Source organism: Telluria sp. ZB4P36 (genome assembly GCF_059685865.1).
The window spans coordinates 226,248-339,736 of sequence record NZ_JCASIE010000003.1 but is presented as its reverse complement, the minus strand read 5'-3'; the positions used below and the strand labels follow the sequence as shown (position 1 = coordinate 339,736).

Sequence of the window (113,489 nt, the reverse complement as noted above, 5' to 3'; positions counted from 1 at the left end):
CCGCGCACCATGCCGCCGTACCAGGGCCAGATCGCCATGTCGGCAATCGTATATTCGTCGCCGGCGATAAAGCGCTTGTGGGCAAGCTCGCGCTCCAGCACGTCGAGCTGGCGCCTGGTTTCCATCGCGTAGCGGTCGATCGGGTATTCCAGCTTTTCCGGCGCGTAGGCGTAGAAGTGGCCGAAGCCGCCGCCCACGAAGGGCGCCGAGCCCATCTGCCAGAACAGCCAGTTCATGGTCTCGGCGCGGGCCGCGCCCGCGGCCGGCAGGAAGGCGCCGAACTTTTCGGCCAGGTAAACCAGGATCGAGCCCGATTCGAACACCCGCACCGGTTCCGGGCCGCTGCGGTCGACCATGGCCGGGATCTTCGAGTTCGGGTTGATATCGACGAAGCCGCTCGAGAACTGGGCGCCCTCGTTGATCCTGATGAGCCAGGCATCGTACTCGGCGCCGCCATGGCCCAGCGCCAGCAGCTCTTCCAGCATGACGGTCACTTTCACGCCGTTGGGCGTGGCCAGCGAGTACAGCTGCAGAGGGTGCTTGCCGACCGGAAGTTCGGCCTCGTGGGTGGGGCCGGCGACGGGGCGGTTGATGTTGGCGAAGGTGCCGCCGCTGGAGGCGGGTGGGGTCCAGACTTTCGGCGGGACGTACTGGTCGGTCATCGGTTTCTCCTTGGGCGGGCCGGATCAAAGCAGCATTCTAGCCGGGGCTTGCCGGAGTCGTTGTTCGGCCCCACGAAAAAGAAAACCCCGCCGAGGCGGGGTTGTCGTCGAGCGGGCTGGACTTAGACGTAAGCCGCCAGCGCACCCTTCATCTTCTTCAGGGCAGCCGATTCGATCTGGCGGATACGCTCGGCCGACACGCCGAACTCTTCGGCCAGCGTGTGCAGCGTGGCGCCCGAACCGTCGTCGTTGGCCAGCCAGCGCGCTTCGACGATGCGGCGCGAACGCGGGTCCAGCTTCGACAGCGCGGTCTCCAGGCCTTCCGACTGCAGGCGGTCGACCGCCTCGGCCTCCAGCACGCGGGTCGGCTCCTGCTGCTCCGAGGACAGGTAGGCGATCGGGGCGAACTTGTCGTCGTCGTCATCGGTCGGCGATTCGAGGGCGATGTCGCGGCCCGACAGGCGGGTTTCCATCTCGATCACTTCTTCGCGCTTGACGTCGAGCATCTTCGCCAGCTCGTCGACCTGGCTCGGGGTCATGGTGTCGAGGCTCTGCTTGTTGCTGCGCAGGTTGAAGAACAGCTTGCGCTGGGCCTTGGTCGTTGCAACCTTCACCAGGCGCCAGTTCTTCAGGATGTACTCGTGCATCTCGGCCTTGATCCAGTGCATCGCGTACGACACGAGACGGACGCCCTGGTTCGGATCGAAGCGCTTGACTGCCTTCATCAGGCCGATATTGCCTTCCTGGATCAGGTCGGCGTGCGGCAGGCCGTAGCCGAGGTAGCCGCGTGCGATCGACACCACCAGGCGCAGGTGCGACAGCACCAGCTTCTGGGCGGCGTCCAGGTCATTCTTTTCCCGCAGCGACTTCGCCAGCGAAACTTCTTCTTCGTGGGTGAGCATCGGCAGGCGGTTGACGGCCGAGATATAGGCGTCAATATTGCCGAGATTGCCGGTGAACCCCAGGTTCAGGGCGCGACTGCCGGCAGGAACCAATGCGGATTGTGCGGACATGTTCATTTCCCTCGTAGTGATCTTGCTGCATCCTTAGTGTGCCACCGACCCATGCCGCGTGACACCAGCGTTACCCCTTGTTACTCGGATGCTTTCCTTGATTTCGCTGTATCTGAGACATATATTAGCACTCTCCAGGAGTGAGTGCTAGGCAAGGCATCGGTTTGCCAAAATCGATTAAGTTTGGCTAAAGAATTGCCTTTGGGAATCAAAATCGCGTCGTTTTAACTGTAGAGCAGACGACTTGTATCCGATTGATTCAGCTCAAAAGTGAGCTTGAAGCGGCTGGAAAACCTGTCAGGGACAGATTAAATGCCGGAGGATGGGCCTTCTGTTGGATGGCGCACCTAGAGGGGGGACACAGTGTAGGACAGGCGCCCGTCTGCGCGTAGGGAGGGACGGCCAAGCCCCGTTCGCGTGGCCGTCCGCTTGATGGAATTACTGCACGCGTGCCAGGTGACGCTGCACCGACAGCATGGCGCCGATCAGTCCGAGGCCGGCGCTGATCGTCAGCACGCCCGCAATTTCCAGCCCGCCGAGCGGCGTCAGCTGGAATTCCGAGGCATACAGCCTTGCAAACTCGGCAATCGCCCCGTTCAGCGGCTTCAGCGCCAGCAGCACCGCCCCGAGCGCCACCGCGCCTGCGCACAGGCCCAGCAGCGCGCCGGTGTAGTAGAACGGCCGGTGGATGAAGTTGTCGGTCGCGCCCAGCAGCTTCGACACGGCGATCTCTTCCTTTTGCGTCAGCACCTGCAGGCGGATGGTGTTGAACACCACCGCGATCACCACGATGCCGAGCGTGACCGCCAGCAGCAGCAGGGCCAGGCGCAGGATGCCGAGCAGGGCGGCAAGGCGCTTGACCCAGGCCGAATCGACCTGCACGGTGTCGACGCCGGGCAGGGTGCGCAGCTGTTCGACCATGCCGTCGACCTGGGCGGCGGCGCCGCTGCCGCCGAGCTTCATCACATAGCTGTCCGGCAGCGGGTTCTCGCCCAGGGTGTCGAGCACGTCGCTCAGGCCGCTCTTGTCCTTGAGCGCGGCCAGGGCGTTTTCGCGCGGGATGAAGGCGACGTCCGCCTTGCCGCCGGCCGCCACGATGGCGCGGATGCGGGGCTGCAGGGCCGTGGCTTCCTCGCGCGTCGCCTCGAGCTTCATGAACAGGCTGATCTCCGGATCGACCGACAGCTGTTGGGACAGCGGCCGCACGTTGTCGAGCAGGGTGATGCCGGCGAAGGGCAGCATCAGCGCGAAGGCGACCACGAGCACGTTGAACAGGAAGCTGCCCGGCGCCTTGCGCACCGTGGACAGGGCCGCGCCGAGGGCGAAGCGGTGCTGGCGGAACCAGGGCCTCATGCGGCACCTCCGATGCGGCCGGCGTAGGCCAGCTGGCCGTGTTCGAGGCGTATTACGCGCGCCGCCGCACTGTCGAGCACCTGCTCGTCGTGGGTCGAGATCACGCAGGTCACGCCGACGGCGTGGAAGGCGCGCAGGGCGTCGAGCACCCTGTCGGCCGCCACGCGGTCGAGGTTGGCGGTGGGTTCGTCGGCCAGGATGATCTGCGGGCGGTTGACGATGGCGCGCGCGATCGCCACGCGCTGCTGCTCGCCGCCGGACAGTTCCAGCGGCATGGCCCTGGTGCGATCGAGCAGGCCGACCTTGTCGAGGGCGGCGCGGGCGCGCTGTTCGGCCTGCGCCTTGGGCGCGCCGGTGACCAGCAGCGGCAGCATCACGTTGCCGAGGATGTTGCGGTCGTTGAGCAGGCGCTGGTGCTGGAAGATCAGGCCCAGGTTACGGCGCAGGAAGGGGATGCCGGCCTTCTTGAGCCGGCCGATGTCCTGGCCGTTGACGGTCACCGTGCCGCTGGTCGGACGCTCGACCGCGGCCACCATCTTCATCAGGGTCGACTTGCCCGCGCCGGAGGGGCCGGCCAGGTAGACCAGCTCGCCCTTGCCGATGTTGAGGGAGACGTCGAGCAAGGCATAGGCGTCGGTGGAGTATTGTTTGGAGACGGACTGGAATTCGATCATCGGGTGCGCGTCCTTCAACCCAGCAGGGCTTCGACGAATTCTTCGGCGTCGAAGGGCTGCAGGTCGTCCAGCTTCTCGCCGACGCCGATGAAGTACACCGGCACCGGACGGGTGCGCGCGATCGCGGCCAGCACGCCGCCCTTGGCGGTGCCGTCCAGCTTGGTGATCACCAGGCCGGTCAGCTGCAGCGCGTCATCGAAGGCCTTCACCTGTGCCAGGGCGTTCTGGCCGGTGTTGCCGTCGATGACCAGCAGGGTCTCGTGCGGGGCGCCGTCCATGCCCTTGCCGATGACGCGCTTGATCTTCTTGAGTTCTTCCATCAGGTGCAGCTGGGTCGGCAGGCGGCCGGCGGTGTCGACCATGACCACATCAAGGCCGCGGGCCTTGCCCGACTGGACCGCGTCGAAGGCGACGGCGGCCGGGTCGCCGGACGCCTGCGAGATCACGGTGACGTTGTTGCGCTGGCCCCAGACCATCAGCTGCTCGCGCGCGGCGGCGCGGAAGGTGTCGCCCGCGGCCAGCAGCACCGACTGGTCGAAGCGCTGCATGTGCTTGGCCAGCTTGCCGATGGTGGTGGTCTTGCCGGCGCCGTTCACGCCCGAGATCATCATCACCAGCGGTTCGTGGCGGCCCAGTTCGAGCGGCTTCTGCAGCGGCGTCAGCAGCTCGATCATCAGCTCCTTCAGTGCGGCCTTGACCTGGGCGGCGTCCAGCAGCTTGTCTTCCTTGACCTTGCGGCGCAGGGAATCCAGCAGGTACTGGGTGGCGTCCATGCCGGCGTCGGACATCAGCAGCGCGGATTCGAGTTCCTCGTACAGGTCCTCGTCGATGCGCGCGCCGACGAACAGCAGCGACAGGTTGCTCGAGGTCTTGGACAGGCCGGCCTTCAGCCGGGTCATCCAGGACTGCTTCTTTTCGGCGTCGGTGGTCGGGCGTTCCGCGGTTTCCGGGAACAACTCGCCGATGTCGGCTGCGGCCGGAGCCGGGGCCGTGCTTGGTGCGGAAGCCGGAATGGGCGCCGGCGCAACCGGTGCGTCCAGCGCACCGGGCACGAACATCGGCGCCGCGGCGGGAGCAGACGCGGGCTGGCTCGGCTCCGGGACCTCGGTCTCAGGCTTCTTTCTCTTGAAGAAACTAAACATATGTGGGGGCGAATCCTGCGCAGGATACCGGCGGTCGCCGGGGGTGAAAAAAGGTGCGAATATTTTACCAGAGCAGCAAGACGCGGCCTCCAAAGGCCGGTATCGACGCTAGAAGATGCATCGAAGGAATAGTTTGTTGTGTTATTGATGAAACCGAATGGCTACTCAACAGTGCGCGTCTGGAAAACGATGGCCACTTGCGTTAAATTGAACACAGAGAGAAACCAGAAAACACAACGGGGCACACCGTGAAAATCACAAATTTCCTGAAGCGCATCATCTATGGCGACAACGCCACGGATGGCAGCGCTGCGAACATGCGCAACATTATCGTGTGGGCGTTCATCGCCCTCGTCGCATTGTTCCTGACTAATCCGGAGCAGGTCAGTTTCTTCGACCGGCCGATACCGCTGCCGGCCGAGCTGGGGCTGGGACAGTAGCGTGGGCGGGTTTCCCGCCCACGCTACGATTCAGCGGCCGGCCTTGGCCGCTTCCGCCGTTTTGCGGATCGTCTCCAGCGTCGCGTTCGGCGTAATCAGGTTGCCGTCGTAGCGTAGTTCGATCACGGCCGGCAGATTGTGCTCGTTCGCATGCGCCAGCGCGCGCTGCAGGGCGGGCGCGAATTCCTCGGTCCTCTCGACCACCTCGCCGTGGCCGCCATAGGCGCGCGCCAGCGCCGCGAAATCCGGATTGTGCAGGTTGGTGCCCGACACGCGGCCCGGGTAGTCGCGTTCCTGGTGCATGCGGATGGTGCCGAACATGCCGTTATTGAACACCAGCATGATCACACCGGCCTTGTACTGCACGGCGGTGGCCAGTTCCTGGCCCGTCATCATGAACTCGCCGTCGCCGGCGAAGGTCACCACGGTGCGCTGCGGATCGATGATCTTGGCCGCCACGCCGGCCGGCACCGCATACCCCATGGCGCCATTGGTCGGCGCGAGCTGGGTGCGCTTGCCGCCGTAGCGGTAGAAGCGGTGGGCCCAGGTCGCGTAGTTGCCGGCGCCATTCGTGATGATGGTGTCGCGCGGCGCCTGCTTCATCAGTTCCTGCACCACCTGCCACAGGTCGAGCGGCGCGGCGCCGTCGCGGAAGATCGGCGGCTGCGCCTGCCATGCGGCCAGGTCGGCCCTGGCTTCTTCGACCGTGCCGGCCCAGGCCGCCGCATCCACCGGCGCCATCGCGGCCAGCATCGCGCACACTTGCGCCGGACCGCTGCAGATCATCAGGTCCGCCTGGTAGACGCTGCCCAGTTCTTCCGGATCGGCATGGATGTGGACCAGGCGCTGGCGCGGCACCGGCGACGCCAGCAGCGAGTAGCCGCTGGTAGTCATTTCGCCCAGGCGCGGGCCGATGGCGATCACCAGGTCGGCCTCCTTGACACGTGCGGCCAGTGTCGGGTTGATGCCGATGCCGACGTCGCCCACGTAGTTGGGGTGGGCGTTGTCGAGCAGGTCCTGGAAGCGGAAGGTGCAGCCCACCGGCAGCCGGTTCGCTTCGGCGAAGCGGGCCAGGTCGGCGCAGGCCTGGTCGGTCCACGAGCCGCCGCCCAGCAGCACCATCGGACGCTTGGCCTCCGCCAGCATGGCGCGCAGCTGGTCGATCTGGTCCTGCGAGGGAGCGGCCTGCACCGGCTGGTAGCGGCGCGCATCGGGCACCTCGGCTTTTGTGACCAGCATGTCTTCCGGCAGGGCCAGCACCACCGGGCCCGGACGGCCGCTGGTGGCGACCTGGAAGGCGCGCGCGATGTATTCGGGGATGCGGTCGGCGCGGTCGATCTGGGTGACCCACTTGGCCATCTGGCCGAACATGCGGCGGTAGTCGATTTCCTGGAAGGCTTCGCGGTCGATGAAGTCGCTGCCGACCTGCCCGATGAACAGGATCATCGGGGTCGAGTCCTGGTAGGCCGTATGGACGCCGATCGAGGCATTGGTGGCGCCAGGACCGCGGGTGACGAAGCAGATGCCCGGCTTGCCGGTCATCTTGCCGTAGGCCTCGGCCATGAACGCCGCGCCGCCTTCCTGCCGGTTGATCACGAAGCGGATATCCGAATCGTGCAGCGCATCCAGCACGTCGAGGTAGCTTTCGCCGGGCACGCCGAAGGCGGTGTCCACGCCGTGGATATGGAGCGCATCGACCAGGATCTGGCCGCCGGTGCGGGAAGGGTGCGTCATGGTGTCGGTCATCCTTGTTGGTTTGCTATCCGGGCATTCTATGTGGATGAGGTGGGGAAGGATTTTGAAATGGCGACACGAAATTTCAGAAAACGTGGCGGGATGGCGATAGGTTGCGCGAGCCCAATCGGTTACAATGCCTTCCGTGAAGCAGGCCAGACAGCCGCTGGCTCTCATCTTCGGATGCGGGCGGGAGGAAGGTCCGGACTCCACAGAGCGGGGTGACGGTTAACGGCCGTCCGCTGAAAGCCGCAAGGTATAAGGCGAGGAATAGGGCCACAGAGACGAGCGTATTAAGTTACGGTGAAACGCGGTAACCTCCACCTGGAGCAATTCCAAATAGGCACGCGTTGATGTTGCTCGCGGAGCGTGCGGGTAGGAAGCTTGAGCGCTGGAGTAATCCAGCGCCTAGAGGAATGGCTGTCATAGGGGCGTCCCGCAAGGGAAACCACTACACAGAATCCGGCCTATCGGCCTGCTTTACATGAATTCAGGGCTGTCACGGCCCGCGCCCTCGCGAGACGACGATGCAGAAATACATCCTTGCCCTCGACCAGGGCACCACCAGCTCGCGCGCCATCCTGTTCGACCGCGCCGGCCTGCCGGTCGCCTGCAGCCGGCACGAATATCCCCAGCATTTCCCCCAGCCCGGCTGGGTCGAGCACGACGCCCTCGACATCTGGCACAGCCAGCTCGCCTGCGCGCGCGAGGCGCTGCGCCAGGCCTGCGTCGACGCGTCCCAGGTGGCCGCGATCGGCATCGCCAACCAGCGCGAGACCAGCGTGCTGTGGGATCGCGCCACGGGCGAACCGGTGGCCCGCGCCATCGTCTGGCAGGATCGCCGCACCGCCGCCCTGTGCGACCGCCTGCGCGAGCAGGGCAGGGCGGCGGAGATCCAGCGCCGCACCGGCCTCGAACTGGACGCCTATTTTTCCGCCACCAAGCTGCACTGGCTGCTCGAGCAGGTGCCGGGCGCCCGTGAGCGTGCCGAACGCGGCGAGCTCGCCTTCGGCACGGTCGACAGCTGGCTCGTGTACCGCCTGTGCGGGCGCCACGTCACCGACGCCGGCAACGCCTCGCGCACGATGCTCTTCAATATCCACACACTGCGCTGGGACGAGGAGCTGCTGGCCCTGTTCGATATCCCCCCTAGCGTGCTGCCGGAAGTCGTCGCCAGTTCGGAAGTGGTGGGCCTCGCGGCCGAGGAATGTTTCGGCCATGCGATCCCGATCGCGGGCATCGCCGGCGACCAGCAGGCAGCCACCTTCGGCCAGGCCTGCCACCGCAAGGGCCTGGTCAAGAATACCTACGGCACCGGATGCTTCATGCTGATGCATGCCGGCGCCACGCCGCCGGTGTCGCAGAACCGCCTGCTGTCCACGGTCGGCTGGAGCATCAAGGGCACGACCGACTATCTATTGGAGGGCAGCGTCTTCATGGGCGGCGCCACCGTGCAGTGGCTGCGCGATGGACTCGGCATCATCAAGGAGTCGGCCGACGTCGAAGCGCTGGCCCTGAGCGTGCCGGACAGCGGCGGCGTGATGCTGGTGCCGGCCTTCACCGGCCTCGGCGCGCCGCACTGGGACCCCTATGCGCGCGGCACCATCGTCGGCATGACGCGCGGGACCACGGGCGCCCACATCGCCCGCGCCGCGGTCGAGGCGATCGCCTACCAGAGCGCCGAACTCTTGACCGCCATGCAGAAGGACGCCGACTGCGCCGTGCTCGAGATGCGCGCCGACGGCGGCGCCGCCCGCAACGACATGCTGATGCAATTCCAGGCCGACCTGCTCGGCATCCCGGTGCTGCGGCCGCGCGTCACCGAGACCACGGCGCTGGGTGCAGCTTATTTGGCCGGGCTGGCGGTCGGCTACTGGGAGAGCGTCGAGGACATCGCCCGCCAATGGCAGGTCGAGCGCCGCTTCGAGCCCGCCATGGATCCGGGACGCCGCGCCGAACTGATGGCGCGCTGGGGCAGGGCGGTGGAGCACGCGAAGGGCTGGGCGCAAGCCTAGCAGCCGGCGCATCTCGCGCCGCATACAGGCATCCCGCGCCGCCGGCATGCGCTTCGTCGCAAACCGGCCGGCGCAGGCCGCGCTGTCGATAAGGTGGAAGGCATCAACCACCTCGCGGAGCCGGCCATGCTGCAGCAAATCCTCGTCAAGACCCCGCTGTATGTATGGGCGCTCCTCGCCTTCCTGATCTACCGCGGCGTGCTGGCCGCGCGCGACCGCGAGATCGGCGTCAACCGCATGCTGGTCATCCCTTTGCTGATGCTGGTGCTGGCGCTGCAATCGATCGCGACGCAGTTCGGCGTGGCCAGCATGGCGATGGGCGCCTGGGCGGCCGGCAGCGCTGCCTTTGCGCTGCAGCGCTGGAGCTTCGGCCGCGCCGGCGTGAGTCCGGGCGCGGCGCCGGGCAGGCTGCGCATTCGCGGGAGCTGGATGCCGCTGGCCGTGATGATGCTCATCTTCCTGGTCAAGTACGCACTGGCGGTGACGCTGGCGATCCGGCCCCGCATGGCGGACGACCTCGTCTTCGGCGCCACGGTATGCAGTCTGCTCGGCCTGTGCAACGGCTACTTCCTCGGGCAGCTGGCGCGCGATATCGCCGCCGCACGACGACTGCCGCAAGCGTGTTCCGCGCCCGTGCCCGATTCCGTATGATCGGCGCATGACGACAGGATTGCGAGGAGGTGCAACATGCTCAAACTGGGAGAAACCGATCCCCGGCTGATCGACAAGCTGGGCACCCTTGCCGCACGGGTGGTCGAGGACGCGCTGGCCTCGGGCCTCACTTGGGACCAGGCCGTCGTGGCGCTCGGCATCGCGGCCAAGGCGATGTCGGCCAAGGCCGCCAGCCAGGGCGGCGCCGCGCCGGCCGACTACGCACTGCATGCGGAGCAACGCCTGAAGGAAGGCATGGACCGCAGCGCCGCGGTCCTCAAGGCCTATCTTTCCTGACGCCGGCTTCGCCTCAGAACCCGATCCGCCCCTTGCCCGGCGTCGGCTTGATCCGGATATCGTCCACGCTCACGCGTTCGCGTCCGGCCGCCACCGCATGGCCCAGGCCATCCAGCAGGGTCTTGCGCAGGTCGCGCGGCGAGACGCCCGCCAGCTTGTCCAGCACCACGTCGGCCAGGCGCGGATCGAAGGCCGCCAGGTTGAGTTCATCCAGCAGCCCCGCATACATGCGCTGGGCGATGCCGGCCGCCTGTTCCAGTGTCGGCGTCGGCACCTCGTAGACCGCCATGCGGTTCAGCAGCGGGTGGGGAATGCCTTCGGTGGAGTTGGCGGTCAGCACCCAGAAGATCTGCGAAGCGTCGATCTCGACGTCGATGAATTCGTCGCGGAAGCTGCTGGCCGTCTCCGGTTCCAGCAACTGATAGAGAGCGGCGAGCGGATCCGACTGAGTCGAGCCGCTCGCCTTTTCCACTTCATCGAGCACGATCACCGGGTTCGCGTACTGTCCGCGCACCAGGCGCTCGGCCACCTTGCCGCATTTCGCGCCGCGCCAGCTGGCCGAGCTGCCGGTGATGACGAAGCCGGCCGACAGCGCATTCATGCTGATCAGCTCACATTCGGTCTGCATCACCCTGGCCAGGCGCCGCGCGAAGTGGGTCTTGCCGACACCGGGGCCGCCCAGCAGCAGGATCGGCATGACGTTGAAACCACGATTGCCCGCATGCGCCAGGCGCAGGTAGCGGGCGAGGTCGTCCAGGACTTCCTCGAAATTCGGACATTCTTCGAACAGGGGATCGAGGGCATCAAGCGATGAGGGCTTGGTGACGAAGCGCTCGGCCCCGGTCTCCAGCATGCGCTCGTAGAAGGCTTCGAGTTCCGGGGAGCGGCCGCGGCTGCGGTCGAGCGCTTCCTGGACTTCGCTGAGGTCATAGACCGCGCAGGTACGGGCGAGTGAAATGTTCACGGCTTTCTCCTTGCAGGCCCGCCCCAGTCCAGCTGTACCACGGCTGCACCATCCCGCCGAGCGGGCCATGAGCGGGATGGGTCTTTGCCTTGACTCGATCCTAACCCGTCCAGCCGAGCGCTGCCAAGTTGTCACTCTCAAATTCTGCAAAGAAACTTTAGTTTCTGTGAGAAAAGACAACGCCGGAGCTGAGCTTAATCAAAGAGAAAGATTGTCGTTACAACTGAGGCTTAACCTTCATTCTGTTTCCTAAGTGACTGATTTAGGAGACATTTTACCTTGACGATATCTCAATAGCTGCCGCTAAGTCCTTGGTTTCATTAGACAAATTCGGATTTGCCAAGCGTGAATTCGCTTGACCACCAACATTGATTCCAATAAAGTGGGAAACAGTGTGAAAAAGTGTCGATTTGTGGGGGATTTTCGGAACCTCGAGCGGCCAAAAAATTCTAAATTGATAATTCTCCAAGCTAGGTAAATACGTGTTCCAGGGCGCGTCAGCGATCAACCTCGATGCAAAAGGCCGGATGTCGATTCCGGCAAAGCATCGTGACGCCCTCGCGGTCCAGTGCGAAGGCCGGATGACGCTGACCAAGCATCCGCATGGCTGCCTGCTGTTCTTCCCGCGTCCCGTGTGGGAACAGCACCGCGAGCAGATCGCCGCCTGGCCGATGTCGGCCCGTGCGTGGCAGCGCATTTTCCTTGGTAACGCGTGCGATGTCGAGTTGGACAGTGCAGGCCGGGTGCTGATTTCGCCCGAACTGCGCGCCGCCGTGGGTTTGGAGAAAGAAGTCATGATGTTGGGCATGGGCACCCATTTCGAAATCTGGGATGCCGCCAAGCTTGCCGAAAGCGAAGCCGAGGCCGTTGCCGGCGGCATGCCTGATGTCCTTTCCAATTTCTCCTTCTGAGGCGCCGATGACGGAAATAGTAACGGTGCCTGCCATGGAGGGAGGGGACTTCCAGCATCGCACGGTGCTGCTGGACGAAGCAGTGGATGCACTCGACCTGACGGGCGAGCGCGCCAACGGTACTTATATAGATGGCACCTTCGGCCGCGGCGGCCATAGCCGCCTGATCCTGTCGCGCCTGGGGCCGCAGGGCCGCCTGATCGCCTTCGACAAGGATCCGCAGGCGATCGCGACCGCGCAAGAGGTGAACGATCCGCGTTTCACGATCGTGCATGACAGTTTTGCCACGATGCTGGACGCGCTGGCCGCGCGCGGCATCAGCCAGGTGGACGGCATCTTGCTGGACCTTGGTATTTCGTCGCCCCAGGTGGACGACGCCACCCGCGGATTCAGTTTCCGCCAGGATGGCCCGCTCGACATGCGCATGGACACCACGCGTGGGATGTCCGCGGCCGAGTGGCTGGCCACCGCGACGGAACAACAATTGGAAAAGGTTATTCGGGATTATGGAGAAGAACGGTTTGCTTTCCAGATTGCAAAGGCGATTGTTGCTCGCCGCGCAATCCAGCCAATTTCGACCACACGAGAGCTTGCCGCAATCGTGGCAAACGCGGTCAAGACTCGCGAAAAGGGCAAAGATCCGGCAACCCGGACCTTTCAGGCTGTCCGGATTTTCATCAATAAAGAGCTTGAAGACCTTGAAGCAGGTCTGAGCGCCGCCTACGCGATGCTGGCGCCGGGGGCGCGCATGTCCGTGATCAGCTTCCACTCGCTGGAAGATCGCATGGTCAAGCAATTCCTGGCGTCCAAGGCGAAAGTCGAGCAGCCGGACCGCCGGCTGCCGATCCGCGCCGTCGACCTGCCGCAGCCATTGATGAAACTGATCACCAAGACCAAGCCGTCCGATGCGGAAGTGAGCGCTAACCCGCGCGCCCGCTCGGCGGTGCTGCGCGTGGCCGAGCGGCTGGGAGGCCCGGCATGAGCGTCAAGCTGAACATCCTGCTGACGGCAGCCGTGGTCGGCTGCGCGCTGTCGGTGGTGAATGCGCGCTACCAGTCGCGCCACCTGCTGATCGAGCTCGAGCGCCTGAACCAGCACGCGCGCCAGCTCGACATCGACTGGGCCCAGCTCCAGCTCGACCAGTCCACCCTCGGCAAGAACGAGCGCATCGAGCAGATCGCGCGCACCAGCCTGAACATGGCCCCCTTGAGCCCGGCCCGTACCCAATACCTGACGGAAGGGGCGAAATGAGTCGCGTGGAACGCAGAGCCACCGCGCGCGTCGCCGCCTCCAAGGGCGTGGCTTTCTCGAAAAGCCCGGTCCTGGCCGTGAACGTGCCGAGCTGGCGCTCGCGCCTGGTGCTGTTCGTCCTGTTCGCGGCCTTCGCCGCGCTGGCCGCGCGCGCGCTCTGGCTGCAGGGCGTGTCCACCCAGTTCCTGCAAAAGCAGGGCAAGAGCCGCTACGAGCGCCTGGTCGAACTGCCGGCCGCGCGCGGCAAGATCATGGACCGCAACGGCCAGGTGCTGGCGTCCTCGCTGCCGGTGAAGGCGGTGGCCGCCTTCCCGAAAGAAGTATTGGCCGGGCCCACCGGCAAGCTGGCCGAGCTGGCGCGGCTGCTCGAGATGCCCGAGCCGGAGCTGCGCGCCAAGCTCGATACCAAGCGCAGCTACGTCTACCTCAAGCGCCAGGTCGAGATGGACGCGGTCGAGCAGATCGAGAAGCTCAAGATCGACGGGATCGACACCCGCAAGGAATACAAGCGCTACTACCCGCAGGGCGAAGTGATGACCCACATGGTCGGCTTCACCAACGTCGAGGACCGCGGCCAGGAAGGCATGGAGCTGTTCCACCAGAAGAACCTGATGGGCGTGCCGGGCAGCCGCCGCGTGATCCGCGACCGTCTCGGCCACATCGCCGAAGACCTGGGCATGTTCCGCGAGCCGCACCACGGCAAGGACCTGACCCTGTCGGTCGACAGCAAGCTGCAGTACATCGCCTTCACCAGCGTGAAGAACGCGGTCGAGAAATTCAACGCCCAGGCAGGCGGCGCCGTGGTGCTGGACGTGCATACCGGAGAAGTGCTGGCCATGGCCAACTACCCGACCTACAACCCGAACGACCGCGCCAAGCTGACCGGCGCCCAGCTGCGCAACCGCGTCATCACCGATACCTTCGAGCCGGGGTCGACCCTGAAGCCGGTCACTGTGGCGCTCGGGCTGGAAAAGAAGAAGATCACGCCCGATACCGTGTTCGACACCTCGGGCGGGCGCATCGTCGTGGGCGGCCGCCCGATCCGCGACATGCACCCGAAGGACGCGCTCACGGTCAGCGGCATCATCCAGAAATCCTCGAACGTCGGCACCGTCAAGATCGCCCAGATGCTCGAGCCGAAGGACATGTGGGAGCTGTACACCAAGCTCGGTTACGGCCAGGCGCCGCGCTTCGGCTTCCCGGGCGCCGTCGCAGGCCGCGTGCGTCCATGGAAGTCGTGGAAGCCGATCGAGTACGCCAACATGTCCTTCGGCCACGGCCTGTCGGTCTCGCTGCTGCAGCTGGCGCGTTCCTACATGGTGTTCGCGCGCGACGGCGACATCATCCCGCTGTCCTTCCTGAAGGTCACCGAAGAGCCGGTCGGCCAGCAGGTGATCTCGCCGAAGACCGCGGCCCAGGTGCGCACCATGCTCGAATCGGTGGTCGGCCCGGAAGGCACCGCATCGAAAGCCCAGGTGGCCGGCTACCGCGTGGGCGGCAAGACCGGCACCGCCGAAAAGATCGTCAACGGCCGCTACTCGAAGACCGACAACATCGGCTACTTCGTCGGCATCGCGCCGATGTCCAAGCCGCGCTTCGTCATCGCGGTCATGATCGACAACCCGCGCGGCGCGCTCAGGACAGGCGGCAGCGTCGCCGCCCCGACCGCCGCGGACCTGGCCTCGAATGCCTTGCGGGCGGCGAACATACCGCCCGACTCATCGATCACCGACATCATCATTCCGGCAGAACCGGTAGAGGAGAGCTTGTGATGGCGATGAGCCTGAACGACATCTGCGATTGGATCCGCGCCGCCGCCCCAGGCGGCCGACTCGTTTCCGACTCCCGCCGCGTGGCGCCGGGAGACGTGTTCTTCGCCTATCCGGGCGAAGGCGCGGACGGCCGCAGCTTCATTGGCGCCGCGGTTTTCGCCGGCGCAGCTGCCGTCGTCTACGAAGAAGACGGCTACCAATGGGATGCCGCGCACCAGGTGGCGCATCTCGCCGTGGCCGAGCTGAAGACGAATGCGGGCCCGATCGCGCACGGCGTGCTGGGCAGGCCGGATGCCGGCATGTTCACCGTCGGCGTCACCGGCACCAACGGCAAGACCTCGATCGCGGTGTGGACCGGCCAGGCGCTCGCGCGCCTCGGCGAGACCGCCGCCGTGGTCGGCACCCTGGGCGTGGGTCTCGTGAAGGGCAGGGGCGAGCCGCAGTTCGACGCCACCGGCTACACCACGCCGGACGCGGTGCTGCTGGCCCAGACCCTTGCCGACCTGCGCGCCCGGGAAGCCGGCGCGCTGGCCATCGAAGTCTCGTCCATCGGCCTGGTGCAGGAGCGCACCGCCGGCATGCATTTCGACGTCGCCATCTTCACCAACCTGACCCGCGACCACCTCGACTTCCATGGCGACATGGAGAGCTACGAGGCCGCCAAGGTGAAGCTGTTCGAGTGGGAAGGCCTGAAGAACGCGGTCGTCAACCTGGACGACCCGGCCGGCCTGCGCCTGGTGGCCCACCTGCGCAGGAACTTCGCGCAGCTGCCGGTCACCGGCTACACGCTCAAGGACGAAGCCGCGCAGCCCGCCATCGACGGCGTCGCCATCCTGCGCGCCGCCAGCATGCGCAGCCGCCACGCGGGCACCGAATTCGCAGTCGACACCCCGGCCGGCAGCGCGAGCCTAAAGACCCAGCTGGTCGGCCACTTCAACGTCAGCAATGCACTGGCGGTGCTGGGCGCGCTGCTGGCCAGGGGCACGCCCTTGAAAGCGGCCGTGGAGGCGATCGAAGCCTTGCAGCCGGCCCCGGGCCGCATGCAGCAGATCGGCGGCCAGGACGCGCCGATGGTCGTGATCGACTATGCGCACACCCCGGACGCGCTGGAAAAGACCTTGCACGCACTGCGCCAGGTGGCACAGGAACGCAACGGCGAACTGTGGTGCGTGTTCGGCTGCGGCGGCGACCGCGATCCGGGCAAGCGCCCGCAGATGGGCGCCGTGGCCCAGGCGGCCGACCACATCCTGGTCACCAGCGACAACCCGCGCAGCGAAGAGCCGGCGAACATCATCGCCCAGATCGTGGCCGGCATCGGGAAAGAATATCAAGCTGTGGAAGACCGCGCCACCGCGATCCTGCTGGCCGTGAAGAACGCCGGCAAGCAGGACGTGATCCTGCTGGCAGGGAAGGGCCATGAACCCTACCAGGAAATCAAGGGCAAGAAGCTGCCCTTCTCCGACGCCGACCACGCTTCGCTGGCATTGACCGCGCGGCTCACCATGATGAGGACCCATTGATGCGCGCTACGCTTGCAGAACTGGTTACCGCGATCCCGGGCGCGCAGCTCGTCGGCGCCGACCTGGCCTTCGATGGCGTGTCGACCGACAGCCGTACGGCCCCTAGCGGTGCGCTGTTCATCGCGCTCAAGGGCGAGACCTTCGATGCGCACGCCTTCCTCGACCAGGTCGCCGCACGCGGCGTGGCCGCGGTCGTCGTCCATGCAGTGCCGGACGGCTGGACGCTGCCGGCGATCGTCGTGCCGGACACCCTGGCGGCGCTGGGCCGCATCGCCAACTTCTGGCGCATGCAGTTCGACATCCCCGTGATCGGTGTGACCGGCTCGAACGGCAAGACCACGGTCAAGGAAATGATCGCCGCGATCCTGGCCGCCGCCTTCGGCGAAGGCGCGCGCCTGGCCACGCAGGGCAACCTGAACAACGAAATCGGCGTGCCGCTGACCCTGTTCCGCCTGGGGCCGCAGCACCGCGCCGCCGTGATCGAGATGGGCATGAACCATCCGGGCGAAATCGGCCGCCTGGCCGCGATCGCCGTGCCTTCGGTCGCGATGGTCAACAACGCCCAGCGCGAGCACCAGGAATTCATGCACACCGTGGAAGCGGTGGCGCGCGAGAACGGCTCGGTGCTGGCGGCGCTGCCGCCGAACGGCAGGGCCGTGTTCCCGGGCGACGATACCTATACCGACCTGTGGCGCGGCATCGCGCCGTGCCCGGTGCTGAGCTTCGGCCTGAGCGAGGACTGCGACGTGCGCGCCAGCTACACCTCGACCGGTTTCGGCAACGAACTGCAGGTGACGGCGGGCGGCGCCCAGTTCACGCTGAAGCTGGCCGCGGCCGGCGACCACAACGTACGCAATGCGCTGGCTGCGATCGCCAGCACCCTCGCCGCCGGCATCCCGCAGGACGCCATCGTGCGCGGCCTGGAGAGCTTCGCCCCGGTCGGCGGCCGCCTGCAGCGCAAGCAGGCCGCCAACGGTGCGACCGTCATCGACGACAGCTACAACGCGAATCCCGACTCGATGCGCGCCGCGATCGACGTGCTGGCCGCCTATCCGGCCCCGCGCGTCCTGGTGGTCGGCGACATGGGCGAAGTCGGCACGCAGGGACGGGAGTTTCACGAAGAAGTCGGTGCCTACGCCCAAGAGCGTGGCATCGAACACGTGCTCGCCACTGGCGAACTGGCACGCCACCTGGGCGCGTCGGGAGCACGGCATTACGAGCAGTTCGACGAATTATTGGCAGCACTGGATGTCACTCTGGGCGGCAATACGACAGCAACTGTGCTGGTGAAGGGCTCGCGCTTCATGAAGATGGAGCGCGTGGTCCAGCACCTGACCGGATCAACACCTAGCAAGGACGCCCACTAACATGCTTCTCTGGCTCGCCCAATACTTCCAGGACTACCTCGGTCCGCTGCGCGTGTTCAACTACATCACGTTCCGCGCGGTCTTCGCGACCATCACCGCGATCACCATCGGCCTGATCTGCGGCCCGGCCGTGATCCGCAAGCTGACCGCCATGAAGGTCGGCCAGGCCGTGCGCACCTACGGTCCGCAGACCCACCTGGCCAAGCACGGCACCCCGACCATGGGCGGCGTGCTGGTCCTGATCTCGATCGGCATCTCGACCCTGCTGTGGTGCGACCTGTCGAACCGCCTGATCTGGCCGGTGCTGGTCGTGACCATGGGCTTCGGCGCCATCGGCTGGGTCGATGACTACCGCAAGGTGGTCTATAAAGACCCGGAAGGCATGCGCTCGGGCGAAAAGTATTTCTGGATGTCGCTGATCGGCATCGCCTCGGCGCTCTACCTGGCGTTCTCGGTGTCGGCCGCGAACCCCTGGGAAGTGCTGCAGCTGTTCTACGCCTGGGTGCAGTCGGGCTTCTCGATGACCCTGCCGCCCAAGGCCGACCTGATCGTCCCCTTCTTCAAGTCGATCAGCTATCCGCTGGGCGTGTGGGGCTTCATCGCGCTGACCTATTGCGTCATCGTCGGCTCCTCGAACGCGGTCAACTTCACCGACGGCCTCGACGGCCTGGCGATCATGCCGACCGTGATGGTCGGCGGCGCCCTCGGCCTGTTCGCCTACCTGACCGGCAGCGCGACCTTCTCGAAATACCTGTTCATCCCCTACATCCCGGGCGCCGGCGAACTGCTGATCTTCTGCGGCGCGATGGCCGGCGCGGGCCTGGCCTTCCTGTGGTTTAACGCGCACCCGGCGCAGATGTTCATGGGCGACGTCGGCGCGCTGGCGCTGGGCGGCGCGCTCGGCACCATCGCCGTCATCGTGCGCCAGGAAATCGTCCTGTTCATCATGGGCGGCGTGTTCGTGGCCGAGACCCTGTCGGTGATCATCCAGGTCAGCTGGTTCAAGTACACCAAGAAGCGCTATGGCGCCGGGCGCCGCGTGTTCCTGATGGCGCCGCTGCACCACCACTTCGAACAAAAGGGCTGGAAGGAGACCAAGGTCGTGGTCCGCTTCTGGATCGTGACCATGATGCTGGTCCTTGTCGGCTTGTCCACTTTGAAACTGCGCTGATGAACTACGAAGGCAAATCCGCATTGGTGCTGGGCCTGGGCGAATCCGGGCTGGCGATGGCGCAATGGCTGGCCAGGGGCGGGGCGCGCGTGCGCGTGGCAGACACCCGCACCGAGCCGCAACGCCTGTTCGCCCTGCGCCAGGCGGTGCCGACCGCGGAATTTGTCGGCGGCGAATTCGGTGTGGACCTGCTCGACGGCGTCGACTTCGTCGCCGTCAGCCCGGGCCTGGCGCCGAACCGCGAACTGGCCGACATCGGCCCGGCGGCGCGTGCACGCAACATCCCGGTGTGGGGCGAGATCGAACTGTTCGCGCAGGCGCTCGCCCACCTGCGCACGGAACGCGGCTATGCGCCGAAAGTCATCGCCATCACCGGCACCAACGGCAAGACCACGGTGACCAGCCTGACCGGCCTGCTGTGCCGCCGCGCCGGCCTGAGCACCCGCGTGGCCGGCAACATCAGCCCGGCCGCCCTCGACGTGCTGCGCGAATGCCTGGACGGCGACGACTTGCCGCAGGCCTGGGTGCTCGAGCTGTCGAGCTTCCAGCTGCACACCACCTTCAGCCTGCAGGCCGATGCCGCCACCGTGCTGAACCTGACCCAGGACCACCTCGACTGGCACGGCAGCATGGATGCCTATGCGGCCGACAAGGCGCGCATCTTCGGCAGCGACACGGTCCGCGTGCTGAATCGCGACGACGCCATCGTGATGCGCATGAGCGCCGTCGACACCCCGGCCACCACCTTCGGCACCGGCGAACCGCTGGAGCCGAACAGCTTCGGCCTGGTCAACGAGCGCGGCGTGCTGTGGCTCGCGAATGCCGTGGCCCTCGATGAGGAGCCGGCGAAGAAACTGAAGAAGGGCGAGATCGCAGCGCCCGTCGAAGTCGGCGTGAATCGCCTGATGCCGGCCGACGCCCTCAAGATCCGCGGCCTGCACAACGCCTCGAACGCGCTGGCCGCGCTGGCCCTGTGCCGCGCCTGCGGCCTGCCGCTGGCGCCGCTGCTGCACGGGCTGCGCGAGTACGCGGGCGAACCGCACCGCGTCGAGCTGGTCGCCAACATCGACGGCGTCGACTACTACGACGACAGCAAGGGCACCAACGTGGGCGCCACCGTCGCCGCGCTGGAAGGCCTGGGTAAGGCTTTCGCCGGCGAAGACCAGCAGATCCTCCTGATCGCGGGCGGCGACGGCAAGGGCCAGGATTTCGCGCCGCTGGCGCTCCCGGCGTCGCGCTACGTGCGCGCGGTGCTGCTGATCGGCCGCGACGCGCCGGCGGTGCGCGCCGCGATCGAGCCGACCGGCGTGCCGGCCTTCGACCTGCCCGGCCTGCCGGAAGCGGTGCGCCGCGCTAGCGGCCTGGCGCGTCCGGGCGATGCGGTGCTGCTGTCGCCGGCCTGCGCCAGCCTCGACATGTTCACGAACTATGCGCACCGCGCGCAGGTGTTCGTCGATGCCGTACGCGACATCGCACTGGAGAAGGGGCAGGAGATCTGATGGCTTTCCAGATTCCGTTCAAGTTCTCCGGATCGAGCAGCGACGCGACCATCGCGGCGCGCAGCCGTCCGTCCAAGATGATGGACTACGACCAGCCCCTGGTCTGGGTCACCGTGCTGCTCATGATGTTCGGCCTGGTGATGGTGTATTCGGCCTCGATCGCGCTGCCGGATTCGCCCAAGTTCGCCTACCTGAACGACAAGAACGAGTACTTCCTGTTCCGCCAGATGGCCTACATCGTGGTCTCGATGGCCGCCGCCGCCGTGGTGTTCCAGGTCCCCATCGCGGTGTGGCAGAAATATGCGCCGATGATGTTCATCGGCACCCTGGTGCTGCTGGTGATCGTGCTGATCCCCGGCGTCGGCGTGACGGTCAACGGCGCGCGCCGCTGGCTGCCGCTGAAGGTCATGAACCTGCAGCCCTCGGAGCTGATGAAGATCGCCGTCGTGCTGTATGCCGCCGACTTCACGGTCCGCAAGCAGGAATACATGCACAAGCTGACCAAGGGCTTCCTGCCGATGATGGCCGCGATCGGCCTGGTCGGGATGCTGCTGCTGCTCGAGCCCGACCTGGGCGCCTTCGGCGTGATCGTCTGCATCGCCATGGGCATCCTGTTCCTGGGCGGGATCAACATCATCTGGTTCGGCGGCATCGGCGCGCTGCTGGTGCTGATCTTCAGCGCGATCATCGCGCTGTCGCCGTTCCGCCGCGCCCGCATGTTCGCCTACCTCGACCCGTGGGCCGACGGCCATGCGCTGGACAAGGCCTACCAGCTGACCCACTCGCTGATCGCCTTCGGCCGCGGCGAGTTCTTTGGCGTGGGCCTGGGCGGCAGCGTCGAGAAGCTGTTCTACCTGCCGGAAGCGCACACCGACTTCATCATGGCCGTCATCGGCGAAGAGCTCGGCCTGGCCGGCGTGCTGGTCGTGATCGCGATGTTCTACTGGCTGGTGAAACGCGCCTTCGACATCGGCCGCCAGGCGATCGCCCTGGACCAGATCTTCTCCGGCCTGGCCGCCAAGGGCATCGGCATCTGGATCGGCGCGCAGACCTTCATCAACATGGGCGTGAACCTGGGCCTGCTGCCGACCAAGGGCCTGACCCTGCCGCTGATGAGCTTTGGCGGTTCGGGCGTGATGTTCAACTGCATCGGCCTGGCGATCCTGCTGCGGATCGACTACGAAAACCGGGTGCGCATGCGCGGAGGCCGCACATGAAGAGGCTGATGATCATGGCGGCCGGCACCGGCGGCCACATCTTCCCCGGCATCGCGATCGCCCAGACCATGCGCGCGCGCGGCTGGGAAGTGTCCTGGCTGGGCACCGCCCACGGCATGGAAATCGACCTGGTGCCGAAGGCCGGCATCCCGATGGACAGCATCGACTTCGCCGGCCTGCGCGGCAAGGGCCTGGCCCACACCGTGAAGGGCGCCTTCAAGATGGCCGCCAGCTTCCTGGCCTGCCGCCGCTACCTCGGCCAGCGCAAGCCCGACGTGGTGCTGGGCATGGGCGGCTACGTGACGGTGCCGGGCGGGATGATGGCGCGCACGCGCGGCGTGCCGCTGGCCCTCGTGAACGCCGACGCCGCACTGCTGCTGTCGAACAAGACCCTGGCCCCGATCGCCCAGCGCGTGCTGTTCGGCTTCCCGGCCGATTTCGGCAAGGCCGCGGGCAAGGCGGTCGTCACCGGCAATCCGGTGCGCCAGCAGATCCTCGACCTGCCGCTGCCCGCCGAACGCTTCGCCGGCCGCAGCGGTCCGCTGCGCGTGCTGGTGGTTGGCGGCAGCCTGGGCGCCAAGGTGCTGAACGACAGCGTGCCGGCGGCGCTGGCCCAGATCGATCCGGCCCTGCGCCCGCTGGTGACCCACCAGTCGGGCAAGAAGAACATCGAGGCCCTGCGCGCCGCCTACGCGGCCGCCGGCGTCGAAGCGAACGTGGTCGACTTCATCGACGACATGGCGGCCAGCTACGCGAATGCCGACCTGGTGATCTGCCGCGCCGGTGCGATCACGGTGTCGGAACTGACGGCGGCCGGCGTGGCCAGCGTGCTGGTGCCCTTCGTCGCCAGCACCACCAGCCACCAGCGCGACAACGCGGTCTGGATGGCGGGGCAGAAGGCGGCCGTGTATCTGCCGCAGGGCGAACTGAATCCGCAGCGGCTGGCAAGCCTTCTGCAAACGACGACGCGTGAGGACTGCCTGGCAATGGCGCAGGCGGCGCACAAGGTGGGCAAGCGCGACGCGAACGAAGCGATCGCACGTGAATTGGAACGACTGGCGGAACAATGAAACACAAGATCAAGAACATCCATTTCGTCGGCATCGGCGGCAGCGGCATGAGCGGCATCGCCGAAGTGCTGCTCAATCTGGGCTATAACGTGTCGGGCTCCGACCTGACCAGCAATGCGGCCAGCCAGCGCCTGGCGGACCTGGGCGCGCGCGTGTACACCGGCCACTCGGCCGAACACGTGATCGGCGCCAACGTGGTTGTGACCTCGACCGCCGTCAACGAAGCGAATCCGGAAGTGATGGCAGCCCGCGCCGCCAAGGTGCCGGTGGTGCCGCGCGCCATCATGCTCGGCGAACTGATGCGCCTGAAACGCGGCATCGCGATCGCCGGCACCCACGGCAAGACCACCACCACCAGCCTGGTGGCCTCGGTGCTGGCCGCGGGCGGCCTCGATCCGACCTTCGTCATCGGCGGACGCCTGACCGCGGCCGGCGCGAATGCCAAGCTGGGCTCGGGCGACTACATCGTGGCCGAGGCCGACGAATCGGACGCCTCTTTCCTGAACCTGACGCCGATGATCGAGGTGATCACCAACATCGACGCCGACCACATGGAAACCTACGAGCACGACTTCGAGAAGCTGAAGGCCGCGTTCGTGAACTTCACCCACCGCCTGCCGTTCTACGGCCGCGTCATGCTGTGCATCGACGACCCGCACGTGCGCGCCATCCTGCCGCAGGTGACCAAGCCTGTGACGACCTACGGCTTCTCGGAAGGCGCCGAAGTGCGCGCGCTGGACGCCCATGCGGAAGGCGTGCAGATGCACTTCACGGTGCGCCAGCAGGGCTATCCGGACACCAAATTCGTGCTGAACCAGCCGGGCATGCACAATGTGCTGAACGCCTGCTCGGCGATCGCGATCGCGCGCGAGATCGGCATCAGCGACGAGGCGACCAACCAGGGCCTGCAGAATTTCAGCGGCGTCGGCCGCCGCTTCACCCGCTACGGCGAGGTCGCCATCCCCGGCGGCGGCAGCTTCACCCTGGTGGACGACTTCGGCCACCACCCGGTCGAGACCGAGGTGACCCTGGCTGCCGCGCGCGCCGCCTATCCGGACCGCCGCCTGGTGCTGGCTTTCCAGCCGCACCGCTACAGCCGCACGCGCGACCTGTTCGAAGACTTCGTGAAAGTGCTGGCCACCCCGGACGTGCTGCTGCTGGCCGACGTCTACCCGGCCGGCGAAGCGCCGATCGTGGCCGCCGACGGCCGCGCCCTGGCGCGCGCACTGCGCACCGGCGGCAAGGTGGAACCGATCTTCGTCGAGACGATCGCCGACATGCCCGCCGCCATCCTGAACGCGGTGCGCGACGGCGACGTCGTCATGACCATGGGCGCCGGCTCGATCAGCGGCGTCCCGCACCAACTGACCAACCCAAAGGCTTAACATCGTGAACGCAACCAAGGTTAATGAAACTGCGACCTTCGACCCGGCATCCTTCGGCAAGGTCGGCGTGCTTTTCGGCGGCCGCTCCGCCGAGCGTGATGTATCGATCATGTCCGGCACCGGCGTCCTCAACGCCCTGAAGAGCCGCGGCGTCGACGCCCACCCCTTCGACCCGGGCACGCAAAGCCTGGCCGAACTGGCGGAACAGAAATTCGACCGCGTCTTCATCGCGCTGCACGGCCGCTACGGCGAAGACGGCAGCCTGCAGGGCGCGCTCGAACAGCTCGGCATCCCCTATACCGGCAGCGGCGTGATGGCGTCCGCCGTCGGCATGGACAAGATCACCACCAAGAAGATCTGGAAGATGGACGAGATCCCGACCCCGGACTATATGTCGATCGATCCGTCCACCGACCTCGACGAGGTCCTGGTGGCGCTCGGCCTGCCGCTGATCGTCAAGCCGCCGCTCGAAGGCTCCACCATCGGCATCACCAAGGTCAGCAAGCCCGAGGAACTGAAGGCCGCGGTCGACCTGGCCATCGGCTTCGATCCGGTGGTGCTGGCCGAGGAATTCGTCACCGGCCGCGAGTTCACCGTGGCCGTGCTGGGCACCGGCAAGCTGGCGCGTGCGCTGCCGATCGTCGAGATCGTGGCCCCGGAAGGCAACTACGACTACCAGAACAAGTACTTCACCGACGACACCCAGTACCACTGCCCGGCGCAGCTGGACGCGGCGCTGACGGAAGAGATCCAGCGCCACGCCGTGAACGCCTACCGCGCGCTCGGCTGCGAGGGCTGGGGCCGGGTCGACGTACTGGTGCGCGAGAACGACATGCGTCCTTTCCTGCTGGAAGTGAACACCTCGCCGGGCATGACCTCGCACTCGCTGGTGCCGATGGCCGCGCGCGCGGTGGGCATCAGCTACGAAGACCTGTGCCTGGAGATCCTGGCCTCGGCCCGGCTCAAGATGGCGAAAGCAAAGGGCTGATCGCGCATGTGGCATGACGTCCGCACCCTCAACGCAAGCGCCAGCAGCCTGGTGGCGCTGGTGGTGCTCGCCTGTATCGGCTCGGGTGTGTGGTGGCTGTCGCAGCGGCCCATGTTCTCGCTGCGCGCGGTGACGGTGGAAAGCATGTACCAGCTGCCGCTGCGCCACGTGAACGAACTGACGGTGCGCAACGGCGTGATCGGCAAAATTCGCGGCAACTTCTTCACGACGGACCTGGAACAGGTGCGGGCCACCTTCGAGACCGTGCCCTGGGTGCGCCGCGCCACGGTGCGCCGCGAGTGGCCGAACCAGCTGATCGTCGAGGTGGAAGAGCACGAGGCGCTCGGCACCTGGGGCGAGGATGGCCGCCTGCTGTCGGTCAAGGGCGACGTGTTCACCGCCAACCTGGCCGAGGCCGACGACGATCACGTGCTGCCGGCCTTCGAGGGTCCGCGGGGCAGCGAGAAGGAAGTGCTGGCGCGCTTCACCGAGCTGCGTGCGCTGTTCGCGCCGGTCCAGCTGGCGCCGCAGGCCTTGTCGCTGTCCGAGCGCTACGCCTGGACCGTCAAGCTGGACAACGGCATGAGCGTGGCGCTCGGCCGCGAGAAGGACCAGGACACGCTGAAAAAGCGCGTGCAGCGGCTGGTGGGCGTCTACCCGCAGATGGTCGCGCGGCTGCAGGAAGGGCGCATCGACACCATCGACATGCGCTATCCGAACGGCCTGGCGCTGTCCTCGGCGGCGCTGGCGGTGCCGATCGATGCCACCAAGCCGGTGAAGCCAGTGAAAAAGAAGCCGAATCAACCGAATAACACAACCAAGCAAACATAAGCAGGCAACAGCAATGACTAAAGACGCGAAGAACCTGATCGTCGGCCTCGACATCGGCACCTCGAAGGTGGTGGCGGTCGTGGCCGAAGTGATGTCCGATGGACGCCACGAGGTGATCGGCCTCGGTCAGCACGAGTCGAAAGGATTGAAGAAAGGCGTGGTCGTGAACATCGAGGCCACCGTCGAGTCGATCCAGCGCGCGCTCGAGGAAGCGGAGCTGATGGCCGACTGCAAGATCCGCAATGTCTATGCTGGCATCGCCGGCAGCCATATCCGTTCGTTCAATTCGAGCGGCATGGTTGCGATCAAGGACAAGGAAGTGACCGCCACCGACGTGGCGCGCGTGATCGAGACCGCCAAGGCGGTCAACATCCCGACCGACCAGCAGCTGCTGCACACGGTGCCGCAGGAATTCATCGTCGACAACCAGGAAGACGTGCGCGAGCCGATCGGCATGAGCGGCATCCGCCTGGAAGTGCGCGTGCACATCGTCACCGGTGCGGTGTCCGCGGTCCAGAATATTGTAAAGTGCGTGCGCCGTTGCGGGCTCGAGGTCTCGGACCTGATCCTGCAGCCGATGGCCTCGGCCGACGCCGTGCTGACGGTCGACGAAAAAGAGCTGGGCGTGGTCCTGATCGACATCGGCGGCGGCACCACCGACATCGCCGTGTTCTCCGACGGCGCCATCCGCCACACGGCGGTGCTGCCGATCGCGGGCGACCAGATCACCAGCGACATCGCGATGGCGCTGCGCACCCCGACCGGCGAAGCCGAGGACATCAAGATCCGCTACGGCGTGGCCAAGCAGGTGCTGGCCGACCCGGGCGAGACCCTGGAAGTGCCGGGGCTGGGCGACCGCGGACCGCGCGCCCTGTCGCGCCAGGCGCTGGCGGCCGTGATCGAGCCGCGCGTCGAAGAACTGTTCGCGATGGTGCACACGGTGGTGCGCGAGTCGGGCTACGAGGGCGTGCTCTCGTCGGGCATCGTGCTCACCGGCGGCAGCTCGATCATGCCGGGCATGATCGAAATGGCAGAAGACATTTTCCTCAAACCGGCGCGCCTCGGCACGCCGGACTACCGCGGCCAGCTGGCCGACGTCGTGCGCAGCCCACGCTACGCCACGGTGCTCGGCCTGCTGCTGGAAGCGAAGAAGCAGTACCTGCGCGGGCACATTGTCACGCGTCAGGATGGTTCGGTGAAGGCGGTGTGGCAGCGGATGAAGGAATGGATAGCGGGGAATTTTTAAAGGTCGCAGTTGTAGGGTAGGCAGGGCACGAAAATTTTTAGTACGGCAGCAACAAATCGTCCACGGGTAAAGATTTTTTAAATACAATCGCTACTTCCGGTTTCAAGGCTCTGCCAGGGGCCTGGCACCAGTCTTGAAACGGAAGCGGCATCTTGAAAATTGGGAGTTCATATGGAGTTCGATATGGTCGATAACGCAGCACTGGGGACCGTGATCAAAGTTGTCGGCGTCGGCGGCGCCGGTGGCAACGCGGTTCAGCACATGATCAACAAGGGTGTGTCCGGTGTCGAGTTCATCGCCGCAAATACGGATGCACAGGCGCTGGCGGTTTCGGGCGCCAACAACATCATCCAGATCGGCGAGTCCGGCCTGGGTGCGGGCATGCGTCCTGAAGTCGGCCGCCAGCTCGCCGAGCAGTCGCGTTCGCGCATCGAAGACGCGCTGCGCGGCGCGCACATGGTCTTCATCGCAGCCGGCATGGGCGGCGGCACCGGTACCGGCGCCGCGCCGATCGTCGCCGAAGTGGCCAAGACCATGGGTGCGCTGACCGTGGCCGTGGTCTCGAAGCCGTTCTCCTACGAAGGCGACAAGTGCATGCAGGTGGCGGAATCCGGCCTGGAAGAGCTGTCCAAGCACGTCGACTCGCTGATCGTCATCCTGAACGAGAAGCTGGAAGACATCTACGAAGACGAGTCGATGCTCGACTGGATGAAGCACGCCGACGACGTCCTGAACAACGCCGTTGCCGGTATCGCCGAGATCATCAACGTCCCGGGCCACATCAACGTCGACTTCAACGACGTCAAGACCATCATGAGCGAGCAGGGCAAGGCCATGATGGGCACCGCGACCGCCTCGGGCGTGGACCGTGCGCGCATCGCCGCCGAGCAGGCCGTGGCTTCGCCGCTGCTGGACGGCATCGACCTGTCGGGCGCCAAGGGCGTGCTGGTCAACGTGACCGCCAGCCGTGGCCTGAAGGGTAAGGAGATCAAGGAAGTCATGGCTGCGGTGCGCGCCTTCGCCGCACCGGACGCGTCGATCGCACAGGGCATCGCCTACGACGACGCCATGGGCGACGAGCTGCGCGTGACCGTGGTCGCGACCGGCCTGGGCAAGAACAAGAAGATGCAGCTGGTGCAGCCGCAGCAGGTGCTGCGCACCGGTACCCACGGCTACAACGCACCGGTGATGGCCGGTGCGTCGTCGGTTGCCGGCGGCCTGGCCATGGGCCATGCAGGCGACGCCGTGGGCGGCATGAAGCAGCCGGCCGTGTGGCGCCGCGAGCAGGCATCGGAGCAGGTGCAGGCGATGCAGCGCAACGGTGTCGAGACCTACGACATTCCGGCCTTCCTGCGCAAGCAGGCTGACTAAGCCGGTTTGAGTCGAACCCGAAGGCCAGCGCAAGCTGGCCTTTTTTCTTTGCTGCCTGTGGCGGGCACTTCTGGCGATCCCTCTGCAGACCATCGCCACATCGGCGATAATTGCCGAATTCTCAAAACACTTGAAGGAGCACACCCCATGACCATCCAGATCGGCGACCGCCTGCCGGAAGGCACCCTGTCGGAATTCATCGAAACCGAAACCGCGGGCTGCTCGCTCGGCCCGAACACCTTCCAGGTCGCTGACCTCGTCAAGGGCAAGAAGATCGTCATCTTCGGCCTGCCGGGTGCCTACACCCCGACCTGCTCGGCCCAGCACGTGCCGGGCTATGTCAAGAACGCCGAGGATTTGCGCGCCAAGGGCGTCGACGAAATCTGGTGCATCTCGGTCAACGACGCCTTCGTGATGGGCGCCTGGGGCCGCGACCAGAAAGCCACCGGCATCGTGCGCATGATGGCCGACGGCAATGCCGATTACTCGAAGGCCCTGGGCCTGGACGCCGACTTCTCGAAGCATGGCATGGGCACCCGCTGCAAGCGCTACTCGATGCTGGTCGAAGACGGCGTCGTCAAGCAGCTGAACGTGGAAACCGCCGGCTTCGAAGTCTCGAGCGCCGAAAAGATGCTGGAACAGCTGGGCTAATCTTCGCAACCCCTGTGAACGGCGCTGCGGCGCCGTTTTTTATCATGATCATCAACGCCGAAACTCCCGACCAGCCCGAAGTGCGGGCCATGCTGGAACAGCTCGATGCCTACTGCGCGTCGCTGTATCCGGCCGAATCGAACCACTTGATGGACATCGCGTCCCTGCTGCAGGACGGCGTCCTGTTCCTGGTCGCGCGCGACGTCGAGGGCAGGGCGGTGGGCTGTGCCGCCCTGGTCAGGCGCGAGGGCTACGGCGAGATCAAGCGCATGTTCGTCGATCCGGTGCGCCGCGGCGGTGGCACCGGGCGCCAGCTGCTGGACTACCTGGAAATGTTCGCGAAGATGTCCGGCCTGCAGGTCTTGCGGCTGGAGACCGGCATTCACCAGCTTGACGCGATCGGCCTGTACGAACGTGCCGGCTACGTGCGCTGCGCGCCCTTCGGCGACTACCGGCCCGATCCCTTGAGCCTGTTCATGGAAAAGAGCCTGTGAAGCGGCCCGCCGGCAACCTGACCAGCATCTATGCGATGGTGCTGGCCGTCTTCATGTTCGCACTGATGGACACGGTGATGAAGCTGCTGTCCCAGCGCTACCCGGCCATCCAGGTGGCCGCGCTGCGTTCGCTCACCTCGCTGCCGCTGATCGTCGTCTACGTCGGCATCAAGGTCGGCTACGGCGACATCTTCCGCATCCGCTGGCCGCTGCACATCCTGCGGGCGGTGCTGGGCATCGCGATGCTCAGCTTCTTCGCCTTCGGCATCCGCAAGCTGTCGCTGGCCGAGGCCTACACGATCTTCTTCATCGCCCCTGCGATCATCACCGCCCTGTCGGTCTGGTTCCTGAAGGAGCGCGTCGACGCGGCGCGCTGGATCGCGATCGGCGTGGGACTGGGCGGCGTACTGGTGGTGCTGCGCCCCAGCGGCGCGGGTTTCCTCACCATCGGCGGCCTGGCGGTGCTGGGCGCGGCCTCGATGTACGCCGTCTCGGCGATCACGGTGGGCATCCTGGCCCGCACCGACCGCAGCGAACACATGGTGTTCTGGCTGATGCTGATGATGTCGGTCGGCGCCAGCGCATTGGCGGCGCCCGGCTGGGTCGGCATGCGGATGAGCGACGCGCCCTTGCTGCTGGGCCTGGCCCTGAGCGGCTTCATCGGCCAGCTGGCGATCACCGAAGCCTTCGCCAAGGGCGATGCCTCGAGCGTGGCGCCCTTCGAATACACGGCGCTGGCCTGGGCCGTCGGCCTCGACTGGCTGCTGTGGCAAACCCTGCCGGACGGCTGGACGGTGCTGGGCGCGGCGATCATCATCGGCAGCGGCATGTATCTGATTCGCCACGAAACAGTGCACGTGGAATCGGATCACCCCTAGGAGGCTGGGGGCCGTCAGCGCCGCTGAAAACGCTGGGCTATAATCGCCGGATGCTGAAACAACGAACCATCAAGCAGGTCGTGCGCACCACCGGTGTCGGCGTCCACTCGGGCACCAAGGTCGAACTGACCCTGCGTCCGGCGCCGCCCGGGGCCGGCATCACCTTCCGCCGCGTCGACTACGACCCGATCGTCGCCATCCCGAGCGCGGCCGACGTGGTCGGCGAGACCCGCATGGCCACGGTCCTGATCAAGGACGGGGCGCGCGTCTCCACCGTCGAGCACCTGATGTCGGCCTGCGCCGGCCTGGGCATCGACAACCTGACCGTCGACGTGACGGCCGAAGAGATCCCGATCATGGACGGCTCGGCCGCTTCCTTCGTGTTCCTGCTGCAGCAGGCCGGCCTGGAAGAGCAGGACGCGCCGAAGAAATTCATCCGCGTGCTGAAGGACGTCGAGATCCGCCATGGCACGGGCGCGGCCGAGAAATGGGCGCGCCTGTCGCCCTACGACGGCTTCAAGCTCGACTTCTTCATCGAATTCAACCACCCGGCCGTGGACGGCACCATGCAGCGCGCCTCGGTCGATTTCGGCGACGTGTCCTACGTGCACGACGTGGCGCGCGCCCGCACCTTCGGCTTCATGCAGGACGTGGAAACCCTGCGCGGCCTGGGCCTGGCGCGCGGCGGCTCGCTGGAAAACGCGATCGTGATGGACGAGTACCGCATCCTGAATGCGGACGGCCTGCGCTACGAGGACGAGTTCGTGCGCCACAAGATCCTGGACGCGATCGGCGACCTCTATATTGTCGGGCACCCGCTGCTGGCCAGCTACACGGCCCACAAGTCGGGGCACGCGCTCAACAACGAGCTGCTGCGCAAGCTGCTGGCGACGCCGGATGCGTATGAATGGGTAGAGTTCGATTCGCTGAGCGAGGCGCCGCCGTCCTACCTGCGCCAGATGACGCGCGAGTGGGCCCAGATGTAAGGCCAGGACGCAGGATTACTTCCGCTTCTCCGCCAGGCGCCTGAGGGCCGCCACCAGGTCCTTGTTCTGGCTGGTCTCTTCCAGCGATTCCGCCAGCTCCTCGAAGGCCTGCACCGCCGTCTTCGGCAGCTCCAGCGTGCGCATCTCCGGTTTCTCGGGCATGGCGCGCGCCACCTGCACCTTCAGCTTGATCGCTTCCACCACCCAGCCGCGCTGCACCAGCGCCGACTGCAGCTTGGGCAGCATCTGCTTCATCCTGGCCGCCACGGCCGAACTCGGCACGGCGAGCACCAGCACCCCATCCTGGAAAGAGATCACGTCGGTATTGCCGGCCAGGACAGGCAGGATCGCGGCGCAGTCGGACTGCAGGCGCGCCATGCGCATCGCGGCGGGCAGCAGGCTGGCCATGCGGTCGTTCTTGCGCAGGAAGTCCGTCGCAACGATCGAGGTTTGCCGGTTCTTGGTACCGTAGATATGCACTGGGGAATGAGGAGGAAAGGAGGGGGATTCGCTATGCCCGCAACATATCACAAGATGCGCACGATCTGCGCACAAAAATATGCGTGCAAACACGCCGCCCGATTGTGGCCGGCGCAGCGGAACGCGGGCGAACAGTGCAATTTGATAACATTCTGCTGTTGAGCAGCCTTGTTATCCTGCCCATTGACCCCAAGTGTGGCCGGATCGCATGATAAAATCAGTAGCTTTTTGCCATAGGCGGTCTTCGGCGGGTCACTTGGATGATCCTCCCCTGGCTCTTTTTGCGGCGTAATTTTCTAGAACACAGCAATGTCATTCCTGACCCAGATTTTCGGCAGCCGTAACCAGCGTCTGCTCAAGCAATACCAAAAGACCGTGCGTCAGATCAACGCGCTCGAGCCCCAGATGGAAAAGCTGTCGGACGCCGAACTCCAGGCCAAGACGCCGGAGTTCAAGGACCGCCTGTCCAAGGGAGAAACGCTCGACGAGATCCTGCCGGAAGCCTTCGCCGTCTGCCGCGAGGCTGCCAAGCGCGTCATGAAGATGCGCCACTTCGACGTGCAGCTGATCGGCGGTATGGTCCTGCATGAGGGCAAGATTGCGGAAATGGGCACCGGTGAGGGCAAGACCCTGATGGCGACCCTGCCGGTCTACCTGAATGGCCTGTCGGGCAAGGGCGTGCACGTCATTACCGTCAACGACTACCTGGCCCAGCGCGACGCCGAATCGATGGGCCGCCTGTACGGCTGGCTGGGCCTGAGCACGGGTGTGAACCTGTCGCAGCTCGACCACGACAGCAAGCAGAAAGCCTACGCCTCGGACATCACCTACGGCACCAACAACGAATTCGGCTTCGATTACCTGCGCGACAACATGGTCTACGACGTGCGCGAACGCGTGCAGCGCAGCCTGAATTTCTCGGTGGTCGACGAGGTCGACTCGATCCTGATCGACGAAGCGCGCACCCCGCTGATCATCTCCGGCCAGGCCGAAAACCACACCGACCTGTACCACCGCCTGAACGCGCTGCCGCCGCTGCTGACCCTGCAGATCGGCGAGGAGACCCCGGACGGCAAGGGCCAGATCGAAGTCCCGGGCGACTACATCAAGGACGAGAAGGCGCACACCGTGCTGCTGACCGAGGCCGGCCACGAGCGCGCCGAAGCCATCCTGACCGAATGGGGCCTGCTGCCGGAAGGCGCTTCGCTGTACGACGCCGCCAACATCACCCTGATCCACCACCTGTATGCGGCGCTGCGCGCCCACGTCCTGTACCACAAGGACCAGCACTACGTGGTGCAGAACAACGAGGTGGTGATCGTCGACGAATTCACCGGCCGCCTGATGACCGGCCGCCGCTGGTCGGACGGCCTGCACCAGGCCGTGGAAGCCAAGGAAGGCGTGCGCATCCAGAACGAGAACCAGACCCTGGCCTCGATCACCTTCCAGAACTACTTCCGCATGTACGGCAAGCTGGCCGGCATGACCGGTACCGCCGACACCGAAGCCTACGAGTTCCAGGAGATCTACGGCCTCGAGACCGTGGTCGTCCCGCCGAACAAGCCGTCGCAGCGCAAGGACCGCCAGGACCAGGTGTACAAGTCGGCCGAAGAGAAGTACAACGCGATGCTCAACGACATCCGCGACTGCTACGAACGCGGCCAGCCGGTGCTGGTGGGTACCACCTCGATCGAGAACTCGGAACTCCTCTCGGGCATCCTGACCAAGGCCAATCTGCCGCACAACGTGCTGAACGCCAAGCAGCACGCCCGCGAAGCGGAAATCATCGCGCAGGCCGGCCGTCCGAAGATGATCACCATCGCCACCAACATGGCGGGCCGCGGTACCGACATCGTCCTGGGCGGCAACGTCGAGAAGCAGATCCAGCTGATCGAAGCCAACGACGCGCTGCCTGACGCCGACAAGGCCGCGCAAGCCCAGGTGCTGCGCGACGAATGGCAGTCGCTGCACGACCACGTGGTCGGCGCGGGCGGCCTGCACATCATCGGTACCGAGCGCCACGAATCGCGGCGGGTCGACAACCAGCTGCGCGGCCGTTCGGGCCGCCAGGGCGACCCGGGTTCCTCGCGCTTCTACCTGTGCCTGGACGATCCGCTGCTGCGCATCTTCGCCGGCGACCGCGTGCGCGCGATCATGGAACGCCTGAAGATGCCGGAAGGCGAGCCGATCGAGGCGGGCATCGTGACCCGTTCCATCGAGACCGCCCAGCGCAAGGTCGAGGCCCGCAACTTCGACATCCGCAAGCAGCTGCTGGAATACGACGACGTCGCCAACGACCAGCGCAAGGTGATCTACACCCAGCGTAACGAGCTGCTGGAATCGGTCGACATGGCCGAGCTGATCGCCTCGCTGCGCGCCGGCGTGTTCACCGACCTGGTGCGCCAGTACGTGCCGGCCGAATCGGTCGAAGAGCAGTGGGACATCAAGTCGCTGGAAGCCGTCTTGGGCGCCGAATGGTCGCTGAACGTGCCGCTGCAGCAGATGCTGGCCGAGGACGCGAACCTGAACGACGACGACATCCTCGAGCGCGTGCTGAAGGCCGCCGAAGAATCGTACGAGAACAAGGTGGCGGTGGTCGGCCGCGAATCCTTCGGCGGCTTCGAGCGCAACGTCATGCTGCAAAGCCTGGACACCCACTGGCGCGAGCACCTGGCGGCGCTGGACCACCTGCGCCAGGGTATCCACCTGCGCGGCTATGCCCAGAAGAACCCGAAGCAGGAGTACAAGCGCGAAGCCTTCGAACTGTTCAGCAGCATGCTGGACATGATCAAGAACGAAGTGATCCGCACCGTGATGACGGTCCGCATCCAGACCCGCGAGGAGGTCGAGGCGGCGGAAGCGGCCATGGCGGCCTCGGTGTCGCACCTGGAAAACATCAACTACCAGCACGCCGACTTCAACCCGTCGGCGGCGCCGGAAGAACTGCTCAACCCGAACCCGGTGCGCAGCGATTCCGCGGCGGTGGCGGCGGAAGACCACAGCACCTACATGGGCATCAAGGTCGGCCGCAACGATCCTTGCCCTTGCGGTAGCGGGAAGAAGTTCAAGCAGTGCCACGGCAGGCTGGCGTGATCGCTGCGATGGTGTAAGCGGAAACGGCCGGGCTTGAACCCGGCCGTTTTTTTATGTTCGCGTAGTTGAAAGGGATGACATGAGCGAAAGAGCTAATACTGAGATTGCCGAGCTGGTATTCGAGCTCGGCAAAGTAACGAGACGCGCATTCGATAACAATGACGGCAAGCTCAGCCCGGTCGAGTTGAGGAAGATCGCGAACAACCTACTCGAAGGCGGGGATGCGAAGGTGGCGAGCGACTTGCTCATGGTGTTTGTCGCTGGCTTCGAGGAGGGTGATCCTCCTGAACGACGTACGAACCCAGAAAATCGTTAGCAGGCATATGACGGTCCGCACCGGGCCAAGAGCGGACCTTTCATCTTGGTCAAATTTCGTAGGAAGAGTAGATGACTTTTACATCCCTTCCACTTCATGATGCTTTGCTGGCATCCGTCCATGCACCTGCAGTGTCGGCATTGCGCTGGACTGAAGCTCATCGACCACTGGGGAACATTGCGTTCTACTGCATCGAGCAGGCCTGCCTGAAGCTCCTGTGGCAAGGTCTGTTGCCGTGACGCAACAAGACCGCCGCGACGGCCGGTTTCAGCGCTACACTCGTTTTTATTTGCGTGGGGAATCACGATGAAAGCCTTCGCTGCGCTGACGCTGGCATTTGCCGCCCTTGCCGGGCTGCCCCGGGCGGCGCTTGCGGAGACGCAGACCTTGCGCCTGGCGAGCCTGGAATGGCTGCCGTACACGGGCAAGAGCCTGCCCAACGGCGGCATGTCCGGCGCCGTAGCCAAGGCGCTCGCGGCGCGCTTCGGCCAGAGCATCAGGATCGACTACTTTCCCTGGAAGCGCGCCATGCAGGTCGGCGGCGGCGATCCGGACTACGCCGGTTATTTCCCCGCCTATCATACGGCCGAGCGCGCGCGCCAATGCCATTTCTCGGCCCCCGTGGGACAGAGCACGATCGGCCTGGCGGTGCTGGCCGACGCGCCCCTGCAGTGGCGTGCCCTGGACGACCTGGTTGGCAGCAAGCTAGGCGTCGTGCTGGGCTACTCCAATGGCGAAGCCTTCGACCGTATGGTCGAGGGCGGCAAGCTGACGGTCGACGCATCGGTCAACGACACAACCAACCTCAAGAAGCTGCTGGCCGGACGAATCCGGGCCGTAGTGATCGACAAGGCCGTGTGGCGCTACCTGCTCGCATCCGACCCCGACTTGCGCAAGGATCGCGCGCGCTTCGTGTTCGACGAGCGCCCAATCGCGAAGCTCAGCCTGCACGTGTGCTTCCAGCGCACGCCAAACGGCCAGGCACTGAAGCAGGCCTTCGACGACGCGCTGGCGCGCACCGACATCGCGGCCATCGAGCATGCCTATCTCGACCAGCTCGAGCGCAGCCTCGGTGCGGAACGCCGCTAGCCCTTTGCGCCTGACCGGGAGCTGTCCTTGAAGCTGCGTTACGCAATCGTCCTGGCTGTCGCCGTCGGCCTGCTGGTGCCGGCCTCGATCAACGTCTACGCCAACCGCAATCGCGAGGAAGCGATGACGCGCCGCTGGGAAATCGAGCACCGCCGCATGGCCGAGATCCTGGCGCTGGGCATGCAGCAGCCCCTGTGGGACGTCAACACCGATGCCGGGCGGCCCTTGCTGGCATCGCTGTTCCTCGACGATCGCATCGTATCGGTCAGAGTGAGCGACCGCAGGACCGGCGTGTTCCTGTCGCAAGCCTATCCGGCGCGCCGACGCGGGAACAGCAGCCATGTGACGCGCGAGGTCGTGCGCGACGGCGAAGTGATCGGCAGCGTCGACCTGGAAATGGCGAGTGGCCTGATCGACGCCGAGATCGCCAGCGAGCGGATTCACTTCGCGCTGACGGTGGGCGGCGCCTTGCTGCTGTCCATGGTCATGATCGTCACGCTGTTGCAGCGCCGCCTGCTCCAGCCGATCGGACGCCTGATGCAGGAATCCGCCCGCCTGGCCCAGGGCGACTTCTCGCGTCCCTTTGTCTGGCGCAGGAACGACGAAATCGGCGCCCTGGGGCGCAGCGTGGAACACACCCGGCAGGCGCTGCACGCCTATTTCGTCGAGGTCCAGGCCAAGCACGCGGCGCTGGAAACGGAAATCACCATCCGCACCCGGACCGAACTGGAATTGCAGCGTCACCGCGAGCACCTCGAGGAGCTGGTGCGCGAGCGCACCGGGCAACTGCAGGTGGCCAAGGAGGAGGCCGAGTTCGCCAACCGCGCGAAAAGCACCTTCCTGGCGAGCATGACGCATGAATTGCGCACGCCGCTCAACGCGATCCTGGGTTACGCCCAGATCCTGAAACGCAACAAGGCGCTCGACCAGCGCCAGGAGACCGGCCTGAACACGATCGAGCAGAGCGCAGAACATCTGCTGATGCTCATCAGCGACCTGCTCGACCTCGCCAAGATCGAATCCGGCAAGTTCGAGCTGCTGCTTGCGACGGTCGACGTCGCGTCCTTCGTCGCGGGCGTGACCCGCATCATCCAGGTCCGCGCGGAGCAGAAGGGCCTGGTGTTCGAGGCGAGCGTCCCCGAGCACCTGCCGTTCGTGCTGCTCGACGAAAAGCGGGTGCTGCAGATCCTGCTCAACCTGCTCGGCAATGCGGTCAAGTTCACCGACCGGGGCCAGGTGAGCCTGTGCGTGACCGGCGGTGGGGTGCCCGGCGCCGATGGGCGTATCGCCTTGCGCTTCGAAGTCAGCGACAGCGGCGTGGGGATGGCGGCCAACCAGCTGGAGCACATTTTCCAGCCCTTCGAACAGGTGGGCGAGGCGCACCGCCGATCGGGCGGCACCGGCCTCGGATTGTCGATCAGCAGGCAGCTGGCAGCCATGATGGGCAGCGAGATCCAGGTGGACAGCGCGCCCGGGCAGGGCAGCCGGTTCTGGTTCACCCTGGCGGCGGAGCCGGCGGCAAAGGGCGCGCCGCCGCCCCGCTCCGAGCGCAACGTGGCCGGCTACCTGGGTGCGCGACAGACCATCCTGATCGTCGACGACATCGAGGCCAACCGCAACATGCTGGGCGACCTGTTGACCAGCATGGGCTTCGAGGTCGCGTTCGCCTGCAACGGCCAGCAAGCCTGCGACAGCGTCGCCGCCCAGTTCCCCGCCGCCGTCCTGATGGACATCCTCATGCCGGTGATGGACGGCCTCGAGGCGACGCGCCAAATACGCCGGATGCCGGGCGGGGCGGCGCTGCCGATCATCGCGGTCTCGGCCAGCGTGACCGAGGAAGACCAGGGCAACTGCATGCTTGCCGGCGTCGACGTCTTCATGACCAAGCCGGTGCACCAGAACGGCTTGCTGGAGCAACTGGGCCGGCTGCTGGGCCTGACGCTGTGCTACGAAGCGGATGCGGCGCCGCCTGCGCACGCCCTTGACGCGGGCGAACCGGCGCTGCCCGCACGCACCCTGCTCGAGCGTCTCTACCGTCTCGCGCGCGAGGGCGACATGCGCGGGATCCGTGACCTGGCCGACGAAATCGAGGCGTCCGGGCCGGCGCATGCCGGCTTCGCTCAGCAGTTGCGCCAGCTGGCCAGGGAATACCAGTCGAAGGCGCTGCTGGAACTGGCGCAAAAGTATGTGGAAGAGGGCGCATGAAGACCGAACGTCAAACCATCCTGATCGTCGACGACGTACCCGCCAACATCGGGGTGCTCGTCGAGTTCCTCGAAGAGCAGGACTTCCGCGTGCTGGTCGCGCGCGACGGCGAGGAGGCGCTCGAGCGCTGCCGCCTGGTGCAGCCCGACCTGATCCTGCTCGACGTCATGATGCCCGGCATCGACGGCCTGGAAACCTGCCGCCGGCTCAAGCAGCACAGCGACACGGTCCAGATTCCGGTGATCTTCATGACGGCACTGACGGACAGCGACAACGTGGTGGCCGCCTTCGAGGCGGGGGGCGTCGACTACGTGACCAAGCCGATCCGCATTATGGAAGTGCTGGCGCGCATCCAGACCCATTTGTCGCTGCGCCAGATGCACAAGCAGCTGTCGGAGCAGAACCGCCTGTTGCAGGAAGCGAACGACCGCCTGGTCCAGTCCGAGAAGCTGGCCTCGATCGGCCAGCTCGCCGCCGGCGTCGCCCACGAGATCAACAACCCGATCGGTTTCGTCAGCTCCAACCTGGCCAGCCTGCAATCCTACGTGGCCACCCTGTTCGGCGTGATCGACGGCTATGAACAGGCCGCCGGCCCCGATCCCGCGATCGCGGCGCGCATCCGGGAACTGAAGGATGCCGCCGAGGTGGACTACCTGCGTGAGGATTTCGGGGCCTTGATGAGCGAATCGCGCGAGGGCCTGCAAAGGGTGAAGGACATCGTCCAGTCGCTGAAGGACTTCTCGCATGTCGACAGTGCCGGCGCCGTGTTCGCCGACCTGCACCGCGGCCTGAACAGTACCCTCAACATCGTCACCAGCGAGATCAAGCAGAAGGCCGAGGTGGTCAAGGAATACGGCGACATCCCCCAGGTCCAGTGCGTCGCTTCGCAGCTCAACCAGGTGTTCATGAACCTGCTCGTGAACGCAGCCCATGCGATCTCCGGCCGCGGCAAGATCACCATCCGCACCGGCCAGGCCGGGGAATGGGTATGGGTCGCGATCGAGGATACCGGCAGCGGCATGAGCGCCGAGACGATGCAGCGCATCTTCGAACCATTCTTCACCACCAAGCCGATCGGCACCGGAACCGGCCTCGGCCTTTCGGTGTCCTACGGCATCGTCAAGCGTCACGGCGGGCGCATCGAAGTCCATAGCGAACTGGGCAAGGGCACCCGCTTCACCGTCCATCTACCGATCCAGCAGGACACATCCGCATGAACCGACCTCACACCGTTCGCGGGCTCCTCGGCGCCGCGCTACTGCTTGCCGCCAGCTGCGCCGGCGCAGCGACCGCGCCCGCATCGCCGCTCGACATCGGCGGGGCAGTCCGCTTCAACTACGTCTACAAGGACTGGCAGCCCGAACACCGGCACGGCTTCGTCGGGCTCGACACGGCGCGGCTGGACCTGAACTACGACGATGGACGCCTGATCGGGTCGGCCCAGTACCGCTACAACCGGTTTCCGGCGGGGCAGGGCGGGTACAGCAACCACTTCCTCCACCATGGCTGGGCCGGCGTGCGCTTGAGCGAGGGCCGCGAGCTGCATGTGGGTCTCGACAAGCTGGGCTTCGGCCTGCTTCCCTTCGCGTCAAACAATTTCTTCGAATCGATCGCCTACTATCTCGGCTTCGAGGACAGCCATGACCTCGGCGTGAACGGCATCTGGCGCAGCGGTCCGGTGGAATGGCGCGTGGGCTTTTTCCCGCGCGACGGCGGTTCCTACGGCGGCGGCGCCAACACGGCGGGCGCCGCCAACCGCTATTCCTACGACATCGTCCCCGACGACGATGAACAGGGCTATGGAACGGGACAGGCGGACCGCGAGCGCAACACCCTGGTCGCGCGCGGCGCCTGGCATATCGAGGGGCCGGCCAAGGCCGAACTCGGCCTGTCGGTACTGCATGGCGAAATCCGCAGCAGGACGGGCGCCAGCAGTCCGCGGCGCGCGGCGGCAGTCCACGCGCGGGGCAGCCACGGCCCGTGGACGCTGATGGCCCAGACGCTGTACTACCGCAACGACACCCGCCACTTGCCTGGCGAGACCTTCGGCGGACTCGACCCCAACAGTTTCGTGATGCTGGGCGCCTTCGGCTATCCGTATCCGGTCGCGGCCAGGGGCGTGGTGCACGTGCTGAACCTGAGCGTGGACATTCCCGGCAGCCTCGGTCCGTTCACCGGCCTGAAGCTGTATCACGACTACAGCGTGCTGAAGAAAAAGACCGGCGGCTACGAGGACTCGCTGCAGCACGTCAGCGGGATGAGCTTCTCGGGCGGCAAATGGTTCTTCTACGTCGACCTGATGCACGCGAAGCACCAGCCTTACATGACGCCCGATTTCAGTGGGCTGGCGGCGACCTCGGCGAGTGCGCGCGGGTACTCACGGCGTGTCAATCTGCAGGCGGGGTATTACTTCTGAGCGTCGCGCTGAGCGATGCAAGTCCGTTGTGGTTGGGCGCCGGTTCCAGCCGTTTCAATCAAAGGTAGCGCCGATGGAAGCGGCTGCCAAGGCGCGTCAGCACTTCATACCCGATCGTCCCCGCCAGCGCCGCCACTTCATCCACCGTGTGCGAGGAGCCCATCAGCTCCACCTCCGCCCCGGGCACGACGCGCTCCGGCGCAATCCCCGTCACGTCCAGCCCCATGCTGTCCATCGACACCCGCCCCACGACCGGCACCGGGACGCCGTCGATGAAGGCCTGCCCGCGTCCCGACAAGGACCGGAACCAGCCGTCTGCATAGCCCACCGCGACGGTCGCGATGCGGCGCTCGCCGGACACGGCATGATGCGCGCCATACCCGACGACGTCGCCGTCGCGCACGGACCGCACCTGCACCACGCGCGCATGCAGCGACACCGCCTGCTTCAGCGGATTCGGATTGCCCGGCTGCGGATTGATGCCGTACAGCGCCGCACCCGGACGCAGCAGGTCGTAGTGATAAGCGGGACCGAGGAAGATGCCCGAGGAGTTGGCCAGGCTGGCCGGCACGCCCGGGAACAACGCGCGCAATTCGTCGAACCTGCGGCGCTGCGCCTCGTTCATGGCGTGGCAAGCTTCGTCCGCACAGGCCAAGTGGCTCATCACGAGGGTAGGGAGGACGCCTTCCAGCAAGTCGGAGCGGGCGCTCAGGGCGGTCAGATCGGCGGGCGCGATGCCCATGCGTGACATGCCGGTATCGAACTGGATCGCGGCCGCCAGTTCGCGGCCGAGCGTCTGCGCCAGTGCGCGCCATTCCTGCAGCTGAGCCGGATCGTTCAGCACCGGCCGCAGGTCGTACTGGAAGAAATCCCGCGAAGTGCCCGGCGGCGGCCCATGCAGCACGTAGATGCTGCAGTCCCCGGGCACCAGCTGGCGCAGCCGGATGCCTTCGTCGAGGTGGGCGGTGAAGAATACCTTGCAGCCTTCGAGCGCCAGCGCGGGCGCCACCTGTTCCATGCCGAGCCCGTAGGCGTCGGCCTTCATGACGGCCGCGCAGGCGCCCTTGTTCATTCCGGCCAGCAGCCGGTAATTGTCGCGGATCGCGCCCAGGTCGACCGTCAACAGCGCCCCGGCACGGGACGCATCCACCGAATCCACCATGCCTGACTTACGCCTTGACCAGTTGCGGTGCGGCGCCGCCCTGCGGGGTGCCGGCGTAGCGGAACACCGCCAGGTCGTCGGCGCGGATGGCCGGCTTCTTGCCGCTCACGAGGTCGGCGATGACGCTGGCCGAGCCGCAGGCCATGGTCCACCCCAGGGTGCCGTGGCCGGTGTTGATGAACAGGTTGCGCAGCGGGGTGGCGCCGACCACCGGAGTGCTGTCCGGGGTCATCGGGCGCAGGCCGGTCCAGAAGCTGGCCTTGGCGGTGTCGCCGGCGCCCGGGAACAGGTCGTTGACGACCATCTCGAGGGTCTCGCGGCGCGCCGGGTTCAGATACTTGCTGTAGCCCGCGATCTCGGCCATGCCGCCCACGCGGATGCGGTCCTCGAAGCGGGTCACGGCGATCTTGTAGGTCTCGTCCAGGATGGTCGACACCGGGGCGCGGGCAGCGTCCGTGATCGGCACGGTGATCGAGTAGCCCTTCAGCGGGTAGACCGGCACCGTGAACTGGTCCTTCAGCAGCAGGCGCGAGTAGCTGCCCAGCGCCAGCACGTAGCGGTCGGCGGTACGGACACCCTTGTCGGTGCGGACGCCGGCGATCTGGCCGCCGGCGATGTCGAGGGCCCGGATGCCGGTGTCGAATTCGAAGCGCACGCCGAGGTCGCGCGCCATCGCGGTCAGGCGGGTGGTGAACAGCTGGCAGTCGCCGGTTTCGTCGTTCGGCAGGCGCAGGCCGCCGACCAGGGTGCCGTGCTTGCCCAGCGCCGGTTCGGCCTTGCCCAGGTCATGGCCGAGCAGCAGTTCGTACTCCACGCCGGCCTGTTTCAGCACCTCGATGTCCTTGGCTGCACTGTCCAGCTGCTGCCGGGTGCGGAACAGCTGGATGGTGCCCAGGCTGCGGCCCTCGTACTCGATGCCGGTGTCCGCGCGCAGCTGGCGGATGCAATCGCGGCTGTACTCGGCCAGGCGCACCATGCGTTCCTTGTTGACGGCATAGCGGTCGGCGGTGCAGTTGCGGTACATCTGCCACATCCAGGCAAGCTGGAACAGCGAGCCGTCCGGGCGGATCGCCAGCGGCGCGTGCTTCTGGAACAGCCATTTCGCGGCCTTCAGCGGGATGCCAGGCGCCGCCCACGGCGAGGCATAGCCCGGCGAGATCTGGCCGGCGTTGGCGAAGCTCGTCTCCAGGGCAGGGCCGGGTTGACGGTCGATGACGGTGACGTCGTGGCCAGCCTTGGCCAGATAGTATGCGGTGGTCACGCCGACCACGCCGCTGCCCAGTACGAGAACGCGCATGATGTGCCTAGTTCCTAGAGAAAGAAGCCGATTCAGAAAAGATTGCCATGATACCGCTGGTAGTGGAATAATGGTTTCTGTTAATACACACGTTTTCAGTGAAACTTCATGCGCGTCCAGAAAAACTCCCATCGCGTGCTCGACAAGATCGACCTGCATATCTTATCCATCCTGCAGGATGATGCGCGCATCGTCATGAAGGACCTGGCCGAGCAGGTCGGATTGTCGCTGACGCCCTGCATCGAACGGGTCAAGCGGATGGAGCGCGACGGCGTGATCGCCGGCTATCACGCGCGCGTGAATCCGCAGGCCATGGGCCTGCAGATCCTGGTGTTCGTCGAGATCACCCTGCAGCAGAAATCGGAGAAGGCCTTCGACCGTTTCCGCCGCGCGATGCTCGGCATTCCCGAGGTGATGGAGTGCCACCTGGTGTCGGGCGACTTCGACTACCTGATCAAGGCGCGCATCCCGGAAATGTCGGAATACCGCCGCCTGCTGGGCGAGATCCTGCACGTGGCCGATGCCGGGCAGTCGAAGAGCTACGTGGTGATGGAAGAGCTGAAGGAAACGCTGGCGCTGTCGATCCCGCGCTGACAGCGCCGCGTTCCCTGCTCAGGCCCGGACGCCCATGCTGTCCATGGCCTTGCGCAGGAAAACCATGAAGTCGTCGCCAATCCCGGTTCCGAGGCGGAGCAGCGGCTCGGCAGTGTAGGCGGCGCGGAACTGCGCCACCACCTCGGGATCGTCGCCCACCATGTCGGTGAACAGGGCGAACCAGTGGCGCGCGAGCTGCCCGGCATCAATGGACCGGGCCTCGGGGTCCTGCTGCATGCAGGCGCGTATCCGGGTCGCCAGCACGACCCAGTCGTCCGCATGCGCCGCTTCATGGCGGCGCATGCGTTCCACCGTGGCCGCCGGCAGGTAGCGTCCGTAGATCGCAAAGCGCACTTCCGCGATGACGGCCCGCATATAGGCCAGCAGTTCGGGCGTCAGGCCGGATTGCTGTTGCGCTTCCGGGTCCTGCAAGGTCATGGCGGTCAGTTGCAGGACGAATGCCGGGTTGCCGCCGGTATCGCGCTCCAGGCGTTCGAGCCAGCGCACCGCGAAGGCATTCGCTTTCTCCGAGCCGGGCGCCACATTCCCCGTCATCAGGCCTTGCGCATGCGTGACCAGCTCCTGCCATTCGGCCTGCGCCGTGCGGTCCTGGTACAGCGGCAGGCGCGCCAGTTCTTCTTTCGTAAAGTATTTCTCGTACATCTGCATTCCCTCCAGTGTGTTGAGCCAGATGGACAGGTCGGTCTCCTCGCCGGCGGCCAGGCGCGTGCGCAGGCGCAGCAGCTGCGCGCGCATCTGCGCTGCTTCGGCAATCTGCCGGTCGAGGCTTGCCAACTGGCGCTCGACGACGGCCAGCGGCGAGGCGTCCGGACTGTCCAGGTAAGCCCCGATGTCGGCCAGCGCCATGCCGAAGCTGCGCAGGGCCTGGATCTGCTGCAGGCGCGCCACGTCGTCGCGGTCATAAAGGCGGTAGCCGGCATCGGAACGCGCAGAAGGCGAGAGCAGGCCGATGCTGTCGTAATGGTGCAGCGTGCGGACCGTCAGACCGGCGCGTGCCGCGAGTTCTCCCACTTTCAACATCGAGCTTCTCCCTGATCTTCATGCGTAGCGCCACTCTGGAGCCTCACCTTGCGTGAGGGTCAAGCGCTTTGTTGGACATGCGTGCCGCCATGATAAGGGCAGGCATGTCCCGGGGGAGAACTACCAGGCCATCTTGTTCCAGGTGTCGTCGCCGACGATGCCGTCCGCGCTCAAATTCTCGAACCGCTGCGCATAAAATGCGCCCTGCAGGCCCTGCCATTAATCCGGTGCGACGCCGCTGGGGTTAGGATGATGCTTCGACAAGGCGGAGGCGGCATGCGCGGAACACGATGGATCCTGTTGGGGACAGTACTGGCGCTGGGCACGGGCGCTGCCGGACCGGAGGACCGCCATTTCGCGCCATCCGGCCTGTTCGAGCTCCAGGCCACGGCGGATCTCGGTCTTCGCAATCCGGACGACGGTGCCGTGTTACAAAAGCCGGAGCTGCACTGCGCGGAGACCGCGCAACGCAGAGGCTTGCCGCAAGCGATGCGCGACAGCGGCTGCGCCGACGTGCCGGGTGTGCTGCAAGGCGATCGCGTTGTGTTCGACAGCACTTGTCCATGGGGCCGGGCGCACTTCTCGGTCCGCCAGGTGGACGAGCAGACCTGGGAGTCCATCCTGGAAGAAGAGCGTCACCCTTCGGCTGGCGGCGCGGGGCTGCGGACCAATCCGGATCTGCGCAGGATGATGGCCGAGGTGGCCAATAACGGCGATCCCGAAGAACGCGAAGCCGCACGACGCACCCTCGCCGAGATGGAGGCGAAAGAGCAGGGCGTCGGGAGGGCGCCCATCCGTACCAGGGTGGTCCTCCGCGCCAAGCGTCTTGCGCAGGACTGCAGTCAGCCGGCAGGTGCGCGCCCGCCACGATAGCGGCACGCGCACCAGTTGGAATTACCAGGCCATCTTGTTCCAGGTGTCGTCGCCGACGATGCCGTCCGCGCTCAAGCCCTTCGAGGTCTGGAAGTTCCTCACGGCCGTCGCGGTCGCCGGGCCGAAGGCGCCGTCCACCGCGATGCCCGCGCCGCTCTCATTGAGCTGGCTTTGCACCGCACGCACCTTGGCGCCGGAATCGCCATCCTGGGTCAGGATAGCCGCTGTAGCTCGCCACCGCGGCTTCCCAGTCCTTGAGCGGGTTTGAAAAGTTTGCAGAGAAATTGCGCAGAATTGCTCGGATTTATTCAGTTTGCAGCGGTTGTTCGCCATTAGTCGGGCTCGATCAGCTCGCAGTGAACCTTCCCGGGGATCGAACGGTCTGAGGCAATATAACTAATTTACCCGCCATGCCCGCATGGATGTGGGGGGGAATCCAATGTTCGTTGCCCACCGCATCCGGCTCGATCCGAACAACGTGCAGGCCACGTACTTGGCGCGCGCGGCCGGCACTGCACGGTTCGCCTACAACTGGGCGCTGGACGAGTGGCAGCGGCAGTACGAGGCGTGCAAGGTCGACCCGTCGCTGCCCAAGCCGAATGAGGCTGCACTGCGGCGCCAATTGAATGCAGTCAAGCGCCAGCAATTCCCGTGGATGCTCGAGGTGACCAAGAACGCCCCGCAGATTGCGATCATGCAGCTGGGCGAGGCCTTCAAGAATTTCTTTGCCCGACGGGCACGCTACCCACGGTTCCGCAGGAAAGGACAGCACGACCGTTTTACGCTTAGCAATGACCTGTTCCAGGTCGAGGGTAGGAAATTCCGGATCCCCAAACTCGGGTGGGTACGCATGCGCGAGGCCCTGCGCTTTACGGGCAGGATCGTGTCGGCCACCGTCTCACGCATTGCGGACCACTGGTACGCCAGCATCACCGTCGATACCCCTGACCTATCCCTGTCGCCTGCCGAAAACCAAGGCGCGGTCGGGGTCGACCTGGGTGTGTCGTCGCTGGCGACGCTGTCGACCGGAGAGACGATTGCAGGCCCGAAGGCGCTGCGCTCACTGCTGGGGCGCCTGCGCCGCCTGTCGCGCAGCCTGTCGCGCAAGGTCAAGAACTCGCACAACCGGCACAAGGCGAAGGTGAAACTGGCAAGGCTGCATGCCAGGATCGCCAGCGTGAGGCGCGAGGGCCTGCACCAGCTCACCACCAGCATCACGAGACGCTTCCACACGATCGGCATTGAGGACCTGCATGTAAAAGGCATGCTGGCCAACAGGAGGCTGTCACGCGCCATCGCCGACATGGGTTTTTATGAGTTCCGGCGCCAGCTGGAATACAAGGCAGCCTGGCGTGGTGCGCAGGTGGTCGTGGCGGAGCGCTGGTACCCGAGCAGCAAACTATGCTGCAACTGCGGACATCGGTTGGACACCCTCGGGCTGGATGTCCGGCACTGGACCTGCCCAGGCTGCGGCGCGTCCCACGACCGCGACGTAAATGCGGCCATAAACCTGAAAAGCATGGCGGTAAGTTCTACTGCATCGGCCTGTGGAGGGGAAGGCGCTGGCCTGGCGCGCGAGCACAAGGCGAAACCGGCCCCGGTGAAGCAGGAATCCAGCGGCAAAGTTAACTATTGATAGCTTTGCGTAGGTCTGGAAGAACGGAAGCCCTTGTTCTTGCGGGCTCCATAGTGGGCCAGCAGGGCGGCGGCAGCGCGGATGTTGCTACGTGTGTCGGACGCCGCCTGTTCCGGTGTGATGCGAGTGTCCCGGTCGATGGCCGGAAGGGCGCTCGGAAGGGCAAAAACATGCCGAATCCGTGCCTGATGGGTATATGCATATTCCGCATGGGCGAAATGTAAGGGATTGATTCGAAACAACATTTCGCCAGACATGAATCGTGCGCAAGGTGCCGCTGAAAGTCCGTACATAAGCCGCAATTAAGGACCTGTAAGCACGGGTTATCGCTTCATGCGTCATGCATGAAAACCGGTGCAAACGTGGAAGCGGACAGGCCCGCTCGCCGCTGGCGCCGCTGGCAGTACAATATCGGATTACCTATCTTTTCTTTCATGAGATCGCCATGGCCGTCAATTCCCCCCTGCCAGTCGCAGCTGAGCTGAAACCCGTCAACGGCATCGAGATCGGCTTTGCCGAAGCCGGTATCAAGAAGCCCAACCGCAAGGACTTGCTGGTAATGAAGCTGGCAGAAGGCGCGACCGTGGCCGGCGTCTTCACCAAGAACCGCTTCTGCGCCGCGCCGGTCCAGGTGAGCAAGGCCAACCTGGCGGCCGTCGCCAAGGGCGGCAAGCCGATCCGCGCGCTGGTGGTCAACACCGGCAATGCCAATGCCGCGACCGGCGAGCCGGGCCTGGCCAACGCCCAGGCCACCTGCGCCGAAGTGGCGAAGCTGCTCGGCCTCGATGCCCAGCAGGTGCTGCCGTTCTCCACCGGCGTGATCCTCGAGCAGCTGCCGATCCAGAAGATCGTCGCCGGCCTTCCGACCGCCGTGGCGAACCTGAAGGCGGACAACTGGTTCAACGCGGCCGAGGCGATCATGACCACCGACACCCAGCCGAAGGCGGCCTCGCGCACCGTCAACATCGGCGACCACACGGTGACGATGACCGGCATCAGCAAGGGCGCCGGCATGATCAAGCCGAACATGGCGACCATGCTCGGCTACCTGGCGATCGACGCGCACGTGGCGCAGCCGGTGCTGGACGAACTCGTAAAGCATGCGGCCGACCATTCGTTCAACAGCATCACGATCGACGGCGACACCTCGACCAACGACTCCTTCATCATCGTCGCCACCGGCACGGGCAGCCTGCGCGTGGACGCCGCCAGCGGCTTCGAGTACGAAGCGCTGAAGGCGGCCGTGACCGACATCTCGCGCAACCTGGCCCAGCAGATCATCCGCGACGGCGAAGGCGCGACCAAGTTCATGACCATCACGGTGGAGCAGGGGACCAGCGTGGAGGAATGCCGCAAGATCGCCTACTCGATCGCGCACTCGCCGCTGGTCAAGACCGCCTTCTTCGCCTCGGACCCGAACCTGGGCCGCATCCTCGCCGCCATCGGTTATGCCGGCGTGGACGACCTCGACACCACCAAACTGGACCTCTACCTGGACGACGTGTGGGTGGCCAAGGCAGGCGGACGCAACCCGGACTACAAGGAAGAAGATGGCCAGCGCGTCATGAAGCAGGCCGAGATCACCGTGCGCGTCACCCTGGGACGCGGCGAGGCCGCGGCCACCGTCTGGACCTGCGACCTGTCGCACGACTACGTCTCGATCAACGCCGACTACCGTTCCTGACCGGATGACGCCACTGGAACAGTTCCTGCACCGCGCCGAAGCCCTGCTGGCGCGGGTGGAGGCGGTGCTGCCGCCGGCCATGCCGCGCGAGCCGGACTGGAAGCGCAGCTTCGCTTTCCGCTGGCGCAAGCGGGTGAATGGCGGCGGCAAGTACCTTGCGCCAGTGCTGCATGCGTCGAGCATCCGGCTCGAGGACCTGCAGCACGTCGAGGTGCAGAAGCGCCAGATCGAGCAGAACACCCGCCAGTTCGTGCTGCGCCGCCCGGCCAACAACGTGCTGCTGACCGGCGCGCGCGGCACCGGCAAGTCCTCGCTGATCAAGGCCTGCCTGAACGGCTTCGCCGACCAGGGCCTGCGCCTGATCGAAGTCGACAAGGCCGACCTGGCCGACCTGCCCGACATCGTCGACCTGGTGGCGGGCCGGCCCGAGCGCTTCGTGGTGTTCTGCGACGACCTGTCCTTCGAGGAGGGTGAGGCCGGCTACAAGGCGCTCAAGGTGGCGCTCGACGGCAGCATATCGGCGCAATCGGACAACGTCCTGATCTACGCGACCTCGAACCGGCGCCACCTGATGCCGGAAAAGATGTCGGACAATGCCGGCTATACCCACGGCGACGAGGGCGATTTGCATCCCGGCGAGACGGTCGAAGAGAAGATCTCGCTGTCGGAGCGCTTCGGCCTGTGGCTGTCCTTCTATCCCTTCCGCCAGGACGACTACCTCGACATCGTGGCGCACTGGCTGGCCAGCTTCGGCTGCACGCCGGAGCATATCGCGTCTGCGCGCATGGAAGCCTTGCAGTGGGCGCTGCAGCGCGGTTCGCGTTCGGGCCGGGTGGCATGGCAATTTGCGAAGGACTATGCCGGCAGACTGCCGGACAGTGAAACGAATGAATGAAGCAGTGAAGGCAAAGCCGGTCGACGTCGCCGTCGGCATCCTGATGCGCGCCAACGGCGACGTGCTGCTGGGCCAGCGCCCGGAAGGCAAGCCCTATGCGGGCTACTGGGAATTCCCGGGCGGGAAAGTCGAACCGGGCGAGGACATCTTCCACGCGCTGCAGCGCGAGTTCGTCGAAGAGCTGGGTATCCGGGTCCTCAGTGGCGAGGCCTGGTGCTGCGTCGAGCACGTGTACGAGCACGCGCACGTGCGCCTGTACTTCTATATCTGCCGCGAGTGGGAAGGGGAGCCGCAAAGCCTGGAAGGGCAGGCTTTTGCCTGGCAGGGCGGGTACAGCGTCAGTCCCTTGTTGCCGGCGACGATACCCTTGCTTGAGTGGCTCGACCGGGTACGTTTCGCTTAGAGCGCCTAACAATTCCCCCGATGGCTGCGTTGCATCGTCTCGCCGTACTAGCGTACTGTCTTCGACGATGCGCCTTGCCCTCGGGGTTTTGTTAGGCGCTCTTAGTCGTCCGCCAGCTTGTCGTCCTGGGGATCGCTCGGCGCCGCGCCGGGAATCGTGTACTTCTCTTCGGCCCAGGCACCCAGGTCGATCTGCTTGCAGCGCTCGGAGCAGAACGGGCGGTACTTGTTCGCCGGGGTCCATTCGACCTTCTTGCCGCAGGTCGGGCAGGCTACAACAGTCATATCGCTACCACTTAAAAATTACAGAGAGTCAGGTTGAAGGGCACGTCTTCTTCGAGCGCCTTCGGCTTGCAGTCGCCGTCCTGCGAGGTGAAGCGCACCCACAGCATGTACTTGTTGGCCGAGATCTCGGGAATCGCACCCTGGGTTTCGTCGATCGACAGGCGCAGCATCTGGTACACCTTCCCCTGCAGCATCTGCTGATAGCTGCCGCCGGTGGCGACCATGTTGACAGGTCCGCCGGAATCGCGCAGCAGGCGCAGCACCAGGGCCAGGGCCTCGAACAGCGGGGCCAGCGGGGCGAACCAACCCATGATATCGGAAGACCGCTGTTCGGCAGGCCGGTGCTGCCAGGCGTAATACGATGGTAAATCGAACTCGCAGGCGCCGCCCGGGATGATGGTGCGGCCGCGGATGCTCATCAGCCACTCGTTGTCGCGCACGTTCTGGCCGGTCTTGCCCTGCGCCGCCACCAGGGCGCCGCTGACGGCGTCGAGCTCGGCCAGCACGGCGTCGAGGGTCTCGCTGGCGACATTGGGATTGCTGCGGTAGGACAGCAGGATTTGTTTCTGACGCTCGAGTTCCTGCAGCAGGTCGGATTTCAGGTCGGCGCGGCCGGCCACTTCCAGCATGTCGAAGATCGTGGCCAGGGCCACGTGGTGTTGCATCGGGTGCTCTTGGTGCACAAAGAATTTGAACTTCTCGTACAAATCTTCCAGCCGCAACAACGTGCGAATCCGCTCGTTGAAAGGATATTCGTAGACGATCAAAATGACATTCCTCTGAATGTAGGCTGGCGAGCAACCCCGTGATTCTGAACCATGCTGCGTAAAATTACAAATCCCGCATTGACTTAAATAAAATTAGTTTTGCGTTTCTTTGCTCATGGATAAATACAAAGCGTGCAAAACGGCGACCTGCGGGTGCAGCGCGTCCAGCCCATCGTCGTTCAGGATGATGTCGTCGGCCGCCGCCCGGCGCTGTTCGCGCGTGACCTGGGCGGCCATGATGGCGCGCACCTGGGCTTCCGCCAGGCCGCTGCGGGCCATCACGCGCGCCACCTGGACGTCTTCCGGGCAGTCGATCGCCAGGATGCGGCTGACGCGCCCGCGCCAGGTGCCGGACTCGATCAGCAGGGGCACGACGAAGATCAGGTAGTCGCCGGTGGCGATCGCCGCGGCGGCGGCGGTGGCGTCGCGGATCTTCGGATGCAGGATGGCTTCCAGCCGGGCGCGCGCCGTGTCGTCGCTGAAGACCAGGGCGCGCATCCGGGCGCGGTCGAGCGCGCCGTCCGGCGTGGCGAAGTCGGCGCCGAATTCCGCCAGCAGGGCCGGCATCGCGGCGCCATGCGGCGCGGTGAGCGCATGGGCGATCTGGTCGGTGTCGATCACGGAGGCGCCGCGGGCCGCGAACATGTCGGCCACGGTGCTCTTGCCGCAGCCGATGCCGCCGGTCAGGCCGACCGAGAACGCGGGAGGGCGGGGAGCGTCCATTTCAGCCGGCGACGACGGCCTGCAGCTGGGCGCTGATGCCGCTGCCGTAGAGCAGGGCGATCAGGCCGGCCGCCGCCAGGTAAGGACCGAAGGGGATCGGCTTGTCGCGTCCGCGCTTGGCGAACACGATCAGGCTGATGCCCACCAGCGCGCCCACCACCGAGGACAGCAGGATGATGGTCGGCAGCATTTGCCAGCCGAGCCAGGCGCCCAGGGCCGCCAGCAGCTTGAAGTCGCCGTAGCCCATGCCTTCCTTGCCGGTGACCAGCTTGAACAGCCAGTACACCGACCACAGCACCAGGTAGCCGGCGGCGGCGCCGATCACGGCGTCGGCGAGCGGCACGAAGGTCCCGTTCAGGTTGACCAGCAGGCCGGCCCACAGCAGCGGATAGGTCAGGTCGTCCGGCAGCAGCTGGGTGTCGATGTCGATGAAGGTCATGGCCACCAGCAGGAACAGGAACAGCAGCGTCGCCAGGCCGGCCAGGCCGCTGCCGAAGGTCCATACCAGCAGGCCGGCCAGCACGCCGGTGAGCAGTTCGACCGCGGGATAGCGCGGCGAGATCGGCGCCTTGCACTTGCGGCATTTACCGCGCAGGGCCAGCCAGCTGACCACCGGGATGTTTTCCATGGCCGTGATCTGGTGCCCGCAGTGCGGGCAGCTCGAGCGCGGCACCATCAGGTTGTAGCGGTCGGTATGCGGCGGTTCCTTGCCGCTTTCCTGGGCCACGTAGTTGTCGGACTCGCGCTGCATCATCTTCGGGATGCGGTGGATGACCACGTTCAGGAAGCTGCCCACGAGCAGCCCGAACAGGGCGGCCACGAGGGTGGCGCTCAGGGTGGCCGGCGGGGCGAACAGCAAGGATTCCAGGGGCATGGCGGCAGGTCCGGTCAAAAACAAAGGGAGAGAATCGGGTTGGCGCAAAAAGATTCTTTACATCAACCTATTGTAGAGCTTTCCTGCGATTTGGCGAAGCTTCCGCGAGCAGGTCTGCACCCTGGCGCACGATTGTGAGGGATCATGCTCCGGCCGTGGCGCGCGGCTACGCTGGTTCTCTCCGCCACTGCCGGGTGCCTGCGATGCCACGCGCAACACTGACTTTCCTGAACCATGCCTGCTTCATGGTGCGCACCGACGCCGCGCTGCTGGTCGCCGATCCCTGGCTCGAGGGTGCGGTGCTCGACGGCGCCTGGAGCCTGGTGGATGGCGCCAGCAGCACCAGCGAGCTGCTCGACACGCTGAATGCCGCCGGCGTGCCCATCTATATATGGTGCTCGCGCGCCCAGCCCGACCGCTTTCCGCTGCCTTTCCTGCGGCGCTTCCGCTCCGAATTCCGCGGCATCGCGACCTTTCTCTACCGTCCGGGGCGCGACATGCGCATCGCCAGGGAGCTGCGGCGCCTGCGGCTGCCGGTGGCGGCCTGCCCGGACGGCGTCACGGTGGGGCTGGCCGGCGACCTGCGCCTGACCGCGCTCGCCAACGGCGACGGCGACACCGCCTGCCTGATCAGCTGCGGCGGACGCAGCATCCTCAACCTGGGCGACCGCGCCCTGGCCACGCCGGCGGCCTGCCATGCGGCGGCGCCGCGCATCGCCCAGGCGGCGTCGCGCATCGACCTGCTGCTCACCGGTTTCGGCAGCATGGGCTGGTGCGGCAATCCGGAACAGTTCGCGCTGCGCGAGGCGGCGGCCAAGGCGGCGGTGGAGCGCCTGGCGCTGCAGGTCGAGCGCTTCCGGCCAAGGCTGGTGCTGCCGATCGCCTCGTTCGCGCGCTTCGCGCGGGTCGACAATGTCTGGCTCAACGGCGGCAGGTTGTCGCCGGCCGAGCTGCTCGAGGTGTCGCGGCTCGACAAGCTGCTTGGGGTGATCCGTTTCCTGGCGCCCGGCGCCAGCATCGACCTGCAGCGCGACACGCCGGGCACGCTGGCCTGCGCCCACGAGCGGGCGCTGGAACACTGGACCGAAGGCTGGCGCAGGCGTCCGCCGCCGCTGCCGCGCCTGCCGCAAGCCTCGCTGGGCGAGCTGAAGGCGGCGTTTTCCCGTTACCGCGAGCGGGTCACGGCCGGGATGCATGTGCTGCCCTGGCTGCTGGAAAGGATCGGGCTGCTGCGTCCCTTGCTGGTCTACCTGCCGGACCTGCGCCAGACCGTGGAGCTGTCCTACCGGCATGGCTTCCGCCTGCGGCCGCGGGCCAACGGCGAACTGCCGGCGGCCCACGTGGCGATGTTTTCGGGAACGGCGCTGCAGTTGCTGCGTGCCGAGGACGGCTTCGACACCGTCCATGCTGGCGGCTGCTTCTGGACGTTGCGGCGCAGCGGCCTGTCGGCCTTCGGACGCTTCTTCCTGCCGCAGCGTATGGGAAGGCGCGGCGCCGACCGGCACCGGCCCCTGGCCATGGGCGGTTATCTGTGGCGGGCGCTGCTGGGACGGATGGCGCGCGGGGTGCAGGCGGCCTTGCGCTGAAGCCAGCGAAAGGCCGCCCGCCGTCTCAGCCTGCCGCCGCCGGCGGCTCGCCGCGGGTACGCAACAGCGAGTACAGGATGCCCGACGCGATCAGCAGGCCGGTGACGGCCAGCGACAGGCCAGCCGGCACCTTGCCGCCGAACACGAAGTCGCCCAGGAAGATCTTCGAGCCGATGAAGACCAGCACCGCGGCCAGCGAGTATTGCAGGTAGTGGAAGCGCGCCACCATCGCCGCCAGCGCGAAGTACAGTGCACGCAGGCCCAGCACCGCGAAGATGTTCGAGGTGTAGACGATGAACGGGTCGCTGGTGATCGCGAAGATCGCAGGCACGCTGTCGACCGCGAACACGACGTCGGTGATCTCGACCATGCACAGCGCCAGGAACAGCGGCGTCGCCCACAACAGCGTCTTGCCGGGTTGCGCCGGGTCGGGCTGGCGCACCAGGAAGTGATTGCCGTGCAGCTCGGGCGTGACGCGCAGGTGGCGCTTCAGCCAGGCCAGCACCTTGCTTTCACGGATGTCGTCGCCGCTGGTCGAGACGAAGAACATCTTGATGCCGGTGAATACCAGGAAGGCGCCGAAGATGTACAGCACCCAGTAGTAGTTCTCCACCAGGGCCGCGCCGGCGCCGATCATGATGCCGCGCGTGACGATCACGCCCATGATGCCCCAGAACAGCACCCGGTGCTGGTAGAGCGGCGGGATCGCCAGGGTAGCGAAGATCAGCGAGATCACGAAGATATTATCCAGCGACAGGCTCTTCTCGATCAGGAAGCCGGTGTAGAAGTGCAGGCCCTTTTCGCTGCCGAGCTCGAACCAGACCCAGAGACCGAAGGCCAGGCCCGCCGTCAGGTAGAGCGCCGACAGCTTCAGGCTTTCCTTGACCCCGATGACGTGGTCTTTCTTGTTCAGCACGCCGAGGTCGAAGGCCAGCAGGACCACGACGATCGCGATGAACACCAGCCAGGTCCAGGCCGGTGTGCCGAGCCATAAGGTAGTGAGGATGTCCATGATAATTTCCCTTATCGGTCGTCAAGGCCTCAGGAAGCCAGTGCAGCCGTGCTGAAGGCATCCTCGGCGCGGTCCTGGCCGAACCAGGCGCGCGCCGCGCGGCGTACCAGCGTCGTTTCGCGGCCGTCCAGGTGGCCGTCGGCGTGGACGATGTCGACCATGGTGCGCCACACGCGGAGCTGCAGAAGCGGATCGCGGATGTCGAGCAGCAGGGCGTCCATCAGGCGCGGGTCGATCTCGACCAGCCCGGCGCGGCGGTTGCTTGCCGCATCGAGCAGGTCTTCGCACAGTTCGCGCAGGGTGCGGTCGAAGGTGTCGTCGTCGATCCCGGCCTGCTCCAGGTACTCGGCGCGGTGCATCGCATGCACCTCGGATGGGCTGACATGGCCGTCGACGATCATGGTCAGGGCCAGGATGCGGCTGACTGCTTCGGAACTATTGGTGGAATACGTGTGCATGGCGACCTCGTCGGTAATAAATGAAAGTGGATTCACTATAGAAGCCCACAAATGCAAAGTAAAATCGATTAATCTTTCGTAAAGCGTAAGTTTTAATTGAGGATTGTTCGATGATTAACTACAAGCACCTGCACTACTTTCACGCGGTGGCCACGCTGGGCACCGTGGCGCGCGCGGCCGAGCAGCTGCACGTGACGGCGCAGGCGATCAGCATGCAGCTGCAGCTGCTCGAGGAGCAGCTGGACGAAGAGCTGTTCAAGAAGAAGGGGCGGGTGCTGGAACTGACCGAGGCCGGCAAGACCGTCCTGCGCTATGCGGAACAGATCTTCGACCTCGGCAACGAGTTGGAAGAGGCGGTGCGGCGCGGCGCCTTCAACGGCGACGAGACCCTGCGCGTCGGCATCTGCGACGTGATCGCCAAGACGCTCGCCTTCCGCCTGCTGCAGCCGGCGCGTGAGGCGGGCCTGGCGATGCGCCTGATCTGCCGCGAAGGCCGCTTCGAGGACATGCTGCTGGAACTCACGGCGCACAAGCTCGACCTCGTCATCGCCGACCAGGGCCTGCCGACCGGCGGCGCGGTGCGCGGTTTCACCCACCTGCTGGGCTCGAGTACGCTCACCGTGTTCGGCCATCCCGCGCTGTGCGCGGCCTGGCCGGGCGAGTTTCCGCAGCGGCTGCGCGGCGCGCCCTTCCTGTTGCCGGGGCAGGACGCGGCCATCCACACCCAGCTCAAGAGCTGGTTCGAGAGCCAGGCGCTGCGCCCGATCACGGTGGGCGAGTTCGACGACGGCGCGCTGCTGAAGTCCTTCGCCCGCGCCGGGGCCGGCTTCATGGTGGCGCCCACGGTACTGTCCGACATCGTGCGGGCGGAGAATGGGCTCGAAGCCATCGGAACCATCGACAGCATCGTCGAGCATTTCTATGCCGTGTCGGTGGAACGGCGCGAACGGCATCCGGCGGTACGGCGCATCCTCGATGGGGCGGCGGCGGTGTTCGGCGGCGCGGCCTGAAAATGCGAAGGGCAGGTCCATGGACCGGCCCTTCTGTGCAGCGCTCTAGCGTCGGTGATGGTGGAGATCAGGTCGTTATGTGACCGAAAGATCGCACGCATCAGCCGCCACGTTCTACAAATGGTGCGCCACGATCGACATCAGGCAGACTTGTTACCGCTCGAGATCCCAGACCATCTCGTCAATGCGTACTCTGATGCGCTCGCGCGGCGACCCGACCCGCATTACCTAGGTCGCGGCCACCTCGATAGTGCGGCGCCCGCCCTCCCACGTCAATTCCACCTTCAAAGGCCGGTTCGACGTGATCGTCACCTCTGGCGCCACGCGCGCATCGGCGCGCTTGGCCACCGCCAGCTGCACCAGCGTGTCCTTGCCGATGGCGTAGTCCTTGACGCCATGTTCGTCCAGCAGGCGCACATCCCACACCAGCACCTTGCGTGAGAAATCCGGACGCAGGCCCAGCACATATTCCAGGAACACGGCGATCGGACCGACTCCACCCCAGCCGACGAAATCGTCCTTGGCTGGTTTACCGGGCGCGGCCTTTTCGGGCTGATAGTTTTCCCAGAAGGTGCCGGTGCTCTCGTACACCTTGGTGACCATGTCGTGGTGGCGCGCACCGAGCTTGTGCGCGAGCTCGTGGCTGCCGAGGGAGCTGAGCATGCGAAGTACCATGTAGTTAGTCGAGGGCCAGACGCCACCCTGCCAGTAGGCGCCTTCTTCGCGGTATTCCGGATCGTCCGCCGACAGGGTCGGAATCGGATGCGGACGCCCGAAAGTCTTCGGATTCGTCAGGTGGGCGAGCATGCGCGCGCGCCGCGCCGGCGGGGCGATCCCGGCCATCAGGACCCAGTAACCGGCAACCGACTTGCAGTCGCTCCTGGAGCCGTCGCGCCGCACGTCGACATAAAAGCCCTGCTTTTCATTCCACATGTGCTTGTTGATGAAGGCGCTCAGCGCAGCCACCTCGGCCGGCAGATCGCGCACATCGGCCTGGCGACCCAGCACCGCTGCCATCTTCAGCAGGACCTTGGCGGCGAACACCGCTTGCGCGGTGGTGTCCACCCAGCTCATGTGGTCGTGGTCGAATTCGTGGCTGACACCCTTGGATACGCGCGGCTGGTTGTCCATGCCGCAGGCCCAGCCGGTGGCCCAGTAGGTGCCGTTCTGCCAGCTGCGGTTCTTGCGGAACCAGCGATAGTAGGCCAGCAGCGGCGGGAATACGGCGGCCAGGCGTTCGCGGTCGCCGAATTGTTCGTAATATTCCCACTCCGACCAGGGCATCAGGTTTGGGCCGGTGCTGGCCGGATCGTCTGAGGCGAATGCGTCCTGGCCATTGCTCAGACGGATTTCGCGGCAGATGAAGCCATCTTCGTGCTGCTTGGCGTACATATTGTCGAGCGTGCGCTGGAACGAAAACGCCCGCTCGCCGTAGCGGCCGAACATCAGGATGAACACCGAATCCCACATGAACAGGTTGTTGTTGAAGGCGGTATCGATGAAGGGCGACACGAAGCCATTCGCGGCCGTCACCGGCTTGGTGTTCTTGAAGGCCAGTTCCCAGGCTTTCCAGTAACCGGCCACGGCGCTGTCATGCCCGCTCCAGAATGGCTTGGGCAGCTGCGCACGCGCTTCGGCAAAGGTCGGCGGGCGGGTGGTGTCCGGCGCACGCGCGATGAAGACGTTTTCCTTCACCATCGGATCGGGCTGGGAGCGGTCGTAGAAAGGACTGGCGCGTTTCCAGCGTCCCGCCGGCATAGCGGCCTTGGCAGGGGTTTGGGCTTGTGTGGCGGCGAGCGGGGCCGCCGCGCCCAAGGCGACGACGGATTTCAAGATATTGCGGCGGCGGTTCATGGATTCCCGATGTTGTTCACTGATGGTCGGCAAGGGCACGCCCTCACTCCCTCAGTGTCTGCTACGCCCCGGCTGGAATCAATTCCGTTTTTTCGACAATTCATTAGGTTTCTGTTAGCTCTATCAATACGCCTGACCTGAAACACGTACAACGGAATGACGGTGCCCGAAGCGCGTCGGCTGAAGGATTTGGAGGCCGAGAACCCCAAACTGAAGAACCGTCTGGCCGAGCAGGTTCTGGCGATCGAAGGACTGAAGGAGATCGCCGAAAAAATTGGTGACCCGGCAACCAGACGGACCGCCACGGCCGTCATGAAATGGCTGCGTGACCAGAATATCGGACCGGCTTACATCGCGCCAGGCAGCCCATGGCAATACGGCGTCGTCGAGCGCTTCAACGGCAAGCTGCGCGATGAATGCCTGAACCGGAAATGGTTTGTCAGCCGCCAGGAGGTCAAACTGATCATTGAGAAATGGCGGCATTTCCATATCAAGGAGCGGCCGCACTCTGCACTTGGCAACCGCACACCGGCATCAGTCGGACGTGAACGGAGCCAGGAACAGGCTGCCTGAAGTCGAAGACTAACAATCGCCCTGGCTACAAATTGGCCGATCAGGTCACGAAGTCACTGCGAAGTTTTCTGAGATACTGCTACGTATTCTGAGTACCTGCAGCGCCGCTTACACCACCGCCCCCAGCTTGAAGATCGGCAGATACATCGCCACCACCAGGCCGCCGATCAGCACGCCCAGGATCACCATGATCAGCGGCTCCATCAGCGACGACAGCCCGGCCACCGCCTCGTCGACTTCCTCTTCGAAGAAGTCCGCCACCTTGCCCAGCATGGCGTCGAGCGAGCCGGATTCCTCGCCGATCTGCACCATCTGGATCACCATGTTCGGGAACACGTTCACGTTCTGCATCGAGATCGTCAGGCTGGTGCCGGTGCTGACCTCGGTCTGGATCTTCTTGGTCGCCTCCAGGTAGACGTCGTTGCCGGAGGCGCCGCCGACCGAGTCGAGGGCTTCGACCAGCGGCACGCCGGCCGCGAACATGGTCGACAGGGTGCGGGTCCAGCGCGCGATGGTGGCCTTGCGGATCACGGCGCCGAAGATCGGCAGGCGCAGCAGGATGCGGTCCATCGCCTGCTGCACCTTGCGCGAGCGCTTCCAGGACTGGAAGAAGAAGTACAGGCCGGCGAACAGCGAACCGAAGATCACCCACCACCAGGCCACGACGAAGTCCGAGATCCCCATCACGATCAGGGTCGGGGCGGGCAGGTCGGCGCCGAAGGAGGTAAACACTTCCTTGAAGGCCGGCACCACCCAGATCATGATGACCGCCGTGACCACGAAGGCGATCGCGATGATCGAGATCGGGTACATCAGGGCCGACTTGATCTTGGCCTTGATCGCCAGCGTCTTCTCCTTGTAGATCGCCAGGCGGGTCAGCAGGTCTTCCAGGATGCCGGCCTGTTCGCCGGCGCCGACCAGGTTGCAGAACAGCGGGTCGAAATAGACCGGGTACTTGCGGAAAGCGTTGTTCAGGCTGGTGCCGGTCTCGACGTCGTTGCGCAGGTCCATGATCAGCTTGGCCATCGAGGGATTGCCGTGGCCCTTGCCGACGATGTCGAAGGCCTGCAGCAGCGGCACGCCGGCCTTCATCATGGTGGCCAGCTGGCGCGTGAACAGGGTCAGGTCCTTGTCGGTGATCTTGCGTCCGCTGCGCAGGGCCTTCTTCTTGACCTTGGTGACCAGGATGCCCTGGCGGCGCAGCGTGACGTTGACGATCGCCTCGCCGCCGGCGCGCAGCTCGCCGCGCACGGTCTTGCCGGTCTTGTCCTTGCCTTCCCAGGCATAGACAAATTCCTTGACCTGCGCGCCTGCGCGGCTCCGGGTTTGTAGGGACGTTGCCATAGTAGTCTCGTAGGTTCGCTTATTCGTTGGTGCAGCCGAGCACTTCTTCAAGACTCGTGAGTCCCTGTTTCACCTTCATCAGGCCCGAACGGCGCAGCGAGTTCACGCCGTCCTTCTCGGCCTGTTCGGCGATCTGCATCGAGTTGCCGTGCGCGAGGATCAGGGCCTCGATCGCCGGCGTGATCGGCATGATCTGGTAGATGCCGACGCGTCCCTTGTAGCCCGAGCCGAGGCAGCGGTCGCAGCCCACCGGGCCGTAGGGCTTCCAGCCGCCTTCCAGGTCGGCCTCGCGGTAGCCGGCCGCCAGCAGCACCTCGCGCGAGGTCTCGAGCGGCTGCTTGCAGCTGCACAGGCGGCGCGCCAGGCGCTGCGCCGTGATCAGGATCACCGAGGAGGCGATGTTGAAAGCCGCCACGCCCATGTTCATCAGGCGCGTCAGGGTCGAGGGTGCGTCGTTGGTGTGCAGGGTCGAGAACACCATGTGGCCGGTCTGGGCGGCCTTGATCGCGATGTCGGCGGTTTCCAGGTCGCGGATCTCGCCGACCATGATGATGTCCGGGTCCTGGCGCAGGAAGGACTTCAGCGCCACCGGGAAGGTGAGGCCGGCCTTGTCGTTGACGTTGACCTGGTTCACGCCGGGCAGGTTGATCTCGGCCGGGTCTTCCGCGGTGGAGATGTTGATGCCGGGTTTGTTCAGCACGTTCAGGCAGGTGTACAGCGACACCGTCTTGCCCGAGCCGGTGGGGCCGGTGACCAGCACCATGCCGTAGGGACGCGAGATCGCGTCCAGCAGCAGGGCCTTCTGGTCGGGATCGTAGCCGAGCGCGTCGATGCCCATCTGCGCCTGGGTGGCGTCGAGGATACGCATGACGGTCTTTTCGCCGAACAGCGTGGGCAGGGTCGAGACGCGGAAGTCGATGGTGCGGGTCGGGCCCATCACCAGGCGCATGCGGCCGTCCTGGGGCACGCGCTTTTCCGAGATGTCGAGCTTGGCCAGCACCTTGATGCGCGAGACCAGCTTTTCGCGGATCGACAGCGGCGGGGTGGCGTGGTCACGCAGCACGCCGTCCACGCGCAGGCGGATGCGGTAGTACTTTTCGTAGGGCTCGAAGTGGATGTCCGAGGCGCCCAGTTGCAGCGCGTCCATCAGGATCTTGTTCAGGAAGCGCACGATCGGCGCGTCCTCGACCTCGCTGGCCGCGTCGGGCGCCGCCTGCTGCGTGGCTTCCTCGGCGAACTCGATCTCGGTGTCGTCGCCGACCAGGTCGTTCAGGGTGGCTTCGGCGCTCTTGGCCAGGGTCCCCAGCAACTTGACCAGGACGTCATGGGCCACGATCACCGGCTCCACCGAGGCCTCGCTCTGGAACTTGATCTGGTCGAGTGCCTGGGTATTGGTGGGGTCGGACAGGGCCACCGACAGCTTGTTGCCGCGCTTGGCCAGCGCGATGACGCGCTGCGCCTGCATCAGCTTGGCGTCGATGGCGGTGGTCGGGAGGGCTTCCGGCGCGAAGCTCGCCAGGTCGAGCAGCGGGTAGCCGAAGGTCTCGGCGCAGAAGCTGGCCAGCGCGGCCGGCTCGATGATGCCGCTGTCGAGCAGGGCGTCGATGAAGGCGCTCTTGTCGGCCGCGGCCTTTTTTTGCAGGGCGTCCGCCTGTCCCGGGTTCAGCCGGTTCGCCTGCACGAGCGCGCGCGCCAGGCCCGCGAGGGGAGCGCCGCTGATCGTGTTGGGGAGGACTGCTGCCATAGGTAGCCGAGGCGCCTTGATAAAGGAAGATTTACCCGGGAAGGATTCTTTGGATGATGCCTACGGGCATCAAATTTGTAAAGGATTCCGTCCCCGGGAGATGCGTGCGCGCCACGTCCTCGGGCTGCCGTGGGAAGTTTCATGGACCGGCTGACAATCCTTGTGGTCGGGCCGACAAGGATTGTGGTCGAGGTGGCAAGGCGCCGTATTGACGCGCTTCAGGGGGCCGCCAACAAGCGCTCAGCGCAGTGCCAGTCGCCTGGCGCCGCTTGCCGCCGCCGGCGCCGCCTCTTCCAGCTTGAACACCGCCAGGGCATGGGTCAGCTGCGTGGTCTGCTCGGTCAGCGATTCCGCCGCCGCCGATGCTTCCTCGACCAGCGCCGAGTTCTGCTGGGTCATCTCGTCGATGCTGCCGATCGCGCGGCCGATGTCGTCGATGCCGGCGCTCTGGCGGGCGCCGGCGGCGCTGATCTCGGCCATGATGGCCTGCACCTTGCGCACCGATTCGACGATCTGGCCCATGGTCACGCCGGCTTCGTCGACCAGCGCGCTGCCGGCCGAGACCTTGGCCACCGAGTCGCCGATCAGCTCCTTGATTTCCTTGGCCGCCGCCGCCGAACGCTGCGCCAGGTTGCGCACTTCGCCGGCCACGACCGCGAAGCCGCGTCCCTGTTCGCCGGCGCGCGCCGCTTCCACCGCCGCGTTCAGCGCCAGGATGTTGGTCTGGAAGGCGATGCCGTCGATGACCGAGATGATCTCGACGATCTTGTTGGCCGAGCTGTTGATGTCGCCCATCGTGCTGACCACGCCGCCGACCACCTGGCCGCCGCGGGTCGCGATGCTGGTCGCGGTTTCCACCAGTGCGTTGGCCTGGGAGGCGGCGCTGGCGTTCTCGCGCACGGCGCCGGTCAGCTCTTCCATCGAGCGGGTGGTGCGGTCCAGGCTGGCGGCCTGCGATTCGGTGCGGCGCGCCAGGTCGGCGTTGCCGCTGGCGATTTCCGAGCTGGCCATGGCGATGGTGTCGGCAGACAGCTTGATCTCGGCGACCAGGGTCGCCAGGCGCTCGCGCATCTCCTTCAGCGCCACCAGCAGGCTGCCGCTGTCGCCGGCTTCGATGCGGATCTCGGTCGACAGGTCGCCGGCGGCCACGGCGCGGGCGATTTCGCGCGCATACGCCGGTTCGCCGCCCAGCTGGCGCCAGATGGTGCGCACCACGAACCACGAGACCACGGCCAGGCAGGCGATCACGATCAGCGCGGTGGCGATCATCGAGATCAGCACATTCTGCACGCTGTTCTTGCTGCCTTCGATGCCGGCCGCGAACTGGCGCTGGGCCGACTCGTTGACCGTGGCGAGGTCCTTGTTGAGGGTGGCGAGCGCCGACTGCATCTTGCCGACCACAAGCTGCGGGTCGCCCTGTTCCATCTCCAGCATGATGCGCGCGGCCGACAGGGCCGGCGCGTAATAGGCGTCGAATTCCTTGCCCAGGCGTGCGCCGGTCTCAAGCTGGCCCGGGATCTGTGCAAACTTGTTCAGCCGCGCGCGCAGCTTGTTGGCCTGCTCGCCGACCTGGCCGATCTTGTCCTTGTCGCCTTCGGCGACGGCGTCCTGCAGGCCGTCGGTGACGGCGGCGACGTCGAGAATGAGGGCCTTGGAGGCATCGAGCACCGGATAGTCGACGCTCGCGGTCGTGGTGATCGAGTTCAGCGCGCCGTTCGCGATCATCGCGCTGGCGCCGGCGCCGAGGCCGAAAATAATGGCGGAGATGACGGGCAGTGCCCAGATCCTGCGCTTGATGCTCATGTTGATGTCTCCAGAATGCAGAAACCGCCGCCGGCGCGGGGGCCGGCGGCGGGTGCTAGCTTATAAACGAAGCGCGTTTACGGTGCCGTATAGACGACCTTGACGCTGGCGTCGACGGCGCTCTTGTCGATGTAGCCGATCGCCTTCGGGTTGGCGGCGACGGCGGCCTTCACGGCGGCGCTGTCGGCGACTTCCTTCGGCATCGTGGCCTTGCCGGTGAAGACCAGCTTCGACCACAGGGCCTTGGCCTGGGCGGCGTCCTTGTCCGCGACCTTCTTGTAGAACTCGGCGCGGATCGCGCTCGCATCGGCTTGGTCGATCGGGGTCATGCTGGACGACTTACCGAGGAAGAACTGGGCGACCTGCTCCTTGCTCATCGTGCTCTCGGCGGCCTTCGGGTTGACCACCACGACCACTTCGGCCATGGCGGGGACCGCGGCGCCAAGGGCGGCAACGGCGAACAGTTGTGCAATCATCTTGTTCATGTGCCGCTCCTTAGAACACGAAATCGAGGGCGACGGCGCCGACGGTCACGGTGTCCTTGAAGCCGGGCTTGGCGTTCACGAACAGGCCGGTGCCGTTGTTCGGCTTGACGCGGTCGATCTGGGCCTTCAGGGCCACCGAGCCGGCGAAGTCCCAGCGCACGCCGATGGTGTTGGTCGACTGTTCGCCCTGGCCCACGCCGGTGTTCGGCAGGCGGCGCACGCCGGCGCCCAGCTGCTGCATGGTCGGGGTGCAGGCGGCCGGGTAGCCGGTAGGGCAGGCTGCCGGCACGGTGTTGACGACGGCGCCGTCGATCTTCAGTTTGGCATGGCTGGCGTAGGGCATGAACTTGCCGATGCGGTAGCCGGCCATCACGTACCAGGCGCTGGTGTCGTTGATGTAGGCCTTGGTCTTGCGCTTGGCGAATTCGGTCTGGACCACGATGTCGTTCCAGTCCATCGACAGGCCCAGCGAGTTGAAGCTGGCGCGCTTTTCGTTGGCCTGGATCTCGTTGGCCAGGGTGACCAGCTGCGGGAAACGGTAGCCGGCGCCGGCAGCGCGCAGGCCGCCGACCAGGGTGTTCAGCGAGACCGAGTCCTCGATCGTGACCTTGGCGGTCGCGTGCCCGGCGCGCACGGTGAAGGGGCCGTGTTCGGCGCTGACGTTCAGCGCGGCGATCCGCTTGCCCTTGGCGTGGATGTTGCCCGACAGCGGGGACTTCACGTTACCGTAGGCCAGCTGCGAGGTGACGCTGGTGTCGCCGAAGCTGTGCTGCCAGGTGATGTCGGCGCCGTCGATGCTGTTGAACGGCACTTGCGAATAGACTTCCGCCGGCGGGCGCAGCATGTTGTTGGCATAGCCGACGTTGCGGTAGTCGGAAATCATGAACACCGGCAGGCCGACGCGGCCGACGCGCAGGCTCACTTCATCCGAGATGCGGGCCTTGGCGAAGGCCCAGCTCAGTTCGGCGCCGTAGCTGTCTTCGGCGTCGCGGCGCACCAGGCCCTGGGCGGTCAGCGACAGCCAGCTGTTGACCGGCATGTCGGCCTGCAGGCCGAGGTTGGAATCGATGCCGGTACGGAAATCGCCGGACGAGCCGCTGGCCTGGTTCGGGCGCGCGAATTCGGCATCCTTGGTGTCGGCACAGGTCAGGGCGCCGGTGCCGAAGCCGCTGATTTTCACGGTAGGGAAGCCGCTGCCGTCCTGGGCGTAGGCCGTCGAGACTGCCAGCGGAAGCGCCAGCAGGGTAGCAATCACACGTTTTTTCATCATCATTCTTGTTGCGTAAAGCTGCTCGGGAAGGGCGGCGCTGATAAGGCAGCAAGCAGGCAGCGCCGTGAAGCTCTGGAAATCATTCTATCCAGCGCGCAATTTTTCCGGCAACAAGAATAATGACAATTGGTGACAATTCAGCATGAATTCTCACCGACTGTTGTGCAGTTGAAACAGGCTATTGTCAGTTTAATTCCACCAGTGGCAGGTCGCTCCGGCCGCCGGCAACCGGGCCTGCATGGCGCGGTGGATGATGCCTGCCTTGGCGGCTTCGTCGGCATCGAAGATGCGGGCATTGCCCGTGAGGTTGCTGCGGATGTCGGTGGCGCTGCCGGCCGCCGTGGTGGCGTCGAGGAAGATATTGGCGTAGCGCTCGGCATCGAAATCGAGGCAGTCGCGCCATTCCGACACGCGCGAATGGTCGGCCGCGACCAGGCTGCCGAAGCCCCAGTGCAGCGGGTGGATCAGGAAGCGGGTGCCGGGGCAGGCGTAGCGCTTCTGGCCGGCGAGGAAGATGACCACGGCCACCGATTCGACGCTGCCGATGTTGTGGGTGGTGAGGGGCACCGGCAGCGACTTCAGGAAGAAGTACAGCGCGAAGCCGGCCGTCATGTTGCCGCCTTCGCTGGAGATGTGCAGCTCGATCTCGGTGGCGCCGTTCTGCAGCGCCTGCAGGCAGTTGTTGCGGATCGCGCTGGCGGAACTGTGGTTGATCGGTCCGATGAAATGAACGATGTGCAATGCCATGGGCTCTCCTTGCAGTGAGCCCAAGCATAACAAGATTCACTGCCGCGGCGCGTCCGGCTGGGCGGGCATGGCGGGTGGGCAGTCATCCTTCTGCGGCGGCCGCTGGTCGAAGGGGATGCGGCGTCCCGCCACTTCCAGGTCTTGCCAGGCGGGCGGCACAGCGCGCACCTTTCCTTCGCGCAGCGCCTGCTTCCAGGCCGGACAGAGCGTACCGGGGAGCGAACCGGCGATACGCCAGCGGCCGCCGGCTTCTTCGGTGGCGACAATCGATTCCCAGGGCTTGTCGCTGAACAGCAGGACTTCCGGCCGGGCGTCGCCTCCCAGGTCGAGGACCAGCGCGTCGCAGGTTTCCGCGCGGCGCAGCAGGCATCCCGGCATGAAGCCCGTGCCGGCCTGGTCCAGCCAGTCCATCCGCACGAAGCTGTCGGGCAGCCGCGCACCCGCGGGCCAGACGCGCAGGTTGGCGGCGAGTGCCGGCCGGTCGTTCACCAGGTCTTGCTCGTGCCGGTGGCGCAGCTTGCGCACCGCCGCGATCCGGCTGCGCAGCTGGGGCGCGTCCGCCTCGATCTGCGCCAGCGCCGCCTGGCCGTAGCGCGCGCCGTCGAAGTGCAGGTAAGCGAGGTCGAACTGCGCCGCGCCGACGCGGCCGGAAGCCAGCCGTGCCATCTGGTCCTTCGTCGCCAGGCGGGCCGGATCGGCCAGGGGCGTGAACAGCGCCAGCAGCACGGCCAGCACCACCACGGCGGCCGCGATGTTGACGCCGGCGAGGGTCGGCAGCCAGCCCTTGCGCAGGGCCGCCGCCGCGTAGCCGCCGGCATAGCAGCTGGCCACCAGCATGCAGGCCGCGGCGAGCACGCGCTCGTCGGTCCAGCCATGGTCGCCGACCCGCAGCGCCAGGGCATAGATGGCCAGCGCGGTGACCGGCACCAGCAGCAGGGCGGCAATGCGCGCCGCCAGCGCGACCGGACGCGCCGCCGGCAGGGCGCCGTTCTGCCAGGCTGCATTGATCAGCACCACGAAGGCCGCCGCTGCCCCGAGCAGGACCGCGGCCGCGCTGCGGGTCGCCCACAGCGCTTCGAGCCCGGTAAAGGGCAGGCTGGCCAGGAAGCCGCCGACCAGCAGGGTCAGCACCGGCAGGATCCACGACAGCAGCACCAGCAGCAGGTTGCGGATGCCGCGCACGATGCCTGGACGTACGTCGGTCAGGTGCATGGCGCTCGCGAAGGCGAAGGTCGTGACGGGAATCGAGAACCAGGATTCCTGGATTGCCTTGCTGAGGAAGTCCAGCTTGATCAGCAGGAACAGCTGCGCGCCGAGCTGGAGCACCAGCCAGGTGACGCCGACGAACAGGGCGCTGAAGGCCAGTTGCACGCCCAGCTTCCAGGCGATCTCGAAATAGGCGGTATAGCTGGCGATGCGGCGCCGTTCGGCCGCTCCGGCCAGCACCAGCGCATGCGCGATGAAGAAACCGGCGACGAGCGACAGGCATAGCTGCGGCGACGGCTCCGGCCCACGCGGTTTCGGTCCGTTCGGCGGCCGCCAGGCGCCTTCCATGCGCCAGACGTCATAGAAGGCGAGGGCGGCAATGAACAGCGCGGCCGTCGCCGTCCACAGCAGCAATTGGCGCCGGGGCAGTTGTCCGAGGGCGCTGATGGCGATCACCGGCGCCAGCACGCTCACCATCAGCAGGGGCAGGAACAGGCGCGGCACGGTCGCCGGCCAGCTGACATCGGTACCCGCCCGGTACAGCAGGTAGAGCACCAGTCCCTGCAGCAGCCCGATGCCGATCCGGGCGGCGGCGATGCCAGGCCTTGGGGCCGGCTCAGCCGGGTCATGGGTGCTTGCTTGCATGGCTAGCTGCCCCGGTAGGTCGAGTAGGACCAGGGCGTCATCACCAGCGGCACGTGGTAGTTTTGATCGGGATCAATGATGCCAAAGGCGATCGCGATGCGGTCGAGGAAGCGCGGCGAAGGCAGGTCGACGCCCTGGGCCGCGAAGTAGTCGCCGGCGTGGAACACCAGTTCGTACTGGCCGGGGCGCAGCAGGGCGCCTTCCAGCAGCGGTGCGGCGCAGCGGCCATCGGCGTTGGTCACATCGGTCTTGATCAGGGTACGGCCACCGCCGTTTATTGCGTCGATCCCGTAGAGTTCGATCTTGACCCCCGCCCCGGGACGGCCGTGGGCGGTATCGAGCACGTGTGTGGAAAGTTTGCCCATATTAGGAGGATGAGTGGAAGTATGCGGGCAATCATATACCGTTGTGCTTCCTGCAATATATGATCCTTGATATACCTTCCTTCTCTTCATGCCATGGACAGCTACTCGAACTATCCGCGCGACCTGGTCGGCTATGGCCGCAATCCACCCCATCCGCAGTGGCCGGGCGGGGCGCGCGTGGCCCTGCAGTTCGTCCTTAACTACGAGGAGGGCGGCGAGAACTGCGTGCTGCACGGCGACCCGGCTTCCGAAACCTTCCTGTCCGAGATCATCGGCGCCCAGGCCTTCCCGATGCGCCACATGAGCATGGAATCGCTCTATGAATACGGTTCGCGCGCCGGCCTGTGGCGGGTGTTGCGCCTGTTCGAGGAGCGTGGCTTGCCGCTGACGGTGTTCGCCGTCGCGATGGCGCTCAAGCGCCATCCCGAGGCGGCGGCCGCCTTCCGCGAGCTGGGCCACGAAGTCGCCTGCCATGGCCTGCGCTGGATCTCCTACCAGAACGTGGACGAGGCCACCGAACGCGCCCACATGCGGGAAGCGGTGCAGATCATCCGCGCGCTCACCGGGGAAGCGCCGCTCGGCTGGTATACCGGACGCGATTCGCCCAATACGCGCCGGCTGGTGGTCGAGCACGGCGGTTTCGCCTATGACGCCGACCATTACGGCGACGACCTGCCGTTCTGGCAAGAGGTCGCCACGCGCGACGGCCGTGTGGTTCCGCATTTGGTGCTACCGTACACGCTCGACACCAACGACATGCGCTTCGCCGCCATGCAGGGGTTTAACTCGGGCACCCAGTTCTTCGATTACCTGAAGGATGCCTTCGATGTCCTGTACGCGGAAGGCGATCCGGACGGACTGAACCAGCCGAAGATGCTCTCGATCGGGCTGCACTGCCGCCTGGTCGGGCGGCCGGCGCGGGCGGCGGCGCTGGCGCGCTTCCTCGATTATGTGCAGGGCCACGAGCGCGTCTGGATCACGCGCCGCATCGACATCGCACAGCACTGGAAAACCCTGCATCCTTTCCTAAAATGAAAGGGTGCAAAGAACCATAAGATATGCTCATAGATTGATAAGCAATATATCCTTAATCTTATAAGTAGAGAGCCGCCGGGTGGTAGCCTTCCGCCCTTGCTTGAGAGTGAGTTGACCATGTCAGAGCCGATCCGATTCTTTTACCGCGGCGCCGTCCAGGAAGTCCAAAACCTGCGGCCGACGCAGACCATCCTGCAGCACCTGCGGGAGGACCTGCATTGCACCGGCACCAAGGAAGGCTGCGCCGAAGGCGATTGCGGCGCCTGCACCGTGGTCCTCGGCTCACTCGAAGACGGCAAGCTCGAACTCCGGGCGGTCAATTCCTGCATCCAGTTTACCCCGACGCTCGACGGCAAGGCCCTGTTTACGGTGGAAGACCTGCAACAGCCCGACGGCAGCCTGCACCCGGTACAGCAGGCCCTGGTCGAATGCCACGGCTCCCAGTGCGGCTTCTGCACCCCGGGCTTCGCCATGTCGCTGTGGGGCATGTACCTGAAACAGGAAGGCCGGGTGCCGCTGCGCTGCCAGATCGACGACGCCCTGTCGGGCAACCTGTGCCGCTGCACCGGCTACCGCCCCATCATCGATGCGGCCCGCCGCATGGTGGAACTGCCGGCCGCACGATTTGATCGCGCCGCGCTGGCCGAGCGCCTGCGCCTGCTGCAGCGCACCCATGGCTTCAGCTACGAGGCGCAGGGAGCGCGTTTCCACACCCCGCGCACGCTCGAGGAACTGGTCGCGCTGCGGACCGAACGCCCGGCCGCGCTGCTGCTGGCCGGCTCCACCGACGTCGGCTTGTGGGTGACCAAGCAGATGCGCGAGCTGGACGACATCATCTACCTCGGCCAGGTGGACGCGCTCAAGACCGTGACGGAAAGCGGCGATACGCTGGAGATCGGCGCCGGCGTCAACCTGAACGATGCCTATGCGGCCGTCTGCCGCCACTATCCCGACGAGCTCAGCGAAATGTGGCAGCGCTTCGCCTCGCTCCCGATCCGCAACGCGGGCACGCTGGGCGGCAACGTCGCCAACGGCTCGCCGATCGGCGATTCGATGCCCTGGCTGATCGCCTTGGGCACCCGCATCGTATTACGCAGCGCCGCGGGCGAGCGCGTGCTGGCGCTGGAAGATTTTTACCTCGGCTACCAGCAGAAAGACCTGCAGCCGGGCGAATTCGTGCAGGCCCTGCGCATTCCTCTGAAAAACGCCGGACTGCGCTTCCGCAGCTATAAACTGGCGAAACGCTTCGACCAGGACATCTCGGCCGTGTGCGCGGCCTTCGCGATCACGCTCGACGGCGCTACCGTCGCCAGTGCACGCATCGCCTTCGGCGGCATGGCCGCCACGCCCAGGCGCGCCGCCGCGGCCGAAGCGGCGCTGGCCGGCCAGCCATGGAACGAAGCGAACATGCGCGCCGCGATGGACGCGCTGGCGCAGGACTACGCCCCGCTGAGCGACATGCGGGCATCCAGCGCCTACCGCATGCGCACGGCGCAGAACCTGCTGCGCCGCTTCTGGCTTGAAACCCGCACCGACGATCCGCTGCCGGCGACGGCCGTCAATGCCTTCGCGGCCGGCTGAGAGGAGAACGGACATGAAACCCACTGATGCACGCATCCTCGCCGAGGCCGACTGGAAAGAGGTCGGCAAGCCGCGGCCGCACGAATCGGCCGTGCTGCACGTGCTCGGCCAGGCCACCTATACCGACGACATCCGCGAGACCGCCGGCACCCTGCACGCGGCGCTCGGCCTGTCCTCGCGCGCCCATGCGCGCATCCTGGGGATCGACCTCGAACCGGTAGCAGCCAGCCGCGGCGTGGTGGCGGTGCTGACCGCGCGCGACATCCCGGGCCTGAACGACTGCGGCCCGATCATCCATGACGACCCGATCCTGGCCGACGGCCTGGTCCAGTACGTGGGCCAGCCGGTGTTCATCGTGGTCGCCGACAGCCACGACAACGCGCGCCGGGCAGCAAAACTCGCGAAGATCGACTACGAAGACCTGCCGGCCATCCTGACGCCGCAGGCGGCGCGCGCCGCCCAGTCGTACGTGCTGCCGCCGATGCGCCTGGCGCGCGGCGATGCGGAAAGCGCCTTCGCGGCGTCGCCCTACCGCGTCAAGGGCGAACTGCTCGTGGGAGGACAGGAGCAGTTCTACCTCGAGGGCCAGATCGCCTACGCGATCCCCGGCGAGGACCGCGGCATGCACGTCTACTGCTCGACCCAGCACCCGAGCGAGATGCAGCACGTGGTGGCGCACGCCCTCGGCCTGCATTCGCATCACGTGGTGGTGGAGTGCCGCCGCATGGGCGGCGGCTTCGGCGGCAAGGAATCGCAGTCGGCGCTGTGGGCGTCCGCCGCGGCCATCGCGGCCAGCCGCACGCGCCGCCCGGTCAAGCTGCGCGCCGACCGCGACGACGACATGCTGGTGACCGGCAAGCGCCACTGCTTCCACTACGAATACGAAGTCGGCTACGACCGCGAAGGCCGCATCGTCGCCGCCAGGGTCGACATGGTCACGCGCGCCGGCTTTTCGGCCGACCTGTCCGGCCCGGTGGCGACGCGCGCCGTTTGCCACTTCGACAATACCTATTATTTGTCCGACGTCGAGATCCGCGCCGCCTGCGGCAAGACCAACACCCAGTCGAACACCGCCTTCCGCGGTTTCGGCGGACCGCAGGGCGCGATCGCCATCGAATACGTGATCGACGAGATCGCGCGCAACCTGAGACGCGACCCGCTCGACATCCGCCGCCTCAATTTCTACGGCAAGGGCGAACGCAACGTCACGCCCTATGGCCAGGCCGTGGTCGACAACGTGATCCACGAGCTGGTGGCCGAGCTGGAAGACAGCAGCGACTACCGGGCCCGGCGCGCGGCGATTGCAGAGTTCAACCGCACCAGCCCCGTGCTCAAGAAGGGCCTGGCGCTCACCCCGGTGAAATTCGGCATCGCCTTCAACGTCACCCACCTGAACCAGGCCGGCGCGCTGGTGCACGTCTACGTGGACGGCTCGATCCTGGTGAACCACGGCGGCACCGAGATGGGGCAGGGCATCAACACCAAGGTGATGCAGGTGGTCGCGCACGAGCTGGGCGTGGACCTGGAACGGGTGCGCGCCACCGCCACCAATACCAGCAAGGTCGCGAATACCTCGGCCACCGCCGCCTCGACCGGCGCCGACCTGAACGGCAAGGCCGCCCAGGACGCCGCCCGCAAGATCCGCGACCGCCTGGCCGCCTTCGTCGCATCGCAGTTCGGCGGCGAGGCCTCCGAGGTGCGCTTTGCCGACGACACCGTCTTCGTGGCAGGCCAGGCGCTGCGCTTCGGCGAAGTGGTGGCCAAGGCCTACCTGGCGCGGGTCCAGCTGTGGTCGGACGGCTTCTATGCCACCCCGGGCCTGCACTGGGACCCGAAGACCATGAACGGCAATCCCTTCTCCTACTACGCCTATGGGGCGGCGGTGTCGGAAGTGGTGGTCGATACCCTCACCGGCGAATGGAAGCTGCTGCGCGCCGACGCGCTCTACGACGCGGGTAATTCATTGAACCCGGCGATCGACATCGGCCAGGTGGAAGGCGCCTTCATCCAGGGCATGGGCTGGCTGACCACCGAGGAGCTGTGGTGGAACCCGGCGGGCAAGCTGATGACGCATGCGCCCTCGACCTACAAGATCCCCGGCATCTCCGACTGCCCGGAAGACTTCCGCGTGCGCCTCTTCAAGAACCGCAACGTCGCCGACAGCATCCACCGCTCCAAGGCGGTGGGCGAGCCGCCGCTGCTGCTGCCCTTCTCGGTCTTCTTCGCGATCCGCGACGCCGTATCAAGCGTCGGCGGCCACAGGGTGAATCCGCCGCTGAACGCGCCGGCCACCTGCGAAGAGATCCTGAAGGCGGTGGCGGCCGTGGAAGCTGCGAGCGCCTGATGAGCGATTGGCTGACAGGCACGCTGCCGGCGCCCGCAGTGCTGGTGACGGTCGCCCGCGTCGAGGGCTCCGTCCCGCGCGAGCCGGGCGCGCGCATGCTGGTCGATGCGCAGGGCTTCCGCGGCACCATCGGCGGCGGGCACCTCGAGCACCGGGCGCTGGAGATCGCGCGCGCGATGCTTTGGCAGGGCGGTGCTGCGGCCCATCTCGAACGCTTTCCGCTCGGGCCGAAGCTGGGGCAGTGCTGCGGAGGCGTCGCGTGGTTGGCGTTTGAAATGGCGGATGCGGAGCAGTTGGCGCTGCTCGACAGGCGGCGCAATGAAGACAGCTGGCGCGTGGTGTGCGTGGGCGGGAGACCCGCTAGCCCTGCGACAGCCCTGTTCGACGGCAGCGGGTGTCAGCTCGCTGGCGGCACGGTTCCAACCTTCGACCGCAGCACCGGCACCCACGTGATGGAAGAGGGCGGCCGCCTCTGGCTGATCGACGCCGTCCTCGCCCCGCGCGCCCACCTGATGCTGTTCGGCGCCGGCCACGTCGGCGCCGCCATCGTCCGCGCCCTGGCCGAGCTGCCTTGCCGCGTCACCTGGGTGGACGAGCGCGAGGACCTGTTCCCGCCCGCCGTGCCGGCCAATGTGACGATCGAGGCAACCGACACCCCCGAAGCGCTTGTTGAAAACGCACCACAGGGCACCAGCTTTCTGGTCATGACCCACAGCCATGCCCTTGACCTGGGCCTGTCGCACGCGATACTGTCGCGCCCCGGCCTTGACTGGTTCGGCCTGATCGGCTCCGATACCAAGCGCCGCCAGTTCGAGCACCGCCTGCGCGAACGCGGCGTCGATCGCGCGCGCCTCGACGCGATGGTCTGCCCGGTCGGCCTGCCCGGCATCGAAGGCAAGGCCCCGGCCGTGATCGCGGCCTCCGTGGCGGCCCAGCTGCTCACCGTGTGGGAAGCGCAAGCCAGCCAAACTGATTTTTCTTCGGATTTTCATGATGTCCAACACTGATGTGCAAGCCTACCGTGCGAGCTTGCTGTACTTCCGCGCCGACCCGGCTTTCGACGGCGACGCCCATGCCTGGCACGAAGACGGCCTGCTGGTCGTCGAAGGCGGCAAGGTCAAGGCCGCCGGCGACTACGCCGCCCTGGCCGGCACGCTGCCGGCCGGCGTGACCCCGCACGACTACCGCGGCCAGCTCATCACCCCGGGCTTCATCGACACCCACCTGCATTACCCGCAGACCGACATGATCGCCTCGCCCAGCGAGGGCCTGCTGCCCTGGCTGGAGACCTATACCTTCCCGACCGAGCGCCGCTTCGAGGACCCGGCGCATGCGCGCGCCACCGCCGAGTTCTTCCTCGACGAGCTGCTGCGCTGCGGCACCACCACCGCGGTGGTCTACTGCACCGTGCATCCACAGTCGGTCGAGGCCTTCTTCGAAGCCAGCGAAGCGCGCAAGCTGCGCATGGTAGCCGGCAAGGTGCTGATGGACCGCCACTGCCCGGACTTCCTGCGCGACTGCGAGGGCGGCGTCGGCAGCAGCGCCGACCTGATCGACAAGTGGCACAAGCGCGGCCGCCAGCTGTACGCGATCACCCCGCGCTTCGCCCCGACCTCGACCGACGCCCAGCTGCGCGCCACCGCCGAACTGGCCAAGGCTTACCCGGACACCTTCATCCAGACCCACGTCTCGGAAAACAAGGACGAGTGCAAGTGGGTCGGCGAATTGCACCCGCAGGCGCGCAGCTACCTGGACGTCTACGAACGCTTCGGCCTGATGCGCCCGCGCGCGCTGTTCGGCCACTGCATCTGGCTGGACGACGAAGACTTCGCGCGCATGGCGGCCACCGGCAGCGCGGCGGCGGTGTGCCCGACCTCCAACCTCTTCCTCGGCAGCGGCCTGTTCGACTTCGACAAGGCCGACGGCGCCGGTGCGCTGCTGTCGCTCGGCACCGACGTCGGCGCCGGCACCTCGTTCTCGATGCTGCAGACTATGAACGAAGCCTACAAGGTGGCGCGCCTGAAGGGCAGCCACCTGCCGGCCCTGCGCATGTTCTATCTGGCCACCCTGGGTGCGGCCCGCGCGATGGGCCTCGAAGGCACGATCGGCAGCTTCGCACCCGGCGCGGAGGCGGATTTCATCGTGCTCGACCCGCAAGCCACCCCGCTGCTGGCGCGCCGCACGGCGCAGCTGGAATCGCTGGAAGAGCTGCTGTTCGCGCTGGCCCTGCTGGGCGACGACCGGGCGATCCGGGCGACCTATTCGGGCGGCTCCCTGGTGCACACCCGCTCTGGCCATATTGCCAACGCTAACTCAACCGGTTAGAGTTGCGCGGTCCATCGCACCAGAAAGTCCGATCCATGTACAAGAAACTGACCGGCAGCGTCCTGCTCGCCCTGGCCGTCGCCGGCGCACCCCAGGCCCTGGCCAAGGGCCCGACCGTGAGCGCCAACGAGGCCGCCACCGCCCGCCACTACGCCAGCCTGATCGCCGGCGAGCCGAAGACCGCCGAACTGACCCTGTTCTTCACCCAGATGCCCAAGGGCGGCGACCTGCACCACCATTACTCGGGTTCGGTCTACGCCGAGCAGTACGTCGACTTCCTCGACAAGCAGGGCTACTGCGTCAACAAGCAGACCTACCGGATCGAGACGAAGAAGGAAGTCATCGAGGCCGAGCGCGCCAAGCCGGCGGAGCAGCGCAACTGCCTGTCGACCGCCGAGGTCTATGCCGACGACCACACCTACCGCGAACTGCTGCAGCGCTGGTCGAACAAGGATTTCCATAACCATGGCGCCATGCAGCCGCCGCCGGACCGCCTGTTCTTCCAGACCTTCAACTTCTTCGGCCCGGTCTCGAACGCGAACTTCCGCGAAGGCCTGCAGGAGCTGAAGAAGCGCGCCATTCTTGAAAACGTGAGCTACATCGAGACCATGTTCAAGATGTCGCCCTTCGTCGTGAACAAGGAATTCGACGTCCAGGCCTGGAACAATGCCGACAATGACCAGGCCTTCGACGCCCAGATGGGCGCCTGGCTGGCCGTGCTCGAGCAGGATGCGGGCTTCAAGAAGTCGACCGAGGATTTCGTCACGAAGATCCACGAGTCGGCCGAAGGTATCGACGACGACCGCTTCACCATGCGCTACCAGACCTATGTGCTGCGCCTGCTGAACCCGTCGCAGGTGTTCTCCTCGATGGTCTCGGGCTTCAAGGCCGCGGCCATGAGCGACAAGATCGTGGGCGTCAACATCGTCGGCCAGGAAAGCACGATGGTGTCGATGCGCGACTACGCGCTGCACATGAAGATGTTCCGCTTCCTGAAGTCGCGCTATCCGGCAGTGAAGGTGGCGATGCACGCCGGCGAGCTGGCGCTGGGCGACGTGCCGCCGGAAGGCCTGAAGTTCCACATCGACCAGGCCCTGGTGGTGGCCGGCGCCAACCGCATCGGCCACGGCATCGACCTGGCGCACGAAAGCAATGCCCAGGCCATCATGGCGAAGATGCGCAAGGACGACATCCCGGTCGAGATCAACCTGACCTCGAACGCCTTCATCAGCGGCATCGAGGGTGCCAATCACCCGGTCACCCTGTACCGCAAATACGGCGTGCCCTACGTGATCTCGACCGACGACGCCGGCGTGACCCGCCATACGCTGTCGAACGAATACGTGCTGTTCGCCAGCCGCTACAAGCCGGACTATGCGGAAATGAAGCGGACCTCGTATAACAGCATCCGTTACGCTTTCCTGCCAGTGGCAGAAAAACAACGCCTGACCCGCCAACTGGATGCGCGTTTCGCGGCCTTCGAAGCGCGTGTCGCCGGGATGACCCGCACGGCGGCCGCAAGCAAGCGCTGAGCGTTTCGCAGGCACTTGACAGTGCCAATCTCTTCCTAAAGGGCAATGTGTGGCCACAGCGCTACACATTGCTACCCCTTCTCCTTGGCAAAACGGATTTATAAATTAATTCGTTTCCCAGTCGAATTAGTGCTCTTATAATCGCGCCGCAGCATGTTTCCGTAGGTGAAAACTGTGTTGTGGGCAACCCACACCGTCGTCCTTACGGAGACTTATACGGAATACGTATAAATTTGTAAGCGAATCGATATTTGTCACGCTCCATGCACTCATGCATAGTCGCCGAATGACTAAATGGAAAGTATTTCCCCTGGGTCATATCGTCAAACCGTGACTCCGGGCGCGTCATCAACCGGACATATTCAGACCTTACACTGCCGTGCCTCTGCAAAAAACGTGATCTTTTGCTAAGAATTCATGCAGGTGTAGTGCTTGCTGTTGTAGTTTTCATAATGACACTCTAGGGAGTTTTTGAATGCAATCCGCTTTTAACCAACAACCGAAGCTGCGCCTGAGCGCCATCGCGCTGGCATGCCTGGCATGCATCGGCGTCGCGCAAGCCCAGACCGCAACGTCTGACGAAGGCCAGGTCCGCTCGGAAGTTGTTATCACCGGCAAGAAACTGGGTATGGGCCTGATGGTGTTCGAAGACGCACCGAAAGCGCGCTCGACCGTCACCGCAGCGGAACTGGAAAAGCAGCGTCCGACCGGCAACGCCTATGAGGCACTGGAACTGCTGCCGGCAGTGAACAGCTACAACCACGATGCAACCGGCCTGTTCGGCGGCGGCCTGACCCTGCGCGGCTTCAACAGCGACCAGATCGGCGCCACCATCAACGGCGTGCCGGTGAACGACTCGGGCTCGTTCTCGGTGTACCCGCAAGAGTACGTTGACCAGGAAAACACCTGCTCGCAGTTCGTGACCCAGGGTTCGACCGACGTCGACTCGCCGCAAGTCGGCGCGACCGGCGGTAACTTCGGCATCAACACCTGCAACCCGGAAGACAAGCAGCGCGTCCGCTTCATGCAGACCGCCGGCCAGCTGAACATGTGGAAGACCTTCGTCCGCTACGACAGCGGCAAGTTCTCGGACAACCGCTCGAAGTTCTTCATCTCGGCATCGCGCGCGAAGACCGACAAGTGGAAAGGCAAGGGCATCGCCAAGCGTGACCACATCGACGCCGGCTTCAACTACGAGTGGAACCGCTTCAACTACATCCGCGGCACCCTGCTGTGGAACGAAGCCGTCAACAACAACATCAACAACCTGACCAAGACCGAGCTGAACACCCGTGGTTACTACTACGACACCAGCGACTTCTTCGCCGGCCACCTGACCCCGGTGCGCGGCACCGCCCAGGTCGAAGCAACCCAGAGCCCGCTGTACCACGGCCTGTACATCAACCCGTTCAAGAACGCGATCGCATCGGCGACCGCCAAGTTCCGCCTGGCCGAAAACCTCGACCTGAAAGTGCTGCCGTACTTCTGGTATGGCTTCGGTAACGGCGGCCTGCAGCAGAACGTCGTGCGCGAAACCGGCAGCTTCCTGAATACCACGACGGGCCGCCTCGGCGCATCGGTCGACCTGAACGGCGACGGCGATACGCTCGACACCATCATCATGGCCAGCGCATCGCACACCGACACCAAGCGTCCGGGCATTACCTCGTCGCTGAACTATACCTGGAACAACCACAACATCCTGGGTGGTTTCTGGTACGAGCGCGCCAACCACCGCCAGACCCAACCGATGGTTCCGGTGACCGCCGACGGCCGTCCGGTCGATCCTTACCTGCAGATCTTCCAGATCGCCCGTCCGGACGGTTCGAAGTACATGGGCCGCGACTGGAAAACCATCTCGACCGCGTACCAGTTCTTCATCCAGGACACCATCTCGCTGATGGATGACCGCGCGACGATCAACCTGGGTCTGCGTACCCCGAACATCGAGCGTGACTTCACGAACTTCGCGAACGAACGCAACACGACTACCTACAACATCGTCAAGAAGTACCGCGACGTGCTGCCGCAGCTGGGCGCCAAGTTCCGTATCGACAACGACAACCAGCTGTTCGCCTCGGTCGCCAAGAACATGAAGGCGCCGCCGAACTTCGTGTTCAACAACGTCGGCAGCAACGTCGTCCTGACCAATGGCGTGGCCAGCGTGCGTGGCGACGTCCAGGAAGAGACTTCGTGGAACACCGATATCGGCTTCCGTCACCAGAGCAACGCCCTGATCGCGACCGCGACCGTGTTCTTCGTGGACTTCAAGAACCGCCAGGCGACCGCGTTCGACCCGATCACCAACACCAGCACCTACACCAATGCCGGCAACGTGAAGAACCACGGTTTCGAGCTCGAGCTGGGTAACACCCCGATCAACGGCTGGGCAGCCTACGGTTCGTTCGGCTACACCCGCAGCAAGATCGAAGACGACCTGCGCGTGAGCGCCACCGGTACCCTGCCGACCGCCGGCAAGGAAATGCCGCTGACGCCGAAGCTGAAGGCCGGCCTGTCGCTGGAATACACCCAGGGCACGTTCTACGCCCGCGTGAAGGCCAAGGCAACCAGCAAGCAGGCTGGCACCCTGGTGAACGACGAATGGGCACCGGGCTACACCACCTACGGCTTCGACGCTGGCTACACCTTCGCGAACCACGGCATCTTCAAGCGCCCGAAGCTGCAGTTCAACATCAGCAACATCACCAACAAGCAGTACATCAACCCGTCGTCGCAGAGCATCACCAACACGACCCCGTTCCCGGGCGTGACCAGTGTCGGCACCCTGCGTTACTACCTGGGCGCGCCGCGCTTCGCGTCGGTCACCCTGTCGGTCGACATCTAATCGACGCTATCATGTCAGCCGCTCCCGGGCGGCTGGCTGCAGCGTGCAGTACCAAAGCAGGCCCGCAAGGGCCTGTTTTCACATTCGAACCCAGTATTGACACAATATGATGACCGCGACCCCCACCGTCCGACTCCTTCCCCTGCTGCTTGCCATTGCGCTCGCGGGATGCGCTACCCAGACCGCGCGTGAACCGGTCCAGATTAATCTGGTTGCCATGAACGACTTCCATGGCAACCTTGAACCAAGCCGCTACATCCCGGCCAATGCGGACGGCAGCAAGGCCCAGGCGATCCGCGCCGGCGGCGCCGAGGCCGTGGCGGCCGCGCTGCAGGCCTGGCGCAAGGAAGACAAGGACCTGCTGTTCGTCTCGGCGGGCGACCTGGTCGGCGCCAGCCCGGCCATGTCTTCGCTGTGGGCCGACGAGCCGACCATCGAGGCCATGAACATGCTGGACCTGCGCGCGAGCGCGGTCGGCAACCACGAATTCGACGCCGGCCGCAAGGAACTGCTGCGCCAGCAGAACGGCGGCTGCGATTCGCCGCGCCCGAGCAAGGCCTGCCAGATGGCCAAGGATTATCGCGGCGCGAAATTTACTTTCCTGGCCGCCAACGTGATCGACAGCGCGACCGGCAAGCCCTTCATTCCTGGCTTCCGCATCGAAGAGCTCAAGGGCATCAAGGTCGGCCTGGTCGGCGCGGTGCTGCAAGATACCCGCTCGGTCGTGATGGTCTCGGGCATCGCCGGCCTGACATTCGGCGACGAAGCCGAGGCGATCAACCGCGCCATCCCCGAGATGCGGCGCCAGGGCGCGGACGTGATCGTGGCGCTGGTGCACGAAGGCGGCACCACCAAGGATCACCCGACCCAGCCCGGCTGCAGCAAGCTGACCGGCCCGATCGTCGGCATCGTCAAGAAGCTCGACCCCAGCATCCGCCTCGTCATCAGCGGCCATAGCCACCAGAGCTACCTGTGCCAGGTCGACGGCCGCACCGTGACCCAGGCTTCGTCCTATGGCCATATGCTGACCCGTATCGGCATGAAGGTGCAGAAGGGCGCCGGCGCCGTCGGCGAGATCCAGGTCGAGAACGTCCTGATGAAGGAGGGCGACTACCCGGCCGACGAGAAGATGGCGGCCTTCATCGCGAAGGTGAAGGACAGCAGCCGCGCCGCCCTGAACCGTCCGGTGGCGCGCCTGGCCACCGCGCCGGTGCTGCGCAAGCAGAACGAGGCCGGCGAAGCGCCGCTCGGCAACCTGATCGCCGACGCCATTCTGTCGGCCACCCGCAACGTCGGCGCCCGGATCGGCTTCATGAACGAAGGCGGCATCCGCAAGGACCTGGAAGCGGGCCCGGACAACGTGGCCGCCTTCGGCCAGACCCAGGCCGTGCTCCCGTTCGGGAACACCCTGGTGGTGATGGACCTGAGCGGCGCCCAGATCCGTGCGCTGCTCGAACGGCAGTGGAAGGAAGGTTCGTCCAGCGCCTCGATGCTGCAGGTATCGCAGGGCTTCAGCTACACCTGGGACGAGAAGCGCCCGGTCGGCAGGCGCGTCACCGGCATCACCCTGGACGGCCAGCCGCTGGAAGACGGCAAGACCTACCGCATCGTCGCGAATAACTTCCTGGCCGAGGGCGGCGACAACTTCCCGGAATTCGGCAAGGGCACGAACCGTCTCGAGACCGGCCTGCTGGACCTGGACGCCTTCACCGACTACCTGCGCAACAAGGAAGGGCAGGGCGCCTCGCTGGCCCCTGCCGCGCCGCGCATCGTCAAGACCCGATAATTGAAAATAGAGTCAACCATGAAAAAACTGGCATGTGTACTCGCGCTCACGGGCGCCTTCGCGTCGTTCGACGCCGCGGCCTGGGGCCGCGACGGCCACCGCGCCGTGGGCGCCATCGCCGACAAGCTGCTCAAGGGCAGCATGGCGCAGAAGCAGATCCAGGCCCTGCTGCTGCCGGGCGAGTCGCTCGAGTCGATCGCCAACTGGGCCGACTGCGTCAAGGGCAGCTACTGCGGCCCGCAGACCCCGGAAATGATCGACTACGTCAACGGCAACCCGAAGCACAGCGAGTACCACTACACCGACGTCCCCTTCCAGCTCGAGAAGTACCATGACCACGGCGTCGGCACCTCGGAAGTGGACATCGTCCAGATCCTGAAGCAGTGCATCGCCGTCCTGCAGGGCAAGACCGACCCGGTGCTGAATCCGCACAAGTTCAGCAAGCGCCAGGCGCTGATCCTGCTGGCCCACTTCGCCGGCGACATCCACCAGCCGCTGCACGTGGGTGCGGCCTTCGTGAGCAAGGACGGCAAGTTCGTGGTGCCGAGGACGCACGCCGAGGTGGACGAAGCCGCGATCTTCGACTCGCGCGGCGGCAACAACCTGCTGCTGGACGACGCCAGGATCACCGCGCTGGCCGATGGCCTGATCGGCCCGGGCCAGCCGGCACCGGCGCGCGAAGGCGTACCGAAGGCCCTGACCAAGCCCTTCCACTCCTACTGGGACAGCACCACGGTGGACTATGCCTTCCGCCGCATCCAGACCAGGACGCCGGAGCAGTTCGCCGACGCCGCGATCGCCGGCAAGCCGCAGGTCGCCACGGCCAAGGGCGATCCGATGACCTGGCCCTACCAGTGGGCCGACGACGCATTGGTGGTGTCGAAGCTGGCCTACCAGGGCGTGGTGCCGGGCAAGCTCACGCCGCAGATCAGCAAGAAAGGGGAGACCTACTACACCTTCGCGCTGGAAGTGCCGCAGAACTACCCGGTGCCGAGCTCGGCGATCGCCAAGACCCAGCTGATCAAGGGCGGCTATAACCTGGCGGCACTGCTGCAGGCGATCTTCCCGGAAAAGGGATAAGCCTGGCTTGCGCGTTCCCTCCCGCGTCTTGGATAGAATCGGTTGACTACCGATTCTCCCCAGCCAACCATGCCCGGTCTCCGCGCCAATCCGGTTCCCGCCATCCTTGCCCGGCTTCGCCTTCCGCGTATCCGGCAGCTGCTCATGGCCGCGCTGTTGTGGGGGCTGAGCGGCCTGGCAGCGGCAGCGGAACAGACGGCGGCCATCCTCGATGACCTCGACCGGCACGGGTATCCATCGCCTCTGCTGGCCATCCAGCGCCTCCAGTCCGCGACCGACCGCCCCGGCCCCGATGCAGCGGTCGAGCGCCAGCAGCGCTACCATGCCACCCTGGGACAGCTCGCCGTGCACGGCGCGCACAAGCGCGAACTCGCCGCCGCGCTGGGGCAGCTGAAACGCCTGGCGGACAGCGGGCGCTGCGTCCCGTGCGGCGCGCAGCTGCTGGTCCTGCGGGCGGGGCAGGCCAACGTGAACAACGACCGTGCCGCCATCAAGCCCCTGCTGGCGCAGCTGGCCGCGCTGCGGCCGGCGAGCGACCTGCGCTTCGAGGCCGAGCGCCTCGGCATGCTGGCGCGCGGACGCGCCTTGCTCGACGAAGATGAACTTGCACTGGGCCTCGGTGTGCAGGCGGTCGAGACGGCGGGACGCGCCGGCCTGCCGGCGACCGAGGCACGCCTGATGAGCGCACTCGCGCGCGTGCACCTGGCGCGCGGCGACATGGCGAACGCCCTGCGGGTCATGCAGGATGCCTATGCGCTCGCCGAGCGCATCGGTTTTCGCTACGTGATGGCGCAGGTCCGCATCAACCAGAACTATGCCTACGGCACCCTCAAGCAGGAAGAAAAAGAGTACCAGGCCCTGCTCGACATGCTGCGCATCACGAACGGCACCCCGGGCACCGAGGCGCTCGAGCAGATCGCGCAGTCCAACCTCTCGGCCTACCACATCCACCGCGGTGAACACGCGCTGGCGATCCGCCATGCGCTTGCCGCGGAAGGCCTGGCGCGCCGCCTGGGCAACGAGATCGGGGTGGCTTTTGCGATCAGCAACCGCGGCAGCGCCCTGGCCCGCGGCGGCCGTGTCGATGAGGGCATGGCCTTGATGAAGCTTGGCCTGGACAAGGCGGAGCAGGTGGGCGGGCGCCGGGACGTGCTCGATCTGCTGTCGGAACAGGTGGACGTGCTCGAAGGCGCCGGCCGCCATCGCGAAGCCCTCGCGGCGCTGCGGCGCGTGGTGGCCTTGTCAGGCGACATCACCACTGCCGAGCGCGAGAAGGCCGTGCTCGAGCTGCAGGAAAGATTCTCGACCGAGCGCAAGACCCGCGAGATCGAACGCCTGTCGCTCCTGCATGCGCGGGCCGAGGCCGAGGTGGCGGCGCGCGCCTGGAAGCAGGGCCTGTGGGCCGCGGTCGCGGTGGCCCTGCTGCTGGCGGCGGCCTTGCTGCTGCAGTGGCTGCGCGTGGCGCGCCGCCGCAACCGGGCGCTCGCGGTCGACAATGCAGCACTGGCCTCGCAGTCCATCCACGATCCGCTCACGGGCGTGTTCAACCGGCGCCACCTGGAGCAGCTGATGGCCCAGCAGGAGGCGGTGATCCTGGGCGGCCGTTCGCGCAAGCGCAACTACCAGGCTGCGGTCGGCCTCATCCTGCTGGACGTCGACCACTTCAAGCGCATCAACGACAGCTATGGGCACGCCGCCGGTGACGAGGTCCTGAAAGCCGTGGCCGCCCGTCTCAGCGCCCTGGTGCGCGGGCAGGATGCGGTGGTGCGCTGGGGTGGCGAGGAATTCGTGCTGGTATTGCCGGGCACGACGGCCGACGGCCTGCCGGTGATCGCGGCCAAGGCCCTGGACGCGCTGGGCAGCACGAAGGTCGTGCACGAGGGCCGCGAGATTGCCATGCGCGCCTCCGCCGGCGCCATCGCCTGGCCGGCCTGGCCCGGCCAGGCATGGACGGATGCGCTGCACGTGGCCGATCTGGCGCTGTACATGTCGAAGACCGGTGGCCGCAACCGCGCGACCTGCTTCATGGGGCTGCGCGAACGCGCTGACCCCGCTGCTGCGCAGGGCAATCTCGCAGGCGCCGCCGCGGCAGGGGACGTCGTCCTGCAGGTGGTGCAGGGACCGGTGTAATGCCTTCTTCGGCTAGAATGCCGCACACCATCCGACACCTCCAGAACCCATGAACTCCGTCCTCAAGGCCGCCTGCTGCGCCTGCCTCCTGTCCTCCTCCCCAGCCTTCGCCCAGGCCGACCCCGAACGCAATCTCCCCCTCTGGGAAATCGGCGTCGGCGGGGCGGCCCTGTCCACGCCGGCCTATCCGGGCGCCGATGAACGCGTGTCGCGCGTGCTGGTGTTCCCGAACGTGGTCTATCGCGGCAAGGTCTTGCGCGCCGACCGCTCGGGCATCGCGGCGCGCCTGTTCAGCTCCGACCGCGCCGAACTGGACGTCGGCTTCGCCGGCGCCCTGCCGTCCGACTCGGACGAGGTCGACGAACGCGACGGCATGCCCGACCTCGGCCCGCTGGTGGAATTCGGCCCGCGCCTCAAATTGCGGCTGGCGGACCTGGGCAGCAATCGCAGGCTGCGCCTCGAACTGCCGCTGCGCGCCGTGATCGAAGCACGCGGCGGGTTGCACGCGCGCGGCACCACCTTCGAGCCGCGCCTGGCCTATGAAATGGCCGGCGAGCGCAGGCGCTGGACCCTGGAGGCCAATGTGTCGGCGGTGCTGGGCGACCGCAAGATCAACCGCCACTTCTACGAAGTCGCGCCGCAGTATGCGACGGCGACCCGGCCGGCCTACGCGGCCGATTCCGGCCTGCTCCTGACGCGCCTCGGCCTGTTCGGCTCGCGCTACGTCAACGAGGATGTGCGCCTGTTCGGCTACCTGCGGGTCGAAAGCTACAAGGGATCGGCGAACCGTGAGAGTCCGCTGCATGTGAAGGACAGCGGCGTATCGGGCGGGTTGGGGGTGATGTGGACCTTCAAGCGCTCGGCGGCGCGGGCCCGCGGGACGGATACGGTCGACCCGAGCCTTTGATGTAAAAGCAAAAAGCCGTGCGGGGCCGCACGGCTGCGTGTACACCGGGCGGCGCAAGGCCGGCCCGGATGACGATCGGATTACTTGGAAGCGTCCTTCGCGTCCTTGCGCGCGGACTTCTTGTCTTGCTTGGCCTGCTTGGCATCGGCCTTGTCGGCCTTGTCTGCTGCGGATGCCGGCGTCGCCGGGGTTGCCGGCGATGCTGCGGTTGCCGCGGTGGTGCCGGTGCCGCCGCTTGCCGAGGTATCGGTGGCTGCTGCGGTGTCGGTAGCCGGGACCGCCGGAGTGGCGGCGGTGGCAGCGGCAGCCGGAGTGGCCGGCGTTGCCGGGGTGGTCTGGGCGTAGGCCGAGGCAGCGGACAGAGCGACGATCAGGGTAGCAATGCTTTTCTTCATTGGGTGATTCCTTTCCGGTTCGGGTTCTGGCGTACGTAATCGTGTCACCTGAGCATCTAACGGGGCGCGGATGAGGTCTGTTGACGGGGCTTACAAAGCCTTACGGTAGTCACATTTGCTAACAAACTGTGCAACACCCCATGGCTTGAGGCAAAAAAATGGCCTGCGGAAAGCAGGCCATTTGTGCGGCGTGGATCAGCGCGATTTGACGAAGGGCTTGCCCAGTGCCTTGGGCGCCACCGACTTGGCCATCAGGCCGGCCAGCACCACCACGGTCAGGACATACGGGATCATCTGGATCAGCGCACCCGGGATGCGGCCCACCACCGGCAAGTCCACGCCTTCGATCTGTACCTGCAGCGCGCCGAAGAAGCCGAACATCAGGCAGCCCAGCACCGTATGCAGCGGACGCCAGTTACCGAACACCATCGCGGTCAGCGCCAGGTAACCGGCGCCGGCCGACATGTCGCGCAGGAAGAAGCCGCTCTGGACGATCGACAGGTAGGCGCCCGAGAAGGAACACAGCACGCCGGCGATCAGCATCGCGGTGTAGCGGGTGCGCTGCACCGGGACGCCGGCCGCGTCGGCCGCGTGCGGGTTTTCGCCGCAGGCGCGCAGGCGCAGGCCGAAGCGGCTGTGGTACAGCACCCAGTGCACCACCGGCAGCAGCAGGAAGGCGAGATAGACCAGCACGGTATGGCCGCCGATCACGCTGCCGTACAGCCAGCCGATGAAGGGGATGTCGGCCAGCGCCGCGGTGCCCGGCAGGACGATATCGCCCAGGCGCGCTTCGCCCAGGTCCGGCGTGCGGCCGCCCTGCTGGAAGAAGTACTGGGCCACCACGAAGGTCAGGCCGCTCATGGCGATGTTGATCGCCATGCCCGCGACCAGCTGGTTGCCCTTCTGGGTGATCGACACGAAGGCCTGCACCATGGCGAGGGCGCTTGAGGCCAGGATGCCGGCGGCGATGCCCAGCCACGGGTCCTGGTAAGCGAAGGCGACGCCGGCCGATACGAAGGCCGAGGCGAGGATCTTGCCCTCGAGGCCCAGGTCGATCACGCCGCTGCGTTCGGCGAACAGGCCGGCCATGGCTGCGAAAATCAGGACCGGCGCATTGCGGATCATCGTCACGACGATACCGGCTAACTGGAAGTCTTCCATGGCTCTTTAACCTTTACGAGCGTTGATCAGTTTGAGGACGGCCGGCGCGTACAGGTTCTCCATCGCGCCGCAGAACAGGATGATCAGTCCCTGGATGAAAATGAAGGTCTCCTGCGGGATGTTCGGCTTCTCCAGCGAGAGGTCGAAGCCACCCTGGATCAGGGCGCCGAACAGCACCGACGACAGGAAGATGCCCACCGGGTTCTGGCGGCCCATCAGGGCGATCGCGATGCCGATGAAACCGGCGCCGGCAGGGAAGTTCAGGCTCAGGTAGTGGGTCGAGCCGAGGATCGAATTGACCGCGGCCAGGCCGGCCAGGGCGCCCGAGATCAGCATCGCGACGATGATCATGCGGCTGATGCGCACGCCGGCGTAGTGGGCCGCGTGCTGGTTCAGGCCCGTGGCCTGCAGCTTGTAGCCCCAGGCCGAGCGTCCCATGCTCACCCCATAGATCACCAGCGCGGCGATCGCCAGGAAGAAGCCGATGTTCAGCGGGGTGTCGCCCAGCACCGGGAACCACTCGCCCAGGCGCGGCATCCATGCCGCTTCGCTGAATACGCGGCTGGCCGGATTCTGGTCGCCCTCGGGGATCAGCTTCAGGATCAGGAAGTTCATCAGGCTGGCGGCGATGAAGTTGAACATGATGGTCGTGACCACCACGTGGCTGCCGCGCCTGGCCTGCAGGTAGCCCGGCAGGAAGGCCCAGCCGGCGCCGAACACGGCGCTGGCCACCATTGCCAGCGGAATCAGGAGCCAGGGCGAGAGCGAGGCATCGAAGGCCAGCATGGCCAGGGTCAGGCCCAGGCCGCCCAGGTACATCTGGCCTTCGGCGCCGATGTTGAACAGGCCGGCCTTCATCGCCACCGAGACCGCCAGGCCGGTGAAGATGAAGGTGGAGGCGTAGAACAGGGTGTAGCTCAGGCCTTCCGGATTGATGACGGCGCTGTTGACCAGGATCTGCAGCGATTCGACCGGGCTTTCGCCCAGCAGGTGGATGACCAGCGCCGCCACCAGCAGCGCCGACAGCAGGTTCAGGACCGGCAGGACAAAGCCGGATGCCCAGCGTGGAAGTTCAGTCGTTTTCATTGGAGCTTAGTGCTTGTGCATCCCGCCCATCAGCAGGCCGATGCGGGTAGTGTCGAATTCGTCGACGTTCAGTTCGCCCGTGATGCGGCCGCTAGATACGACCACGATACGGTCGGCCAGTGCGCGCACTTCTTCGAGTTCGGTCGAGACCAGCAGGATCGCCACGCCTTCGTCGCGCAGGCGCAGCAGCTGGGTGTGGATGCTTTCGATGGTGCCGATATCGACGCCGCGGGTCGGCTGGCCGACCAGCATCAGCTTCGGGCTGGCCGACACCTCGCGTGCGATCACGACCTTCTGCTGGTTGCCGCCCGAGAGCAGGCCGATGCGCAGGTCCGGGTTCTTCGGACGCACGTCGAAGGCTTCCAGCAGGTGGGCGCAGCGCTTGGCGATGGCCTCGAAGTCGAACAGGCCCAGCTTGTTCTTGACCCGGTCCTGGTAGCCGAACACGGTGTTCTGCATGACCGAGAAATCCTTGATCACGCCATCGCGCAGGCGGTCTTCCGGCACGTGGCCGATGCCGAGTTCGCGGAATTCGGCGGGCAGGCCGTCGGCGTTCGAGCGGCGCGCGTAGGGCAGCTCCTTGCCGAGGAATGCGAGCTTGCCGGAGGTCGGCAGGCGCATGCCCGACAGGATCTCCATCAGTTCGCTCTGGCCGTTGCCCGACACGCCGGCAATCGCGACGATCTCGCCGGCGCGCACCGTGAGGTCGATGTCGCTGAGGAGTTTTACCTTGTTCTTGTCCTCGAGCTGCAGCTTCGATATCTGCAGCACCGGCGCGCCCGGCTTGAAGGGCTTGCGCGGCAGGTTGCCTTCGATCGGGCGGCCGACCATCATGTTGGCCAGCTGTTCCTTCGACGTGTCGCGGGTGGCGACGGCGCCGGCCACCCGGCCCGCGCGCATCACCGTCACCTGGTCGGTGATCTCCATGATCTCGCCCAGCTTGTGGGTGATCAGGATGATGGTCTTGCCCTGTTCCTTGAACAGCCGCAGGATCTCGAACAGCGATGCGGTTTCCTGGGCGGTGAGGACGGCGGTCGGCTCGTCCAGGATCAGGATCTCGGCGCTGCGGTAGATCTGCTTGAGGATCTCGACGCGCTGCTGGGCGCCCACCGACAGGTCGTGGATGGTGGCGAGCGGGTCGACGTCGAGGCGGTAGCGGGCGCAGATCTCGCGCAGCCTGGCTTCGGTTTCCTTGCGCTTGGCAGCCAGCTTGAATCCGCCCTCGGTACCGAGCATGACGTTGTCGAGCACGGTCATGTTCTCGACCAGCATGAAGTGCTGGTGGACCATGCCGATGCCCATGGCGATGGCTTCCTGCGAGGTGCGGATCTGGCGTTCCTGCCCGTCGATCAGGAGCTGTCCGCTGTCGGCGTTGTAGTAGCCGTACAGGATGCTCATGAGGGTGGACTTGCCCGCGCCATTCTCGCCGATCACGCCGTGGATCGAGCCTTTGGCGATCGAGAAGCTGACATCAGCGTTCGCCTGCACGGCCCCGAAGGCCTTGCTGATGTTGCGAAATTCTACGGCTGGCTGCATTGCGATCAGTAGTAAGTAAGTGTTCTTCATTCAAAAGCGCGCCGGGCCGGGTTCACCGGCGCGGCGCGCTTTTTCATGGGGATGGGGGAATCAGACCGGGCAGCTGCCTGCGGCGCGGTAGTCGATGACCTTGATCTTGCCGTTGATGATGTCGGTGCGCACGGCGTTGACGCGCTTTTCCATCTCCGGCGAGACCAGCTTGCGGTTGTCCTTGTCCAGGACCCAGTCCACGCCGCCTTCCTTCAGGCCCTTGTGGGTGACGCCGGCCTTCCAGCTGCCGTTCTTCATCGCCATGAAGGAATCGTAGACGGCGATGTCCACGCGCTTGACCATCGAGGTCAGCATGTTGCCCGGGTGGAGATAGTTCTGGTTCGAGTCGACGCCGATCGCCAGCTTGCCCTTGGTCTTGGCCATCTGCAGCGCGCCCATGCCGCTGCCGCCGGCCACCGCGAACACCACGTCGGCGCCGCGGTCGAACTGCGCGCGTGCCAGCTCGCCGCCCTTGGCCGGGTCGTTCCAGGCCGCGGCGGTGGTGCCGACCATGTTCTGCATGATCTCGATCTTCGGAGCCTGGGCCTTGGCGCCTTGCGCGTAGCCGCAGGCGAAGGCGCGGATCAGCGGGATATCCATGCCGCCGACGAAGCCCAGCTTCTTCGACTTGGAGGCCATGGCGGCGGCCACGCCGACCAGGTAGGAGCCTTCTTCTTCCTTGAACATCACCGAATTGATGTTGTTACCCTGCGCGATGCTGTCGATCAGCACGAAGCGCACGTTCGGGAATTCCTTGGCGACCTTCTGGACTGCCTGGGTCTGCGAGAAACCGATCGCGGCGATCAGGTCGACCTTCTTGCGCGCGAGGCCGCGCATCACCTGCTCGGCCTGGGTATCGCTGTTGGCCTGCACTTCGAGGACCTTGATGCCGGTCTCTTTCGAGAAGCGCTGCAGGCCTTCGAAGGCCGACTGGTTGAAGGATTTGTCGAACTTGCCGCCCGCATCGTAGACCATGCCGAACTTCGGTGCGGCCGGTGCTGCTGCAGCGGCGCTGCCGGCGACGCACAGCGCCGCAATGGTCATGGTGAGTTGCTTGAGTTTCATGAATGAGGCTCCTGGAATTTCGATATTGTACCCGGCACAAGAGGTCGCTTGGAACGGGCTGCGCAAGCTGCATCGCCAAGGGCGCAGGGGGCCGGACCATGCGAAGCGCATTGTGTCAGCCGCACGGCGTCCGTGGGGTTACCATTTGTATCGCGGTGAAGTTTCTCTCGACAGCGCTCGATGCGGGGGCCTGCGACATGTAGCTCATCTACAACATCAGCAAGCAAACCGCGACAAGCCTGGAGGCGAAAAATCCGCCGCAATGCCGCGCAATGAGGAAAATCCGGATATACGCAGCTCAGCCTGTCAAATATGCATCAAGCGGCATAGTGATGACAAATACGATTTTACTTGGCAATTTATTCCAAGGAAATATAACTGTTGATAATTTTCAGCAATTATTTTGCTATGGCGCTCATCGTGTCGTCAGCCGGCAGCGCCAGCGGGGCCTCCTCGGCCGGCTTGGGACCGACTTCCTTGCCGACTTCGGCCTGCAGCACCGGCGTGTCGGCGGCGGGGAGTTGGGGCGTGGCGACTGGCTTCTTGAACTGGCGCGTCAGGAAGCTGGCGATCAGGGCCTGGGTCGCTTCCATGTAGGGGATGGTCATGTGATCCGAGCCGGGCACGGTGTCGTCGCCCACCAGCGTGGCCAGCTTTTCCACCAGCTGGTCGGTGTGGGAATGCGGCACCACGTCGTCCTGGGCGGCGCGCAGCACATAGGTCGGCGCCTTGAGCGAGGGCGCGTACTTGATCGACTCGAAGCGGTGCTGCAGCATGTACTCGATCGGGATCACCCGGAAGCGGCGCTTGGCGATGGCCAGGATCGAGTCGTAGGGCGTGATCAGGACCACCGAGTGCACCGGACGTTCCTTCGCCACCTGCACCGCGACGCCCGAGCCCAGGCTGCGGCCGACCAGCGCGATGCGCGCCGCATCGACCTGGCCGAGGGCGGCGAGCCAGTCGAACAGGGTGCAGCCGTCTTCGATCATGTGGATTTCGGCCGGCACGCCGTGGGACTGGCCGTAGCCGCGGTAGTTCATGGCCAGCACGGTCATGCCGGGGAACAGCTTGCCGGCGTCGCGCGCGACCCAGGACACTTCCTCGGAGCGGCCGCCGAAGTACATCACCGCGGGACGCGGGCCGGGCACGAGCGGGGTGAGCAGCCAGCCGGACAGGCGGGTGCCGTCCTTGGCGCGCAGGACGACCGGGCGGGTGCGGTGCCCGGTGCTGCGCGGGCTTTCGCATTCGGGGGTGATGCAGGGATTGAACACCAGGCGGCGCTGGTTGGCCGCCAGGGCGGCGCTCAGGGTCAGCCATAAAAAACTGGCAAATCCCGTGATCCCCGCCGCCATTTTCTTTGATGTGTCCATGTTTCCAGTCTACTCTCGCCGCGCGGATTTGTTCTGTGCGGCACTTCGCTAAGTAGAACGCGATATGGATGAGTAGCGGAACAGTTGGCTTATTACAACATCAGGCGGCCCCGCAGCTTCACTGCGGAGCGTGCAGCGTGGACGGACCCGCGGCGACGTACTGTTCGACGTCGGGCGCGTTGTGGTCGATGCGGACATCGGCCTGGTCGGCATGGACGCCGGCTTCGGCATGCTCGCCGGAGCCCGACATGTGCCTGCTCAGGTATTCCGACGCCAGCACGCCGGCCGCCGACAGCGCCGTCAGCGCCAGCGAACCGCCGCGCGCATGGCTGCCCTGGCGGCGCAGCACCAGGTTGGCGGCGCCGACGAGGAGGGCGGCGCCGGTGAGGGCGGCATGCAGCTGGCCTTCGCGCCTGGCCTCGCCCTGCGGCTTGTCGGCCACGTAGTCGGCCACGCCGGCGGCGCTGGCCGCCAGTCCGCCGACGATGCCGGCGCCCATGCTCAGGTAGGAAGCCTTGGCGTAGTCATCGTCGCCGGTGGCGCTGTGCATGGCGTCGAGGATGAAACCGAAGGGAATCAGGACGGCCGGCGCCGCGCCCAGGATCGAATGCAGAGGTTGGCCGGCGATGGTGATCTTGTTCATGGCATGCTCCTGGCGTTGGTTGCTGTCGGGATCAGTGTGGCATAGGGCGGGGGAGGGGAACGCACGCTTGGGATGCCGATCCAGTAAGATCGCTCATTCCGGCCCGCGTGCCGCCACCCATCGGAGAAACCGTGCACTACCTGCTCATGTATGACCTCGCCCCCGACTACCTCGAACGCCGCGGCGAATTCCGCGACGCGCACCTGAAGCTGGCCTGGGAAGCGCAGGCACGCGGCGAGCTGGTGATCGCCGGCGCGCTGGCCGACCCGGCCGACCACGCGGTCCTGATGTTCAGCTGCGACACGCCGGAACCGGTGCAGATGTTCGCCGCCCAGGACCCGTATGTCACCCACGGCCTGGTGCGGGCCTTCCACGTGCGCCGGTGGAACACCGTGGTCGGGGACGCGGCCTTCACCCCGGTCCGCCCCGGCTGATTTATCGCTGGCAAATTTGTACTGAACAGGTAACATTGCCCGGCTTTCAAACTGAGCCGGAGAGTTCATGCAATCTGCCGTCAACCTGTGGCCGCTGCTCGGCGTCGCGGTCATCGTCGCCGGGTTCCTGCTGCGCGCCCATCCCGTGCTGGTGGTGGTGGCCGCCTGCGGCGTTACCGGCTTCGCCGCGGCCATGCCGCTCGAGGCCATCCTCGCCGCGCTCGGCGCGGCCTTCGTCAAGACCCGCAACCTGCCCCTGATCCTGCTGCTGCCGCTGGCCGCGATCGGCCTGCTCGAACGCGCCGGCCTGCGCGAGCGCGCCCAGGCCGCGATCGCGAAGGTCCGCTCGGCCACCGCCGGGCGCCTGCTGATCGTCTACCTGTTCGCACGCGAGACCTCGGCGGCGGCCGGCCTGACCAGCCTGGGCGGCCAGGCCTCGATGGTGCGGCCGCTGGTGGCGCCGATGGCGGAAGCCGCGGCCGAAACCCAGTACGGCAATCTGCCCGACCACCTGCGCTACCGCATCCGCGCGATGTCCGCCGCCACCGACAACGTCGGCCTGTTCTTCGGCGAAGACATCTTCGTGGCCTTCGGCGCCATCGTCCTGATGCAGACCATCCTGAACGCCGAGGGCATCGCGGTCGATCCGCTGCACATGGCGCTGTGGGGCATCCCGACCGCCATCACGGCCTTCATCATCCATGCCTGGAACCTGCGCCGCCTCGACGCGCAGATACGCCGCGAGATGCGCACAGCATGATCACGCTCGAATTTTTCTACCTGCTGGTCGGCGTGCTGTTCGTGGCGGTCGCCGTGATGAACCTGCGCGACCGCAGCAATCCGCGCCGTTTCACGACCGCGCTGTTCTGGGGCCTGTACGCGCTGCTCTACCTGGCGGGCGAACGCCTGCCGCCGAGCTTCGTCGGCGCCCTGATGATCCTGATGGCGCTGGTGGCTGGCTTCAAGGGTGTGACCGCGGGCAAGCCGGCCGTGCTGCCGGAGGAGGAGCGGCGCGCCTCCAGCCGGCGCCTCGGCAACCGCCTGTTCATTCCGGCGCTGCTGCTGCCGCTGGTGACCATGCTGGGCGCCACCCTGTTCAAGGACCTGCAGGTCGGCGGCCTGCCGCTGCTCGACCCCACACACCTGACCCTGGTCAGCCTCGGCGTCGCCGCCCTGGTGGCGCTGGGCGCGGCCTGCTGGCTCACGCGCGCGACGCCGCTGCAGGGCGTGCGCGAGGCGCGCCGCCTGGTCGATGCGATGAGCTGGGCCGTCGTGCTGCCGCACATGCTGGCAGTGCTCGGCCTGCTGTTCACCGAGGCGGGCGTGGGCAAGGCGGTGGCGCACGTGACGACCTCCTACATCGACATGGATGCGCGCTTCGTCGCGGTGGCGGTGTTCTGCATCGGCATGGCCCTGTTCACGGTCGTGATGGGCAATGGCTTCGCCGCCTTCCCGGTGATGGCGGGCGGCGTCGGCATTCCGGTGCTGGTCGGGGTGTACGGCGCCAACCCGGCCGTGATGGCTGCGATCGGCATGTTCAGCGCCTATTGCGGTACATTGATGACACCGATGGCGGCCAACTTCAATATCGTGCCGGCGGCGCTGCTCGACCTGCCCGACAAGAATGCCGTGATCCGGGCGCAGATCCCGACGGCGCTGCCGCTGCTGGTGGCGAACATCTTTTTGCTGTATTTCCTGATGAACCAATGATCAAGACTGTGCTGCTCACCGGTTTCGAGCCCTTCAACAAGGCGACCGTTAATCCCGCCTGGGAAGCCGTGCGCGCGCTGGAGGGCTGGTGCGGCCCGAACTTCCGGGTCGAGGTGCGCCAGCTGCCCTGTGTGTTCGACGAGGCCAACGACGCCTTGGCTGCGATGGTGGACGAGCTGTATCCGGACGTCGTCATCGCCGTCGGCCAGGCCGGCGGACGCGCCGAGATCTCGGTGGAGCGGGTCGCGATCAATGTCGACGATGCGTCGATCCTGGACAACGCCGGCCGGCAGCCGGTCGACCGGCCCATTCGTGAAGACGGACCGGCGGCCTATTTCAGCACGCTGCCGATCAAGGCGATGGTGGCGGCGATGCGCGACAAGGGATTGAAGGCGGGGGTGTCGCAGACCGCGGGCACCTTCGTGTGCAACCACGTGTTCTACGGGCTGATGCACCACACGGCGGGCAAGCCGGTGAAGGCGGGCTTCATCCACGTGCCCTTCCTGCCGGAGCAGGCCGAGGCATGGCCGGACAATCCGCCGTCCATGCCGCTCGAGGACATCGTCGCGGGGATCAGGATCGCGGTCGAGACGGCGCTGACCGTGGAACGCGACGTGGCGCAGCCCGGCGGGGCGACTCACTGAGCCGCCCGCCGAGCTGCGCCACGACGCTTACTTCAGCAAATTAACGCTTTTCCTGCAGCTTCTCGCCAGCGCGCTCCAGGGCGGCGCCGGTCTTGTCGCCCACCTTGTCCGAAGCAGCCTTGACTTCGGCAGCGGCTTCCTTCGACTCCTGTTTCACTTCGGCGCCGGCTTCGCGCACGTTCTGGCCGGCCTTGTCGGCAGCCTGCTCGATGTTCTCGCCGGCGCGGTCGGCAGCGGCGTCCACGCGTGCGGCTGCGTTTTCGGTGGCGTTCTCGACGCGCTGTGCGGCTTCCTTGGTTTCTTGCGCCGCATTGGCGGCGGTCGCGTCGACGGCGGCGCCGGCTTCCTGTGCCGGGCCCATGTTCGGGTTGTCGTCGGCCTTCTTGCAACCGGTAGCGGTCATAGCGACGGCGAGCATCAGGGCGGTAATGGTGGCGGTGGTTTTCATGGTGTGCTCCTTGTAAAAGGGTTTAAGTTATTCATCTTTTGACAAGAGTTTGCACCAGTGCGCCGTCGAGAACGGTGCGCAAAGTAACGCAGAACAGAGAAAACTTGCCCGTTAAACAAAATTAATCGAAATGGGTGTTGCAATCGGTTTTGTCGAAGGGCGTTTGCCTTGGAGTGCGAGCTTGAGCGATGTTAGGATGAATCAATGGACCGACGAAACGACTACAAGACTGCACTGCTCATTGATGCCGCTATCCACGAAGCGGCCAGCGAAGGCCGCCCCCATGCCGCGACCGAACTGGCGAAGATGGGCGTCCCGCTCGGCACCACGATGCGGGTCCTGACCCGCCCGGCCGACCGGCGCCACCAGATCGCCTCGCTCAGCACGGTGGCGGTCGAGCTCAAGCGCCAGTAACAGCCTTCCTCAGGCCGCGCCCTCGGGGAACAGGATGTTCAGGAAGGCGCGCACCACCGGCGCATCGCCCTCCACCGGATAGCTGATGTAGAGATTCGCCGACGGCGGGTTGGTGCGGATCGGCAGGAAGCGCACGCCCGGCCAGCCGATCCGGCTGGTGGTCTGGGGCAGCAGCGCCACGCCCAGGCCGGCGCCCACCATGGCCAGCAGGGTCTGCGGTTCGGCCGCTTCCTGGAAGATGGTCGGCTGGAAGCCGGCGTTGACGCAGCACTGGATCAGGTAGCGCGGCTCGGCCGACTGGTCCAGGTGCAGGGTCAGCATCGGCTCGTCCGCGATGTCCATCAGTTCGATGGCATCGTTCTGGGCCAGAGGATGCTTCTCGTTGATCGCCACGCACACGTTCTCGCGCGAGCACAGGTCCTGGCGCAGCTTGGCCTGCTTCAGCACGTCCTGCTCGATGCGCGGCTCGCGCCAGAAACCCACGTCGATCTGCTTCGCGCGCAGCGCTTCCCACTGGTCGTTCGGTCCCAGTTCGTGGATGGTCCAGGTGACGCGCGGATACTGGCTCTGGAACTGTTCCAGCAGGGCGGGGATCGGACCCCACATGGCCGAGCCGACGATGCCGACGCGCAAACGGCCCACTTCACCGCGGTCGATCTGGCGGATGGTGTCGATCGTCATACGCATCTTGGCCAGCAGCTCGGCGGCCTCGCTCATCAAGGCCTTGCCCGCCACCGTCAGCTCGAAGCTGCGCGTGGTGCGGGTGAACAGGCGCACCCCGAGTTCGCTCTCGAGCTTCATGATCTGCTGGCTCAGCGGCGGCTGTGAGATGTGCAGGCGCTCGGCCGCGCGGCTGAAGCTCTTTTCTTCCGCCACCGCCAGGAAGTAGCGCAGCTGTTTCAGGTCGATCGACATGGTGCGCGGGTCAGCCGTTCAGGGCCACGGCCAGGCGCGCGCCGACCAGCGCGTTGTGCTTGACCAGCGCGATGTTGGTCGCCAGGCTGCGGCCCTGCGTGAGTTCCTTGATGCGCGCCAGCAGGAAGGGCGTCACCGCCTTGCCCTTTACGCCCTGCTGGTCCGCTTCGCCCAGCGCCTGGGCGATGATGGCATCGATTTCCTCGCCCGGCATGGCCGATTCCACCGGCACCGGATTGCCGACCACCACGCCGCCCGCCAGGCCGAGCTCCCACTTGGTGCGGATGAAGGCCGCCTGGGCTGAAGGCGTGTCGAGCTGGAAGTCGGCCTGGAAGCCGCTCTCGCGCGTGAAGAAGGCCGGGAAGCCCGGCTGGCCGACGCTGATCACCGGCACGCCATGCGTTTCGAGGTATTCGAGGGTCAGGCCGATGTCGAGGATCGACTTCACGCCGGCGCAGACCACGGCCACGCTGGTCCGGGCCAGTTCCTGCAGGTCGGCCGAGATGTCGAAGCTGGTCTCGGCGCCGCGGTGCACGCCGCCGATGCCGCCGGTGACGAAGACCTCGATGCCGGCCAGCCGGGCGCAGATCATGGTCGCGGCCACGGTGGTGGCGCCCAGGCGCTTTTGCGACAGCACGTAGGCCAGGTCGCGCCGGCTGACCTTCATCGCGCTAGGGGAGGAACCGAGCAGCTCGAGCTGGTCGTCGGACAGGCCGATACAGATCTTGCCGCCGATGATGGCGATGGTGGCCGGCACGGCGCCGGCGTCGCGGATGAGCTGTTCGACGTCACGCGCGGTCTGCACGTTCTGCGGGTAGGGCATGCCGTGCGAAATGATGGTCGATTCGAGCGCGACGACGGGTTTGCCGGCAGCGCGCGCGGCCGCCACTTCGGGCGAGAACAGGAGGAAGGATTGCATGCTCAGTCCAATACGGTATCAAGAGGGGTGCCACGAACTGGGAAATCCAGATGGGCTGGTTCGAGCGCCGGGCAGACGGTCTGCTTGCACTCGATGGTCATGGCGGACAATTGCAGGCCGCGGCGGCAGGCCAGGCCGAGATCGGTCTCGCCGCTGTGCAGCGACCAGCACACGGCGGCGGCAAAGGCGTCACCCGCGCCGGTGACGTCGACGACGTTGACCGCCGGCGCATCCAGGCGCATCACGCCGCCGGGCGAGGTGTACATGACGCCGCAGGCGCCGCGCGTGACGATCAGGTCCTGCACGCCCCGGCGCTGCAGTTCGAGGCAGGCCGCGCCGATGGCGGCGTCGCCGTCCAGCGGGCGGCCGACGCGGGTCGCCAGCTCGCCTTCGTTCAAGATCAGGAGACGCAGGCCGGACAGGTTCTCGGGCAGGCGCGCCATCTTCGGCTCGGACACGGCCACCAGCACCAGCGCAAGGCCATCGCGCGCCGTGTCGGCGAGCAGGGCGGCGATGCTGTCGAGCGGAAGATTCAGGTCGGCGACCACCAGCGCGGCGCTGGCGCGCTGCTGCCGGCGCGTCGCCAGGAAGGCCGGGCTCAGGCTGTCGTTGAGGGCCATGTCGGCCAGCGCCACCACCATTTCGCCGTCCTGGTCGAGCACCGCGGTATAGGTGCCGCTGCTGACGCCGTCCAGGCGCAGGGCGCCGCGGGTGTCGATGCCGGCGTCTTCGGCGTGGGCCAGCAGGGCACGGCCCGAGGCGTCGTTGCCGACCGCCGTGATCAGTGCCACCGGCACCCCCAGGCGCGCCAGGTTCTCGGCGATATTGCGGGCCACGCCGCCGAAGGATTCGTCCTGGGTGGCCGGATTCGAGGTGCCGAGCGCGAGTTTCCTGATGCTGCGCAGCTTGCGGTCGAGGTTGGAAGCGCCGATGCACAGGACCGGGCGCTGGTCCGGCAGCACGTAGGCGCGCCCCAGGATGCGGCGTTCGCGCACCAGGGTGGCGATGTAGTTGGCCACGGCCGAGCGCGACAGCCCCAGCTGGGTCGCAAGGTCCTGCTGCGAAATGAAGGGATTCGCGCGGATCAGCTCGTACAACTGTTCTTTCTTGGGCAGCTCGGTCACGGTCTTCGGTGGTTTAAACAATTGTTCATCGATACTAGACAAATGTTTGACAAGTGTCAAAGCATATCGGTGCATGCCAACAATACACCCTTCGATTTATTTTTTAAACCAATAAATCGATAAGAAAAATGGTATTTGCCATACATATTGGCCCTCATGCATAGTTATAATATTCCGGCTGATATGTGCCTCTCGCTTACTTTTCAGTAGCAACTCTTTGCGATTCGGTGCCAGCCTCCTCACATCTCCCCGACTCCGCACACAAGGACCACCATGTTCAGCAACACCCCATTTGAAGCAGCAGAAGTCATCAAGGCCCGCAAACCCGGTTTCGCGCCGCGCGCCGCACTGATCCTGGGCTCGGGCCTGGGCGTGCTGGCCGAGCAGATGCTTGACGCGGTCTCGATCAGCTATGCCGACCTGCCGGGCTTCCCGATCAGCACCGTGCACGGCCACGCGGGCGAACTGGTGCTGGGCACCCTGGCCGGCGTGCCGGTGGTGTGCATGAAGGGCCGCGGCCACTTCTACGAAGGCTATGGCGCAGCCGTGATGACCTCCGCCGTGCGCACCTTCAAGCTGATCGGCTGCGAGATGCTGCTGGTGACCAATGCCGCCGGCTCGCTGCGTCCCGAAGTGGACGCAGGCAGCGTCGTGGTCCTGAGCGACCACATCAACCTGCTGCCGGGCAGCCCGATGGCCGGCCCGAACGACGAACGCTTCGGCCCGCGCTTCTTCAGCATGGCCAATGCCTACGACGCCGAGCTGCGCGCCATGATCAAGGAAACCGCGGCAAGCAAGGGCATCACCCTGAACGAAGGCGTCTACCTGGCCTGCCCGGGCCCGAACTTCGAAACCGCCGCCGAAATCCGTGCCTTCAAGGCGCTCGGCGCCGACGTGGTCGGCATGTCGGTGGTGCCGGAAGTGATCTCGGCACGCCACTGCGGCCTGAAAGTGGCCGGCATCTCGGCCATCACCAACCTGGCCGAGGGCCTGACCCCGTTCCCGCTGTCGCACGAGCAGACCCTGAAGTACGCCGCGGTCGCGGCCAAGGACCTGGTCACCCTGATCCATTCCTTCATCGAGCGCCTCGGTTCCACCCCGCGCGCCGCTTAATTCATTCCAGCGAGATTCCATGTCACGCGCATTCATCCTCCTGCTTGACTCGTTCGGCCTGGGCGCCTTGCCCGACGCCGACAAGTACGGCGACGCAGGCGCCAACACCTTCGGCCACATCGCCGCATGGGCAGCGAAAGAGGGCAAGCCGATGGCGCTGCCCAACCTTGAGCGCCTCGGCCTGGCGGCCGCCGCGCACAAGGCCAGCGGCGAGTGGGCCGCGGGCTTCGGCCGGCGCGAGGGCTTCACCGGCGCCTGGGGCGTCGCGCGCGAGCAGTCGACCGGCAAGGACACGCAGAGCGGCCACTGGGAAATCGCCGGCGTGCCGGTGCTGTTCGACTGGGGCTACTTCCCGAAGACCGTGCCGTCCTTCCCGAAAGAGCTGACCGACAAGCTGCAAGAGCTGACGGGCGTGCCGGGCTGGCTGGGCAACTGCCACGCCTCCGGCACCACCATCATCGACGAGCTGGGCGACGAGCACGTCGCCAGCGGCAAGCCGATCCTGTACACCTCGGCCGACTCGGTGCTGCAGATCGCCGCCCACGAAGAGCACTTCGGCCTCGAGCGCCTGTACGAGGTCTGCGAAGCGGCGTATGAACTGGTCAAGCCCTACAACATCGGCCGTGTGATCGCGCGTCCCTTCCTGGGCGAGAACGGCAAGTACAAGCGCACCTCCAATCGCCACGACTACGCCGTGCCGCCGACCGCGCCGACCCTGCTCGACCACGTCAAGGACGCGGGCGGCGAAGTCATCGCACTGGGCAAGATCAGCGACATCTTCGCGGCCCAGGGCGTGACCCAGCTGATCAAGGGTGTCGACAACATGGCCCTGTTCGACCGCCTGGTCGAAGTGGCCGACACCGCACCTTCGAGGTCGCTCACTTTCGTGAACTTCGTCGACTTCGACATGCACTTCGGCCACCGCCGCGACGTCGCCGGCTATGCGAACGCGCTGCACGAGCTGGACGCGCGCCTCCCGGAATTCATGGACAAGCTGCAGGATGGCGACCTGGTCGTCATCACCGCCGACCACGGCTGCGACCCGACCGCGCCGGGCTCGGACCACACCCGCGAGCACATCCCGATGATCTTCTTCGGCCCGACGGTCGCGCCGCAAGAACTGCCGATCGCAAACACCTTCTCGGACATCGGCGCAACCCTTGCCAAGCACCTTGGCGTCAAACCACTTTCGAACGGAACCGCACTGCTATGACCCAGCCCCTGGATTTCAAACGTAATACCGCCGTCGGCCTCGACCTCGGCCTGGTCAAGCACGTCAAGGTGAACCGCAACGCGGCCGACCGCCGCGCCGCCAGCCTGGCCAACCGCCGCACCGTCAAGAAGGAATACCAGGCCGCCTGGCTGATCCGCGCCGTCGAGTGCATGGACCTGACCACCCTGGGTGGCGACGACACCCCGGGCCGCGTCGAGCGCCTGTGCATGAAGGCGATGCGCCCGCTGCGCGCCGACCTGATGCAGGCCCTGGGCCTGGAATCGCTCACCACCGGCGCCGTCTGCGTGTACCACGAGATGATCGGGCCGGCCGTCAAGATCCTGCAGGGCCGCCTGCCGATCGCCGCGGTGTCGACCGCCTTCCCGGCCGGCCTGTCGAGCCTCGAGACCAAGCTGCGCGAGATCGAACTGTCGGTGGCCGCCGGCGCGACCGAGATCGACATCGTGATCACCCGCCAGCACGTCTTGACCGGCAACTGGCAAGCCCTGTACGACGAGATGCTGGCCTACCGCCAGGCCTGCGGCGAAGCGCACGTGAAGGCGATCCTCGCCACCGGCGACATCGTCACCCTGGACAACGTGGCCAAGGCCTCGATGGTCTGCATGATGGCCGGCGCCGACTTCATCAAGACCTCGACCGGCAAGGAAGGCGTCAACGCCACCATCCCGGTCTCGCTGGTGATGACCCGCGCGATCCGCGACTACTACGAGCAGACCGGTTTCCAGGTCGGCTACAAGCCGGCTGGCGGTGTGAGCACCGCCAAGGCCGCGCTGCAGTACCTGACCGTGATGAAGGAAGAACTCGGGAACGACTGGCTGCAGCCGCACCTGTTCCGCATCGGTGCATCGAGCCTGATGACCGACATCGAACGCCAGCTCGAACACTACGTGACCGGCAACTACTCGGCCGCCCATCGCCACGCGCAACCATAAAACAGCATCGGATTCGTCATGCCAACTATTAAAGAGATTCTTCAGACTATGGATTACGGCCCCGCACCAGAAAGCACCAAGGAAGCAAATGCGTGGCTGGACCAGCATGGACGCCGTTTTGGCCTGTTCATCGACGGCGCGTGGACCGAAGCGGCGACTACTTTCGCCACCAGCAACCCGGCCGACGCCAATGAGCTGGCCCAGGTGACGCAAGCCACCGCGGACGACGTGGAACGCGCCGTGCAGGCCGCGCGCCGCGCGCAGCCGGGCTGGGTGGCCCTGGGCGGCCATGGCCGCGCGCGCGTCATGTACGCGCTGGCGCGCCTGCTGCAGAAGCACTCGCGCCTGTTCGCAGTGCTCGAGACCCTGGACAACGGCAAGACCATCCGCGAAACCCGCGATGCCGACCTGCCGCTGGCCGCGCGCCACTTCTACCACCATGCCGGCTGGGCCCAGCTGCAGTCGGAAGAATTCGCCGACTACCGCGCCGTGGGCGTGGTCGGCCAGATCGTGCCGTGGAATTTCCCGCTGCTGATGTTGGCATGGAAGATTGCCCCGGCCCTGGCCGCCGGTAACGCCATCGTGTTCAAGCCGGCCGAGTTCACGCCGCTGACCGCCTTGCTGTTCGCCGAGATCTGCCAGCAGGCCGGCGTGCCGGCGGGCGTGGTCAACATCGTCACCGGCGACGGCGCCGTGGGCGAAGCCATCGTCAACCACCCTGGCATCGACAAGCTGGCCTTCACCGGTTCGACCGAAGTCGGCCGCATCATCCGCAAGGCCACCGCCGGCACCGGCAAGAAGCTGTCGCTGGAACTGGGCGGCAAGTCGCCCTTCATCGTGTTCGACGATGCTGACCTGGATGCAGCCGTGGAAGGCCTGGTCGATTCGATCTGGTTCAACCAGGGCCAGGTCTGCTGCGCCGGTTCGCGCCTGCTGGTGCAGGAATCGGTCTACGACCGCTTCATCGCGAAAGTCAAAGCGCGGATGCAGAACCTGCGCGTCGGCTCGCCGCTGGATAAATCGAACGACATCGGCGCGCTGGTCGACCCGATCCAGCAGCAGCGCATCCACGCGCTGGTGGAATCGGCACGCACCGAGGGCTGCGAAGTGTGGCAGCCGGCCTGCGAAGCGCCGACAGCCGGCTCATGGTACCTGCCGACCCTGATCCTAGGGGCCTCGACCTCGGCCGCCGTCGCGCAAGCCGAAATCTTCGGCCCGGTGCTGGTGGCGATGAGCTTCCGCACCCCGAGCGAAGCCGTGCAGCTGGCGAACAACACCGTCTACGGCCTGGCCGCCTGCGTGTGGTCGGAATCGATCTCGCTGGCACTGGACGTGGCGCCGCAGATCAAGGCCGGCGTGGTGTGGATCAATACCGCCAACCAGTTCGACGCGGCCTGCGGCTTCGGCGGCTACAAGGAGTCGGGCTTCGGCCGCGAAGGCGGCAAGGAGGGCATGTACGAGTACCTGATCCCGCTGTCTGAAGACGCACGTCCGGCCGCGCCGGTCGTCGCTCGCATTTCGTCCGACCTGGGCCGCGTCAGGCCGTCGGAAGAGGGCAGCCCGTTTGCTGTCGACCGCACCGCCAAGCTGTACATCGGCGGCAAGCAGGCACGCCCGGACGGCGCCTACAGCCGCGCGATCAACGGCGCCAACGGCGCCTTCCTGGCCGACGTCGGCGAGGGCAACCGCAAGGACATCCGCAATGCCGTGGAAGCGGCGCACAAGGCCGCCGGCTGGTCGAAAGCCACCGCGCACAACCGCGCGCAAGTGCTGTATTACATGGCCGAGAACCTGGCGATCCGCGCCGACGAATTCGCCCAGCGCATCGCCGCGCAGACCGGTTCGAAGGACGCCGCGCGTGAAGTGCAGGCCTCGATCGAGCGCCTGTTCTACTGGGCCGCATGGTGCGACAAGTACGACGGCCAGGCCCACCAGCCGCCGATGCACGGCATCACCGTGGCGCTGAACGAGCCGGTCGGCGTGATCGGCATCATCTGCCCGAACGAGAACCCGCTGCTGGGCTTCATCTCGCTGGTCGCTCCGGCGCTCGCCCTGGGCAACCGCGTGGTGGCGGTGCCGTCGGAGGCGCATCCGCTCTCAAGCACCGACCTGTACCAGGTGCTGGATACCTCGGACCTGCCGGGCGGCGCGCTGAACATCGTGACCGGCTCCGCGTCGGAACTGGCGCGCACGCTGGCCTCGCACTCGGACGTGGACGCCGTGTGGCGCCACGACGGTTCGCTCGAGGGCTGCGCGGAAGTCGAGCGCCTGTCGGCCGAGTCGCTCAAGCGTACCTGGGTCGGCGGCGCCAAGGGCCGTGACTGGTTCGATGCGAAACAGGCTTGCGGCCGCACGGTGCTGCAGCATGCGAGCCAGGTGAAGAACGTATGGATCCCCTACGGCGTCTGAGGGGACCTCGATAAACCTACTGCGCTTCTCGGCCAACACTCCTTCCGCTCGCTACGGTTTCTCGAGGCCCAGTTACGTTCGTAGAAATTTGAAAAGAAAATCATGTTCCTCCCCCAAGAAATCGTCCGCAAAAAGCGTGACGGCGGCGTCCTGAGTGCCGAAGAGATCCAGTTCTTCGTGCGCGGCATCCCGGACGGCAGCACCACCGAAGGCCAGATCGCCGCACTCGCGATGGCCGTCTACTTCAACGACATGAACATGGACGAACGCGTCGCCTTCACGCTGGCGATGCGCGATTCCGGCCTCGTCATGGAATGGAAATCCCTGGACCTGCCGGGTCCCGTGGTCGACAAGCACTCGACCGGCGGCGTCGGCGACGTGGTCTCGCTCATGCTCGGCCCGATGATCGCGGCCTGCGGCGGCTACGTGCCGATGATCTCGGGCCGCGGCCTGGGCCACACCGGCGGCACCCTCGACAAGTTCGATTCGATCCCCGGCTACAGCACCGTCCCTAGCCCGGACAAGTTCCGCCAGGTCGTCAAGGACGTGGGCGTGGCCATCATCGGCCAGACCGCCCAGCTGGCGCCGGCCGACAAGCGCTTCTACAGCATCCGCGACACCACGGCGACCGTGGAATCGGTGGCCATGATCACCGGTTCGATCCTGTCGAAGAAGCTGGCCGCCGGCCTCGATGCGCTGGTGATGGACGTGAAGGTCGGCAGCGGCGCCTTCATGCCGACCTACGACAAATCGGTGGAGCTGGCCGAGAGCATCGTCCACGTCGGCAACGGCGCGGGCACCCGCACCTCGGCCATCCTGACCGGCATGAACGAATCGCTGTGCCACGCCGCCGGCAACGCCGTCGAAGTGCGCGTCGCGATCGACTACCTGACGGGTAAATCGCGCCCGGCGCGCCTGCATGAAGTGACGATGGCGCTGTGCGCCGAGATGCTGGTCATCTCGGGCATCGCCGCCAACGACGCTGAGGCACGCGCCAGGCTGCAGGCGGCACTCGACTCCGGCGAAGCGGCCGAACGCTTCGCACGCATGGTCACGGCCCTGGGCGGTCCGGCCGACCTGATGGACAAGCCGGATGCGCACCTGGAGACCGCACCGGTGATCGTGCCGGTACCGGCGCTGCAGGCGGGTTACGCGAGCTCGGTCGATACCCGTGGCCTGGGCCTGGCCGTGGTGGCGCTGGGCGGCGGCCGCGTGCGTCCGCAGGATTCGATCGACTTCGCCGTCGGTCTCACCAATCTGGTGGAACTGGGCGACACGATCGCGGTCGGACAGCCGCTGGCGATGGTGCATGCACGTACCCAGGACGCCGCCGGGCAGGCGGTGCGCCAGGTGCAGGCGGCTTACCAGATCGGCGCCGACAAGCCGGTTGCCGAACCGATGATCTACAAGACCATTCGTCCTTGAGGATCCCGGGCATGAAATACGCAAAACTGATCGATGAAGCCCGCGCCGCGCGCGAGCTGGCCTACACCCCGTACTCGAAGTTCCAGGTCGGCGCCGCGCTGGAGTGCAAGGACGGCCGCATCTTCCGCGGCTGCAACGTGGAGAACGCGTCCTACGGCCTGTGCAACTGCGCCGAGCGCACCGCCTTCTTCAGCGCCATCGCGCACGGCTACAAGCCGGGCGACTTCAGCGCGCTGGCCGTGATCGGCCAGACCGACGGCCCGATCGCCCCCTGCGGCGCCTGCCGCCAGGTGATCCTGGAACTGGGCGGCAATGCGCTGCCGGTGGTGCTGACCAACCTGAAGGGTGACGTGTTCGAGACGACGGCGGCCGAGCAGCTGCCGAATGCCTTTGGCGGCAGGGACCTGAACTAGCACGTCCCAGGTTCACACCTGACACGAAGCGCTGTTCGCGGAAACGCGGCAGCGCTTTTTTATTGCGTCGGATTATTCCGAATGCGAGCTCTTGTGTAGTCGACTGCCTGATCCTTCTCAAGTGCAACAAAAGAATCCCGACGTGTAATCGCAGGAATCACTGCACGAAGGGAGACGCCGATGTCAGCACCTGACACCAGCCTGTTTGCTTCATTCACGCGCTTCACCCAGGACACGCGCCTGATCCGGCTGCACACCGCACTGGGCGAGGACCTGGTGGCGGAATGCGTCCACGGCGAGGAAGCCATCAGCAGGGGCTACTGTTTCCGCATCGATGCGCTGTCGACGGATGCCCATGTATCCCTCAGGACGCTGGTCGGGCAGCCGGCGCTGGTGCAGCTCCTGACCGCAGACAGCCATGCCGCGCTGCGTCCCTTCCACGGCTACGTCACCGCGGCCGAAATGACGGGCGCGAACGGCGGTTTCGCGCGCTACGTCCTCACCGTCGAACCCTGGAGCCAGTTCCTGTCGCTGGGCCGCGACAGCCGGATCTTCCAGGACATGAGCGTGTTCGACATCCTGGACGTGGTCTTCGGCGGCTACGCGGGACGGGGCCGGATTGCGCCCGCATGGCGCTTCGAACTCGCCGACCGATCCGTCTATCCGAAGCGCAGCCTCACCACCCAGTACCAGGAAAGCGATCTCGCCTTCGTCGAACGGCTGATGCACGAGGAAGGCCTGTTCTACTTCTACGAACACAGCGGCGATCCGGAAAGCGCCTCGCTGGGAAGCCATACCATGGTCGTCGCGGACCACAACGGGGCGTTCACGCCGAATGCCCGGTCTTCCGTCGCGTTCACCCGGCCCGGTGCGGTCATGAAGGCCGACAGCATCGACCGCTGGCGCAGCGAAGTGCGCCTGTCGACCAATGCCATCGAGATGGGCAGCTGGGACTACCGAAGCGCGCGCCGGCGCCAGGTGGCGGCAGGGGGAGCCGGCGAGCTGTCCTTGTGCAGCCGCGATTGTCCGGGCCTGTATGCCTGGGAGGACCGCGAACAGGGCGAGCGCATCGCCGGCAACCAGATCGACGCGATCGAGGCGGCGCGGCGGCTCCACGTCGGCGCGGGGACCGTGCGGTCGTTCGGACCGGGCACCACCTTCACCCTGCACGGCCATGCGGAGGTCGACCGGGCCGACCACGACGACGGGCGCACTTTCCTCATCCTGCGCACGGTGCACCTGATGCACAACAACCTGAGCGCGGACATGCTCGACGGGGTCGCCAAGCTGCTGGGGCAGGGCGCCGTGGCGCGGACGGGGACGGAAGAGCCGATGTTGAAGGCGCTCCGGCCCGGCGCTGAACGGCCGCTGTACCGCAACCGGATCGACGCGATCCCGGCGAGCCTGCCTTACCGCAGCAGCGCGACCGATGGACATGGCCAGCTCCTGCATCCGCGTCCGACGGTGCATGGCCAGCAGACCGCGATCGTGGTCGGCCCGCCAGGTGCGGTGATCCACACGGACCGGGACCACCGGATCAAGCTGCAGTTCCACTGGCAGCGCGGCGTTTCCAGCCACAGCCGTCTGGCGCATGCTTTTCCGGAAGGTCATACCGGTGCGCCCGGCGACGACACGGCCAGCACCTGGGTCCGGGTGGCGACGTCGATGGCAGGGGCGAACTGGGGCAGCAATATGCTGCCGCGGATCGGCCAGGAAGTGCTGGTCGATTTTCTCGAAGGCGATATCGACCGGCCGGTGGTGATCGGCAGCCTGTACAACGGACGCGGGCAGGTGGACGCCCAGCATAACCAGGTCGCACACGGGGCCGGGGCTGCGACCGGCAATGCGCCGCCCTGGTTTCCAGGTGAAGGCGGCGGGCATGCGCATCCTGCTGTGCTGTCGGGCTTCAAGTCGCAAGCCATGCAGGGCAGTCAGGCTGGCAACGGCGCCTACAACCAGCTGGTGTTCGACGACACGCCAGGGCAGGCGCGCATTGGCTTGCAGCATCATGCGAAGCAGCATGACGGTGCTGCCGAACTGAATCTGGGGCATTTGCGGCACCAGAGCGACAACGAGCGCTTGCAGACCGTCGGCTTCGGTGCGGAACTGAAGACGGCAAACAGCGTCGCGCTGCGGGCGGGGCAGGGGATGCTGTTGTCGACGGATGCGCGTAATGGTGGGCGCGGCAACCAGCTCGACTCGCGCGAGGCGGTGAGCCAGGTCGAGGAGAGTCATCAGTTGCAGGTTTCAATTGCAGCGTTGGCGCAGAAGCACAACGCGAAGCTGAAGGATGAGGCTGGTCCGGAAGAGCTGGCGGCGATCAAGCAGATGGCGCATAGCGCTGAAGTGCTCAACGCGACAGCTGGCTCGCCGCAGCCTGTGGAAGCATATAGCGAACCGCATCTACAGCTGTCGAGTCCGGCAGGGATTGTTGCCACCACGCCAGCGGACGCAGTGCTGTCGGCGGGGACGACGAGCAGCATCGTGGCGGGACAGGACATCAACATGGTCGCGCAGGGGAGCATGTCCACGCTCGTGGCGAGCGGCATCAGCCTGTTCACGTATGGGAAGGCGACCAACAAGGAGAAGCCGAATCAGGAGGTGGGGATCAAGCTGCACGCGGCGAGCGGGAAGCTGAGCAGTCAAAGTCAGTCTGGGGCGACTTCGCTGACGGCGGACAAGAAGGTCACGGTGGCGAGCGTTACCAAATCGGTGTCGATTTCGGCGCCGACGAAGCATGTACTGCTGACGGCGCAAGGGGCGTATATCAAGCTGGAGGGCGGGAATATTGAGGTTCATGCGCCGGGGAATGTTGAATTCAATGCCAGTAAGAAAGAATTATCCGGGCCAAAGATCATCAATATCGTCGCGCCGCGATTTCCCAAACCCTAGGCAATTATCACAACTGAGAAACCAGTCTTTAGTCAACGTTTTGACTTGTCACATCTTGCTTTAAATCATCCTCTCGGGTTTTCGTCCGAACATCTGCCATATGAGGTATTTGATGCTAACGGGAAATTCATAACCTCTGGAACAACAGATAAAAACGGAATGACGGACCGGATTCTAACGAATAGCGAAACTGAATTGACTGTTTTTATCGGCGCGGGATCATGGGAAGTTGAAGAGTATATAGAGTTTGATGAGTCGCTTCTAACCGAGCAAATTCCATGAGCTGTGAAATATGTGTGCACTGGTGAATTCAGGAAATATTTCCGGTTGACCTAACATATTAAATCATGTCTGATACGAAAAATGTCTCACTGCAAGTCTTGATATTGGATGCCGACCGTAATCCTATAAAGACTTTCCTACAGACTCTATTTTAATGGGGCTATGATCTCTGGCGATACGGGAGTTGATGGCTTGACAAGAAAGCTAACACTGGCTCCGAGCGGCAAAGTCGAGATAGCAATCGAACGGATAGACAAATCGATTAAGACGATTGCACAAGTCGTAGCTGGGAACGCAAACAAGCTGGTTACATTGGTTAGCCCCCGCGTTAAAATTGCCAGCCCAACCCTACCACATTCGACGTCAACTCCCGGGCAGACCCCCAGTAGAAGGGACGCCACGCCTCCAATCTATGACCCCGGAAAATTAAAAGCGCCAACGAACAAACAGGGATTTGGTCCGAAAGTCGAGCAAACAAGAAATAAAGAAGGGAACTCTGTCGCGAAAGTGGAGGGTGATATACCAAACCTTGAATTCCTAGATGAATTTAACGGTGAGGAAATGTGCGACGCAGACTACTTATTGGCCGCAAAAACACTTGGAATTGAGCATGCTGCTATAAAAGCATTCGCTATTGTCGAGGCGGAAGATGAAGGGTTTTTTAAGCTGGGTGATAAAATCGTTCCAAAGATCCTTTACGAGAGACACCGATTCGCCAAGTTCACCGATAATGCGTACAGCAAACTCAATCCCGATATTTCGCTACCTTGCGGGTACTACAATAATAAGGATCGCTACGTTTTGACGGATGCCGTACACAAGAAGAAACGCAATATTCCGAAAGATGTCTCTTACTATCGCGCCGTTAATAAGAAAGATAGTGACGAGACAATAGCGCAAGCGGCCCATTTCAAAGACCTACTCAACGAAGGGAAATTGGAACGTGCGGACCATGTATATCTCAAGGATGTAGGAAGTTATAAAAGGCTGATCAAGGCGTACGCACTTGATCCCACGGCTGCGCTGCAAAGCTGTTCTTGGGGAACTTTTCAGATTATGGGGGAGTACTGGCAAGCGATGGGGTATGCAAGTGCAGTTGAATTCGCAAAATCCATGTCGCGCTCTCCGAAAGAGCAGATCAAAGCTTTTGTTTTGTATATCGAAAAAGTAAATCCAAAAATAAAAAGAGCTATTGCACTCAAAGGATTGGGACGCAGTCGCCTGTGCATACAATGGGCCTAACTATAAAGTCAATGAATATCATGTGAAGCTCCGTTATGAGTACGAGAAAGCCAAGCGGGAGAAGTTATGAAGAAGATGATGCTGATGGTATTAACGGTGCTGGGCACTTTTATTGGATCGTTCGCGCTTGCCGATGAGCTAAGCTCCTCGGCGAAATCGGAGATATCGGATAATCCATTTGTGGCATACGGATACAATCCTAAGACAAAGGTCTTGTCCGGATACCTCGCAGCGTTCAGGACGGCGCCAGGCAGGACGGATGAATGCAAAGTGGTGTTTAGCGGAAATGGAGGTAACTGGTCTGTCAAATATCAGGAAGACATTTGGGTGCCTGCAAGCCAGACTGGACAAAATAACGACTTTTCAATAACAACCGAAAGGAACGAAATTTATTTACATTTTAGTAAAGAATTCATGGGTGGGGATTGTGAATGGATACTCCCATTTAAAGTCGGTCCGCGTGTGCGTGAAACTGCCGACAAAGTCATCGTAACCATGAAGGTTTGGCAATCCGGTGATTGGATTGGGGTCTATGTAATCGGTGCAAAGAAGGCGAACTTCCATAGCGAACCAAATAAGGCTTGGGTGAGGAACGCATACC

General features: G+C 65.4%; 103 protein-coding genes and 1 other RNA gene (2 of these 104 cut by a window edge). 65 read left to right on the top strand and 39 right to left on the bottom strand.

Annotated features, from left to right (window positions below):
* The 5 genes from yghU to ftsY all read right to left on the bottom strand — a co-directional run.
* Window positions 1-662, bottom strand: the 5' portion of a protein-coding gene (yghU, locus tag AC56LK_RS06760; protein WP_497183794.1) for a glutathione-dependent disulfide-bond oxidoreductase. The gene continues 175 nt to the left of window position 1, outside the view; only the first 662 of its 837 coding nucleotides appear in the window; the start codon lies at window positions 660-662; the stop codon falls past the left edge of the window.
* 122 nt (window positions 663-784) lie between these two features.
* Window positions 785-1,675 (bottom strand): RNA polymerase sigma factor RpoH, encoded by an 891-nt coding sequence (rpoH, locus tag AC56LK_RS06755; protein ID WP_497183793.1) that lies wholly within the window; start codon window positions 1,673-1,675, stop codon window positions 785-787.
* A gap of 438 nt (window positions 1,676-2,113) precedes the next feature.
* Window positions 2,114-3,028 carry a permease-like cell division protein FtsX gene (ftsX, locus tag AC56LK_RS06750; protein ID WP_497183792.1) on the bottom strand — a complete coding sequence of 305 codons (915 nt, stop codon included), beginning with the start codon at window positions 3,026-3,028 and terminating at the stop codon, window positions 2,114-2,116.
* A complete protein-coding gene (locus tag AC56LK_RS06745) occupies window positions 3,025-3,702 on the bottom strand; it encodes a cell division ATP-binding protein FtsE (RefSeq protein ID WP_497183791.1) in 678 nt (225 codons plus the stop codon). Before AC56LK_RS06745 ends, ftsX begins: the two co-directional genes overlap by 4 nt.
* A gap of 14 nt (window positions 3,703-3,716) precedes the next feature.
* Window positions 3,717-4,844, bottom strand: a complete 1,128-nt coding sequence (gene ftsY, locus AC56LK_RS06740; protein WP_497183790.1) for a signal recognition particle-docking protein FtsY — start codon at window positions 4,842-4,844, stop codon at window positions 3,717-3,719.
* A 248-nt stretch (window positions 4,845-5,092) separates the two neighbouring features.
* Here ftsY and AC56LK_RS06735 point away from each other — a divergent pair, with 248 nt between their 5' ends.
* Window positions 5,093-5,284, top strand: a complete 192-nt coding sequence (locus tag AC56LK_RS06735; RefSeq protein ID WP_497183789.1) for a hypothetical protein — start codon at window positions 5,093-5,095, stop codon at window positions 5,282-5,284.
* A gap of 30 nt (window positions 5,285-5,314) precedes the next feature.
* Here the strand turns inward: AC56LK_RS06735 and AC56LK_RS06730 are convergent, their stop codons facing one another.
* Window positions 5,315-7,018 (bottom strand): thiamine pyrophosphate-binding protein, encoded by a 1,704-nt coding sequence (locus tag AC56LK_RS06730; RefSeq protein WP_497183788.1) that lies wholly within the window; start codon window positions 7,016-7,018, stop codon window positions 5,315-5,317.
* A 147-nt stretch (window positions 7,019-7,165) separates the two neighbouring features.
* Between AC56LK_RS06730 and rnpB the strand changes: the two genes are divergently transcribed.
* The 4 genes from rnpB (at window position 7,166) to AC56LK_RS06710 (ending at window position 9,981) form a co-directional block, all read left to right on the top strand.
* An RNA gene (gene rnpB / locus AC56LK_RS06725) (RNase P RNA component class A) lies at window positions 7,166-7,504 on the top strand.
* 41 nt (window positions 7,505-7,545) lie between these two features.
* Window positions 7,546-9,033, top strand: coding sequence for a glycerol kinase GlpK (gene glpK, locus AC56LK_RS06720; protein ID WP_497183787.1), 1,488 nt, complete (start codon window positions 7,546-7,548; stop codon window positions 9,031-9,033).
* A gap of 126 nt (window positions 9,034-9,159) precedes the next feature.
* Window positions 9,160-9,684, top strand: a complete 525-nt coding sequence (locus AC56LK_RS06715; RefSeq protein ID WP_497183786.1) for a DUF6622 family protein — start codon at window positions 9,160-9,162, stop codon at window positions 9,682-9,684.
* Between the two features lie 36 nt (window positions 9,685-9,720).
* Window positions 9,721-9,981, top strand: a complete 261-nt coding sequence (locus AC56LK_RS06710; protein WP_497183785.1) for a hypothetical protein — start codon at window positions 9,721-9,723, stop codon at window positions 9,979-9,981.
* 13 nt (window positions 9,982-9,994) lie between these two features.
* Here the strand turns inward: AC56LK_RS06710 and AC56LK_RS06705 are convergent, their stop codons facing one another.
* Complete coding sequence (locus tag AC56LK_RS06705) at window positions 9,995-10,945, bottom strand: AAA family ATPase (protein ID WP_497183784.1); 951 nt, start codon at window positions 10,943-10,945, stop codon at window positions 9,995-9,997.
* 482 nt (window positions 10,946-11,427) lie between these two features.
* On the opposite strand from AC56LK_RS06705, the gene mraZ reads away from it, so the two are divergent.
* The 19 genes from mraZ (at window position 11,428) to lpxC (ending at window position 31,553) form a co-directional block, all read left to right on the top strand.
* Window positions 11,428-11,856, top strand: coding sequence for a division/cell wall cluster transcriptional repressor MraZ (gene mraZ, locus AC56LK_RS06700; RefSeq protein WP_027867878.1), 429 nt, complete (start codon window positions 11,428-11,430; stop codon window positions 11,854-11,856).
* Window positions 11,843-12,838 carry a 16S rRNA (cytosine(1402)-N(4))-methyltransferase RsmH gene (gene rsmH, locus AC56LK_RS06695; RefSeq protein ID WP_497183951.1) on the top strand — a complete coding sequence of 332 codons (996 nt, stop codon included), beginning with the start codon at window positions 11,843-11,845 and terminating at the stop codon, window positions 12,836-12,838. The genes mraZ and rsmH overlap by 14 nt, the downstream gene beginning before the upstream one ends.
* Window positions 12,835-13,107: a cell division protein FtsL gene (ftsL, locus tag AC56LK_RS06690; protein WP_497183783.1), complete on the top strand. Its 273-nt coding sequence runs from the start codon at window positions 12,835-12,837 to the stop codon at window positions 13,105-13,107. Before rsmH ends, ftsL begins: the two co-directional genes overlap by 4 nt.
* Window positions 13,104-14,879: a peptidoglycan D,D-transpeptidase FtsI family protein gene (locus AC56LK_RS06685; RefSeq protein ID WP_497183782.1), complete on the top strand. Its 1,776-nt coding sequence runs from the start codon at window positions 13,104-13,106 to the stop codon at window positions 14,877-14,879. The genes ftsL and AC56LK_RS06685 overlap by 4 nt, the downstream gene beginning before the upstream one ends.
* Window positions 14,879-16,399, top strand: coding sequence for a UDP-N-acetylmuramoyl-L-alanyl-D-glutamate--2,6-diaminopimelate ligase (locus tag AC56LK_RS06680; RefSeq protein WP_497183781.1), 1,521 nt, complete (start codon window positions 14,879-14,881; stop codon window positions 16,397-16,399). The genes AC56LK_RS06685 and AC56LK_RS06680 overlap by 1 nt, the downstream gene beginning before the upstream one ends.
* Window positions 16,399-17,766: a UDP-N-acetylmuramoyl-tripeptide--D-alanyl-D-alanine ligase gene (locus tag AC56LK_RS06675; protein WP_497183780.1), complete on the top strand. Its 1,368-nt coding sequence runs from the start codon at window positions 16,399-16,401 to the stop codon at window positions 17,764-17,766. The genes AC56LK_RS06680 and AC56LK_RS06675 overlap by 1 nt, the downstream gene beginning before the upstream one ends.
* Before the next feature lies 1 nt (window position 17,767).
* A complete protein-coding gene (gene mraY, locus AC56LK_RS06670; RefSeq protein WP_436107388.1) occupies window positions 17,768-18,937 on the top strand; it encodes a phospho-N-acetylmuramoyl-pentapeptide-transferase in 1,170 nt (389 codons plus the stop codon).
* Window positions 18,937-20,436 (top strand): UDP-N-acetylmuramoyl-L-alanine--D-glutamate ligase, encoded by a 1,500-nt coding sequence (gene murD / locus AC56LK_RS06665; protein ID WP_497183779.1) that lies wholly within the window; start codon window positions 18,937-18,939, stop codon window positions 20,434-20,436. The genes mraY and murD overlap by 1 nt, the downstream gene beginning before the upstream one ends.
* The gene (gene ftsW / locus AC56LK_RS06660; protein WP_497183778.1) at window positions 20,436-21,653 is read left to right on the top strand and encodes a putative lipid II flippase FtsW; all 1,218 of its coding nucleotides are present in this window, start codon (window positions 20,436-20,438) and stop codon (window positions 21,651-21,653) included. The genes murD and ftsW overlap by 1 nt, the downstream gene beginning before the upstream one ends.
* Window positions 21,650-22,723 carry an undecaprenyldiphospho-muramoylpentapeptide beta-N-acetylglucosaminyltransferase gene (gene murG / locus AC56LK_RS06655; protein ID WP_497183777.1) on the top strand — a complete coding sequence of 358 codons (1,074 nt, stop codon included), beginning with the start codon at window positions 21,650-21,652 and terminating at the stop codon, window positions 22,721-22,723. The genes ftsW and murG overlap by 4 nt, the downstream gene beginning before the upstream one ends.
* Window positions 22,720-24,108 (top strand): UDP-N-acetylmuramate--L-alanine ligase, encoded by a 1,389-nt coding sequence (gene murC, locus AC56LK_RS06650; protein ID WP_497183776.1) that lies wholly within the window; start codon window positions 22,720-22,722, stop codon window positions 24,106-24,108. The genes murG and murC overlap by 4 nt, the downstream gene beginning before the upstream one ends.
* 4 nt (window positions 24,109-24,112) lie before the next feature.
* On the top strand, window positions 24,113-25,096 hold the full coding sequence (locus AC56LK_RS06645; RefSeq protein ID WP_497183775.1) for a D-alanine--D-alanine ligase: 984 nt from the start codon (window positions 24,113-24,115) through the stop codon (window positions 25,094-25,096).
* Between the two features lie 6 nt (window positions 25,097-25,102).
* Entirely contained in the window at window positions 25,103-25,927 is an 825-nt protein-coding gene (locus tag AC56LK_RS06640) for a cell division protein FtsQ/DivIB (RefSeq protein ID WP_497183774.1), read from the top strand.
* 13 nt (window positions 25,928-25,940) lie between these two features.
* Window positions 25,941-27,173, top strand: coding sequence for a cell division protein FtsA (ftsA, locus tag AC56LK_RS06635; protein WP_436107381.1), 1,233 nt, complete (start codon window positions 25,941-25,943; stop codon window positions 27,171-27,173).
* Window positions 27,174-27,344: 171 nt separating this feature from the next.
* Window positions 27,345-28,544 (top strand): cell division protein FtsZ, encoded by a 1,200-nt coding sequence (gene ftsZ / locus AC56LK_RS06630; RefSeq protein ID WP_497183773.1) that lies wholly within the window; start codon window positions 27,345-27,347, stop codon window positions 28,542-28,544.
* Window positions 28,545-28,691: 147 nt separating this feature from the next.
* Window positions 28,692-29,195, top strand: coding sequence for a peroxiredoxin (locus AC56LK_RS06625; RefSeq protein WP_497183772.1), 504 nt, complete (start codon window positions 28,692-28,694; stop codon window positions 29,193-29,195).
* A 44-nt stretch (window positions 29,196-29,239) separates the two neighbouring features.
* Window positions 29,240-29,689 carry a GNAT family N-acetyltransferase gene (locus tag AC56LK_RS06620; protein WP_497183771.1) on the top strand — a complete coding sequence of 150 codons (450 nt, stop codon included), beginning with the start codon at window positions 29,240-29,242 and terminating at the stop codon, window positions 29,687-29,689.
* A 35-nt stretch (window positions 29,690-29,724) separates the two neighbouring features.
* Window positions 29,725-30,567 carry a DMT family transporter gene (locus tag AC56LK_RS06615; protein ID WP_497183950.1) on the top strand — a complete coding sequence of 281 codons (843 nt, stop codon included), beginning with the start codon at window positions 29,725-29,727 and terminating at the stop codon, window positions 30,565-30,567.
* A 50-nt stretch (window positions 30,568-30,617) separates the two neighbouring features.
* Window positions 30,618-31,553: a UDP-3-O-acyl-N-acetylglucosamine deacetylase gene (gene lpxC / locus AC56LK_RS06610; protein ID WP_497183770.1), complete on the top strand. Its 936-nt coding sequence runs from the start codon at window positions 30,618-30,620 to the stop codon at window positions 31,551-31,553.
* A 15-nt stretch (window positions 31,554-31,568) separates the two neighbouring features.
* On the opposite strand, the gene AC56LK_RS06605 is transcribed toward lpxC, so the two are convergent.
* On the bottom strand, window positions 31,569-32,033 hold the full coding sequence (locus tag AC56LK_RS06605) for a DciA family protein (RefSeq protein WP_497183769.1): 465 nt from the start codon (window positions 32,031-32,033) through the stop codon (window positions 31,569-31,571).
* A gap of 309 nt (window positions 32,034-32,342) precedes the next feature.
* On the opposite strand from AC56LK_RS06605, the gene secA reads away from it, so the two are divergent.
* The 6 genes from secA to AC56LK_RS06575 all read left to right on the top strand — a co-directional run bounded on the left by secA (window position 32,343) and on the right by AC56LK_RS06575 (window position 41,152).
* Window positions 32,343-35,126 carry a preprotein translocase subunit SecA gene (secA, locus tag AC56LK_RS06600; protein WP_497183768.1) on the top strand — a complete coding sequence of 928 codons (2,784 nt, stop codon included), beginning with the start codon at window positions 32,343-32,345 and terminating at the stop codon, window positions 35,124-35,126.
* Window positions 35,127-35,205: 79 nt separating this feature from the next.
* The gene (locus AC56LK_RS06595) at window positions 35,206-35,442 is read left to right on the top strand and encodes a hypothetical protein (protein WP_497183767.1); all 237 of its coding nucleotides are present in this window, start codon (window positions 35,206-35,208) and stop codon (window positions 35,440-35,442) included.
* A 306-nt stretch (window positions 35,443-35,748) separates the two neighbouring features.
* Window positions 35,749-36,531, top strand: coding sequence for a substrate-binding periplasmic protein (locus AC56LK_RS06590; RefSeq protein WP_497183766.1), 783 nt, complete (start codon window positions 35,749-35,751; stop codon window positions 36,529-36,531).
* Between the two features lie 27 nt (window positions 36,532-36,558).
* A complete protein-coding gene (locus AC56LK_RS06585) occupies window positions 36,559-38,736 on the top strand; it encodes an ATP-binding protein (protein WP_497183765.1) in 2,178 nt (725 codons plus the stop codon).
* On the top strand, window positions 38,733-39,953 hold the full coding sequence (locus AC56LK_RS06580) for a response regulator (RefSeq protein ID WP_497183764.1): 1,221 nt from the start codon (window positions 38,733-38,735) through the stop codon (window positions 39,951-39,953). The genes AC56LK_RS06585 and AC56LK_RS06580 overlap by 4 nt, the downstream gene beginning before the upstream one ends.
* The gene (locus tag AC56LK_RS06575; RefSeq protein ID WP_497183763.1) at window positions 39,950-41,152 is read left to right on the top strand and encodes a hypothetical protein; all 1,203 of its coding nucleotides are present in this window, start codon (window positions 39,950-39,952) and stop codon (window positions 41,150-41,152) included. Before AC56LK_RS06580 ends, AC56LK_RS06575 begins: the two co-directional genes overlap by 4 nt.
* A gap of 58 nt (window positions 41,153-41,210) precedes the next feature.
* On the opposite strand, the gene alr is transcribed toward AC56LK_RS06575, so the two are convergent.
* On the bottom strand, window positions 41,211-42,302 hold the full coding sequence (gene alr, locus AC56LK_RS06570; RefSeq protein WP_497183762.1) for an alanine racemase: 1,092 nt from the start codon (window positions 42,300-42,302) through the stop codon (window positions 41,211-41,213).
* A gap of 19 nt (window positions 42,303-42,321) precedes the next feature.
* Complete coding sequence (locus tag AC56LK_RS06565) at window positions 42,322-43,611, bottom strand: D-amino acid dehydrogenase (RefSeq protein WP_497183761.1); 1,290 nt, start codon at window positions 43,609-43,611, stop codon at window positions 42,322-42,324.
* A gap of 108 nt (window positions 43,612-43,719) precedes the next feature.
* On the opposite strand from AC56LK_RS06565, the gene AC56LK_RS06560 reads away from it, so the two are divergent.
* On the top strand, window positions 43,720-44,205 hold the full coding sequence (locus AC56LK_RS06560) for an Lrp/AsnC ligand binding domain-containing protein (RefSeq protein ID WP_497183760.1): 486 nt from the start codon (window positions 43,720-43,722) through the stop codon (window positions 44,203-44,205).
* An 18-nt stretch (window positions 44,206-44,223) separates the two neighbouring features.
* On the opposite strand, the gene AC56LK_RS06555 is transcribed toward AC56LK_RS06560, so the two are convergent.
* Window positions 44,224-45,246, bottom strand: a complete 1,023-nt coding sequence (locus AC56LK_RS06555) for a MerR family transcriptional regulator (RefSeq protein ID WP_497183759.1) — start codon at window positions 45,244-45,246, stop codon at window positions 44,224-44,226.
* 120 nt (window positions 45,247-45,366) lie between these two features.
* A complete protein-coding gene (locus tag AC56LK_RS06550) occupies window positions 45,367-45,456 on the bottom strand; it encodes a peptidoglycan-binding protein (protein ID WP_497183949.1) in 90 nt (29 codons plus the stop codon).
* A 66-nt stretch (window positions 45,457-45,522) separates the two neighbouring features.
* Between AC56LK_RS06550 and AC56LK_RS06545 the strand changes: the two genes are divergently transcribed.
* The gene (locus tag AC56LK_RS06545; RefSeq protein ID WP_497183758.1) at window positions 45,523-46,119 is read left to right on the top strand and encodes a hypothetical protein; all 597 of its coding nucleotides are present in this window, start codon (window positions 45,523-45,525) and stop codon (window positions 46,117-46,119) included.
* Between the two features lie 21 nt (window positions 46,120-46,140).
* Here AC56LK_RS06545 and AC56LK_RS06540 read toward each other — a convergent pair whose 3' ends face one another.
* The gene (locus tag AC56LK_RS06540) at window positions 46,141-46,452 is read right to left on the bottom strand and encodes a peptidoglycan-binding domain-containing protein (RefSeq protein ID WP_497183757.1); all 312 of its coding nucleotides are present in this window, start codon (window positions 46,450-46,452) and stop codon (window positions 46,141-46,143) included.
* Between the two features lie 106 nt (window positions 46,453-46,558).
* On the opposite strand from AC56LK_RS06540, the gene AC56LK_RS06535 reads away from it, so the two are divergent.
* The 4 genes from AC56LK_RS06535 (at window position 46,559) to AC56LK_RS06520 (ending at window position 50,737) form a co-directional block, all read left to right on the top strand.
* Entirely contained in the window at window positions 46,559-47,755 is a 1,197-nt protein-coding gene (locus AC56LK_RS06535; RefSeq protein ID WP_497183756.1) for an RNA-guided endonuclease InsQ/TnpB family protein, read from the top strand.
* Window positions 47,756-48,200: 445 nt separating this feature from the next.
* Window positions 48,201-49,439 (top strand): bifunctional glutamate N-acetyltransferase/amino-acid acetyltransferase ArgJ, encoded by a 1,239-nt coding sequence (gene argJ / locus AC56LK_RS06530; RefSeq protein ID WP_497183755.1) that lies wholly within the window; start codon window positions 48,201-48,203, stop codon window positions 49,437-49,439.
* Between the two features lie 4 nt (window positions 49,440-49,443).
* Window positions 49,444-50,334 carry an ATP-binding protein gene (locus tag AC56LK_RS06525; RefSeq protein WP_497183754.1) on the top strand — a complete coding sequence of 297 codons (891 nt, stop codon included), beginning with the start codon at window positions 49,444-49,446 and terminating at the stop codon, window positions 50,332-50,334.
* Window positions 50,327-50,737, top strand: coding sequence for an NUDIX domain-containing protein (locus AC56LK_RS06520; protein WP_497183753.1), 411 nt, complete (start codon window positions 50,327-50,329; stop codon window positions 50,735-50,737). Before AC56LK_RS06525 ends, AC56LK_RS06520 begins: the two co-directional genes overlap by 8 nt.
* A gap of 101 nt (window positions 50,738-50,838) precedes the next feature.
* On the opposite strand, the gene yacG is transcribed toward AC56LK_RS06520, so the two are convergent.
* The 4 genes from yacG to AC56LK_RS06500 all read right to left on the bottom strand — a co-directional run bounded on the left by yacG (window position 50,839) and on the right by AC56LK_RS06500 (window position 53,385).
* Window positions 50,839-51,021 carry a DNA gyrase inhibitor YacG gene (yacG, locus tag AC56LK_RS06515; protein ID WP_497183752.1) on the bottom strand — a complete coding sequence of 61 codons (183 nt, stop codon included), beginning with the start codon at window positions 51,019-51,021 and terminating at the stop codon, window positions 50,839-50,841.
* Between the two features lie 11 nt (window positions 51,022-51,032).
* Window positions 51,033-51,788 carry a cell division protein ZapD gene (gene zapD / locus AC56LK_RS06510; protein ID WP_497183751.1) on the bottom strand — a complete coding sequence of 252 codons (756 nt, stop codon included), beginning with the start codon at window positions 51,786-51,788 and terminating at the stop codon, window positions 51,033-51,035.
* 93 nt (window positions 51,789-51,881) lie between these two features.
* Window positions 51,882-52,511: a dephospho-CoA kinase gene (coaE, locus tag AC56LK_RS06505; protein ID WP_497183750.1), complete on the bottom strand. Its 630-nt coding sequence runs from the start codon at window positions 52,509-52,511 to the stop codon at window positions 51,882-51,884.
* 1 nt (window position 52,512) lies between these two features.
* Window positions 52,513-53,385 (bottom strand): prepilin peptidase, encoded by an 873-nt coding sequence (locus AC56LK_RS06500; RefSeq protein ID WP_497183749.1) that lies wholly within the window; start codon window positions 53,383-53,385, stop codon window positions 52,513-52,515.
* A gap of 203 nt (window positions 53,386-53,588) precedes the next feature.
* Here AC56LK_RS06500 and AC56LK_RS06495 point away from each other — a divergent pair, with 203 nt between their 5' ends.
* Window positions 53,589-54,971, top strand: a complete 1,383-nt coding sequence (locus AC56LK_RS06495) for a hypothetical protein (protein WP_497183748.1) — start codon at window positions 53,589-53,591, stop codon at window positions 54,969-54,971.
* A 25-nt stretch (window positions 54,972-54,996) separates the two neighbouring features.
* On the opposite strand, the gene AC56LK_RS06490 is transcribed toward AC56LK_RS06495, so the two are convergent.
* Complete coding sequence (locus AC56LK_RS06490) at window positions 54,997-55,983, bottom strand: TerC family protein (protein WP_497183747.1); 987 nt, start codon at window positions 55,981-55,983, stop codon at window positions 54,997-54,999.
* A 29-nt stretch (window positions 55,984-56,012) separates the two neighbouring features.
* Entirely contained in the window at window positions 56,013-56,441 is a 429-nt protein-coding gene (locus AC56LK_RS06485) for a tellurite resistance TerB family protein (RefSeq protein WP_497183746.1), read from the bottom strand.
* Window positions 56,442-56,551: 110 nt separating this feature from the next.
* Between AC56LK_RS06485 and AC56LK_RS06480 the strand changes: the two genes are divergently transcribed.
* Complete coding sequence (locus AC56LK_RS06480; RefSeq protein ID WP_497183745.1) at window positions 56,552-57,451, top strand: LysR family transcriptional regulator; 900 nt, start codon at window positions 56,552-56,554, stop codon at window positions 57,449-57,451.
* 228 nt (window positions 57,452-57,679) lie between these two features.
* Here the strand turns inward: AC56LK_RS06480 and AC56LK_RS06475 are convergent, their stop codons facing one another.
* Entirely contained in the window at window positions 57,680-59,305 is a 1,626-nt protein-coding gene (locus AC56LK_RS06475; RefSeq protein ID WP_497183744.1) for an amylo-alpha-1,6-glucosidase, read from the bottom strand.
* Between the two features lie 156 nt (window positions 59,306-59,461).
* Here AC56LK_RS06475 and AC56LK_RS06470 point away from each other — a divergent pair, with 156 nt between their 5' ends.
* Window positions 59,462-59,878 (top strand): integrase core domain-containing protein, encoded by a 417-nt coding sequence (locus AC56LK_RS06470; RefSeq protein ID WP_497183743.1) that lies wholly within the window; start codon window positions 59,462-59,464, stop codon window positions 59,876-59,878.
* Between the two features lie 108 nt (window positions 59,879-59,986).
* Here the strand turns inward: AC56LK_RS06470 and AC56LK_RS06465 are convergent, their stop codons facing one another.
* The 8 genes from AC56LK_RS06465 to uraH form a co-directional block, all read right to left on the bottom strand.
* Window positions 59,987-61,222, bottom strand: coding sequence for a type II secretion system F family protein (locus tag AC56LK_RS06465; RefSeq protein ID WP_497183742.1), 1,236 nt, complete (start codon window positions 61,220-61,222; stop codon window positions 59,987-59,989).
* Window positions 61,223-61,241: 19 nt separating this feature from the next.
* Window positions 61,242-62,966: a type IV-A pilus assembly ATPase PilB gene (gene pilB / locus AC56LK_RS06460; RefSeq protein ID WP_497183741.1), complete on the bottom strand. Its 1,725-nt coding sequence runs from the start codon at window positions 62,964-62,966 to the stop codon at window positions 61,242-61,244.
* 240 nt (window positions 62,967-63,206) lie between these two features.
* Window positions 63,207-64,769: a methyl-accepting chemotaxis protein gene (locus AC56LK_RS06455; RefSeq protein ID WP_497183740.1), complete on the bottom strand. Its 1,563-nt coding sequence runs from the start codon at window positions 64,767-64,769 to the stop codon at window positions 63,207-63,209.
* Window positions 64,770-64,846: 77 nt separating this feature from the next.
* Entirely contained in the window at window positions 64,847-65,254 is a 408-nt protein-coding gene (locus tag AC56LK_RS06450; protein WP_497183739.1) for a hypothetical protein, read from the bottom strand.
* Window positions 65,255-65,264: 10 nt separating this feature from the next.
* A complete protein-coding gene (locus AC56LK_RS06445) occupies window positions 65,265-66,521 on the bottom strand; it encodes a hypothetical protein (RefSeq protein WP_497183738.1) in 1,257 nt (418 codons plus the stop codon).
* 192 nt (window positions 66,522-66,713) lie between these two features.
* Window positions 66,714-67,271: a ClpP family protease gene (locus AC56LK_RS06440; RefSeq protein WP_497183737.1), complete on the bottom strand. Its 558-nt coding sequence runs from the start codon at window positions 67,269-67,271 to the stop codon at window positions 66,714-66,716.
* Between the two features lie 36 nt (window positions 67,272-67,307).
* Window positions 67,308-69,122, bottom strand: coding sequence for a DUF4153 domain-containing protein (locus AC56LK_RS06435; RefSeq protein WP_497183736.1), 1,815 nt, complete (start codon window positions 69,120-69,122; stop codon window positions 67,308-67,310).
* A 2-nt stretch (window positions 69,123-69,124) separates the two neighbouring features.
* Window positions 69,125-69,487, bottom strand: a complete 363-nt coding sequence (gene uraH, locus AC56LK_RS06430; protein WP_497183735.1) for a hydroxyisourate hydrolase — start codon at window positions 69,485-69,487, stop codon at window positions 69,125-69,127.
* 93 nt (window positions 69,488-69,580) lie between these two features.
* On the opposite strand from uraH, the gene puuE reads away from it, so the two are divergent.
* The 11 genes from puuE to AC56LK_RS06375 all read left to right on the top strand — a co-directional run bounded on the left by puuE (window position 69,581) and on the right by AC56LK_RS06375 (window position 87,052).
* Window positions 69,581-70,522: an allantoinase PuuE gene (gene puuE, locus AC56LK_RS06425; RefSeq protein ID WP_497183734.1), complete on the top strand. Its 942-nt coding sequence runs from the start codon at window positions 69,581-69,583 to the stop codon at window positions 70,520-70,522.
* A 117-nt stretch (window positions 70,523-70,639) separates the two neighbouring features.
* Entirely contained in the window at window positions 70,640-72,103 is a 1,464-nt protein-coding gene (gene xdhA / locus AC56LK_RS06420; RefSeq protein WP_497183733.1) for a xanthine dehydrogenase small subunit, read from the top strand.
* Between the two features lie 13 nt (window positions 72,104-72,116).
* Window positions 72,117-74,447 carry a xanthine dehydrogenase molybdopterin binding subunit gene (gene xdhB, locus AC56LK_RS06415; RefSeq protein ID WP_497183732.1) on the top strand — a complete coding sequence of 777 codons (2,331 nt, stop codon included), beginning with the start codon at window positions 72,117-72,119 and terminating at the stop codon, window positions 74,445-74,447.
* Complete coding sequence (gene xdhC, locus AC56LK_RS06410) at window positions 74,447-75,454, top strand: xanthine dehydrogenase accessory protein XdhC (RefSeq protein ID WP_497183731.1); 1,008 nt, start codon at window positions 74,447-74,449, stop codon at window positions 75,452-75,454. Before xdhB ends, xdhC begins: the two co-directional genes overlap by 1 nt.
* Window positions 75,441-76,772 (top strand): guanine deaminase, encoded by a 1,332-nt coding sequence (gene guaD, locus AC56LK_RS06405; RefSeq protein ID WP_497183730.1) that lies wholly within the window; start codon window positions 75,441-75,443, stop codon window positions 76,770-76,772. Before xdhC ends, guaD begins: the two co-directional genes overlap by 14 nt.
* A gap of 35 nt (window positions 76,773-76,807) precedes the next feature.
* A complete protein-coding gene (locus tag AC56LK_RS06400) occupies window positions 76,808-78,304 on the top strand; it encodes an adenosine deaminase (protein ID WP_497183729.1) in 1,497 nt (498 codons plus the stop codon).
* A gap of 475 nt (window positions 78,305-78,779) precedes the next feature.
* Window positions 78,780-81,149, top strand: a complete 2,370-nt coding sequence (locus AC56LK_RS06395) for a TonB-dependent receptor (protein WP_497183728.1) — start codon at window positions 78,780-78,782, stop codon at window positions 81,147-81,149.
* 109 nt (window positions 81,150-81,258) lie between these two features.
* Window positions 81,259-82,935, top strand: a complete 1,677-nt coding sequence (locus AC56LK_RS06390) for a bifunctional metallophosphatase/5'-nucleotidase (protein WP_497183727.1) — start codon at window positions 81,259-81,261, stop codon at window positions 82,933-82,935.
* A gap of 18 nt (window positions 82,936-82,953) precedes the next feature.
* Window positions 82,954-84,015: a S1/P1 nuclease gene (locus AC56LK_RS06385; protein WP_497183726.1), complete on the top strand. Its 1,062-nt coding sequence runs from the start codon at window positions 82,954-82,956 to the stop codon at window positions 84,013-84,015.
* A gap of 144 nt (window positions 84,016-84,159) precedes the next feature.
* The gene (locus tag AC56LK_RS06380) at window positions 84,160-86,145 is read left to right on the top strand and encodes a GGDEF domain-containing protein (protein WP_497183725.1); all 1,986 of its coding nucleotides are present in this window, start codon (window positions 84,160-84,162) and stop codon (window positions 86,143-86,145) included.
* Between the two features lie 49 nt (window positions 86,146-86,194).
* Window positions 86,195-87,052, top strand: a complete 858-nt coding sequence (locus AC56LK_RS06375) for a MipA/OmpV family protein (protein WP_497183724.1) — start codon at window positions 86,195-86,197, stop codon at window positions 87,050-87,052.
* 80 nt (window positions 87,053-87,132) lie between these two features.
* On the opposite strand, the gene AC56LK_RS06370 is transcribed toward AC56LK_RS06375, so the two are convergent.
* From AC56LK_RS06370 to AC56LK_RS06340, 7 genes are all read right to left on the bottom strand, one after another.
* Window positions 87,133-87,447, bottom strand: a complete 315-nt coding sequence (locus AC56LK_RS06370) for a hypothetical protein (protein ID WP_497183723.1) — start codon at window positions 87,445-87,447, stop codon at window positions 87,133-87,135.
* 195 nt (window positions 87,448-87,642) lie between these two features.
* Entirely contained in the window at window positions 87,643-88,608 is a 966-nt protein-coding gene (locus AC56LK_RS06365) for an ABC transporter permease (RefSeq protein ID WP_497183722.1), read from the bottom strand.
* Between the two features lie 6 nt (window positions 88,609-88,614).
* Complete coding sequence (locus AC56LK_RS06360; protein WP_497183721.1) at window positions 88,615-89,694, bottom strand: ABC transporter permease; 1,080 nt, start codon at window positions 89,692-89,694, stop codon at window positions 88,615-88,617.
* A gap of 6 nt (window positions 89,695-89,700) precedes the next feature.
* Complete coding sequence (locus AC56LK_RS06355) at window positions 89,701-91,230, bottom strand: ABC transporter ATP-binding protein (RefSeq protein WP_497183720.1); 1,530 nt, start codon at window positions 91,228-91,230, stop codon at window positions 89,701-89,703.
* Window positions 91,231-91,320: 90 nt separating this feature from the next.
* Window positions 91,321-92,325, bottom strand: a complete 1,005-nt coding sequence (locus AC56LK_RS06350; protein WP_497183719.1) for a BMP family lipoprotein — start codon at window positions 92,323-92,325, stop codon at window positions 91,321-91,323.
* A gap of 398 nt (window positions 92,326-92,723) precedes the next feature.
* Window positions 92,724-93,695, bottom strand: coding sequence for an alpha/beta hydrolase (locus AC56LK_RS06345; RefSeq protein ID WP_497183718.1), 972 nt, complete (start codon window positions 93,693-93,695; stop codon window positions 92,724-92,726).
* 118 nt (window positions 93,696-93,813) lie between these two features.
* The gene (locus AC56LK_RS06340; protein WP_497183717.1) at window positions 93,814-94,338 is read right to left on the bottom strand and encodes a DUF2231 domain-containing protein; all 525 of its coding nucleotides are present in this window, start codon (window positions 94,336-94,338) and stop codon (window positions 93,814-93,816) included.
* A gap of 131 nt (window positions 94,339-94,469) precedes the next feature.
* Here AC56LK_RS06340 and AC56LK_RS06335 point away from each other — a divergent pair, with 131 nt between their 5' ends.
* The 4 genes from AC56LK_RS06335 (at window position 94,470) to pcp (ending at window position 97,126) form a co-directional block, all read left to right on the top strand.
* Entirely contained in the window at window positions 94,470-94,772 is a 303-nt protein-coding gene (locus tag AC56LK_RS06335) for a YciI-like protein (protein ID WP_497183716.1), read from the top strand.
* 67 nt (window positions 94,773-94,839) lie between these two features.
* Window positions 94,840-95,532: a DUF969 domain-containing protein gene (locus tag AC56LK_RS06330; protein WP_497183715.1), complete on the top strand. Its 693-nt coding sequence runs from the start codon at window positions 94,840-94,842 to the stop codon at window positions 95,530-95,532.
* Window positions 95,529-96,482 carry a DUF979 domain-containing protein gene (locus AC56LK_RS06325; protein ID WP_497183714.1) on the top strand — a complete coding sequence of 318 codons (954 nt, stop codon included), beginning with the start codon at window positions 95,529-95,531 and terminating at the stop codon, window positions 96,480-96,482. Before AC56LK_RS06330 ends, AC56LK_RS06325 begins: the two co-directional genes overlap by 4 nt.
* On the top strand, window positions 96,479-97,126 hold the full coding sequence (gene pcp, locus AC56LK_RS06320) for a pyroglutamyl-peptidase I (protein WP_497183713.1): 648 nt from the start codon (window positions 96,479-96,481) through the stop codon (window positions 97,124-97,126). Before AC56LK_RS06325 ends, pcp begins: the two co-directional genes overlap by 4 nt.
* A gap of 40 nt (window positions 97,127-97,166) precedes the next feature.
* Here the strand turns inward: pcp and AC56LK_RS06315 are convergent, their stop codons facing one another.
* Window positions 97,167-97,574, bottom strand: a complete 408-nt coding sequence (locus AC56LK_RS06315; RefSeq protein ID WP_497183712.1) for a hypothetical protein — start codon at window positions 97,572-97,574, stop codon at window positions 97,167-97,169.
* A 204-nt stretch (window positions 97,575-97,778) separates the two neighbouring features.
* Here AC56LK_RS06315 and AC56LK_RS06310 point away from each other — a divergent pair, with 204 nt between their 5' ends.
* Window positions 97,779-97,988, top strand: coding sequence for a hypothetical protein (locus AC56LK_RS06310; RefSeq protein ID WP_497183711.1), 210 nt, complete (start codon window positions 97,779-97,781; stop codon window positions 97,986-97,988).
* A 9-nt stretch (window positions 97,989-97,997) separates the two neighbouring features.
* Here the strand turns inward: AC56LK_RS06310 and AC56LK_RS06305 are convergent, their stop codons facing one another.
* From AC56LK_RS06305 to AC56LK_RS06295, 3 genes are read right to left on the bottom strand one after another with little or no spacing between them, the layout of a single operon-like run.
* Window positions 97,998-98,903 (bottom strand): LysR family transcriptional regulator, encoded by a 906-nt coding sequence (locus AC56LK_RS06305; RefSeq protein ID WP_497183710.1) that lies wholly within the window; start codon window positions 98,901-98,903, stop codon window positions 97,998-98,000.
* Window positions 98,904-98,913: 10 nt separating this feature from the next.
* The gene (locus AC56LK_RS06300; protein ID WP_497183709.1) at window positions 98,914-99,822 is read right to left on the bottom strand and encodes a pseudouridine-5'-phosphate glycosidase; all 909 of its coding nucleotides are present in this window, start codon (window positions 99,820-99,822) and stop codon (window positions 98,914-98,916) included.
* 2 nt (window positions 99,823-99,824) lie between these two features.
* Complete coding sequence (locus AC56LK_RS06295) at window positions 99,825-100,946, bottom strand: carbohydrate kinase (protein WP_497183948.1); 1,122 nt, start codon at window positions 100,944-100,946, stop codon at window positions 99,825-99,827.
* 273 nt (window positions 100,947-101,219) lie between these two features.
* Between AC56LK_RS06295 and xapA the strand changes: the two genes are divergently transcribed.
* The 10 genes from xapA to AC56LK_RS06245 all read left to right on the top strand — a co-directional run.
* Window positions 101,220-102,059, top strand: a complete 840-nt coding sequence (gene xapA / locus AC56LK_RS06290) for a xanthosine phosphorylase (protein ID WP_497183708.1) — start codon at window positions 101,220-101,222, stop codon at window positions 102,057-102,059.
* A gap of 19 nt (window positions 102,060-102,078) precedes the next feature.
* Window positions 102,079-103,272: a phosphopentomutase gene (locus AC56LK_RS06285; RefSeq protein WP_497183707.1), complete on the top strand. Its 1,194-nt coding sequence runs from the start codon at window positions 102,079-102,081 to the stop codon at window positions 103,270-103,272.
* Window positions 103,269-104,225 (top strand): deoxyribose-phosphate aldolase, encoded by a 957-nt coding sequence (gene deoC, locus AC56LK_RS06280; RefSeq protein WP_497183706.1) that lies wholly within the window; start codon window positions 103,269-103,271, stop codon window positions 104,223-104,225. Before AC56LK_RS06285 ends, deoC begins: the two co-directional genes overlap by 4 nt.
* A gap of 18 nt (window positions 104,226-104,243) precedes the next feature.
* Window positions 104,244-106,634: an aldehyde dehydrogenase family protein gene (locus AC56LK_RS06275; protein ID WP_497183705.1), complete on the top strand. Its 2,391-nt coding sequence runs from the start codon at window positions 104,244-104,246 to the stop codon at window positions 106,632-106,634.
* 102 nt (window positions 106,635-106,736) lie between these two features.
* On the top strand, window positions 106,737-108,059 hold the full coding sequence (gene deoA / locus AC56LK_RS06270) for a thymidine phosphorylase (RefSeq protein WP_497183704.1): 1,323 nt from the start codon (window positions 106,737-106,739) through the stop codon (window positions 108,057-108,059).
* Between the two features lie 11 nt (window positions 108,060-108,070).
* Window positions 108,071-108,472, top strand: a complete 402-nt coding sequence (locus tag AC56LK_RS06265; protein WP_436107314.1) for a cytidine deaminase — start codon at window positions 108,071-108,073, stop codon at window positions 108,470-108,472.
* A 180-nt stretch (window positions 108,473-108,652) separates the two neighbouring features.
* Window positions 108,653-111,364 carry a type VI secretion system Vgr family protein gene (locus tag AC56LK_RS06260; RefSeq protein WP_497183703.1) on the top strand — a complete coding sequence of 904 codons (2,712 nt, stop codon included), beginning with the start codon at window positions 108,653-108,655 and terminating at the stop codon, window positions 111,362-111,364.
* A 444-nt stretch (window positions 111,365-111,808) separates the two neighbouring features.
* Entirely contained in the window at window positions 111,809-112,888 is a 1,080-nt protein-coding gene (locus tag AC56LK_RS06255; RefSeq protein WP_497183702.1) for an N-acetylmuramidase domain-containing protein, read from the top strand.
* Entirely contained in the window at window positions 112,839-112,958 is a 120-nt protein-coding gene (locus AC56LK_RS06250; protein WP_497183701.1) for an N-acetylmuramidase domain-containing protein, read from the top strand. The genes AC56LK_RS06255 and AC56LK_RS06250 overlap by 50 nt, the downstream gene beginning before the upstream one ends.
* A protein-coding gene (locus AC56LK_RS06245) for a hypothetical protein (RefSeq protein WP_497183700.1) crosses the window boundary here: on the top strand, window positions 112,955-113,489 show its 5' portion. It continues 122 nt past the right edge of the window; only the first 535 of its 657 coding nucleotides appear in the window; it begins with the start codon at window positions 112,955-112,957; the stop codon falls past the right edge of the window. Before AC56LK_RS06250 ends, AC56LK_RS06245 begins: the two co-directional genes overlap by 4 nt.

Bases quoted from the DNA above. Each gene is read 5' to 3' on its own strand.
- xdhC (WP_497183731.1), top strand. From the start codon at position 74,447: ATGAGCGATTGGCTGACAGGCACGCTGCCGGCGCCCGCAGTGCTGGTG.
- AC56LK_RS06710 (WP_497183785.1), top strand. From the start codon at position 9,721: ATGCTCAAACTGGGAGAAACCGATCCCCGGCTGATCGACAAGCTGGGC.
- ftsL (WP_497183783.1), top strand. From the start codon at position 12,835: ATGAGCGTCAAGCTGAACATCCTGCTGACGGCAGCCGTGGTCGGCTGC.
- AC56LK_RS06575 (WP_497183763.1), top strand. From the start codon at position 39,950: ATGAACCGACCTCACACCGTTCGCGGGCTCCTCGGCGCCGCGCTACTG.
- pcp (WP_497183713.1), top strand. From the start codon at position 96,479: ATGATCAAGACTGTGCTGCTCACCGGTTTCGAGCCCTTCAACAAGGCG.
- ftsZ (WP_497183773.1), top strand. From the start codon at position 27,345: ATGGAGTTCGATATGGTCGATAACGCAGCACTGGGGACCGTGATCAAA.
- rpoH (WP_497183793.1), bottom strand. From the start codon at position 1,675: ATGTCCGCACAATCCGCATTGGTTCCTGCCGGCAGTCGCGCCCTGAAC.
- AC56LK_RS06390 (WP_497183727.1), top strand. From the start codon at position 81,259: ATGACCGCGACCCCCACCGTCCGACTCCTTCCCCTGCTGCTTGCCATT.
- AC56LK_RS06345 (WP_497183718.1), bottom strand. From the start codon at position 93,695: ATGGACACATCAAAGAAAATGGCGGCGGGGATCACGGGATTTGCCAGT.
- AC56LK_RS06685 (WP_497183782.1), top strand. From the start codon at position 13,104: ATGAGTCGCGTGGAACGCAGAGCCACCGCGCGCGTCGCCGCCTCCAAG.
- AC56LK_RS06265 (WP_436107314.1), top strand. From the start codon at position 108,071: ATGAAATACGCAAAACTGATCGATGAAGCCCGCGCCGCGCGCGAGCTG.
- AC56LK_RS06300 (WP_497183709.1), bottom strand. From the start codon at position 99,822: ATGCAATCCTTCCTCCTGTTCTCGCCCGAAGTGGCGGCCGCGCGCGCT.
- AC56LK_RS06325 (WP_497183714.1), top strand. From the start codon at position 95,529: ATGATCACGCTCGAATTTTTCTACCTGCTGGTCGGCGTGCTGTTCGTG.
- glpK (WP_497183787.1), top strand. From the start codon at position 7,546: ATGCAGAAATACATCCTTGCCCTCGACCAGGGCACCACCAGCTCGCGC.
- AC56LK_RS06480 (WP_497183745.1), top strand. From the start codon at position 56,552: ATGATTAACTACAAGCACCTGCACTACTTTCACGCGGTGGCCACGCTG.
- lpxC (WP_497183770.1), top strand. From the start codon at position 30,618: ATGCTGAAACAACGAACCATCAAGCAGGTCGTGCGCACCACCGGTGTC.
- AC56LK_RS06275 (WP_497183705.1), top strand. From the start codon at position 104,244: ATGCCAACTATTAAAGAGATTCTTCAGACTATGGATTACGGCCCCGCA.
- AC56LK_RS06520 (WP_497183753.1), top strand. From the start codon at position 50,327: ATGAATGAAGCAGTGAAGGCAAAGCCGGTCGACGTCGCCGTCGGCATC.
- AC56LK_RS06455 (WP_497183740.1), bottom strand. From the start codon at position 64,769: ATGAGCATCAAGCGCAGGATCTGGGCACTGCCCGTCATCTCCGCCATT.
- AC56LK_RS06675 (WP_497183780.1), top strand. From the start codon at position 16,399: ATGCGCGCTACGCTTGCAGAACTGGTTACCGCGATCCCGGGCGCGCAG.
- AC56LK_RS06500 (WP_497183749.1), bottom strand. From the start codon at position 53,385: ATGCCCCTGGAATCCTTGCTGTTCGCCCCGCCGGCCACCCTGAGCGCC.
- AC56LK_RS06730 (WP_497183788.1), bottom strand. From the start codon at position 7,018: ATGACGCACCCTTCCCGCACCGGCGGCCAGATCCTGGTCGATGCGCTC.
- AC56LK_RS06375 (WP_497183724.1), top strand. From the start codon at position 86,195: ATGAACTCCGTCCTCAAGGCCGCCTGCTGCGCCTGCCTCCTGTCCTCC.
- deoA (WP_497183704.1), top strand. From the start codon at position 106,737: ATGTTCCTCCCCCAAGAAATCGTCCGCAAAAAGCGTGACGGCGGCGTC.
- AC56LK_RS06490 (WP_497183747.1), bottom strand. From the start codon at position 55,983: ATGGACATCCTCACTACCTTATGGCTCGGCACACCGGCCTGGACCTGG.
- AC56LK_RS06465 (WP_497183742.1), bottom strand. From the start codon at position 61,222: ATGGCAACGTCCCTACAAACCCGGAGCCGCGCAGGCGCGCAGGTCAAG.
- ftsA (WP_436107381.1), top strand. From the start codon at position 25,941: ATGACTAAAGACGCGAAGAACCTGATCGTCGGCCTCGACATCGGCACC.
- murD (WP_497183779.1), top strand. From the start codon at position 18,937: ATGAACTACGAAGGCAAATCCGCATTGGTGCTGGGCCTGGGCGAATCC.
- AC56LK_RS06485 (WP_497183746.1), bottom strand. From the start codon at position 56,441: ATGCACACGTATTCCACCAATAGTTCCGAAGCAGTCAGCCGCATCCTG.
- AC56LK_RS06445 (WP_497183738.1), bottom strand. From the start codon at position 66,521: ATGAAAAAACGTGTGATTGCTACCCTGCTGGCGCTTCCGCTGGCAGTC.
- AC56LK_RS06340 (WP_497183717.1), bottom strand. From the start codon at position 94,338: ATGAACAAGATCACCATCGCCGGCCAACCTCTGCATTCGATCCTGGGC.
- AC56LK_RS06400 (WP_497183729.1), top strand. From the start codon at position 76,808: ATGTACAAGAAACTGACCGGCAGCGTCCTGCTCGCCCTGGCCGTCGCC.
- AC56LK_RS06440 (WP_497183737.1), bottom strand. From the start codon at position 67,271: ATGGCATTGCACATCGTTCATTTCATCGGACCGATCAACCACAGTTCC.
- AC56LK_RS06555 (WP_497183759.1), bottom strand. From the start codon at position 45,246: ATGTTGAAAGTGGGAGAACTCGCGGCACGCGCCGGTCTGACGGTCCGC.
- AC56LK_RS06580 (WP_497183764.1), top strand. From the start codon at position 38,733: ATGAAGACCGAACGTCAAACCATCCTGATCGTCGACGACGTACCCGCC.
- AC56LK_RS06525 (WP_497183754.1), top strand. From the start codon at position 49,444: ATGACGCCACTGGAACAGTTCCTGCACCGCGCCGAAGCCCTGCTGGCG.
- ftsY (WP_497183790.1), bottom strand. From the start codon at position 4,844: ATGTTTAGTTTCTTCAAGAGAAAGAAGCCTGAGACCGAGGTCCCGGAG.
- AC56LK_RS06640 (WP_497183774.1), top strand. From the start codon at position 25,103: ATGTGGCATGACGTCCGCACCCTCAACGCAAGCGCCAGCAGCCTGGTG.
- AC56LK_RS06255 (WP_497183702.1), top strand. From the start codon at position 111,809: ATGATCTCTGGCGATACGGGAGTTGATGGCTTGACAAGAAAGCTAACA.
- coaE (WP_497183750.1), bottom strand. From the start codon at position 52,511: ATGGACGCTCCCCGCCCTCCCGCGTTCTCGGTCGGCCTGACCGGCGGC.
- AC56LK_RS06360 (WP_497183721.1), bottom strand. From the start codon at position 89,694: ATGAAAACGACTGAACTTCCACGCTGGGCATCCGGCTTTGTCCTGCCG.
- AC56LK_RS06560 (WP_497183760.1), top strand. From the start codon at position 43,720: ATGCGCGTCCAGAAAAACTCCCATCGCGTGCTCGACAAGATCGACCTG.
- AC56LK_RS06590 (WP_497183766.1), top strand. From the start codon at position 35,749: ATGAAAGCCTTCGCTGCGCTGACGCTGGCATTTGCCGCCCTTGCCGGG.
- AC56LK_RS06620 (WP_497183771.1), top strand. From the start codon at position 29,240: ATGATCATCAACGCCGAAACTCCCGACCAGCCCGAAGTGCGGGCCATG.
- AC56LK_RS06435 (WP_497183736.1), bottom strand. From the start codon at position 69,122: ATGCAAGCAAGCACCCATGACCCGGCTGAGCCGGCCCCAAGGCCTGGC.
- AC56LK_RS06395 (WP_497183728.1), top strand. From the start codon at position 78,780: ATGCAATCCGCTTTTAACCAACAACCGAAGCTGCGCCTGAGCGCCATC.
- mraY (WP_436107388.1), top strand. From the start codon at position 17,768: ATGCTTCTCTGGCTCGCCCAATACTTCCAGGACTACCTCGGTCCGCTG.
- secA (WP_497183768.1), top strand. From the start codon at position 32,343: ATGTCATTCCTGACCCAGATTTTCGGCAGCCGTAACCAGCGTCTGCTC.
- xdhB (WP_497183732.1), top strand. From the start codon at position 72,117: ATGAAACCCACTGATGCACGCATCCTCGCCGAGGCCGACTGGAAAGAG.
- AC56LK_RS06565 (WP_497183761.1), bottom strand. From the start codon at position 43,611: ATGCGCGTTCTCGTACTGGGCAGCGGCGTGGTCGGCGTGACCACCGCA.
- pilB (WP_497183741.1), bottom strand. From the start codon at position 62,966: ATGGCAGCAGTCCTCCCCAACACGATCAGCGGCGCTCCCCTCGCGGGC.
- AC56LK_RS06535 (WP_497183756.1), top strand. From the start codon at position 46,559: ATGTTCGTTGCCCACCGCATCCGGCTCGATCCGAACAACGTGCAGGCC.
- ftsW (WP_497183778.1), top strand. From the start codon at position 20,436: ATGGCTTTCCAGATTCCGTTCAAGTTCTCCGGATCGAGCAGCGACGCG.
- argJ (WP_497183755.1), top strand. From the start codon at position 48,201: ATGGCCGTCAATTCCCCCCTGCCAGTCGCAGCTGAGCTGAAACCCGTC.
- AC56LK_RS06310 (WP_497183711.1), top strand. From the start codon at position 97,779: ATGGACCGACGAAACGACTACAAGACTGCACTGCTCATTGATGCCGCT.
- AC56LK_RS06475 (WP_497183744.1), bottom strand. From the start codon at position 59,305: ATGAACCGCCGCCGCAATATCTTGAAATCCGTCGTCGCCTTGGGCGCG.
- AC56LK_RS06355 (WP_497183720.1), bottom strand. From the start codon at position 91,230: ATGCAGCCAGCCGTAGAATTTCGCAACATCAGCAAGGCCTTCGGGGCC.
- guaD (WP_497183730.1), top strand. From the start codon at position 75,441: ATGTCCAACACTGATGTGCAAGCCTACCGTGCGAGCTTGCTGTACTTC.
- AC56LK_RS06370 (WP_497183723.1), bottom strand. From the start codon at position 87,447: ATGAAGAAAAGCATTGCTACCCTGATCGTCGCTCTGTCCGCTGCCTCG.
- AC56LK_RS06745 (WP_497183791.1), bottom strand. From the start codon at position 3,702: ATGATCGAATTCCAGTCCGTCTCCAAACAATACTCCACCGACGCCTAT.
- AC56LK_RS06615 (WP_497183950.1), top strand. From the start codon at position 29,725: ATGGTGCTGGCCGTCTTCATGTTCGCACTGATGGACACGGTGATGAAG.
- AC56LK_RS06715 (WP_497183786.1), top strand. From the start codon at position 9,160: ATGCTGCAGCAAATCCTCGTCAAGACCCCGCTGTATGTATGGGCGCTC.
- AC56LK_RS06495 (WP_497183748.1), top strand. From the start codon at position 53,589: ATGCCACGCGCAACACTGACTTTCCTGAACCATGCCTGCTTCATGGTG.
- xapA (WP_497183708.1), top strand. From the start codon at position 101,220: ATGTTCAGCAACACCCCATTTGAAGCAGCAGAAGTCATCAAGGCCCGC.
- murC (WP_497183776.1), top strand. From the start codon at position 22,720: ATGAAACACAAGATCAAGAACATCCATTTCGTCGGCATCGGCGGCAGC.
- deoC (WP_497183706.1), top strand. From the start codon at position 103,269: ATGACCCAGCCCCTGGATTTCAAACGTAATACCGCCGTCGGCCTCGAC.
- AC56LK_RS06680 (WP_497183781.1), top strand. From the start codon at position 14,879: ATGGCGATGAGCCTGAACGACATCTGCGATTGGATCCGCGCCGCCGCC.
- AC56LK_RS06305 (WP_497183710.1), bottom strand. From the start codon at position 98,903: ATGTCGATCGACCTGAAACAGCTGCGCTACTTCCTGGCGGTGGCGGAA.
- AC56LK_RS06450 (WP_497183739.1), bottom strand. From the start codon at position 65,254: ATGAACAAGATGATTGCACAACTGTTCGCCGTTGCCGCCCTTGGCGCC.
- AC56LK_RS06470 (WP_497183743.1), top strand. From the start codon at position 59,462: ATGACGGTGCCCGAAGCGCGTCGGCTGAAGGATTTGGAGGCCGAGAAC.
- AC56LK_RS06350 (WP_497183719.1), bottom strand. From the start codon at position 92,325: ATGAAACTCAAGCAACTCACCATGACCATTGCGGCGCTGTGCGTCGCC.
- AC56LK_RS06260 (WP_497183703.1), top strand. From the start codon at position 108,653: ATGTCAGCACCTGACACCAGCCTGTTTGCTTCATTCACGCGCTTCACC.
- AC56LK_RS06595 (WP_497183767.1), top strand. From the start codon at position 35,206: ATGAGCGAAAGAGCTAATACTGAGATTGCCGAGCTGGTATTCGAGCTC.
- AC56LK_RS06385 (WP_497183726.1), top strand. From the start codon at position 82,954: ATGAAAAAACTGGCATGTGTACTCGCGCTCACGGGCGCCTTCGCGTCG.
- AC56LK_RS06365 (WP_497183722.1), bottom strand. From the start codon at position 88,608: ATGGAAGACTTCCAGTTAGCCGGTATCGTCGTGACGATGATCCGCAAT.
- AC56LK_RS06545 (WP_497183758.1), top strand. From the start codon at position 45,523: ATGCGCGGAACACGATGGATCCTGTTGGGGACAGTACTGGCGCTGGGC.
- AC56LK_RS06625 (WP_497183772.1), top strand. From the start codon at position 28,692: ATGACCATCCAGATCGGCGACCGCCTGCCGGAAGGCACCCTGTCGGAA.
- puuE (WP_497183734.1), top strand. From the start codon at position 69,581: ATGGACAGCTACTCGAACTATCCGCGCGACCTGGTCGGCTATGGCCGC.
- murG (WP_497183777.1), top strand. From the start codon at position 21,650: ATGAAGAGGCTGATGATCATGGCGGCCGGCACCGGCGGCCACATCTTC.
- AC56LK_RS06315 (WP_497183712.1), bottom strand. From the start codon at position 97,574: ATGAAAACCACCGCCACCATTACCGCCCTGATGCTCGCCGTCGCTATG.
- AC56LK_RS06380 (WP_497183725.1), top strand. From the start codon at position 84,160: ATGGCCGCGCTGTTGTGGGGGCTGAGCGGCCTGGCAGCGGCAGCGGAA.
- AC56LK_RS06285 (WP_497183707.1), top strand. From the start codon at position 102,079: ATGTCACGCGCATTCATCCTCCTGCTTGACTCGTTCGGCCTGGGCGCC.
- yacG (WP_497183752.1), bottom strand. From the start codon at position 51,021: ATGACTGTTGTAGCCTGCCCGACCTGCGGCAAGAAGGTCGAATGGACC.
- xdhA (WP_497183733.1), top strand. From the start codon at position 70,640: ATGTCAGAGCCGATCCGATTCTTTTACCGCGGCGCCGTCCAGGAAGTC.
- AC56LK_RS06330 (WP_497183715.1), top strand. From the start codon at position 94,840: ATGCAATCTGCCGTCAACCTGTGGCCGCTGCTCGGCGTCGCGGTCATC.
- AC56LK_RS06540 (WP_497183757.1), bottom strand. From the start codon at position 46,452: ATGGCGAACAACCGCTGCAAACTGAATAAATCCGAGCAATTCTGCGCA.
- uraH (WP_497183735.1), bottom strand. From the start codon at position 69,487: ATGGGCAAACTTTCCACACACGTGCTCGATACCGCCCACGGCCGTCCC.
- ftsX (WP_497183792.1), bottom strand. From the start codon at position 3,028: ATGAGGCCCTGGTTCCGCCAGCACCGCTTCGCCCTCGGCGCGGCCCTG.